The organism is Humiphilus diazotrophicus (genome assembly GCF_059726315.1).
This window is the reverse complement of the sequence record NZ_AP040869.1, coordinates 57,672-173,014: the sequence shown is the minus strand read 5'-3', so window position 1 is coordinate 173,014 and position 115,343 is coordinate 57,672. Positions and strand designations below refer to the sequence as shown.

The following is a 115,343-nucleotide window of genomic DNA, read 5'->3' as shown; positions in this document are numbered from 1 at the left end:
CGGCCATCAAGACCGCCCTTTTTCCTTTAGCGGAAGGAAATTCATGAAAAAGCCCACACCCCGACACGATAAGTTCTTCCTGCGAGACCTTCATCAGGAAATTGATCTATATGATCGCAAACTTGCTTATCTCAACAACTACGTAGCGTTCGCCACGCCTGCAGATCGTGAAGAAGCCGAGAAAAAGATGCTGGCGAAAAGGGCTCCTCTTGAAAGGATCGCCAGGGAGCTTGCAGCTTCAGGTGTTGAATACAATGTCCAGGACCTTCCACGATCCTTTCGTACAAAAAGTAGCGACACGGTAGCGAGTGAGCAAAGCTCCTCTTCGTAATATCGTTCTGACGATCGTGTTCCCAATGGAGTGTTTCAGAATCAGATGAGCACCCGTCTTTTCTACCTACAAAACAAGGCGAGCTGCGTCCCCCCTCGGGAATAATGATCTTTAACTACTTATTGTGTTCCGATTGTTCCCGCTCCAGGATCTCAATGATATATGCTCCGGCACCGTAACCAACCATGGGTTTGGAGCCTGTTGGATCGCCTATTTTGCCAGGGAAGAGCTCGCAGGGCACGGAAACGTACATCTCAGGAATAAGGTTAAAATCGACGGCAGCTTTGGCCGTGATGCGATCGACAATGATTGTTGCCTCGGCACTGCGGCCTAGGTGCCGGTACACCGCAGCTAAGCTAAAGTCGACAAACAGAAATTCCTGCCGTTCATACCAATATTCAAAGATTGCCGGATCGGTATAGTTAGTACGAACACGGCGGTAGCCTCCAGAATCCACTTTGAGAAGTTCCATCCTCTCTACAGTGTTCTTCACCACGGCCGGGTCAGTCACAACTCCGAGATGGATAATTTCTAACAAGGCTCCATCGATGTCGTTCTTCATTCCTTCTTCCAGGGTTCCATGTAGCTTTCCGTTTCGAATGAATGCTGCATTGAATCCTTTTTCGAGCAGGGAGACATAGCTAAGGATTTCCGATCGAGTCGCTTCGTCTCCCGAACGGTGTGCGACCTCGGCAAATTCTTTTAGTCCAACAATTCCTGCAGCTGTCGAAAACGCAAAATGCTTTTTGTCTTTTTGCCTCTCCTCCCAAATGGAAGTGTCTGCTGCCACAATCAGTCCATCTTCAAACTTCTCCAGGTTCTTGATCAGTGGTTTTGCTACATAATCCCGGGCACTTTCGTATAGGGAGCCACGATAGGTGTGTGTCTTGAGTAATGCGAGATCGTCGTAGCAATGCAAATATTCGCCTAAGACCCACAGTGCCTCACCCCAATCGTCAAACTCTATATTTGTACTACCTTCCATAGAGAAGAATGGCTCCTCAGAACCATCCCCGAAATAACGGACTACGGAGATCTGGTAATCGGCTCCCCTAGTCTCTTCATGCATCTTCCCCGTAGGTTGAGCATTGAAGTAGGCGAGCAAAGCAGCTCGTGCTTCGTTTCGGTGTCCCATTCGTGCCAACGCAACCGTGGCCCAAGCCATATCACGGACCCACGGAGTAAACCAGATGCCATCCGGCAGACTGGCCACAATAAGGCCATTGTTGTTTCTTCCGGGACGATTGGGCTCCCGACTTTGTGCCATGCGAAGCATTACTTCACTCTGCCGCCAGAGATGCCGTCCATTTTCTCCGGCCAGAGTTGCAGGTGCTTTTACACGCCAGGCTTCAAGTGTCGTAATCTCCCGCTGTACCAGTTCTTGCGGCTGCAAATTTGCTTGCCATTGTTTGAGTGCTTGAACGGCTGGTTCCAAATCCGTGTTGCTCTCCAAAGATACAAGTACCCATGCCCGACGGCCGGCAAGGCATTGCTGTTTCTCTGCTGGTTCTGTTCTTTTCGTTCCCAGAGGAAAGAGCAACAAAGATTCCTCAACGCCATCAAATTTCAACAGCTCCACTTCCTTGTTGCCTACACGCACAACGCGGTGCGATTGAACAGTCCGATTCCATTCAACTTTCCATCCACCAGAACCCAGGCTTCTGGCAGATGAAGCCCAGTCAATGACGAGCGCCGTTTGTTGTAGTCCAAAAGGCATGAAGACGAATCCCTCGCCGTTGCTGTTGGATATATGGATTACATGGGAATCTTGCTCATAGCTCGCTGTTGCTTTGTGGGTGTCCGGACCGCTCCAAACAAGACTCTTGAGGAAGTTCGCAGTGGCAACTCCCTCGCTCAAGGGGTGTTGAGGATCTGGTCGGACGAAGCTATACGGATGTGCATAGAACTTGGTCACAGATGCTTCTTCAGGGGATACCACCGCAAATCCGAAACCATTGCCGGTAACCAGATTGGTTGCGGCGGCTGGCAAGCAGGAGAGGAAACAGATGCAAACTTGAAGGCTAAGAAAACGTACGATGGACATAATCACCTCTTCAGTCGATCGTTTGTTCCAGGCGCAAATCACGAGAGGAGGCACCAACGCTCAGCGTCCGCTTGCCTGGGGCCACCATCCACTTTGCTTCCTTGGTTGACCAGTACTGTAACTGACGCGGGGCTACGAGAATCGTGACGTCTTTTGAAACTCCGGCAGGAATTGTCTCGCGTTCGAAACCGGCGAGCGCCCGAACAGGGAACTGGACTCCCTCTGGAAGAATGCTTGGAGCGCTGAGATAAACCTGGGGGACCTCGTCGGCATCTCTTGGGCCGATGTTTTTGATGGTCACGTGAACTGCGAGTCCACCATCTGCCAGCTTCTCAATCCTTAGATTGGAGTAGGCAAAGCTTGTGTAGCTCAGTCCGTGACCAAAAGCAAACAGCGGCTGAATGTTCTCTTTATCGAACCATCGGTAACCGACATGGATACCCTCGCTATAGATAGTTTTGCCATTGATTCCTTTCTTTGAGCGCTCAGGATATCTGGGATCCGTGGCAGCATAATCCTCGATTCGCTTCGCCCAGGTAATGGGGAGGCGTCCGGCAGGACTCGTCTTTCCTAATAGCAGATTGGCTGTAGACCATCCACCCTCGTCTCCGGGCCACCACATCTCCAGCACCGCCTTCACCTTGTTGATCCAAGGCAGGGCTACAGGCTGACTGGTATTGAGAACCACGATCGTGTTGGGGCTAACGGCAGCAATCTCTTCAACGAGTTCGTTCTGCTTTCCGGGTAACCCGAAGACTGGCTGGAGCCGTGTCCACAAAAAGACAACTGCGATCTTCGCATTCTTAGCTGCGTTAATAGCAGCTTGATGATCGGCATAACGCTGTTCTGGTGTATACCAGTTAAGCCTCACCTGTACAGGCGCATTGGAAGTGTCCGGACTGGTGCTGACCTCAATATCATGCAAACCGGCGACTAGATGAATAGCTCTCCGAACATTATCGAGTCCATCGGTGGTGGGAATTGCATTGTCCTGGTTGGCCTGTAGGATGTCTCCATGATCTCCACCCTGAGAGGCACCCGTTCCCGCGAGACCTTTGCCATCCAGCTTGATGAGGGCATTTGTTCCCAGGGCCTGCAGGTAAATCCAATAGTCGCCCGCATGGGGTATTGATAGCTGTCCCTTCCATGTAACTGTGGAGTTGGGCGGCAAAGCCTTTCCGTTGGCATTGGTAAAGTCGATCTGCGGGTCTATTAGCGGATTACCCGATGAAACTATACGCAAGAGCCCCGGTTTCCCCTCGTGGCTGAATGCGCTAGAGGGGATGAGTGCCCCGTCCATATCGTCATCTACCGCAAAGCGGATTCTATTGTTCCCGGAGATTTGTTTCAGTGCATCCAGCGGACCCACCTGGCGTCCAGGCAGTCCCACAGCACACTCGCCATTAATTCCAATAGCATCGATTTGCCGGGCAGTAGGTCCAATCAAGACAATTGAATCCAGATCGGCGGCTTTCAGAGGCAGCGCACGGCCATCGTTCTTGAGGAGTACGGCACCTTCTTCGCCTGTCTTCCTGATGACGTTGGCGTTCTCTTCGATAGACTGAGCCGTAACCTCGTGTTTGGAGAGGCCATCGAGATAGCCGAAGTGAACGATCTCATAGAGCACGTGTCCTGCGGCGCGTGTAATCGCAGCCTCATCCACGGTTCCATCTCTCAGTGCCTGCGGCATCTTCCTGCGATCGGAATTGCTATCCGTGTCATCGGGTTTCGGCTGCTCCGGTTGAGGCTCCTCAGGCATGTGTCCGCCGAACATGTCGCCACCAACATCGTCTGCATCTGGTTTCCGGGCAGGCGGTGGCGGCGGCATCGGCCGCGAATCAAAGAAAGTCGGCAAAGTCCACGATGTTGAATTCAGAGGTGGTTCACCAGGCATCTCCATGTCCAGCCCGGCATTGATAAAGTTGACCGCGTGGGTAGCACCCCAGTCAGAAGTAACAAAACCTTTGAACCCTATCTCATTGCGCAAGATTGTGGTCAGGGTGGCCTTGTTACCACAGGCATAGGTGCCGTTAAGCCGGTTATAGGAACACATGATCGACGCTACCCCGGCGCGAATGGCGGCATCGAAAGGAGCTACGTAAACTTCATGAAGGGTCTGATCGTCGATCCAGGTGCTGGTGCCATCGGAATCGTAGCCGACGAAATGCTTGACCTGCGCCATTACATGCTGCGATTGGATCCCCTTGATTTCTGAGGCTCCGATCTCTCCGGTTAGGAAGGGATCTTCGCCAAAGGTGTTATAGCCACGACCGTATTCGAGATCCCTGTCGATATTGACAAAAGGTTGGAGTGAAACATCGATGCCTAAAGCGCGATCTTCACGGCCTATAACGATTCCATTTGCCTCAGCCATCTTGCGGTTGAAAGTAGCTGCCACGCCCATGGTTGCGGTTTCAGCCTGCGATGGATGCCGGGTCAATACTCCTGGTGGTCCATCGGCGAAGCGTAGCCCCGGAATACCTAACCGGGGAATGCCTCCCAGATATCCAGCCTGTCCCTGGTAGACCTTTGGGTCCTCTTGCGTTCCATGAATCAGGGTTAACTTCTCTTCGAGTGTCATTTGGCTGAGAAGTTTGTCAACCCGTTCGTCGCCGGTTAACACTGGAACCTTCTGTGCCGTTGTTATCAGCGGCGTGGCCAGCACCAAGACGGCCCATACCGTGCGGATCCAGCTACGATTCTGCAGTCGCATTCCATTTTTGCTTTTTGTGAGAAGAAGCTCCATAACGGATTCAGCTTTCAATCTTTAAGATCACAACAACTTACTGGGAAGCAGAGAACCTATGCAATGCAGCAGCATAATTGAGGCTCCCCATTGACGGTTTTTCCTTGGGATATTCCATCCCTGGTCCTAGCTACAGTGGACCCTGGAGAGGAGAACGAAAGAACGAAGAGTAAATGTCCTCTCGTTCGGAATTGGGTTCGGTACTTATGCATTGACTCTGCCTCTTGAGTGACTTACTTTCCAGTCCTACTTTTTTTGTCAATGCACGCCGATTCACAGATGGCATGGGCTACATAACCGGCAGCGGTCGCAAAGGCACGTCCATCCTTATCCATCACTCCAGTCATCGGATCGATCCCTTCCGAGATAATGCCGCCATCCCAGTTACTCTCTCGCAGGATCTTCAAGGCCCGGTCGTGTCCCTGCTTTAATAGCAGATGGTCGGCTACTGCCCAGGAGGTTGTGAACGGAAGCCGATAACTGCCTGGTAATCCGTATTCCCGATCAGAGTATGAATACTGATATTGCGAAGAGTGTAGCCATTGATATGTGTGCTGAAAGAGGGGATCGCTCTCTGACACAAAGCCAAGCGCCGGCAATTTCATCAAGGATCCCGGCGGTACATCGGCGAACAGAGGTTCTTTATTGTCGGTAGCAAAAGCAAACATCTTGTTTTCAGAAGCAGAGGGATTGGCAAAGACGCCATTTTTCAAGATTGCCTTGCGTAGGTCTTCTGCACGGGAGGCGGTTTCTTTTGCGGTCTTCGGTTCGCCTAGGTGTTTGAAGAGCATTTCCAGATCCGACAAAGCTCTCCAGGTGAGGACATTGTCATAGATCAGGAATGGCTTCTTTTGATATTCATCCTGTGAATCCTGCAATGACGAGTACAGTCCTGAATCGGAATCATATCGGGTCAGTAATCGATCACGGAGAAAGAATACGGCCTCGCGATGTGCCCGCAGAAATACGTCATCCCCGGTCGCTTTGACGTAGGCAGCCAGGGCCACAAGAGGTGCAACACCTTCATCCAGTTGGAAGCCATCTTCAAGCACAATGCCATCGATGAAGCGGCTGTGTGTGCCCGTATTCCGTAGCTGTGGACCCAGAGCATAATCGAGAGCCTCCCGTGCCAGTACCGGATCAATATCGAGTAGTCCGGGGAAGCTCCACAACATGGCATCGCGATCCCAGTACGCTGCTGAGACATAATAACGAGGGCTACGGGAAGTGACACCTACCACTTGCTCAGTGTCAATTGTCTTTCCCCAGGCATAAAAGGCGGTAAAGAGGAGGTTACGATTCATCAGGAGATCGAGATCCGTTTGTCCGGTGGTACGGATTCGCTGATGGCACCAGGCAGCTGCATCTTCGATCACCTTATTTGCGCCGGCCCTGTCAAGCATTTCGCGCAGGGCCTTGGCCGAATGTGGTGCGCTAAACTCTTCTACTCCAACTCCCACCACAAACAGAGCTTCTGTACTACTTCCAGGTGCCAAGTTCGCAGCATGTGCGGCATCAATTCCGGGAGCGAGCGAAAGCGGCGGTGCTATCACTTTCCCTTCTGACTCAGGGTGAATTATGGACCAGGCAAAATGAGTGTCACGTGTAACGAAGCTAAAGACCTCGCTTTTATCCATCCAAGTTGCGGGGGCAACGGTTCGATCGCCACGCATGAGTACGGGAAGATAGGTTACTCGACTCAGAGCGCCCCATGATGCTTTCATCCCCAAAGAAACAGAAACTGCTGTCTTTTGGTGATTGGAAACTGTAAGACGCACAAATGCTGCTCTCGATCCTGCAGGCGCACAATAGGTAAGCGTCATCTCGATTCCGTTAACCGTGAGGTGTGCCGTCGGTATCCAGTACTCGATTAGCTCCCAGCGGGGATTGCGAAAGGGAAGGGGCTTGCCATCGACAGTAAAATATGGCTGCAGTACTGGAGAACCCTGTTCTCCGGTAACTTGCAGGAGTCCTCGGTCCCTGAGTGAAAGCACATTGAAGCTGTTCAAAGCGCCGTCGAGTGCCCGTATGTCCGGAAGCGAGATCCACTCGTTACCGGTTGGGATTACATCGTCTGGCTTCAAGGTCAATGGAATTTTCTGTGTTTCCATTGCCATACAGCTCACACAGGTTATGGAAGAAAGAAGAACAAGACACAGACTACGGAAAATATGCCGAGAGGCTTGGATTCTTAGAGGCATGCAAGTGAACTTTCTTTCCCGGAAATCGATAAACCTATACAGCCTTTTTGCAGAAATGTTGCTTTCCGAAAGGCACGCAGAAAACTAAAGATGTTCTTTTTACATGCATAGGCAATCCACTCTTCAGGTCTCCATCCAGTAATGAGTGATCGCACTATACCTTCGTCTGGTGCAGAGAGAGTTTCCATTACAATTTCAGCTTCCGATTTTGTCGTGGAGGCGCGGTAGATTTGCGTATGACTAGCTCTGTTTTTAATGAATACTCAGCGCCACGGTGGCGTTTCGATTGAAGCATCTTTTCTAGGGCGAAGAAAGCTGTTTCTCCAAGCTTCTCTCTCGGCACATTGATTGTGGTAAGCGACGGCCGGGTCAATGTCGAAAATGAGATGTTGTCGATGCCCACGATAGAGATATCGTCTGGTATTCTCACTCCCGCTTCTTCCAAAGCACTTATTGCGCCCATGGCAATAAGATCGCTGCCACAAAAGATGACCGTTGGAATCTCCGGAGTATTCAGTATGTCTTTGACCGCCAGGGCCCCTGCATCCACACAATAGCGGCTACTTTTTGAAGGACACAGCTCCATCCCTTTCCGTTCCAGCCGTGAAACGAGGGTTCGCATAATCATTTGAGCGGTACGGTTATCTTCCGGTCCAGCAATTACCGCGACACGCTGATGACCGAGCTGCGCAACATGATCCACTGCTTGCGCAATACCCATATCATAGTTGACCGTGATGTTACTGACATATTGATCCGCCCGGCAAAGATTATTGAAAACCACTCCGATACCAGTATTCGTAAGCTCCTGCGTAGCAGTGTCATCGATCGAAGAGGTCATGATGGCTACGCCGCTTACATCGCTCTCGACAAACTTTCGAACGATCGACTCGGTACGTGCTTTGCTGTATTCGGTATTCAGGAGAAGGACATCAAATCCGCGATCCCATGCCGCTTTTTGAAAGCCCCGGATGACTTCTGGGAAAAAAGGGTTTGCGATATCGGAAATAACTAGACCAAAGAGATTGTTTCTGCCGGTCGCCAACCTTCGGGCATGAATATTCTTGTAGTAATTAAGCTCATCAACTACCTCGAGCACGCGTTTTCGGGTGTCCTCGGCAATGTAATGGGTATTGTTGAGGACACGCGACACTGTTGCCAGGGAAACCCCCGCTTTTCGTGCCACATCCCTCATCGTGTAGACCATCGGATACACCTGTCTCTCTGACTACGTTTTTAGGACCGCCTCGGTTTTACCCGTTTGACCGGTCGTGGAAATATTATATGAAAGCTGTTTCAGACGACTACATTGATTGCAGAATTGAATGTTTTTCCTCGGAAATTCAGGGATAAAAGTCAAAATTGCCGAACCCCGACATGAGCTCGAGCATAAAGATCGGCCTAAGTGTCATCTCGAACCTTGATGCTCATCGACTTTTTAAACGGAAGGCGATCTCCGCTGAATTCAGCATCTTCGAAATGAGCTATTGACAATTTTCGGTTTCCAGTGCGCTAATGGAAACCGGTTTCTGAAATCGGTTTCCTAAATAGTTTGCGCCCCCTCCGATTGCCAGTCTTAGACATGCTGGCGGAATCGCAGGGCAGATCTGCGGTTCCGATATGTTTTGAACAGAATTAATTCAGGGATTTTGACGATGACTCATTTTTTCAAAGACATTCAAATGGAACCGAGCACATTGCGGAATATCTTATCTTCCGCAATTGGTAAGAATAAAAGTAAATATGTGCATGCTGCGGAAATTCTATCTCGATATCCGGTTCTATATATTGTGGGAATGGGGGCAAGCTGGCATGCAGGGATGGCCGTGGCGTCCTTTTTTCATGCGCGCAAACGACCTGCTGTACTTCTTGATGCCAGTGAACTGCTGTATTATGGCGTTCTACCGGAACAGTCTTGTGTCCTGCTCTTATCCCGCAGCGGAAAGAGTAAAGAGGTTGTCGATCTCTTGGGTGAGTTTCACCAGCGGAATATTACGATCATATCAATCACCAATGACTCCCGCAGTCCAATGGCACTTGAATCGGATTGTGTCATCGATCTCGAATCTCCCTTTGATACCAATGTTTCGGTCTCTATGTACTCCGGAATTGCTTTAGCAGGTTGTTTGCTTGCCGCTCTTTCGTGTAGAGAAGAATTAGAGCAGATTCAGAACATTCTGGATGCGGCTCTCGCAGGTGTTCAGGAGTTGATTGTTGACTGGACCCAACAACTTGACGCCAGTGATTGGCTCGGTATCGATTCCCCGTACTATTTCCTTGCCCGGGGAACAAGTGTAGCAAGTTGTAATGAAGCACGGTTATTGTGGGAGGAAGCCGCAAAAAGTGTTGCCACAGCGCTGACAACTGGAGGATTCCGACATGGTCCTCAGGAGATGGTCAGATCTGGTCTGAGAATTGCGATATGGCTGGATAAGGACCATCTGCTAGAACAAGACTTAATGCTGGCTCGGGATCTACAAACTCTTGGTGCAAAGGTACTGTTGATCGGCCAGCCAGTTGAAGCACCTTTTGCCGATGTCTACCTCAGGCTTCCTGTTGTTTCTTCAGAATGGCAGTTCGTTATTGATATCGCACCTATTCAGATTGCTGCTGAGCGATTGGCACGGCTTGCAGGAAGAGACTGTGATTCTTTTCGCCTTTGTTCCTACATTGTTACCGATGAAGGTGGCTTGTCTCTCCAAAGCGGTGAGAGCAAATTGACTCAAGGAGACCCCCGGTGAAGTCCGCTCGCTGGCTTCTTTACGTCCTCACGACTCCCGTACTTTGGGGAATCTGGGGTGCACTTACCGAATATCCGGAAAATGGACTTCGCCTCCTTTCCCTGCAACACTCGGCTACGTTGTCTGGTCTGCTGCTATGGTCCCGGTGGCATGTTTTGTTCTTTGGCGTAGCCATTGGAAGGATGGAGATCAAATCCAGCAGGCCTGGAAAGTGCAATTCCCAAGGCCTCAGCCACTTTTAGAGCAGCGGACCAGGAATCGCCGCGAGCTTGCAGGGGATATTGTGTCCTTGCTCGATTCCAGCTCTCGCCAACGGCAAACCAGTCAATTTGTCGAGGCGGAGTTCCTGCCTTTAGCGAGTGCTCAAGGTCATCAAAATAGATCTGCCAGCGCATGCGATAGTAGTCGTGAGTCAGCCCTGCCCAGTCCTTATTGGCATAATCTCTTAGGCCCGCTTCACTGGCGGTCCGGTTACCCCATGTAGTAAGGATTGATCGCGCATCATACTGCAATCGCTGGCGTTCCTGCTTACCCGAAGCCCATGGAGAAACAGCTGCGAGCCATGGGCCAACGAGGAATGAACTGTTTGTTGCCAGCAACTTATCCTGCAGATCCATCATGGATAGCCACCGGTCCGCGAGTATGTGGAGACCCGCTTGATCGCGACGGGCATAAGCATCTTTGATCTGTGGAAGCACTTTCCGACTCCAATTAGCAAGAGTCTGACGCGCTACGTCGACAAGATCGTACTGATAAGTGGGGTTAGCGCGGATATCAGGCCCTACCTGCAGCAGTTCGGCAAGAGCATGAGCAAATTTCTCTGGATTGTACCTAAGCTGATCGGGAGCCCAGGAAGATGCGGATACCGCATCGAGGCGTGGTTGTGCATTAAAAAGAGATTCCGGTGGGGCATCGCGTTCGCCATGATCTGCAATTCCATCCGCTCGTCCTCCGTATACTGTCTCTACTAGAATCCGCCAGGCACCACGTGCATGCGGGTCGTCGCGTCCATAGCGACGCTGTGCATATTCGCCGGCCCATTCGACCAAGTCTACGGGCTCAGTACGCCAAGCCATCTCCGTGAACAAATCGAACGCCGCAGGATTGTTATCGAGGCCCTCCGAAAAGAGTGCTGTCCCTATCATTGTGCTATCGGGACGCGAACCCAACCGAGGAAGACGGACAGCATAGTCGTAGAGGTTTGCACCCAGAGTACTGCGTCCACCAAAATTCCAGAGTCCTCCAAAGAGATAGTTTGCACCGAGAAAATCGTGCTCGCGTTGTTCCCGGGGAGTCCGCCCCTGCTCAATATCCACAATCAGCATGTGACTACGATCGACGGCAGACAACAAGGCGGGATCGGGATTATTTTGCCAAGCGAGAGTCATCCACAATGCATTGGGGTGGGAGCGCTTTAGCATTTTCTGAATGCAATCGGCGGCGGCGGCCACGGGCACATTACCCGGCGTGCCCCCCTCCTGAAACAGTTCTATATCGTAGATGTCGGTGTCGCCGAAGATCTCCTTCTGATGCCGATAGAAGGATGCGGCTAATTTAGCAAAGAGCGGGTCACGCGGATCTAACCATCCGGGTCTTTCAAAACCATTCCACGATCCCTGCTCAATTACGTGTGCACCGGCATGGCGTTTCGCAAAATCGGCAGGGACCATCCCGAAGTAGCCGGGAAACACAGGCGTGATGCCGAGCTCGCGAAGATGGGCAACAATCTCTCTGGCCGAACGAAGGCGCCGTGCGAGAAGCTGACGTGAGATGGGCTCGTCGAAACAGCACAGGTTACCCATAAGTTGCCAATTCTGATGGGCCGGCTGAGTGATCCACTGGCGAATCTCTCTATCGGAATAGCCAAAGTCACGGAAAGTCTCGTAGAGCACTGAATCCATGCCTCGCTCTACAAGCATTGCATTCACACCACTTGCTGCCAAAATGTCGATCTCACGTTGCCATCTGGGCCAGCTCCAATATGGTGTGGAATAGCCGTCTGTATTTTCATTGAGCGCATATCGATATCGATAGCATGTCTTCTTTTCGATCGGATTCGCCGGAGCCGGAAGACGACCTTTGAAATTGAGCTGATCCCCGTTAGTAGAGATTTGTTGGTGTACTTCGTATTTCAGATACCAATTCACTCCAAATAAGGCAGCAACATTGCTAGTAGCCGAAACCTGGATATGTCCAGTTACTCCCGAAATATGGAAGCTGTCGCAACCATCATTCCGCTGCAAAGTTGTTAAGGTGATCTGTTGTTCCAATAACGGTATGAGACGGCGGAGGGTTGCCCGTGCGGGACGAAGCTGACTAGATGAGATCACAATAAATAGGAGAGATATGAGGATAACCAACTTACGTCTAGGGGAAAAAGGGGAATGGGTTGTCACGGAGCAGCCGGATCTCCTCAGTTCTGGAACTTTGACACATCCTCGTTGTCAAATCCTCTAACTCTGGTCACATTCAGTTTCGTCTGCAAAAAGGGTGAGATTCTCAGTACCCAGCAACTTGGGTAGATGCTCTTCGAGCAACCCGAGAATAATTTGAGTTTGGGTGACACTGTGGCGTTTCGATGCGATCTTCAAGCGCCTTTTCGTGCCGATTGGCATGTTTATATCGAGACGAACACGGATTGGTTGCTTTCTAGCTTCGGCTTCTTCGGCGGCTCGAATCCGCTGGATTAATTCCGGAACTCTTTCGCTAAATGTTCTCTCAGCTGCCATGGGTGCACTTTATCACTAGATGTGACGCGTTGCAACTACATGTGTATGAGCTGTACAGACCGGGGGACCCCACTTCTAACTGTCTTCACTCAATGTGAAGGCTAAGTAAGGAAACCCGGTCTGTACAGCTCGTGTGTATGGAAGGCCCTAATTCAGAAAAAGGCTGAAGGTGAGCGCATCCGGCTTACCTCATCCGACAAGTAGTATTTTCTGAGGATCTGCACTTCTCACTGTTCTCTATGCCAATGGGGAGGGTGTCGCTAAGAATATCCCACTCGCCATTCTGTTTGCCTGCAAACAGGGATAGGCGCCAGCAGAGTACGACGGCCGCGTCGAACACCTGAAGGCTCTCGAAAATAATCCTGCCCCGAAAGGTAAATTCAATTTCTGCGACGACGCAACTAGTGGTTTCATGGCTGGTTTCTGTGCATCGTTACAAAGCGACCTTCAAGAGCGAGAGCTGAAATCGAACGAGAAAAACTTACGCAGATGTGAACTGTAGAGCAAAAAACATCCTTTGCCGCGCTTCTCAAAGCTCGCGACCTCTATGCAGCCAAACATGGCTATGGCGAAACCGACCACAGCGGCACAGCCCATGCTGCCTCTGAAATCGAAGCCATCGACGAAGTGAAGAACAAGTTCCAACAAGAGTTAAGCGTCTTCGAAAAGGGACAATTGCCGCAAGGCGCATCCGACAATGCCCAAAGGACCGGCGCTGAACCGAACCGCGTCTATCACTCCACCACGGAAAACACAGGTGGACACAAGAACGACATCGGAGTTGTACAGCCTACTGATATTCGTGATGCTGAGCGTGCATGGATTAGCTATCGCGATGCCTGGTTTACCAAGGAGCGCATCTGCACATTCGATGGCGACCATGCCGGCCGTAAACCATAGATACATTTTGTGAGGAGAAAACTTTAAGCAGAGAACCTGCGCAATGCAGGATATAAATAGATAAATGTGGCCCATCCCATTAGGTCACCGCCAAAAGATATTCATTGGACTTCTCAAGGAGCTTGAGATGAAACTCTTTACTCATTTTGCCGCTGTGTTTCTCACGCTGTGCCTGCCATGCTGCTCTTCGGGGCAGGATGCGGCTGCCGCGTCCAGTGCGGCGGTCGTTCCGGATGGCTCTGTGTTGGCGCTGGGCGATTTCTGTTACACGATTACTGCAAAGCAGGATGGAAACGAGCAGCCAGTTGGCGTCGTGTTCCAGAGCATCCAACGCCAGGATGTGAACGGTGTCGATGCGCTAGCCGTTATCGTGCATCAGCATCTTTCCAGCGGAAAGTTCGACATGCGTGACAGCTTCCTCCTGCGGCGAAGCGATCTTCGCCCGATCCGCCTGGATACGGATCACAACGGAGCGCCACACGTTCATCTGGATTATGCTGCGCAGCGCATCTCGGGATGGAGGATGGTGAATGGAGCCAAGAAACCTATCGATATTGCATTGGATGGCCCTGTATGGGATGGGAATCTCTGGGGTGTCACCTTTGCTGCACTGCCTCTAAAAATGGGCGGAGACTATCGGATTCCAACTTATCAGTATGACAGCGGGAAGGGTACATTTCTTGTCACAGTGAAGGAAACAAGAAAGATCGATGCTCCCTCGGGTGTTGTGGATGTCTGGGTGCTCGAGGCTGGTTTGAAGGCCGACAAACGTGTTAAGTATCTGATCGGCAAGAATCCGCCCCGAGACCTTGGGTATCTGGCCGGACCAATGTCGCAGCATATGGGCGGAGACTGCAGCGGCCTTCACTAGACGATTTGCTCTATACGGAGGATGTGATAGATGACCATTTTCAGGCATTGCACGAAATTCATGGCTCAATTCCTTCTGTCGATTGGAGTTGCTCTTGCGGTATCTCCAAAGGATTTCAAAGCTGATAATGCGAGCGTCCTTGTCCCACACGTGCAACCGGGACAAACGCTCAGCGACATCACCTATCGCGTGATTGCATTACATGGAACAGGATTTGATGAGCGCGTGGTGCAGATGCCAGCTACCGGGACATTTATATTCCAGCCAAACGACGATCCGTCCACAATCAAGTGGAAGTTTTCGGTGCGAATGGATGGAAAGACAGTCATTGAGAATGTGCTAGGCGAGTACCGCGATGATGGGCGCGTCCAATGCGTTAATGGCCGGTGCAATGAGATGACCGATGCCAGCTCTCCCTTCTACAATCCCACATTTTGGGGCAAGCCGATCGGTCCGCTAGCTCCGGGAAAGACATGGAACGTCGAGCTAAAACAACCTTGGGAACTGGGTCCAGCGGGGATGCAAACGATCACCGTTCTGTCAGTTGATCATGTAAGCGGTATCGTCGTCCTCAAGCGAGAAGGCGAGGGAGTTGGCCCTTATGAGGGGAAACATGACTCAACTACGGTGAAGAAGGATGGTAAGGTGATCCGGGTTGATACCAAATATGGCAAGGCGCATTGGGTGGGGCAGGCCGTTTTCCAGCATGGCATTACAGTGAGCGATGAATTGTTAACCATCACGCCGGTCGAAGTATCGTCTCCCGAAATTGGCGTTGTGCATGCAGAAGAACGCCAATACATGTCTCTGCTCCAGCATCCAGATCCTATACCCGTTTCTGTGGCCACAATGTAACCAGGAGTAAATGATCTTGGTATCTTCGGACTGCTCGGACCTTGCCTGAAGGTTGTCCGAGATACGGTTAGTTGAAGACGCTTTATCACTATATTGTAAAGGGTTAGTACGCTATATCGGCGAACGATATGTTTTGGAGGAGTTCCGAAGAACACGTCAACTTCTTCCTTATTTCAGCTGAATGCTCGGCAAATGTCAGGGGCAAGCAGGCGAAAGCATCGCTCACACTTACGGCAATGTGGTAGTTGAAGTAAGGCTCTCATGAGCGCTCTTCTTGCTCCCTACTCTCAGCTCCTGGCTTGGCGCCTGAGGGAACCTCAAAGCGTTCTACGTTTCCCATCCGAGCGGGGCTTTCCATGAGAAGGTTGCTTTGCGTCAAGAACCAATCCCAGTATTCTTTAGAGTGGGTAATTCTTATGCGCTCAGACGATATCGAGGTGCCTCTAAAGGGCGGCAATGTGGCCGACTCGGTGGTTCGGATCGGACAGACTGTCCGCAAGCCGGTCACGAAGTCCACCTCAAGCGTAGAAGCATTCTTGGCGTACTTGGCTGCGTCAGGTTTCTTGCATGCTCCGCGCACCTTAGGACGCGATGAACAAGGAAGATACATGATCGAATATGTTGAGGGGAATCCTATAACTAATCCCGCATCCCTCACATCCGAAGAACTCTTTGAAATATCGTCCGCTATCAGAAGCCTGCATGATCTCGCGGCAGGTTTTCCAATACTTCCTTCACAAACCTGGGAAGTGGCAATACCGCCAGACCGTTCGGAACTCATCTGCCATAATGACCTTGGACCATGGAACCTCATTCGCAACGAAGACAGATGGCTATTTATCGATTGGGACGGAAGCGGGCCTTCTTCTCGCCTGTGGGATCTCGCTTACGCGGCGCAGAGTTTTATCCCTCTGATTGATGGTGGTAACCCAAGCAATGATGCAAGCCGCCTTCGTACGTTCTTGGATGGGTACGGCCTCCAATCGGAGGAGCGCATCTTGTTTCCGAACCTACTCTACCGTCGCACATTTGCGATGTATCGGCTGCTTGAGGCTGGAGCAAAACACAATCTTCAACCTTGGGCAGGGATGTTCTTAGCGGGTCACGGCGATCACTGGCTAAGAGCCAGTCAATACATCGACAAACATCTACCCGAACTAACCTCCTCTCTTTCCTTGTAGACCATTAGTTCTTCAAATGCCGAGCGAAGGTTGTCGCCCCCTTCCATCCGCGCTCTGAATAGGCATCTGTATGCTCGGTGCAAGCTGGGCGTTACGCGACACAGCCGGTGCTGCCACCTGTTCCGCAGCCTCGCTCGCCCTCTTGTGAAGGGGAGTTGCCAAACCCGCTGGACGGAGTTACCGAACTCGGCGTTCGACAATCTTTTATGCAGCCGCCGTAGCGGTCAATGTCGTCTGGCGTAATGGCCGATAAACCTTTCCCGTTATCCAGAGATGATGAAGAACAGCCGCCAGCTTCCGTAGCAGTTACAGCAGCGCGGATTAATTCTGCATGACGGCTCATGTTATATATCACCCCCGATTCGTTCCTAGGAGGGTGCTCCAAGGTTACGCCATAAGCGAATCTCCGAACATATAGTGTAAACAACTGTGTTGCACATAATTCGACGCCCTCAGTCCTCTCGTCAGCAATATCACGAATTCGTCGGCCATTGCCAGAAAAACGGGCGCAAACCTGAACACGGTGTGCTAAATGAACGGGGCGGGGAAGAACCGTTTAGTGGTAAGTCTCAAGCTCAATGAGACAATCTTCCTCCATTGCGAATCATGCGGAAGAGTTTTAATTGCAGAAGCACCTACTTTTAGTGTCAGAGTTGAGAGGCCGTGCAGTGTGGAGAGAGCGCTCAGACAAGGCGCAAAGAGTGGCGTGATTTGAGCGTTTGTCTGGAGTTCATTTTACCAGCGAAGCAGGTAGCAATTCTGCATGGCCAAACTCCAGTAGGCTGGCTCCCCGCATCCACTCAGCGAAACCGGTTACTAAAGGTAATAAGATGTGAGGATCGGCGATGGGGTTTACGGCATATTCAAGGCAACGTTGCATTGTATGTGCTTGATTCGGATAGTACCTTGAGAAACACTGACAAGAGGGATAAAGGTCACGGGTGTATCCATTTTGGCGCCTCATAACGAGAAGCATGCCCGTGCGCAGAAATGTTTTCATGATGTCCCGGCAGAGATCTTTCTTATCCTTTTCTCCATTGGCGTCAAGAAAGGCCTTAAAGAAGTTGTCTATGAGGTGGGGAAAGACACGAAACCATTCTTCTGCAATGGGCGCGTCTGCTTTGTATCGAGGAATCTCCGGGAGAAGATCCTGGCCCCATATACACACGGCAGAGATCTTCATCATGAAGCGATAGTAGTGGAACGGACCGTGAACGGCAGCGAGAGCGATGTGTGAAGTTTCGAGGCTTGTGACGAAAGGGAAGCAAGCGCGGAATTCTGGCAGCTTCTCGCTGGGCCACGGCGGCACCAGTGAATCTTCAGTGCCGACCGGATCATGAAGCACTGCGAACAGGTCGAGATCGGATATGCCCTCCAAGGCAGTTCCGCGGGCAACAGAGCCCCGCAAATAGAGGCTGTGAAGGCGTTTGCCCAGTCGGTCGACTTCAACCTGCCGTGCAAATGCTAGCGCTTCCGTCCATGGCCATGTGATTTTCTCGATGCTGGAGTCGGAGAGGAAGTAGCCCTCCTCATCTGTCTGAAGCAAGGAACCCTCTTTGAGAATCTCGTTCATACCTTTCATCTACCCCGAATTCCGTATGTATGTGACCTCAAGGCAGGAGTATTTCTCTTTCCCCAAACAGCCGCTCCGCGACAATTCCCTGTGCCTGGCAATCCATCAGGAGGGCATTGGATTCTACGATCGGGCTGGAGGTGTCGGCATACTTCTTACTCATGATGTAGTTCAGCCAGGGTTCCTGGCCCATGGCGTAGATGTAGACATATTTGCAGTTGAACCGACGAACAATGTCGAGTCCTCTGTCATAGTTGGATCCCGAGAGGCGTCGGGATTGATCCACAGTATGCGGAATTCTGCGTGTAATCAGAGGTCCGTAGATCCATGATAATGGCGCTCCATCGCACTCCATCCCGAGGAAAAGAACATCAACATCGCCGACGATTCGATGAATGTGTTCGTAGAGCTTTGGTTCGATGTTGCAGGAATCGGCTGCAAAGAAGAGAGAATGTTTTTGCATGCGCACCAGATAACCAAGTTTGCTGCGGATATCGAGATCTGCATGTTCACCCAGGAAGGGAACTCCCATAATGGTCGTATGACCTGCCTGGATCGTTTCCAATTCATCGAGTTCGACGACATTTGGAAAGCCGATGTTTTGTAACAGCAGCTTTAGCGACGGATCCTGCAATGATCCTCCCGAGCATCGGGGGACCACTACGCATCGAATACGATGGCGTAGCTGCAGAATTGTCTCGAACATAATGTGATCCTGGTGATTGTGGGTTATCAATACATAATCGATATTGTCCGGTAGATCCTCATATCCATAACGTGGGATGCCGCCCCCGAAGGTGTAACTCAGTACTGGATCCGTCAAGATGGTTACGTCTTTCGTCTCCACCAGGATGCATGCATGTCCGAAGTAGCGCCAGCGAATACCATCACCTGTGTATGCCTCATAGGGAGGCGGCTCTACATCTGTGAAGAAGGTGTAAAAGAGAGAGTCGCAGTTATCCGGAAGAGGAAGTCTGTCTCTGATCCACGAGAGAGAGCGCGGATGCCGTTTCATCGCAAAAAGCTGGTCGAGAGAGCCGCTTGCGAATGGCATGGGGACGTGCACGCTGTCGTCGCTGTCGAGCCGCGGAGTGCTGAGGACAAAGGGCCTGTGATCGCGGTCGATCAGTGAAAGCATGATGCTCTGCGTTTCCTCATCATAGTAGCGGCTTCGATATAGCAATGGTTCGATCAAGCGGAAGGAAGGCTGGTTATTGAGGTCATACACGAGTTCGACATAGCCGCAAAGAAGCTCTGGGACATTCTTATATAGAGGTTCGAGAGAGTGACCGTCGGCGCTTGTGCTCAAGAGGTTGTCTAACTGCTGAATCGCCTCGGCAAAAGCGACCATATGTGCCCGGTCCTGTTTGATCTCAGAGATTAGTTTCCTGATCTCGGGCACCCGGTCGCTGCCGTGATCGATGAAAGGGCCTCCTAGCATCTTCGGGTTGGCGACTGCAGCAGCATGCACATGAACAGCACTCACGAAGGATTCCATAATCTTCAAATGCCTATGAGCAATGTTCATTGCTGCAGTCGCAGGTGAAATCAGATGGGACCAAGCGTACCAGCGATCAACCAGCGGCTCAGCGACGACATTTGGACGAAGATAAACCGCATCATTGTTCATGACCGGGCAACACTCTCCCCCGGTATCGGGCAAATCCTTTGTTCGGGATCACTGATCGCCGCTGAGAGTTCCAGGGCGAGCGTATGGACATGGGGTTCTGTCATCATGGTGATGTGATCGCCCGGAACAATGTGTACGTCAACTTCTCCCTCCACCAGTTTGTTCCAGCCCCAGGTATCGTCATCGCCCACGAGGTTGATCTGGATGCCTGTATCTTCTACGTGGATCTCCTTGGCCCGGAGCAAGGTGAGGTTGCCATCGTACCTCCCTCGCGGCCGGTAGTGCATACAGTTGCGGGTGCTTGCTTTAAAGACCTGCACTAATCCCAGTACTTGTGATCGGCTTGCCTCCGGTGGCAAGATGTCTATCCCCTGCAGCCGCTCTCCCAGATATGCCATCTGGTGATCGACACTGAGCGGTTGGAGGTCTTCATACGAGATGCCGAGCGGCTTGTCTGCCCAACGTTCAATGAGTCTGGCTACCTTAAACAGATAAAGTGCCTCGTCTGTATCGATATCCTGAGTTTTGACTTGAGAAATAGGTGCTGGTGTATCGACGATCACGACCTTGTCAACTTGATCCCCACGTTCGCGGAGTTGCCGCGCCATTTCAAACGCGACCCATCCTCCTGAAGAGTGCCCGGCGAGGTAGTATGGTCCACTCGACTGGACCTGCTGTATCTCTGAGAGGTACGCCCTTGCCATCTCCTCGATACTGCCATGTGGCGCAGATCGGCCGTCGAGCCCAAGTGCCTGCAGTCCGTAGATGGGACGTTCGCGTCCGAGTCGTCGGGCAAGATCATACAAATAAACTACATTTCCACCGCCGCCCGGCACAAAGAAGAGCGGTTGCTGTAATCCGGTGGCTTGGATGGCGACGAGAGACGACCATGTGGGCGTTGCCGCTTTCTGTCGGAGAGTTGCGGCAAGCTGAGCGACAGTAGGGCTATTGAAAAGGACAGCAAGAGGTAATTGAACACCAAAGTCTTGCTCGATCCAAGCCATCAGCCGGACCGCAAGCAGTGAGTGACCGCCGAGCAAAAAGAAGTTATCCTCCGCTCCGACCGGATGGACGTCCAAGGTCTCTTCCCATATGTGCGCGAGTTTCTGCTCGAGAATGTCACGAGGAGGTCGAAAAGCACCAGCTGAGAGCGAGGTGCCCGATCCGAGAAGAGAGAGGGCTTTTCGGTCGACTTTACCATTAGGAGTGAGGGGAACAGATTCGATCTGCACAAAAGAGTTGGGAATCATGTACTCCGGCAGTCGTTCCTGCATGGAGCGTCGCAAGATTGCTGGATCGACTTCCTTACCGCTGCTGGTGCTTGGATCTGCGATGAAATATGCGATTAGCGAGTTTCTGCTCCCGCTGTCCGCACCTGCAACAACGACAGCTTGCTTCACGCCTTTGATTTTAGAAAGTACCGCTTCGACCTCCCCCAACTCGACGCGATGGCCACGGATCTTGACCTGATGATCAGCCCGGCCGATAAAGACGACCTGTCCGTCGGTACCGCAACGAACGAGGTCTCCTGTCATGTAGAGTCTTGCGCCTGGCTCACCGCTCATGGGGTCAGGCACGAACCTCTGAGCAGTCAACCCAGGTCTGCGTAAATAGCCGCGCGCCAGATTCATGCCGCCTAGATAGAGTTCTCCGATATGGCCCGCTGGTGTTGGATTGCGCTGAGTGTCAAATAAGTATGTGCGCGTATTGGGTAAGGGCGGACCGATCGGCGGTGAGGCGCATTCGCAGCGGCAATCCCACATCGTCGCGCAGACGGTCGATTCGGTAGGACCATACGCATTCACAAACCGGCGGCCCGACTGCCATTGGGCAATAAGGCCAGGCGAACAGGCTTCCCCGGCAACGATCAGTGTCTGCAAGTTCGGCAGAGTCGAAGCGGGTAACATTTCCAAAGCCGACGGCGGTAGTGTTACGTGGGAGATGTTTTCGCTTGCGAGCACCTGGGCAAGTGCTTGGCCAGGCAACAGATTTTCGGAGGTGGCGAGGTGGAGTGTTGCGCCTGAGCCCAGTGACATGGCAATTTCCCATGCTGAGGCATCAAAACTGAGCGAGGAGAATTGCAGTATGTGGCTTCCGGGACCAGTTGAAAGCTGAAGGCGCTGAGCACGAGCAAGATTACACAAGCCTCTGTGGGTAATCTCGACGCCCTTCGGATGTCCGGTCGAACCGGAGGTGTAGATCACATAAGCGAGATTTTCTGGTAACACCGATGCGCCAAGATCTTGATCCGATTGGATCTCGATTTCAGGCCAAGCACTATCGATAAAAATTATCTGTGCCCACACCGACGGAATGCGGTTCTGGAGCTTTTCCTGGGCGATGATAATCGGCGCCCCGGAATCCTCGATCATGTACGCAAGGCGGTCAGCAGGATATGCAGGATCAAGCGGCAGATAAGCGCCGCCGGCTTTGAGGATTCCCAGGATTGCGATGAGCATGTCAATCGAGCGCTCAACGAAGACGCCCACCAATATTTCTGGCCCAACTCCATATGTCCGGAGATGATGCGCCATTTGGTTCGTGCGTCTATTCAATTCGCAATAAGAAATGTGCTCGCCTTCAAAGGTGAGGGCAATCGCATCTGGAGTCTCATGTGCCCATTCCTCAAAGAGCCCGTGAAAGCCATTGTCAAAGGGAAATGGTGTTGCGGTGTCGTTTCGCCTCCTGATCTGTTCACGCTCTTCCGAGGTAAGGACGGTAAGTTCGCAAAGGCGTCTTTCTGGATGGATTGCAAATTGCTCGAGCAGCAGTTGCAAGCGTTGAAGGATTTGCGCCACCTCTTCATCCTCAAAGCGGGAGGTCTCATAACTGATTGCTAGTTTCAGCGTAGTTCCTGGAACTGCTTCGAGTGTAAGAGGATAGTTCGTTTGCCGAAAGAGGTGCAGATCATCCACTTTGAGGCGAGTTTCTGATCCGCGCAGAGGATAGTTTTCGAAGATTATCAGGCTCTCGAAGAGCGGCTTGCCTGACAGGACGTCACTCCATGTGTGAATATCGGCCAGGGAGTTATGGGCGTGCTCCTCGCGCTCTACTTGGCTTTCCATGAGTCGCTGCAGCCAGGTTAAAAGCAACGCATCTGGTGGTGTATAGACGCGCACCGGCAGGGCATTGATGAAAACGCCGACCATCGATTCGATACCTTCTAGCTCCGGAGGACGTCCAGACACCGTAGCTCCGAATACGACATCGGAATCACCGCTCATGCGGCTCAGCAAAAGAGCCCAGGCGCCCTGCACAATGCAACTCAAGGTCAATCGATGTTGCTGCGCCAAGTCCTGCAATTTTATGGTAATGCCGGGGGACAGGCGGATTTCCTTTTCATGGTATTCAGTCGCACTGTGGACGGAAACGGAAGCGACTTTCGGCATCTCGATGTTTGTTGGTATGGAGAAGCCTTTGAGGTTTGTTCTCCAAAACGCTTCATCCTGCGATGAGCGGCGCTTTGCGAGCCAGCCGATGTATTCGCGGAATGGACGCGGAGGGATGGAGAGGCACGTTTCCTTCCCATTGCTGAACGACTCATACGTATTCAGCACATCCTCAATAACAAGGGAAGCTGACCATCCGTCTAGGATGAGGTGATGATGGCTCCAGATGAATTGATAATCTGCATCTGTGATCTGGAACAAGGCGCATCGCATAAGTGGTGCCCTGCTCAGATCGAATCCTTGACGTCTGTCGGCCTCGAGAAAACTCTCCAGCCTCCCGGTAAGTCCTACCCGATCCGATCGGCGCCAGTCATCTTCTGTCCACTTCAATTGACAGTTTCTGCGCACAATCTGTAATGGTTGCTTTCGGTTCTTCCAATAGAAGCATGTGCGCAGCGACGCATGCCGATCGACAGCAAGTTGCCAGGCGCGCTGAAACATCCCCGGATATTTCAGATTGTTTAAGCGGCAGCTCACCTGCTCGAAGTAGACGGGAGAGTCAGTGGCAAGCAGACTATGGAACAGGAGTCCTTCCTGTAATGGCGATAAGGGATAAATTGCCTCGATGTTCTGGCTCTTCTTCTCCGGGATCGCTACATTGATGTTATTCAAGTCCGGCCTCCAATTCGTCCAATTCGGTTTGACTCAACTCAATATCAGGGAAATCCGAAGGCGTTAGGCCGCCAGCCCAAGGAGAAAGACAGTGATCCACAAGTGACTCGATATAGCCGATCACGGTATGCCCCAGGCGCTCTATCGTTGCCGGCTTATGCAGCGCCCTGCTATAGACGATCTGCACCTGCAGCGTGCTGTTTTGGACATAGGCGATTACATCCAACGGATATGCACGGGGACTCATGGAATTTTGTTCATCCCCGACCATCACGGAACTCACGCTAAGAATGGGGGTGGAAGTCGCGTTATCGATTACACCGAGGTAATTGAAGCTGATTTCCGGACGCGGCTGAGCGGCGAGTCGATCACGCAGGTCGGAATTCTGGCTCAAGTAGCGCAGCACGCCGTAGCCGATGCCTTTACGGGGGATTCGGCGTCGTTGTTCTTTGACCGCTTTCAATTGCTCCCCGAAGCCGCTGACTCCAGTAAGATCGAGATAGAGGGGGTATATTGAAGTAAACCAGCCCACCGTTCGCGAAATATCGACATCCGGGAAAAGATCTTCGCGGCCGTGCCCCTCGCAGTCAATCAGATTGTTGTGCGATCCATTCCAGCAGGCGAGGCTTTGCGCCAAAGCGGTCAAGAGCAGATCGTCCACATCGGTGTGATACACGTCTGAGATACTGTGTAACAGGGCAAAGGTTTTTTGGCTGCCGAGCGCTACCTGAATGTTGGCGGCGGTTGCAGCGGTATTTCTGGCAGGACCCACGGGAAAATCGAGTGGGATGCGTCCCACGGCCGCAGGTCGCCTTAGCCAATACTCGGCTTCGGCAGAGACCGAATTAGTAGAGGCGTAATCTTGTAGGCGGATAGACCAAGTCTTGTATGTATCGGTAGCGGGTGAAAGTTGAATAGCCTGATTGCTGGTGAGCTGCCGATATGCAGTTGCAAAGTCATCCAGCAGAATTCGCCAAGAAACACCGTCAATAACGAGATGATGAACAATGAGCAGCAGTTGGCCTGAGCATTCGTGACCCTCTCGGAACAGCACGGCCCGCATCACGGGCCCGCTCATGATATTAAGGGCTGATTGAGCCCTCTTGGTCGCTATGTCGATCGCCTCCTGGCGTTCGGGCTTGAGTAGCGTGTTGAGGTCTACCTCTTCGAGGATAAAAGAGCCGTTTGTAGCAGAATAGTTCTGCTTCCATCCATCCGCTTCACTGGTAAAGCGTAAGCGCAAAGCCTCATGGCGCACTACCAGTGCCTCTAGGACGAGCTCTACCCAGTCCGTTCGCAGATTTGCTGGGACAGCAAGCATCACGGATTGATTGAAGTGATTTTGGCTCGGAAGGTTCTGCTCAAAGAACCAGTGCTGAATGGGCGTAAGTGGCACTGCCCCCTGTGCCTGGCAGGCTGGCACGACAATGCTCCCATTGCTCTCTACTACGGAAGCAAGTCCGGCGATTGTGGGATTACGAAACAGGTCGCGAGGGGTTAAGCGTAGACCGACTTTGGCTGCGCGAGCAGCGACAAGAATACTCTGGACAGAATCTCCACCGGAGCGAAAGAAATCGTCGTAAATTCCGATGCAATTCTGTCTTAGAACTTCCTTCCAAATCGACATCAATTTCTTTTCAACATCCGTACGCGGCTCGACTTGTGGATGGATCTGAGTTGTACGCGCAGAGGCCGGATCAGGGAGGGCATTGCGATCGACTTTACCGTGAACCGTAAGTGGTAGCTTGTCGAGAATCACGAATGTTGATGGCACCATGAATTCAGGTAGCTTCTCGAGGAGGAAAGCGCGCAACTCCTCCGAACTGAGAGGAGCAGGGCCAGAACATTCAACGTAGGCGGCCAAGTACTTCTCTCCTGCGACCGAGTTACTTGTGACCACCACGCTCTGGGAAACTGCAGGATGCAATTCGAGTTGTGCCTCGATTTCGCCAAGTTCTATGCGGTAAGAACGTATTTTTACCTGTTGATCAAGACGCCCGATAAATTTGAGGACACCATCAGGCCGTTGTACAACAAGATCTCCGGTACGATACATGCGTTCACCCGCCCCAGCCGAGAATCCATCTGGAAGGAATCGTTCCGCTGTAGTCGCTGGTCGTCTAAGGTATCCTCGGCAGACACCATCGCCGGCGATGAAAAGCTCCCCTGGTATTCCGGCAGGGAGTGGTTTCAGCCGATGATCCAGAACGTAAAGGCGGGTATTGGCGATGGGGCGGCCAATTGGTACAGATTCAAAGGCGAAGTCGTCGTCGATACTCTCGTGTACGCAGCAGCCGACAACTGTTTCGGTTGGGCCATATTCGTTGATGAGCCTCGTCTGCGGTGCATGCTGGCGCCACATGGCGAGACGTGACGCTGGGAGTGCATCGCCGCCGATGACCAGCATGTTTGTCTTGGTAGCCAGTTGATTTTCGGCAACCACCTCGTTAAGCAAAGACAGATGCGCCGGCGTGATCTTGATCAGACTATATGTTTCTCCTTGTTCGAGCGCTGAGGAAAGCGTGTCAATTCCTTCGGACTCGCGGAGCAGCGTAACAGTGCGGCCCGCAAGCAACGAGGGAAAGAGCGCAGTTATTGTCGCATCGAAACCAATAGAGGAATGCACAGGGGTTCCTGCTCCCGATTCAAGGGCATAAGCCTTGCAGCACCATACGAGATAGTTCAGCAGATTGCGATGCGCGATCATCGCCCCCTTGGGGAGCCCTGTGGAACCGGAAGTATAGAGTACATATGCCAGATTTTCTGAACACGATTCGATCATTGGTGCATACGTAGCCTGTTCAGCCGTGAGAGACTTCATCTCTCCGTCGACACAGAGTACTTTAGCGCAACTCTGGGGAAGGGTTGCATGCAACCTCGTCTCTGTAAGGATCACCGCGACCTCTGCATCCTGTAACATAAAAGATAGCCGCTCCGCAGGGTAAGTGGGATCGAGAGGTACATATGCTCCTCCTGCCTTGAGTACCGCAAGAATGGAGATCATCATCTCGAGCGAGCGATGCATGTGGATGGCGACCCTTACTTCGGGTCCGATGTTCATCTGTCGTAATCGATGCGCCAACTGATTTGCACGTCGATCCAATTCTGCAAATGTCAGGTGGTCGTCTTCCAGCCGAATTGCGACGCGATGCGGTGTTCGGGAAGCTTGTTCCGCAATGAGATGGTGCAGCAATCTATTCCGCGGATAGGCTGCCACGGTATTGTTGCATGTCTTGAGGAGGAAGATCCGTTCCTTCTCACTGAAGAACGGCAGTTCTTCGAGAGGAGAGGCCAGATGTTCAGCAGCTCCCTCTATCAAGGTAGCCAATTGTTCGCAAAGGCTGGCTGCGTAATGTGGGTCAAATACAATTTGATCGAAATCGAGCCTCGCCTGCAGGTCATCGCCATTGCGGGTCAACGCCAGCTTGAGATGAAATGGCTCGGTCCAAGCCTGTTCGAACGCCAGCGTGATTCGGAGACTGGAACCAGAGAGGTCCATCCTCGTCCAGCAGTTCAGTTCGAATGCAATCGTCTCGTGCTGTCTCTCGCCGGCTTTGCGTTCATAGAATTCCTGCCAATCCTCTGCCATATCTACTGTTCCGGCCAGTGCTTGCTGCAATTCGGTAAAGTGCATATCTTCACGAACAGTACAGGTAACAGGAATAACTCTTGCCATAGGCCCGATCACTCGTTCCAGTTCTTTATAGCTCCTGCCGTGGAGAGTGACTCCCACTCCTACCTCGGACTGCCCGGAAACCAGACGCAATAGCGCGAACCAGCAGCCCAGAAGGAAAATATCCTCGCGCTCAGTTGTTCGCAGAAATGACTGTACCCGGTCGGATATAGAAACTGTATGCGAAGCTGGGGAAAAGCTGACTTCCGTGCAAGATGATTGCTGCAACGGGAATGTGATGGAAGAGGGGACGGGCTGTGTGCTCCAGTATTTGCGCCCCTGTACCGCATCCTCTTCTTCCTGGAGGGAGCGCTGCCACTCGGAAATACTTGAGTATTGGAGAGCTTCCCCGTTTGGAGGAAACGGTTGTGGAGATGTATACCAACCAAGAGCTTCCGACACGATAGTGTGCATGCTATCTGCATCCGCACAAATTGAGGGCACGGTTAGGATGAGAATGTGTTCATTTGGCGTAAACCTCAGCAGAGAGGCACGCAGCAATCGGCAATTCGTGAGGGTAAACGGTGTCAGGCAATCTTCAGCTCGGTGGTTCCCGGTTCTTTCTGCTCTCTCTTCCTCTCCACAATTAGTCAAGTCGAGGTAGCGCCATAAAAAACTGCCAAGCGGAACAGAATGCTGAACGGGGTCCCCTGTCTCATTCGCACACGTGAATTGTGTGCGTAATATTTCATGGCGATCGACTACTCTTTGCAGCGCGTTCTGCAAGCGGGTGATATCGAGTTCGCCTTCAATGCGCAACCCGCATTGAACGGTGGGAACTTGAACCGAGAGCGCATGGGCTCCTTGTACTTTGACTATCTGCCAAATGCGTCGTTGTTGATAAGAGAGGAGAATTCTCGGATCAACATCAATGGATATTCCGTTGGTATTAGTGTGCGAGCTCAGCATAGCTTCGTAGTTCACCCATGGCAACGAGAAGTTGTCTTTCCCCTGAAAATGCGTTACGCGCGTGTGCAGTGGAGATATTGTCGACCATCAATACGTCACCCGCTTGCCATGGGAAGCTGACTTCCAGTTCGCTATACAGCCGGCAGATCGACTGCATGTCTTCGTCGGCAATCGGCGAACCATCTCCGTAGTAACAAGTGCGTGGGAGATCTTCTTCAGCGAATGTCGCAAGGAGAGCATCGCGCGCTTCTTCATCCAGGCAAGAGAGGTGCCAGTGTTGTGCTTGGTTGGTCCAACAATACTCGCCGGTAACAGGGTGAGGAATGGCGGCGGGACGAGTAGATCGTGTTCGCAGGCAATCGCCATCCTTCCATTCGAATTCGATGAGATTGTCATTGCAGTATCTTTCGACTTCTGCCCGGTCGTTGGTCCGAAAGACTTTTTGCCAGGAGAGCCCAGGCCCGTCGCTGTAGTTGCGGACATACGTGATGCCATGACGCATAAAGCGGTCTCGAATTTCCGGATCCATGCGTTCGAAGACTTTGCGGCTATCGACGATCGGCGTCTCTCCGCCGCATTCGGCAGGCTGGACGCAACAGAACCAGATCTTTTGCGGCCAACGATAATTGAATGTGTTTTCGTTGTGCCATAGCAGCTTGCGTTCCGGCGAGAAAAAGACCGGCCTATAGACAGTTCCCGTGATGTTCTCGCGAGGATGCTCTCCGTTCTCCTTGAACAGCTCGGAGCAAATGGTCTGCGTGAATTTGTCGAAGGCATCCACCGACCCAGCATCGAATCCTCGGAAAAGAACTGCGCCACATTCGGCTAGTTTGTCTTCCACAAAGCTCTTGTTTTCCGCAGCAATGCTGGAAAGATCTTTATGTCCGTTTGAGGGTTCGAGCACTGCCGGTAGTTTGCTTTCTCCGAAGATTTGTGACATCCGGAATCCGCTGGTTCCATTCCGCTGCCGAGACGGTAGGTGCATGCTCTTCAATCTTTCGAAATCGATCGAACCTCGCTTGCGGCGTGCGATTGTCGGTGTATTGCTTTCCATGCAGGACCTCGTTGCAGGCAAACTTATGACAGCATCTGGCTGAGATATAGCCTGGCGAAGAAGCTCAATATATTGATCACGAATACGGACGATCGTGGAATCGTCGAATAAATCTGTGTTGTACTCAAAAGTCATCCGTAGACCGTCGGGAGCTTCTACGAGGAAGAGGATTAGGTCTAGCTGCGTTGTCCCTGTTTTGATCTCGACGAGAGTTGCTTCCAGCCCAGGCAGTCTGAGCGCAGGAGGCGGCGCATCCGCAAACACGATTTTGATCTGAAATAATGGCGCTCGATTGCTTCGACGTTCGGGGTTCAACGCATCAACAAGTCTGTCAAAGGGAAACTCTTGGTGCGCTTCAGCGGCAAGAAGGACTTCTCGGGTGCGGGCCAGCAAGGTGCGGAAAGAAGGATCTCCGCAGAGACCGGTTCGCAGAACCAGCTGGTTGACGAAAAATCCGATCAGTTTCTCGACCTCGGTACGCGTACGATTGGCAACATCTGTGCCGATGACAATGTCGTTCTGACCGCTCAATTGCTGCAGCAGAAGATTGAAAACAGAGAGAAGGCCGATGAACAGTGTGCAGCCTTCTGCCATGCAGAGCGTCCGCAATTTTTCCACAGTCGAAAGTTCCAGTGAAAATGTGCAGTATGCTCCGTGATAGCTTGGAATCTCCGAGCGGGGACGATCGGTGGGAAGTTCCAACACCGGAAGAGCTTTGAGCTGTTCCTTCCAGTAGCAGAGATGTGATTCGAAGACCGGGTTTCCACGTACGAGCCATCGCCGTTGCCAATAGGCATAATCCTTGTATTGAACCGGAAGCTTGGACAATTGAGGAGCGTCTCGCTCGACCTTCGCCCTATATAGTTCTGAGAGTTCGCGGAGAAAGATATCGATCGACCAGCCATCAAACACGATGTGGTGCAAGGTTAAGAGCAGGAGATGGAATTCCGTCTCGTCTTTTCCCCCATCGGATTCCTGCAAACAGTTTTGACCGATTCCGACAAGAGCCTGCTTTACGCATCGGATGAGCGTGACTCGCAGCAGCGGGCCATTTTCTAAGTCGAACTTTCTGCCGGCTTCCTCGGTGGCGATGCGCTTCAGGTCTCTCGATTGCGTCTCAGCCGTAAACCTGCTGAGATCAATCCTGTCGGTTGTCAAACTCTTGGGCGGTCCGACAAACTGAACGGGCCCTTCTTCGGTAATCGAGTATGTGGTTCGAAGAACTTCATGCCGATTGACGATTTCATCCAGACTTGCTTGCAAGGCCTCTATATTGAGGGCACCCTGAAGGCAAAAGGCCCCAGCCATGTTGAAGGCTGTGCCTGATTCCTGCTGCTGTTCGAGTACCCACAGGCGCTGCTGGGCAAAGGAAAGGGGGTGCGAGCCACTCTGTGTCACAGGGATAATCGGCGGTAACAGCCCACCCTTACTATCGTGCTGCTTCACCTGATCGATGTATTCGCTGAGTAGGGCAACCGTAGGTAGGTCAAAGACACACCGCGCCGGAAGTTCAATTCCGAATACGTCCAGCACTCGAGATCGCACTTTGATCGCTAACAGAGACTGCCCCCCGAGGTCAAAGAATCCATCGTGCACGCTAACCCGCTGTTGACGGAGGATTTCACAATAGATAGACGCTACTGCAGTTTCGGTATCTGTCCGAGGCTCAGTGTAATCATGCTCAGTTACGGTCGCGGAATCTTTTGGCGGAGGAAGGGTAGTGCGGTCGACCTTTCGGTTCGGTGTCATGGGGAGAGCATCGAGCATGACAAAAGCTTCCGGAACCATGTATGCGGGTAGCGTCTTCGCGAGGAAGCCCCGCAGTTCCGTCACACTGAGCGCGATGTCGATTGGCACGACATATCCGACCAATCGGAATTGACCAGCCTCTTGCTTCTGCGCCGTTACAACACACTGTTTCACTGCCGTGTGTGTCGCTAGAACCGCCTCGACTTCCCCGATCTCAATTCGATGTCCGCGAATTTTAACCTGGAAATCGAGACGGCCCAGGAAATCAATCACTCCGTCAGCTCGATGGCAAACAAGATCTCCTGAGCTGTAAACACGGCTGCCGGGCTTGGGGTTAAACGGATCGGGGACGAACTTCTGTGCGGTCAAGTCGGGACGTTTCAGATATCCTCGTGCGAGTCCGTCTCCGCCGATATAAAGTTCTCCAGGAGTGCCTATAGCGACAGGATTCATGGAGAGGGTTTGGATCGCTTCTTTGTCGAAGATGTAGAGCCGCGTGTTCGCAATAGGACGGCCTAGAGGGACATAGCCATCATGGCCGGTTTCAGAAGCTGTGCTGCCCTGAAGATCATGAACAGAGGAGTAAACGGTCGTTTCCGTTGGCCCGTAGAAATTCTGCAGACCTTTGCTCGTGGCCATCAATGCGCGTCCCAGTTGGCTAGGGAGAGCATCGCCGCCGCTGATGACTAATACCTCGCGGAGCGATCTTGGATCATCCTCAATTAGCAACCGATAGGTGGACGGTGTCGCTTGCATGATCGATACGCGATTGTCCCGGATGATACGGCCGAGTTCCTTGCCGTCTCGGGCTTCCTGTGCACGAGCCAACACAACGCATCCGCCGAACGCCAGTGGAAGATAGATTTCGAGTACATGTGTATCGAATGAAACCGACGTCATAGCGAGCATCGAGGATGTGTTCGTAAATCCAGTTAGTTTCGGCATCGCGGTTAAGAAATTGACAATAGAGCGATGCTCGAGTATCACGCCCTTGGGCTTCCCGGTCGAACCCGATGTATAGATGATGTAAGCGGGGTTTTGCGCCAACACACCGCTCTGTGGATTTTGCTTCAAAGAACCGGCAAGCTGCATGTCCTCTTCATCTAGGTAGATCATGGAACGGGCCTGCAGACCTGTTTGGAGCGACCTTTCTGTGACGAGTATTTCCACTTCCGCATGCTCGACAATGTACGATAAGCGTTCCTGTGGATAGGAGGGGTCAAGCGGAACATATGCTGAGCCCGATTTCAGGATCGCAAGCAAGCCCACGATGAGTTGCGGCTTACGGTCGAGGCAAATCCCCACTCGTCTTTCAGGATCTGCACCCAAGCGACGCAGCCGATGAGCCAGACGATTCGCGGCCTCATTCAGTGCTCGATACGTGAGCTGCCCTTCGGCAGAGACGAGAGCAATCGCGTCGGGTGTACGTTCGACCTGCTCTTCAAAGAGCTGGTGAACGCAAGTGTTGAGCGGGTACTCGGCTTCCGTCTGGTTCCAGTCGGAGATCATGAGTTTCTGTTCGGAAGGGCTAAGTAGCGAGATATCTCTTAGCGGTTGCCGAACATCCTTACACATGCCTTGTAGAAGTGCATGTAGCTGCGTGAGCATGCGGCGAATGCTGCTGGGTTTCCAAAGGTCTGTATTGCCATCAAGATCGAGCACCAGGCTCTCATCAACCTGAGTTACATTTAAGCTGAGGTCGAAGGCCGTGCTGCTAATTGGCTGCGAGACCCACTTTACATCGAGTTCCGGCATTCCGCCGACCATGACGGGACGGTCTAGATTGAATAAGGCGCTTATTAATCGTGATCGTTCACCTTTTGCCTCGCGTGTCTCGATCAGCCAGGCGAATGGATAACTTTGATGCTCGTAGTCGACCAGGATCTCGGTTTTGAGACTGGCAAGATACTCTTCATAGGTTCCATTTCCCATGAGCCTGCTGCGAACAGGCAGAATATGAGCGCAGTAGCCTATGAGGCGTTCGCAATTCTCGAGTGTTCGACCGGAGACTGGCACGCCTATGACCACTTCCTCCTGGCTGCTTAAACGGTGGAGTAGGAGTGCATAAGCTGAGAGTAACGTCATGAATAGTGTTGCGCTGTGTGTCCGGCTGTGCTGGCGCAGTGTGAGTACCAAGTCCGAGTCAAGCCGCAGGGATTCGCGATGTCCGTGGAAGGTGCTTTCCGGGGGCCTTGGATGATCGGTGGGTAGATCGAGCACTGGAGGAATGCCGTCGAACTTCGCCTCCCAGTATTGACCCTGTGCGATCATCTGCGCGCTTTCCCGTTGTTGCTCCTGCCAGTGAATAAAGTCGCCGAATTGGAGTTGTGGCGTCTCCGGTTCTTGAGTGCCAGAACGAACGGAGGTATAGAAATCGCACACTTCGCGGAGTATGACCGCCATGGACCAGCCGTCAGCAACTATGTGATGTGCGGCGACCGAGAAGACATGCAGCTGCTCGTCAAGTCGGAGAAGCTTTGCACGAAAGAGCGGTGCTTTGCTGAGATCGAAAGGAGTTCTGCTTTGAATCTTGAGCCATTCGGCTAATGCGCTCTGTCGTTCTTGCGGGGACTTCGACGAATAGTCTGTAAGCGGACAGTCTATCGAAACATCGGTCAAGATCTCCTGGGAATCGCCATCGTTGCTGATCCTGATCCGCAAGGCATCATGCCGATTGACCACAGCCTGGATGGCTTGGTTGAGAGTGGCACAATGCAAGGGACCATGCAGTTCGAGAGCCACGCACAAGGTGTAGGCCAGTGATCCGGCCTCGTCCATCTTTGCCAATGCCCATAATTGCCTCTGTGCCGAAGTTAGAGGTAGGGTCCGCTGGGCAGCTTTCAAAACGGGACTTTCAACTGTCGAGGATGCAGTAAAGCTGCTCCAGAATCCGCCTTGCTGCATATCGTGAATACTGCTCTTCAGGGCGGCAAGGATCTTTTCTAAGTCGCTCTCGGAATGGGCAGTCGAAAGGAAGCAGGTACGGCCTTCCCATATATATATGCCCTTATGAATGAGATGGTGGTAGAAAATATCCATCTCCAGCGGTTGATAGAGATAGCTTGTATTTCCTGCCAGAGTGAACCGGAACAGAGATCCGAAATGTTGTGTTGTGATGGGAATACCCGCGTTGCTGAAGATACTATTCGCGGCAGCTACAAACCGGGCTGTGCGGGAATTCAAGTCCTCCTGCAATTGAGATCCTTGCGTCTTCAGATATCCGAGCGTCGCCCGAGCGCATGCCATTGCCAGCGGGTGCTTGCAGAAAGTGCCGGCGACAAATGTCCTGATGACCTCGGGCCTTGAATCGTCTCCATAATTCCAGGAGCCACCATCAACACGATCCAGGTAGAACGCTTTGCCGGCAACAATACCGATGGGCATGCCTCCGCCGACGATCTTGCCGTACGTTGCTAGGTCTGGCTCAATGTCAAAGTAACCCTGTGCGCCACGTGGATGGACACGAAACCCGGTGATTACTTCGTCGAAGATCAAAGCGACTTTTGTGGAGCGCGTGATCTCGCGTAGACGTCGCAGGAATGTAACCGGCTGCAAGCCCGGAGACCGACTTTGTACCGCTTCGACAAGTACCGCGGCGAGTTCTCCACTATGAGCTTGGATTAACTCCAGCGAGCTTTCCTCGCCATACGGGAGCACCAGGGCATCGGTAGCAACGTACTGAGGTACGCCGGGGACCATCGGGACGGCATGCCAATGACCATCCTGACGACGTCCCACAGCTAATGTTGCGTCAGAATGTCCATGATACGAGCCGGAAAACATGGCGATCTTGGTTCGCCCGCTTGCAGCGCGGACCATTCGCAGGGCCGCCATTACCGCTTCGGTTCCGGAGTTGCAGAATGTTACCCGTTCCATTCCGGTAATTTCGGAAAAGAGTTCAGCTACTTCCGCGGCTGTATCCGACTGCGGCCCAACCTGGATGCCGCGCTGAAGCTGCTCCTCGATCGCCTGCTCGAGAAACGGCGCTCGATGGCCGAATAGATTGACGCCGAATCCCATCGCGATATCGATGTATTCATTACCATCCACGTCCCAGAAGCGCGAACCTAGCGAGTGCTCGGCGACGATAGGGTACGACATCTCCTTGATCTCTGGACGCAACGCCATCACTGACCTCAAGTCCGCGAATACCTGCCGGGATCTCTGCGCCGCCAGCTTCGACCGCCGGGTGCGCGCGGTGTAGCGAGTGGCAAAGTCGTCAAGGTAGCGCTGTTGTTGCGGACTTAAAGTCTTTCGTTCCGATTCTCCGGCATGCTCGATCTGGGGTTGAGGTGCCGAGGCTTCCACGAAATAGGGTGAAGGAGTGCTCCTCGTGGCGGGAACTGGCGCGCGGTCTGTATCTTCAGTTGGAGCGCCCGGTTGCCCGCGGAGAAGCGTCAACTGGTTGTTCATCAGATCCAACTGTCGTAATACGATCTGTTCAAGCGCTGAACCTGGACTTGCCAATGCCGGCATGCTGGTTCTGTTTTCCTGAGTGGCTGCAGACAGTGCTGTCTGAGCTGACACGTTCGGCACGGTCTCTGCGGGCGAAGCCCGGTCGGGTGTTGCGTGGTTCGCAATGTGTGTTGCCAGCAATTCGATATTGACTAAGTCTTCGAAGAAGCTGCGGATGGGAATGCTGAGGCCGAATGTCTTCTGGATTCGCTGCACTGCGTCAACAAAAACGATGGAGTCCGCGCCCATATCGAGGAACCGAGTACGAACATCTACATCCTTGACCGGTATATGGAGCAAGTCCGCGACCAAAGACGAGAGAGAGTTCTGGATCGTAGCATGCCGGTCTTCTGATGGAACCATGCTCTCCTTCGCTTTTTCCTCGGGGGAGCTTCCAACCCAATAGCGCTTACGTTGAAATGGATAGGTTGGAAGTGACACGCGTCGGCGAGGATAATCGTTGTCAAAACCGTTCCAGTCGATATCAACACCGAGCTGATAGGCGGCTTGAATGCTACCGAGAAGCGTGTCCCAGTCGTCCCTTTTCTGTGTGAGGGAAGGCAACCATGTTGCCTGGGATGCGCCATCGCAGCGCTTCCCCAGCCCGGTCAGTACCGGTCGTGGACCAACCTCCAGGAAGACTTCGACACCGGCCTTGAGTAGCACTTCGATCCCTTGATGAAACCGCACCGTCTCGCGAGCGTGACGTCTCCAATACGCTGCATCTGGGGATTGGCCTTTGATGAACATTGCGCCGGTGAGATTTGAAACCAGCGGAATGGAAGGCGGCTTAAAATTTACCCTCCTGGCGACTTCTTCAAAGGCGTCCAAAATAGGGTCGATCTGTGGAGAATGAAACCCTTGATTGACATGGAGCCGCTCAAACATCCAGCCATTCCTGTCGCAGACCGCAGCTACTTGGTCAATGTCTTTCTGTGCTCCGGAAAGAACTGCGCTATCGGGGCCGTTGATAGCAGCGAGAGCTATCCTGCCTTGCGATGCTGAGACAAGTCCGTCGAGTCGTGCCGGGTCGGTGAAAACGGCGATCATCCCCCCCTCTGAGGGAGGTGCGCCGTTGTAACCTGTCGTGATCGCCTGCATGAGGCGTCCGCGCTCCGCCACTAGAAAAAGGCCATCTTCCAAGCTAAAGCACCCAGCTGCACACGCAGCGACATACTCGCCCAAGCTATGCCCCATGACCGCTACCGGCGTGAAGCCCCATAATCTCAGGACTTCGTACAGCGCGTATTCGAGAGAGAATAGGACCGCTTGAACCCATGCGCCATTATTGAAGAACTGTCGCAGAGAATCTGAGTCGTTCGAGTACAGAGTTGGAATTAGGGGCAAGGGAAGCAAGGGATGAAGGATCTCATTACACGTCTCCAGGATCTGGCGGAACTTGGGCTGGGTCTCATAGAGCTGTCGACCCATTCCGGCATATTGTGATCCCTGGCCTGTGAACAAAAGGGCTGTCTTGGGATTGGCACGGGCGATAGCGAAACTTTGGGAATTCGCAGCGAGAAGCTGCAACTGGTCCGCAAGTGCGGACGTCGAGTCGGCAATAACGGCAAGACGTCTTTTGAAATGTGAGCGCCCGGTGTTTGCCGAGAAACACACGTCCGCTATCGGAGTACTTTGCAGCGGACCAGTGAGTCGCTCAGCGTAACGACGAGTCAGTTCCTGTAACGCCAGTTCACTTTTAGCTGACAGCGCAACCAGATGTTTTGGCCGTTCCATGCCCGTGGAAATTTCCGGAGCTTTCCCGGAAATCGTCTGCCCCTCTTCGACCACGACATGTGCGTTGGTTCCGCCAAAGCCGAAGGAACTTACTCCAGCAATGCGCCGGCGCTCCCCGTGGCGCCATGGTTGAGGTGCAGTTGGGATCGTGAGGGGAGTGCCATCAAGAGAGATCAGCGGATTCAGGCTGTTCAAATGCAGGTGAGGAGGAATTTCTTCGTGTTTCAATGCCAGAATAACTTTGATGAGCCCGCAGATTCCGGCAGCGGCTTCCAGGTGTCCGCAATTGGTCTTAACCGATCCAATCCAGCACGTCTGATCGGATGAGCGCTTTTCTGTTAGCACTTCTTTGAGAGAGTTAAGTTCGATAGGGTCGCCGAGCGAGGTCCCTGTGCCGTGGGCTTCGACATAGCTGATATCTTCGCTACTTACCGCGGCATCCTTCAGGGCTGCCCGAATAACTTCTTGCTGCGAGGGGCCATTCGGCGATGTCAGTCCGTTGCTACGGCCATCCTGATTGATACTTGAACCTCGAATAATTGCTTGAATTGCATCGCCATCGCGCAGTGCGTCCCCGAGTCGCTTGAGCACGACGATTCCGCAGCCTTCTCCACGAACGTATCCGTCAGCTTGCGCATCAAAGGTCTTGCAGCGGCCATCCGGTGAAAGCATGCCCGCCTTCTCAAACGCAATGGTCCAATTGGGTGTAAGAATAAGGCTTACACCGCCTGCGAAAGCAAGGTCGCATTCGTCGCAGCGCAAGCTCTGTATCGCCTGGTGCACCGCCACAAGCGACGACGAGCAAGCGGTATCCACGGCCCAACTGGGCCCACGAAAATCGAATTGGTAGGAGATGCGATTCGCAGCAATACTTCCGGCGTTGCCTGTTGCGGAATATGGATCCACTCCTGACTCATGAGTGATTCGGCTGTATTCATTACTGCTGATTCCCACGAAGACGCCAGAGCGAGTTCCCATGAGCCGTTCGGGAGCTTTGCCCGTTTGCTCCATAGCCTCCCAGCACACTTCAAGCAGTAGTCTGTGCTGAGGATCGATTTGCTCAGCCTCCCGAGGCGAAATTCCAAAGAACTGCGGATCAAATCCATCGATCTTGTCAATAAATCCACCCCATCGCGGACCATTGCCATTCCATCGCGATCGGGGCGCTTCTGAGATCGCATCCACGCCGTTGTGGAGCAGAGACCAAAAGGCATCAGGGTTTTCGGCTTGAGGAAACCTACATCCAATGCCGATTACAGCTATCGCCTTGGACTGGTGGTCGTATGTATGGTTAGGCGTCTGTGAACGGCTTTCACCGGCCAGATGCTTTGCTAAGCTCGCAATAGAGGGATAGTCATATGCAACTGTAGGATCGACGCGTCTCTCCAGCCAGTTTTCAAGGTCAGCCGAAAGTCCGACCGCTCCTATCGAATCCAACCCGTAGCGCGCAAAGGGTTCCTGAATATCGATATCCACGACCGAAAGGTTCAAACGTTGTGACAAATCGTGCGCGAGCCATGCCTGCAGGACCTCCTCGTTTGGTTTGGTTGTCGCACACGGCGAGAGCTTCGGGACAACTACTGCCGATGGTCTCAATTGAATTTCTTTCGAACCCGATTTCCATTCGGCGATCACATCGAGCTCGCCAGAGAGGAATTTCGTTCGGCACGCACCTCGTCTGATCTTGCCGCTCGATGTTTTAGGAAGAGAGGACGGCTTAATGAGTACAATCGCATAGACTTGAAGCTCATGCTGTTCGCTGATGGCATGTCGAATGTTTTCAATTACGCATGCTTCATCCACATGGCGCCTCGCGGTGCGTTCAAGCTCCTGTACAACGACCAGACGCTCTTCACCCTCCGCCTCCACAGAGAATGCCGCTCCGCAATCAGAGGCCAACGCCGTATGAGATTGCTGGATGGTCAGCTCGATGTCCTGTGGGTAATGATTGATGCCGCGAATGATGATCAGGTCTTTGATGCGGCCTGTAATAAAGAGTTCGCCAGCATGCAGGAATCCTGTATCTCCTGTTCGCAAGAATGGGCCCTCGCCCGTCTCGGCGAGATAGGCTTTGAAGGTGTCTGCACTGTCTTCCGGACGGTTCCAATACCCTGATGCCACAACTGCTCCGGAAAGCCAGATCTCACCCACTTCGCTTTCCGAACACCGCGTGTGAGAGCTCGGATCGACGATTACGATCTCGGTTCCGATCTCCGAACATCCGCAACCGACTAACTCGCGAGCCTCTTCATCTGCTTTTGCCAGTTTTACACGATCATGTTCCAGTGCTTGCGCGTTAACGCGAACCGTCGTTGGGGCTGCCCAAGAACGCACCGCTGTTGCTTTTAGCGTGCACTCGGCTAAACCATATCCCGGCGAGAACGCAGAAGCATTGAAGCCAAAGGGGGCGAATACTTCGCTGAAACGACGAAGTGTTGAAGCACGTACCGGCTCCGCCGCATTCAACGCCATGTGCCAGCTACTTAGATCCAGACTTGCCCTTTGCTCCGCAGAGATCTTGTTTAGACACAGTTCGTAGGCGAAGTTAGGAGCACCACTGTGCGTAGCCTTGAAACGAGAGATTGCCCGTAGCCAGCGTATCGGACTCTGAAGGAACGCAGCCGGAGGCATGAAGACGCAGGGAATGCCGCTATACAGTGGCTGCAAGATTCCATAAATAAGACCCATGTCGTGAAACATCGGTAGCCATGACACGATGAGACTTTCGGCTGTGTGGTTCCAGCCCTTGTCCATGTCCTGCAGCGTAAGCAGCAAGTTACCATGACTCACCATGACGCCCTTTGGCGTGGAGGTGGATCCCGAAGTGTATTGCAGGAAGGCGAGGCTGCTCTCGTCCACTAGTGGCGCCTGCCAGTCGTCTGCTTTCATCGGATCGAGATCATCGGTCGAATGCCAGACTAGCTTCATCAGCCAGACGTCATCCTTTACCCGAGCTTCGACGAGCGTGAGGATCTTTGTTGTGGTCAAAGCGATGATCGCTCCAGAGTCCGCCGCGATTGACTGTATGCGCCCGAGAGACGAATTGCGACGTGGAGGGTAGGCTGGAACAGCTATAGCTTTCGCAAAGAGGCATCCAAGAAAGGCGGCCACATAGTCGATTCCTTGCGGGTAGAGCAGCAGCACGCGATCGCCAGGAGAGACGCCAAGCGTTTGCAGCAGGACTCCGATCGATCGCGCTCGACGCTCTAGTTCTTCATAATTGATAACGCTTTCCTGCGTTTCTCCATCGGAGAGAAAAGTGTACGCATTGCAATATCCTTTGCTCAGTGCTGTTCTGCGCAGAATATCGACGATCGTGTTCCCTGTAAATGTTCGGTCCCACGGGGAAAGCGCTGTTGGCACTGATCTTTCATTCATGATCTCCGGCTCTCCTTTTTGTTAAAGGCAAGTTACAAGAAGATTTCGGAATAGTAACACGAATAATTTTCTTGGAAAGCTCAAAGTCAAAACTCTCGGATAAATTAGTGCAGCCTCTGCTTTGTTGAGTCATAAAACTCTTGTATCTTATGTTTCCCGGTGGCGACCTCGGAAGAAACAGAAGCGGCTCGTCAAAAGGGATTTATTTACTTAGAGTGATAAGGTGGAGCTAGGTCTCGTCTGTAGGCATGGGGGATTAAGATATATCTATGCCCGATATAGGGAGTAGTTGCACGACATCTTCGGAAACCCATCTATCTTATTGGAACTTATAACGTTTCGAACATATAGGGCCACGTGCGTCTCCGCGACATAGATCGGAGTAAGCCTGAATCGATGATGTATCAGGGGCCGGGGATTAAGATCGAGACCGGTATTGTCGTCAAGAGTGCATGGCGTGTTCCATGAACAAGACGCGAGGCTCAGTGTGCCTTGCGCGTATCAATCTTTCTTTCTCTCCCCTCGAGATGCTCTGTATCCTTGAACTAGCGAGCGATATCCAGTTGCCAGGGTGTCGGCTGTCCGAGTTCCTTTGCGTCCGTAAAACTGTTTCTCCTAGAAGTAGGAGCGTACTCTGGCCCTCTTTCCCTTCCAGATAAAGCGGAAGCTAATTTTTAAGCAGCTTTTCTTCTCGGATAAAGTTCCCCCTTCAGGAAGGGGATCAACCCTCCGGAGCGCTCGTTGATCGCCGTACTTGGGGAGTACTCGCCTTTAGAAAAGCTAGCGTGTTTTTGTAATGGGCAGAGTTCGGGGAAGGAAAGAGTAGGGAAAGGAGATCTAAATGTTTCAGAACTACTGGATATCGTGTCTATATAGAAGATCGGTCCTAAGCGTTGACATCTTGTCGTTGATCGATCACTCGCTCTGGATTTTCTTTCGTACGTTTAGCTTTTTCTTGCTCTTCCAGATCCTGCATTGCTTCGGCAGTCGCGTCCTGGAGATCTTCTAGGGTCTGTGCTGAAACCTTCTTAACCTCACGGCCTACCTTTACACCGATCTTAACGCTTTCTTTCACCAGTAACTTCCAGTTATACAGCAAGATAGCGCCAGAAACCATGCCAAGCAGGTACGATGTTTTTTTCATGATCTCACTTTCCATTCAATTCACAGATCAGATTCTAAAACTCTATAACTCCATCTTAGATCTAGGATCCAGATCGCCGAGCAAGATTCAATTGTACCGAAGTTACGTATATACGAAACCTTCGAGACTGAATCCTAGCGTATCCATCGACATTTCGTAAAGCTGGAAGCTGGAAATATTTGTTGTAGTTATCGTGTTTCTCCGGTGGAAGTCGCTAGGGCAAGATGTTCAATGTCTGGGGGCTGTAGAAACAGAATATGCTTCGGGTGAAGCAGTGGAGACTTGTGCTAGAATCCGTGCTGCCTTCGGTCTTACCATGCTGCTTCCCGAAGGGGACCCTATAACAAGCTGTGAAGGAGTTCATGCCCAATGGCAGAGCAAGAGGTCGAGGAAAAGACTTTCTATAAGGTAGCTAGAAATCACGAAGAACAATATTCCATTTGGCCGGAAGGACGAGAATGTCCACCCGGTTGGCAAGAGATGGGGAAGAGTGGAACGAAGCAGGAGTGTTTGAGCTACATCGAGGAAGTGTGGACTGACATGCGTCCTTTGAGTCTGCGGCAAAAGATGGAGAATGCGACCGAGAATGAGAGAGACCAAAGGCTATCCCGGGAGGATCGGTCGGAAGATTCGCGGGATGATCTCGTCACGTATCTGTCGCAGGGCGAGCATCCCATTTGTGCGACGGGAGGATCTGCGGAGGACTTTCTCGATCGTGTCCGGGCTGGATACGTCAATCTTAAGTTTACCGATACGCGTGGCGGCACAGAGCTCAGGGTTAAGCTCGACGCTAAGGCTAGCGATATGAGTAGGGTGGACTTTACGCAGAGGAAAGGGACTGTGCACCTCGTTGGAGACCTCACTATGAATTTTCGGCCAGTACGGCTAGTTGCAGAGGTAGCTGTGGAATCACTGGAAGGAGTGGGCCGGATACAGGAGAGCTCCTAGATGTCCTGAAAGCTAGAGCAAAACCAGCGTAGGTGCATCTCGAACCTCGACTCCCTACGCAGGTTTTCCATCAAGTCTGGCATTGGTAAAACCGACCCCGGATCGCGGAAGCGCAGGTTTGTTTCTTATCAGAAAACCTGCACATCGCCGAATTGGGATAGGACATAGTAGCGCTGCTTTTGCTCTAGAGTGCAGCAAAGGGGCATAGCGCCTCCAATTCAGGGCTTTTCAAGTCCGCATCTTCGAAGTTTCGGCGGGGGGACAGCCGAAGACTTGCAGCACTTCTTCGCAGATCTGTTGCGGAGTTTTGTCAATTGTATAGATTGTCGCCCGGGCCAACTCGCGATTCGCAGAATGGCGTATATAGTGCGCATTGATTTCTTCTAATTGAGGGCCGACTCGTTGCGCCAGAAAGGCAATGGATTCCTCAAGATCGGGGCTTGGCTGCAAGAGTACGACATTGGCAAACGGGGCCAACGCTGTCCGAATACGGTCATACAGAACGGGATCATCCTGTACGGAATACCCAGCTCCGAAATCGACAATGCAATCACGTGCATCTGCAAGGTGACGCTCCACAGCATGGACTTCGAATGGTTTCCAATAGCGCAAAGCACTTTGTAGTCCTTCCGTTTCGGCCAGGTTGCGAGCTCGATCTTCATCGTAGCCGAGCTCCGCAAAATACTTCCATCGCTGTTTATCAAGCCCACTGCGCTCAACGCCAAGTCTTTCCGCGAGCAGTCGGGCGACGGTGCTCTTTCCGACCTTCATGGGACCTATGAGGATGATTACCATGAGTTTTGCCCTCACGCATCGGGAATGTGTCGATCCAGAATGTAGCACAATCGCACTGGCCCGAATGGGACCACAGAAAAAGATGACGTAACAACAGTTATTGCGCGTCTGCTGGATGACGCCCATAAAGTTACTAACATGAGCACTGAAGTTTCAGGCCATAATGCTATCGTCGCTAAAAAAGAATAAATGATTAAAACTTCTTGCGTGCCCGATGAATACATGCTAGCTTCCCAAGAAGCGTGGATGGGTAGATGTCTGAGAAATCCGGAGCTTCGGATGACTTAGCGACGAAGAAGGTGGTGCGAAGGACGGACTTTTAAGTCCCGAGCGCCGGAGATAGAACTTATTTGACAGATAGATGATAAAGAAACCAACCCTCCCGTGATGGAGACTGTCTAAACTCAACAAGGAGAAATTAATATGGAAACCGAGACCCCGACTGTAAGCGGTGCACCGGTACTCAATAATGGTGTTAAAGTAGCCGGCGAAGCATTAGTGGTGCCTGGTGCGAGTCTGCTTTTGGATGGCAATGTGAAAGGGGCTGCCACTCACATTGTTGCAGCGTTCATCGCACGAGCTCTGCTTGGTCCGGTTGGATGGGCATACATTGCAGCCAACTCCTTTTCTGTGTCAGTTTCAGGCAAGCATTTGCATCAGCAGTTTATCGGCCGATAGTTCGTCATGTGATGCTGGCTTATGCTGATGTCTGACGCTGTTTGCACCATTACGTTCGAAAGCTTCTGCAAAGGTAGAGGGGAAATGTGTCTGCTGTGTTCCTCTCGCAGCAGACACATCAGCCATGCTTGTAAGAGCGCCGGTCTTGGTTTCGCAGGATAGAAGAGTCCGACCAAGCCCTTTCGTAAAGGCATTGAGTATTGAGGATTCGGTACAACAGCTGTGGGGGACCGAACCGGTTTTAGGAGCCATAGCGTTTGATCTCGACCAGTTCCCAAATACAACTTCGATCATCAATCCCAGGGCGCGAGCGTTGGGATGTTGAAGGATTAGTTTGGAATAGTGGTGTCGCGGTAGCCTTAGAGAAAGCCCTCCTGGCGGAAGAAGGGATTCTCTTTGTGCGGGCTAATCCAAACACCGGAAGAGTCTTAATTCGCTTTGAAGTTAGCCGCAAGCTCTCCTGTGGACGGCTGATTCAGATCAATCTTCACTCAATTCTGTTACATAAGCTGCCGGACTCCGGACCAAAATCGAGCAGGAACGCTCTTCTCCGCATTTTTAAGTCATCTCCTCAACTTGGGCAAGCTGGTATTGCCGCGGCGCTTTCAGTTGTCGGTCAAATCGTAACCGTATCGCGACGTGTTCTGTTAATTTCGACCATCAATGCCGCATTAAGTTCTGTCGGTGTCACTGCGGTGGCAGGACCTGGCATTGGAGTCATGACCGCCTGGCTGGTGGTTCTCGTTGCTGCTTCGAGCGTTATTGATCATTTCTCTACTGTTGCCTGGGCGAGGTTGGCGCGCAGCACAGAAGAGGGAATTCGTGAACCTCTTCTGCACCATCTCCAGCATTTGGATGTCGCCTTTTTCGACCGTGAAGGTACCGGTCGTCTCATGAATCTGGTCATTGGCGATGTCGCTACCATTGGGCGCTTTATCGAGGCCGTGGGAGACGAACTGGCGGAGGCGGTCATTAGTATTATATGGGCCGGTGGAATGTTGCTGTGGATTGCGCCTAGCCTGTTCGGGCTCTCTCTTGTCCCTGTGCCGTTTGTCCTGTTCGCGGTATGGGGCCTTGGGCCGCTTGTTACTAAACGCATGGCGGCGGCTAGCAATAGCGCGAAGGCTTTTAATCAGCGGCTGGGAAATAGTCTTGGAGGAATTATTGATGTTAAGAACTTCACTGCGGAAGAGAATGAGGCCCGGAGGCTGGCGGCGGACGGAAGGGCTCTGGATGAAACCTCAGTCAGTGCTGAGTCCGCATCATCAATGCAATACCAGGCTATTCAGGGAATCTTCGGTGCAGGTTTCTCGATTGCCATAGGTTTTGCAGGAACGCTCGTTCTTTCAGGAGAGGTGCTTCCCGACAAAACCCTTCATGTTCTTTATTGGTTCCCAAATCTCATGAGTTCGCTAACGCGTCTTCAGAGCGTACTTCGGCAGTATCACGCTGCGCTCCGAGCGTCTGAAAATATTCTGCGGATTATGGAAATACAACCCAGCATTGTGAACGGCTCCTTGCGGTTACCTCCTGAAACTGCAGAGTGTGAGGTTGAATTCGATCGGGTCACATTTGGTTACAATCCAGGTATCCGAGTTCTTGAGAATGTCTCATTTAGGATAAGACCCGGACAGATGCTTGCTATTGTCGGACCTACCGGATCTGGCAAGAGCACTCTCATTCGACTGCTGTTGCGGCACTATGATGTGGAGGAAGGTTCTGTTCTTTTGAATGGAAAGGATATTAGGGAGCTCAATCTTCAGGATCTTCGTAGAACAATCGGGGTCGTTGGACAGGATGGTTATCTATTCGAGGGCAGTGTGAAAGATAACGTCCTCTATGGGTTGCCTACCTCGTCGTCCGTTCAACTCGAAGATGCTCTTGATAACTCCGGCGCGAGTAGTTTCCTTGCGGACCTTCCCCGCGGAATCGATTCAGATGTCGGGGAGCAGGGCAAGCGGCTGTCAGGAGGACAACGTCAACGAGTCGCGATTGCTCGTGCCCTTCTTAAGAACGCTCCTGTCCTTGCCCTTGACGAGGCCACCTCACATCTAGACTACGAGACCGAGCGAATGGTGCAAGGCTCGGTTCGCAAAGCTGCGGAGGGAAGGACCATGATCGTAGTGGCTCACCGTCTTTCTACGATACGTCGAGCAGACGAGATCGTTGTTCTTGAAAGCGGTAGAATCTGTGAACGAGGCACTCATGATGAGTTGATCCATAAGGGAGGACTGTATGCTTCTCTTTGGATGTTGCAGAATGGCAGTTCGGATAGTTCTGATAGTTAACCGTTCGCTGCCTTCATAGTTCAGGCTCGCGCGGGTTTGACCGGAAGTCAGTCCCTGGATATGGGTGACTCGTAAGCCATTCATCGATCTTTTGTTCAATCAACGACTCGGGAACATACCATGGCTTTTCCATGAGTTCGAGGGTAAGCAACTCTGCAGCACTGTCATAATGAAGGTGAATTCTGAAGCCATGTGCTTCAACGGATCCGCTCCGCTCCGGCAGTGTGATACCCATCCGTTTCTGAATTGTCGCGGCGATTGCCTTGAACTGTTGCGCTTCGATGCCGGACAAAACACGTTTAGTTACTCGTTTCATAAATATTTCTCCTGACTGGGTGCAGCGGTTGTTGTTCGTTCATTTTTGCCTTTAGGAACGTTACTCGCTAAGAAGAAATCCCTCAATACATCACTAAGATACTGTGCTTCGTATTGAGAAAAGAGATAGTAATGGTGCCGATCTTCTTTCTGATGTCTGTTAGTAACTATAGGTAGCCAGAGTTGGCGGCAAAAATGAGCCGGACAAGGTGGGGGCTGCAAGGCATGGCTTCATGCTCAAGGCTGGCAACACTGGAGCCCCTAACGTGCTTGTATCGTGGGGAAATGCAGTGGGGGCTCATTTTGCCACGAGTCGGGGAGCTGGGGATTATCCTGATATCTTTGTCGTTCGTCGCTTCAGTTTCTCAGTACATTTTCCTTCTTCTGCCTCGGTTTCGGTAGACCTTGTCATGGCTGCTTGCTTCATTGAAGTTAATAACAAGCTCTAGTCGGTGCCCTGGTGAGGACGGGTGGGTAAAGGTTACGGTAACTGTTTTGCGAAAGCGAATAAACATGGTGTCAGATCATAAGAGATAACATAAAAGCGATGTTTTTCTGGTTGCGCTTATGAGTATCCACTGTATACTCTCGCAATGCTCCAGCAGAAGCTTTCTCAAAGCCCTTTGTTGTTCCTTGCGCTGGCAGTGTTACTTCCCACAATGGCCAGCGCGCAAACTTCCAAATCTACATGGACTTTCGCTGTCTCCGGGGACAGTCGCGATTGTGGCGATTTTGTTATGCCTGCGATTGCTGCTGACGTAAAAGCTGAAAAGGACGAATTCTATTGGCACCTTGGCGATTTTCGCAAAATGCAGAGTGAAGATCAGGACATGACGGCGATGGATGGGGGGCCGGCGCCCATTGACGATTATCTCAAGCGTGCTTGGGATGATTTTCTAGTTCACCAGATAGCCGCATTTGGAAGTCTTCCAGTGTTCATCGGTAGGGGAAATCACGAAACTCTGCCGGACAGGACGCGAGAGGATTATATAAAGAAGTTTTACGCTCTCCTTGATCGTCCGGAGATAGCTATGCAACGCAAGATCGACGCGGGACATAATGTTGATGCGTCATCGGTGGAGCCGTGGTATCACTGGACCCACAATGGCGTTGACTTTATCAATATGGACAATGCGGATATGGACGAGTTCACAACTCAGCAACTCCATTGGCTACGTTCTGTACTTGACTACGATCTATCGCCAAAATCGGGAATTACGACAATCGTGATGGGTGCACATGAAGCACTGCCACATTCTACGGGAGTGATACATGCGATGGATGACTGGCCTCGTGGCTCACAGACAGGGGAGGTCGTATATCAATGGTTTTATGATGCTCAGGCTGCAGGGAAACGAGTGTACCTCCTGGCAAGTCACTCTCACTACTATTCTCCCAACATCTATCGCACCTTGTATTGGTATCAATACTCGAAACAGTTTGTCCCAGGGATCATCATCGGCACGGCGGGAGCGCACCGCTACCCCCTGCCGCAAGGGGCAGACGACAGCTCCGAAACGATGATCTATGGATATCTGCAAGGAGTAGTAAATTCGGATGGAACAATTGAATTCAAGTTACACAAACTGAGCGAGCAGGAGCTGCTGAAATCCAAGTGGTCAACTGCACCGGACGAAGCGATCCACGAATGTTATGTGAAGAACGGGGGATGAGGTTTTCTCGATGCTCCCCGAGGCTTGGATATTTGTTGACAAATAGAGCGAGGACGACACGAGATGAGCGCGACATGAAAATCTGCCACATTTGTCACTTCCACGCCGTTCGATAACAGGATCCGTATTTGTGCATGTTCCCGAGACGGTCGGTGTCATAACGGGGAGACAATGAACGGTTGTCAAGATTTGAGGAGATTGAGGCATAGAAGAAGGGGTTTCATGCCCCGCGACTCCCATATCTTCGATACTCTCATTGTTTCACTATTGCCTCCAATGTCGCTGGACATCCACTCAGCTCTTTCCCTGTAAAGTAGAGAGAGGTTGCTTAGCACTCCTGCAGTGCGGGCCTCGCCTTCGTGTATCGCGAATCGCTAGATTGATATGCTCATCAAAAGCAGTATCCAATTCAGGTTCCTATATGCCACCTGAATCGGCGCGACACCGATGCCGTTTGCGGCCTTACCGATTGTGCGGAGGGTGCGAACCGGGCAAGTAGGTAACACTTTCGTTCAGATAAAAGGGCAGTACTAGAAGGAATGCCCAGGAAAGAGACAGATGTAGTGGACGAAAGGATGCGGTTTATCTACGACCAGCAGAGTGGACTGTGGACGATGGCAGAGTTGTGCCGACACTATGGGACTGCCCGCAAGACCGGATATAGCAGGTTGAAGCGGTATTTAGAAGAAGGCTCCCGGGGATTACAGGATCGTCCGTGCGGGGCAAAATGCCATCCGAATCAAACCGCAGCAGCAGTGGAGGAACAGATTTTAAAGCTGCGGCGAGAACATCCCAGCTGGGGACCGAAAAAGCTACGAGCTTATCTATCCAGCCGAAAAGCAATTCGCAGGCCAGCGTTAAGCACGATTGGAGAGCTATTGCGACGGGAAGGGTTGAGTAGTCCTCCTCGCAAGCCACGGCGTAAAACCCCTCCGTACACTCGGCCATTTCATAACGTCGAAGAGGCAAATCAAGTCTGGTGTGCCGATTTTAAAGGATGGTTTCGGACTCAAGACGGAGAGCACAATGATCCGTTAACCATTACGGATGCATCCAGTCGCTACTTGCTGCGCTGTCAAACTTTATCGTTGCTTGTCGCGAATATGGATTGCCACTGGTAATCCATACCAATATCGGAGCACCCTTGCCAGCACGGCCATCGCCGGTTTATCGCGACTGTCGATGTCCTGGATGAAATTGGGGATTCAGCCGGGAAGAAGCCTGTCAGGACATCCGGAGCAAAACGGACGACATGAGCGAATGCATCGCACCTTGAAAGCGGAGATGGTGTGTCATCCAGCGGCAAATCGCCGCGCCCAGCAACGGGTCTTTGATCGGTCGAGCAAGGAATACGACGAGCAGCGTCCGCGGGAATCTCTCCTAAACCCGGCGAGATTCCCCCAATTCCCACAGCTGTTGCGGCTGTTTTTGCTTCGACTTTATCTCGATGTTAATCTTCAACCTTGGATGACCGGCGAAAAGGCAAAGCTGGGCCAAACTGTCACAGTGGCGTATACAACCACAGACAAGAGCGGCAAAATCGTTACCACTACGATCTCTGTTGTAGTTAATGACAGAGGGCCATTCAAGGTTGATTCCAACAGTCGAGCAGTTCATCCGCTTGAGCCACATCCCAGTCGAATCATCGACTTGACCCTAACTGCTTTTACAAAACTGGTTGGAGGCTGCAGGGCTGGAGTAGTTCAAGTGACAGTGAAGGTGCCCAATGAATAACAAATCGCTGAATAGGCTTTACCTCCTCATCTCGCTCGCTGTACGAGTTCTTTTCAGTGGCGTGAGAGCCCAGTGCCAAATTGTTTCTATTTCGGTTCCGATGTTGCAGCTTTCAAAGAATGAGCGCATTGTCGGATTCGAAGTTCACGTCCGCTCAAGAAGGATCGCAGCATTGCCAAACCTGCCCATCGGGTGTAATACCTCGGTGGACAATGATCCGTAGTGGAATACTGTCATCAAAGGATCGATAGACGTGGGCGCGGCAGCTATGGACAAGGACTTTCTCCGAAACTTTATGGTTGTTCAAGTCGAGGAAGATGCACCGTCCGATATGCCTCTTGACTTGCAGGGTGAGGTCATCGTGACGTCCGACTTCACTTCAGAAAAGCGAATCAAGCTCTCGATGAAGGATTTTGCCATCAAGACAACAACTGGGCATTGAGATAATGTTTAGCGCTCCCATGCCATCTGAAAGTGCAAAAGGTGGCAAAGCTGGCGCGCCGCAACGTGGCGAATTGAGTTCCGAAAGACTGAGCCAGGTTGCGGGGAGGGCCGTTGCAGTAGGCCCAACAGCAGGAATAAAAGGCAGAAGTCGATATGGTGAAACTGTTGGCCTTGCTCCCCAGAGAGCTGCGAATGCCGATCCCAAGAAGAAAAGCCCTTACGATTCCTTTACCTGGAACCAGACTTCCACTCAGCAATCTCAGGATGCCCGTCAAAACACCATGGATATTTCTGATCGGAATAGCAACGTAAAGAAGGCGACTACCTCAGACAACCCGATTGAACAACGAGTGTGGAACGTCAACATGGATGCTGCGATGTACCGCGTGAAGATAGGACATTCATTGATAAATAAGTTCGCATTATCTCTATTATTTACCGTGTTAATAGCGCTGTCTGGTCTGGCTCAGCAAGAACAAACAACGGAGCAGGTTACGCTTGCCCAGAGGGTGGCTCGTCTCGGAGCGCATGGAAACGACGATATAGCGGATGTAAAGCAGTTGACATCTAACCCGCGAGCCAGCACGGAGCTATTGATCGCTGGTCTCCATCTCATTCCTGATTCTGACGAGCCTGCAAAAGCAGACAAACCTTCGATGGAGTATGTTTTATGGATGATCCGCGGACTCCCGATATATGACGGGAGACATTGACTTCTGTGCCCAGAGTAAGCATGTTTTCAGAAACTCCGAAGCGGAGAAAAATCGTAAATACTGGTTGACTTTTCACCATAACGAATGAAACCTGTGTACGAACGGGGACATAGGTAACACATTGAACCGGGCAGATCGGTAACACTATCGATGTCCGGATTTTGATGAAAAGTTGTTTCCGAGAAGATAATAGCAGCCGCCATCGGAGCTGTGGGAATGGGGGGAATCTCGCCTTCCTTTGGCGAGATTTCCAAGGGGCAGAGGGAAGGGAGGAAAAGCTGTTTTTGCTTTTCCTCCCTTCCCTCTGTCACGTCATTTCCATAGCTCTTAGTTTTTCGCCTGCGTATGTCGCGTTCTGGGTAGCGCTAGCTAGTACACGTAAGTCGTGGCTGTCAAAGCGACCGACCGGAAGTTTGCCAAAGTGGACAAGCCAATAACGATCGTCAATCGGTTCCAAACCTACATCTTCGCCAGCTAACGCGTGAGTCAGATAGACAATCGGGATAGGGGGAACGGTCACCCATTCGCCCCTCCCACACCACCGTGCGTACGGGTCTCGTACACGGCGGTTCGGCGGTTGTGCTAAGTGGCAGTCATCAGTGATGGCTGTCCACTTAGCAGGGCTTTCGGTTTCGCTGCTCGCCAGTGACGACTCGGTCCCTTCCTCTTCGGACCTCAGGGCTTCACCCTTCCCTCCGCGAGTGAAGGCCAGTAACATCTGTAGCTGGTTCTTCTGCCGCTTGTCGCCTCTGAGACTCACGTCCTACTTGCCGCTCCTTTACCCCCTTTCGGGGACCGTTGGGGCCTTCGCCTTACGGCTGTCGGGTCGGAGGTGGCGCATCGAGCTGCCTCGATGCTGGCCACCGTCCGCCGCTCAAACCGTGCATGCAGTTTTCCCGCACACGGCTTTCACGAAGACTCAACGAGTCGAGGACGCAAGAGAAGGAATCAATCCGATCAGATTTACCAGCCCAAACTGGCCATAGAGCACCGACTCCGGCAGTTGCTTCCAACCACAGTTGCGCCAGCGCCTGAATCGATGCGACCAGATGCGTCGCACGATCCATCGGTCAAGTTGGTTGAAGAGTTTTCGGACGTGGGCTCGCTTGTAATACTCGCCCCAACCTCGCAAGAGCGGGTTCAGCGCTTCGATCAACTGCTCAGTCGCCAGAGGTGCGCGCCGCTTCGTGCGCTGCCGCACCTCATCCTTGAAACGCCGGATCGATTTCTCGCGCGGATAGGCATACAGCCCACCCGAGCGAACCTGACTACGGATCTTAGCCGCAGGAAGATAGAGCCTCTTCCCACGCTTGATCATGTAGCCGAGGAACTCGAAGCCATACTGGACGTGAACGATCCGTGTCTTTTGCGGATGCAGTTCCACCCCCAGTTGTTTCAGGATGCGACGCGCAGCGTCGATGGCTGCTCGCGCCTCTGCCGCAGACTTGCAGGTGATCACCCAGTCGTCCGCGTACCTCGTCAGCTGATATCCCTTGTGCCGCATCTCCCGATCAAACGGTGTCAGGAGGATGTTGCTGAGCAAGGGTGAAGCCACCCCGCCTTGAGGAGTCCCGCGCTCGGTTGGAAAGAACCGCCCTTTCCCATAGCTTCCGGCCTTGAGCATTGCCGCGATGAGACGCAGCACACCGCCATCAGCTATCTGTTGGGCTACAAGGGTCAGGAGTTTCTCATGGTCCACCGACCCAAAAAAGTCTTTCAGGTCCGCATCCACGATCCACTCGCTGCCACTGTCGATCTCTTTCCAGACTTTGCGCAAGGCGTCTTTCGTCGTTCGCCCTTGCCGGTATCCATAATTGGCGTCATCGAATACCAGCTCGAAGATCGGCTGCAGCCGATTGAGCAGCGCTTGCTGGCATACGCGATCATAGATCGTCGGAATGCCGAGCACCCGAAACTCTCCCGGTTTGCCCATCTTTGGGATTTGCACCTGCCGCACAGGTTGCGGTTGATAAAGCCCCTCTTTCAGTTCGCTTTGTAACCGGCCCAGATTCTGGCCCAGTTGCTCATCGAAATCCTTCAGAGTTTGTCCATCGACTCCTCCGCTGCCCCGGTTGGCTTTTACTCTCTCCCAGGCCATCTCCAGGTTCTTCCGCTTGTATACCTTGTCGATTAATGAATGGACCTTCTTTGCTCCCGCCGGGTTGATCCAGTCCACCAGTCTCCTCGGACGCGGATGTACGGGTTTTTCACTCATGGAACTGATCCTCCTCCCCGCCCTTACTCACTGGTCTTCTTTCTCTGCCCAGCCATCTTCGTCGGCTGCCTTCCCCGACCCATTTCTGTCGCCGGTTGCCCGGTCACATGGCTTTCGCCATGCTTCTGGTACTTTTCAGCCGTCCGACTACTGACAGTGCATCGCTCGCCATTTCGCTCACGCTTATAGGTCCGCTTACTCCGGTGCCGCCCGGAGACCCTGCCAGTCCTCCTGAGGTCACGCACTGTTCTTCCATACCGTGCCGTCCGCAAACACCTTGGTGCGGTGGGTGAATGAGAACGCCTTCGCCTCCATAGTGCAGGCTCGACCTTGTCCCACCTTTGGCCGACCGGTTCATCGGCGGGGCAGCCCCCATCGATTACGGCCCGGTACTTCTCCTCATGCCCTTCGGATTCCACCTCGCGATGGACACCCTGCCCTCCGCAGTGCCAAACTCGCACTGCGGCCAGCGAGTCGTTACTCCCGCTTTCGGATATGGTTCCCCTCATCTGGGCGCCAGAGGGACTTCAACCCTCCTGAACAATGCGCTGCTCAGCGCACACTATGCCCTCTGCTGACTTCTGCACTGCGATCAGATAGCCTTACGACTCTCTCAGTCCCGTTTCCGGAACACAGCACAGATCTCCCGAGGTAAGTTCAACCGCTTTCCCCGCACTGTCGCCGAATCTACCCTCCGTGCCCTTGATGGATATGGGCTTCGCAGCTAGCCGCCTACTCGCCCGACACTCAGGCCTCTCTATCCGGTTCTTGTTCATCGACTCGCGCTTTTGCTCCACGCTTCCTTTGCACCCAGCCTCACGGCTACGCACCTGCGCTTCGCTAACCTTCACCTCCATCAGGTTGGTTGAGGACTTTCACCTCTTAGCTGTTGAACATGTTCGGCACACGGCTGATGTTTCCAGGAGAAATTACCTTTCTCCTTTACACGGCGTATTTGCCAGCTACTGTCGTACTCCGGTTCAGGTAAACGGCGTGGATATTCGCGCTCCGAAACCAAGTAACAGGAAGATGGCATCTTTTGTCCTAGCGCTTTATGCGGGCGTTCTTCGTTGTATTCTCGCCGAAAACGATCAAAAGCGCGTTGTTGGGCTCGTCGATTGGCCGCTGGCGGCCGAGCCGTTTCCGCTTTCAAGGTGCGGTGCATTCGTTCGTGTCTACCGTTGTCCTGCGGGTGTCCCGGACGACTTCGCTCCGGCACGATTCCGAGTCTGATCAAATACACCGATAGCTGCGTGAGGCCCGCTAGTCCACAACTGCCAAAGGGCGCTCCATTGTCTGTGTGCAAAACCTGCGGTAATCCGTATTCCAGGAATGCCGCCTCTAAAATCGCCCGCACTTGCTCCGTGTTCGTCCGCTCCACGATTTGGCAGCGCAACAGATACCGACTACAAGCGTCCGCTAGGGTCAGCGGATCAATCCGATCGCCATCGCTGGTTCGAAACCATCCCTTGAAATCCGCGCACCAAACCCGATTCGGTCGGATGGCCTCCTGCATCGGTTGTGTGTACGCTGGAGCACGGCGCCGCCGACGTTGCCGGATAGTCAATCCTTCTCGCTTTAGCAGTTCGCCTATGGTACTTAGCGCAGGCCACCTTAGTTCCGGATGTCGTTGCTCTAGGTAACCGCGCAACTTCTTGGGGCCCCAGCGCGGATGCTGCCCGCGCAAGGCCAGCACCCTTTGCTCTATTTCCTCCGGCGTTTGGTTCGGATGCCAACGCGGTGCTCGGGGGCGATCCTGCAGTCCTTCCACTCCTTGCTCCGCATAGCGTTGCATCCAGATATAGCCGGTCTTGCGTGCAATCCCATACTCCCTGCACAACTCCGCCATCGTGTGAAAACCGCGCCCATACTCCATTACAAATCGGGTCCTTTCGTCCAAAACATCGCTCACTTTCCAGGGCATTCTTGCTTTCTACATGCCCTCGATGTCCGAACTGAAAGTGTTACCTATGTCCCCGGTTTAATCTGTTACCGATCTGCCCGGTTCGTACCACTGACTTTTTTCGGCTATTGGATGTCACGGGACCGAAGCTACATCGCTCCGACTGATGTACAGGAAAACATCATCTCTCAGTGGCAGCACTGGTACGCAACATATGGCGCGAAGTTCGAGTACAAGACACTCCAAAACCCGCCTCCAGAGAAATGGCTCTGGTGATGAACAAGTGCATTTAAACTTGCGCCGCCGGGAATATTAGCGACCCAACAGGCAAAGGAACAGGTCCGTGCGAATATCGCGAATACAGCAAAGAAGCACGAAAACCGGCCCGGATTCGGCCTATGGTAAGAAAATGGGTTTATCGGATGCAATACGTGGAAGTGCAACCTGTTTGTAGTTGATCTCACTAAACAAGCCTATGCATCCGCTGAAATCAATGGTCGTTATCTTACAGCGGGAGAATGGTCAAACAGGGACTAAAATCACGAGATGGCTTACGTTGAGACCTGATGTAGCACCAGAATCAGGAGACACGGCTGTACCAGACATTCTAGAGCAGTTGTAGGCGTGGATTCGAGTGGAATGCACGTAATGGCGGTGGAGGCTTCTGGAGTGGGCTGAAATACGGCTTTAGCAATCTGCTTCATGTTCATTCGTAGAACACAAGGAAATGGCCACCAAAGTGCAAGTTTTTGTTTGCGCAATGATAATAAGAGACAATTTCACCTTGCCCCATGAAAACAGAACATGTATCTTGTGTTCTAATTGGAATTCTTTTTGATTTTATTCCTTTCCTATTTGTATTTGTACAAGGCGATATCAGATAACCCCTAAATCTGTCATCTGGTAAATATCAATAACAAGGAGTGAGAATGACCGATAACTTTTTGCTCCATCATATGCTTCGTGCTTCTAGCATTCGTCATCCGGACAAGGAGGCACTGGTCCATGGAAACGAACGACTGACATTTGTGGAAGTGTGGCAGCAAACTCTGTCTTTGGCTTCAGCACTTCGGGACATTGGACTCCAGAGGGGGCAGCGAGTTGCAATCTATCTGGATGCCTCTATTTCCCAGGTTCTCTCCATTTTCTCGATCTCGTTAGCCGGTGGTGTCTATGTTCCGGTAAATACGATGCTATTTCCGGAACAGGTATTGCATATTGCTCTCGACTGTCAGATTACGGCGTTGGTTACAAGCGAAGAGAAGCTTCGCAATCTGCTTCCCCTATTAGCCAGAATCTCCTCTCTTCATTTTGTCGTCGTTGTTGCTAATGGAGCTCTCCCCCATCTTCCTGTTTCGTCCTTTCTAATTCGTGACCTTATTCGTCGCCCCATACCGAAATCATGGAGAGATTTTGGCGTTTCGAAGGATCTTGCGGCTATTCTCTACACCTCAGGTTCAACTGGCAAACCCAAAGGAGTGATGCTAAGTCATGCAAATATCCTGGCTGGCAGCGCCATTGTGTCTTCCTATCTCAAAATAACTCATCAAGATCGCATATTGGCTGTATTACCCTTCAGCTTCGATGCGGGCATGAATCAGCTTATGACCGCATTCCATCAGGGAAGTACTCTTGTACTTATCCACTTTTCTCTGGCAAAAGAGATCGTTTCTGCCTTGGTCAAAGAGCAGATCACCGGCCTGGCAGGAGTCCCGACACTTTGGAGCCTTCTGGTACAGCAGCACTCTACTTTGAGAGCAACGCCGTTGCCTCATCTACGATATATTACCAACACCGGCGGAGCCATGCCTCTGAATGTTCTGGCTTCTTTACGGGAGTGCCTGGGCACAACAGAGATCTATCTGATGTATGGACTGACGGAGGCATTCCGCTCGACTTATCTTCCACCCGAGGAGCTCGATCGTCGGCCGACCTCGATGGGAAAGGCAATTCCAGATACCGAAATTCTGGTCTTAAACGAGAACAATCAGCTCTGCGCACCAGGAGAGGTGGGGGAATTGGTACATCGGGGGCCAACGGTATCAATGGGGTATTGGGGCAATCCTGAAGCAACAAATCAAGTACTCAAACCCAATCCTCTCCTACCTACTGAGATGGGGGATTGTGAACGTGTCTGTTACTCCGGCGATCTAGTAAAAACAGATAGTGATGGATTCCTTTATTATGTGGGGCGCCGTGACACAATGATCAAATGTTCCGGTTACCGAATCAGCCCAACCGAGGTGGAAGAGATTCTCTTCCAGAGTGGAATGATTCGTCATGCGGCAGTAATAGGGATCCCGGATAAGATATTGGGACAGACGGTTAAAGCCTTTGTCCTGCCTCTCAACGGAAATACCGTCGATACGAAGGGACTGCTTGCTTACTGTTCTGAACGAATGCCACGTTACATGATCCCAAAGGTGATCGAAGTTCTTGATAAATTACCCCAGACCAGCAGCGGAAAAGTTGATTATCCAACCCTCCGCCGACGGGAAAATCTTTAATGTTTGTTGATTACAACTATCTATCATTGCCTTGTTATGACCCGAGAGGATAGTTTCTTGTCTTCTTGCTTATCCAGCACTCGAGGTTGGTAGCTTCGGGGGCGGGTAACTGCTTCCATTTCTTTCGCAATTGTCTCCTCCATACCTCCTTCATACAAATTGAAGTGAGTGCGACCTTCGAGATAAATAAACTTAGCACGGATGCCGAGCTCTTTCAGCGTGCTATCTAGTAACCGCACCGGCTCATCCAGGTGAAAGTCATCAGCAGTTCCTACAGCTACATGGATTTTATCCTGCAACAAGGGCCGGAGTCTGGTTGCGTTTCTTCGTATCAGCCCGGCAATATCATATTTCGCCCATTCTCTGGCAACACTGCTATCGATGACTCCGTTATCACGGTTGAAGAGAGGTTGTGGCTTGCCGTCTTTCCCCCGAGGGCTGAAAACCCATTCGAAAGACGCTATCTGTCCTCCGTAAACTCCAGCGACCCGTTCCTGGAGGGCATAATCCATCAGGGTCATCGTATCTTTCCCCTGCGTTCGAACCAGCATCTGGGGAGAACCATCTGCTTTGCGGTAGAAATTCGGAGATGGAGAAGCCTGTAAGTTGGAACCGAGAAAATTACGAAAGTCTGGAGGATCAGGTGCACTGACCCAGGTTCCGCCGAAAAACCTGGGGTAGTTTACCATTAGCCAGAGAGCTGCCCATCCTCCCGAGGAGTGGCCCGTTAGCAACCGACTCTCAGGTTTGCGCTCCATCCGATATTTTTCTTCCAGGTTCGGAATTAATTCTTGAGTAAGGGCAGTTCCCCAAGGCCCATTATTCACGGAATCGACAAATTCGTGGGTTCCCCCGGAGCAACTCTGGTCAAGGAATACATAGATCATCTCGGGAACTTTTTCCGCGGAGAGAAGCTGGCTGTAAGTTGGCACTACATATTTTGCAATGCTCTCTAACGTTCCACCAAAACCATGTGTCCAGTAGACAGTAGGAAACAGACGATTGGGATTTCTCCAATATCCAGGGGGAAGAAGAACCAGACCCCGCATACGGATAGGTCTTCCCCAGAAAGCAGATAAGGAAGGGCTGACAAAGTCAATCAACTTAGTCGATTTAGGAATAGAAAGTTCAGGTTGGGGTACCCGAGTATTCAGAAGCAGGTCGATGGGCACAGTATAGGCTGGATCAAGATGGGGAAGTGAGATTAACTGGGTTCGCAAGGAACCAGGAGGAGCTCCATCATATAGACCATAAGCGAAGGTATGTTCCAGATCAAGAATGGCCATCGCCTGATAATCTCCTGATGGCGCATGAGACATGGGTCGTGGAAAGGAGAGGTCATCCGGATCCACTTCAACGATCTCATCTTCTTTTAGCCCAGAGACCTCCTTAGCTGCAAACCAGACGCTCTCCGCCTGATAGCTGAACCCAGGAGAAAGTTCCCCCTGTGATTTTGCTCCGGGTGATAGAAAGACAATCAGGCGCCCGGAGACCGGCTGCTGCGCTAGTCCACGAAGAATATGTATGCGAAACCGAATTGGCGCAGAGCCGAGGGTGGATTGTGACTGGAGTTTCACCGGTTCAAATAATTGCCAGGCCAGACACACAATAAATACAGGGAACAATAATATCCTGAGTCCACGCATTACTCTATACCCCTCATCCTTCCTGCTTCAGCGCCTGCACAGGATTAATCGAAGCTGCGTGTAGCGCCGGATATACAGAAGCTAAAAGTGTAAGCACTAGTAAAACTAATACCGTCGCCGCCATTACTGGAAAATCCCAAGGCTGTATTCCCGTAAGCAAGGAGGTAAGAAAGCGTCCGCACCAGATTGTTGTAACGATGCCGATCGCCAAGCTTATTCCACATAATCCGATGGCTCTCCAGACAATCATTCCAATCATATTGCTGCGTGTCGCACCCACTGCGATTCTGACGGCGATCTCTCGTGAACGCTGGCCAACAGCATAGGACAGGAGTGCATATACTCCCGCTGAGGCGATAACTAAAGCCAGCACTGAGAGAGTAGCCACAAGGACTAAACCCAAACGGCGATTGCTGGTGGATGAGGCTATGACATCGTCCATGCTGGTGGCGTTATAGACTGCCTGATTTGGATCAGCATCGTGAATAACCGATTGTATCGCGCGGATGGAGGCTTCTGGATTTTCCTGTGTACGTGTTACATAACTCACAAGCTGCTTGAGCAGAATGTCCTCCCAGATTGTGTTGGAAGGTACTTGTCGAAATGAAAAGTAAATTTCAGGCTCGGGAGGCTGAGAAAGCGCCTGCTGGCGGGTATCCTGAACGACACCTACAATGGTCAATGAAATAGCATTCAGTTGCAGTTCTTTGCCGATGGGATCCTCTCCCGTCAGATATCTTTTCGCGAACGAATCGTTCACAATGGCCACGGCAGGATGATCGGGAATGTCGCTACGATTGAAAAAACGTCCACGCAATAGTGGAATCTGGAGCACAGAAAAATAGTCCTCACTGACTGCATTGAGGAGAGCCAAGGGAGGATTGTCCGGATTAGGTGCTGGATGTCCGGAGATACTGAAGCCTATATGAGTGTTACCCGCTTCTTTGCTTAGCGGCAGGTAGGTAACCAGCGCGGCTGCTTTGACCCCTGGGATCTCCTGAATCTTACTTAGCTCTGGGCTATACACCATAGTCGCCAAAGCTCGTGTGCTATGCGCAGCGACGGACGGCGAGGTCTGTAGGCGCAAAATATGCTCTGAGACAAAACCGCGATCCTCGTTCAACATTCGTAATAACGAGTGCAACAGCAGTCCGGAGGTGGACAGCAAAATGACCGCCAAGCTCAACTGGCTGATCACGAGAACATCTCGAGATAGCTGCCTGTTACGACCACCGGCCGAAGCCGTCCCATTTTCTCTGAGAACGGGCTCAATCCGCTGCTGGTTGATCTGCAGCACAGGGATAAGCCCGAAGGTGACCGTGGTTAGTACAGAAACTCCGAACATGACTAGGTAAACCTCATGATGGAGTTGTACTTCATGAATACGGAAAATACTTTCGCTACCAAATCTTCGCAGAAGGTAAAGCACGCCGAAAGCCAATCCAAGGCCGAAACCAGTCGCTAGAAAAGAAAGGACGAATTTCTCGATCAGGAGCTGCCTGGTCATTCGCCATTTATTTGCACCGAGTGCAGATCGAATGGCAAATTCACGCTGGCGCGACAAGGCATTTACCAACTGCAAATTTGCCACGTTCGAACAAGTGATCAAAAGTAGGATAGCAACTGCGGCTTGCAGGGCGAGCAGGGCGGGTCTGACTTTTTTTGTGACTTTTGTCTGGTAAGGGATGACAGTGATAGCTTTGTCCTTATCCTGTTCGTAAGCAGCCGCCAGCCTCTTTCCTACAAGGTGCAATTCCCTCTGCGCTTGATCAACCGTGACAGAAGGTTTGAGCCGTCCAATCACTTCCAGAAAATCAATTGAGCGATTTTGAATGGCCGGTGCAGGATGTAAGGTAAACCACAGAGCAGGATCGTGGGGTGGCAACAGAAATCCTTGCGACATCACACCGACCACTGTACAAAGAGTCCCATTGAGGTTGAGCTTTTCACCCAGCGCCGTCGTGCGTGCCTGGAATTGATTTCTCCAAAAGCTTTCGCTCAGCACCGTCACACAAGGTTTTCCCTCCTGATCTTCATCGGGTTGGAAATCCCGTCCAAGCATCGGATGAACATCCAGAACTCTAAAAAGATTGGCTGTAGTCTCCACCACGGTTAGATGAAGCGGTTCCTGCGAAGAGGGCTGTACCGCCATTTCCAGCTCATCATAGGCGGCCATTCCAGAAAAGGATTGAGCTTCCGTTCTCCAGTCTTTGTAATTCAACCACGAAGCAGAATCGGACGGACCTTCGGGATTCAGAGTTCCTAGCGACATGAGTTGCCTGGAATCCGAATAGGAAAGAGGCCGGAGCAATAGCGAGTCTATAATACTGAAGGTTACTGCGTTGGCTCCAGTTCCGAGCGCCAAGGTAAGAAACAGCATCAACGTAAATCCCGGATGCTTTTGCCAGCTACGCAGTTCATACCGAATGTCTCGCAGTATCCAGTTCATTACTTTCCTTTCCCTGATGCGCTAACTACACCAGCCTCAGTTTCCATTCTGCTTGTCTTCAGGCGCCCTGAAGGTTATCGGCAGAGCTGGTGTGCAGCGGTTCTTGCGTGTTCATCAATCGCAGATCGGGTCCAGCCGATTCTAGTGACTTTCGACGGCGTTCCTCGTCCTGAACAGCCTCAGGACTCTGAAGCAACTTATCCTCCAGGCGAAAGGAGATCACACCTTTCTTCTCCAAAGCTTGGAAATAGCTCACAAGCTTTTTATGGATAGCCTCGGGAGCCTGAGCCAGTAAATCTGAAACACCAAGCCGACGCTTAGTCGTTTGTTGCAATAATTGAAAAACCAATCGATCTATTTTTACGCAACGTGTCATGTTAATAATCCAGTGACTCTCTTTTGTTCCATTCTCTACAGGGTCAATCTGTTCCGCCCAACGACAGAATTCTGGGTATGTGGGTTCGATTGGTTGCTCCAGATGTTCGATAACGTATGCTTGGAAGCGCTTACGGTTCTGCAATATCGCTGCAAGGTCAAGACTGGAACATACCAGCTCTCCGTTGACTACTACCGATGAAACTGCGGCAATCTGATCACTAATTTCCCGAATAACGGCAGACTCTCTAGCCGGATGTTGTTTGAAAAACTCTTTGCCATAGGTGTTGTAATAGATCATCGAATGGAGCGAATCCGTACCGCCTGCCCAGGGGCGCCCGTATATCAGAGGAAAGACATCGCCGCTATTGTCGAACGAACCATCGCTGTCTTCCGCCAGAGTGAGATGTCCTTCTTTTTTATCCTTCAGTCGATAAGCCACCGCCCGGGGACTGTCAACACCTTGCACCTGCACTAGTTCGATGCCGAATTTTTCCGGATTTTTCGCAATGATTGAGGTCCCGGTGAGCAGGAATGTGCCGAGGCCGCCTGTCGACCAATAAGGTTTAGTTTTTCGAATGAACTGTTGAGTAGCCACCTTCTCGGTTCTTGTTTCTGTAGGAAAATCAGTAAAGGCCATCAACTGGCAAGCTATTCCCGCTAACGAGAAGTTCCTCATTGTAACATCCATATACTCGACCTTTGTGCCCTTATCGATCAGATCAAGTATGCGCTGGCTGCCTGACTCCATTCCGAAGGAGACACAGATACAGCCAGCATCTTTCATCTTCCGTGTACGTTCTTCGGAAAAAATTCGTTCCATCCTTAATTCCGCACTCCACCTGATATCGAGGCCGGATTCGAGGATGGCATCACAAAGGCGGTCCAGATAGCCTGGGGCCATAACATCGACAGCGAAATAGACATAGCGTATACCCTGGGAAAGAGTCGCCTCAGCCAAATCTTCTATCACTTGATCTATTTTTCGCTCACGCCAAGGGGAGGTAGGCCGGTCTGTATTCAGACCGTAATCGCAGAAAGTGCACCGGTTCCAGTAACAACCCCTGGTTGGAGAATAGTTGATTCCACGCTCCGGAGATAAATAAAGATCCCATGCATGATCATATTTAGGTTGTCCCAATTTCGTGACATTTTCGTAATGTATTACCGGTAGATTCAAGCGGTCCTGACCCTCCGCATAAGTAATAGTATTGGTAAATGTTCTCCCTTCCAGATCGCCGCCTGATGCGGCGATCTCACACATTGCAGTTTCTCCTTCGCCAATGACAATTGCATCGCATAAAGCGAAGATAGCCTTCATCCTGGATTTATCGCGCATATATTTATAGAGCTGGCTGATGGCTGTTCCTCCAAGAACGATGCGTTTGGAAGGCCAGCTCTTTTTCAGCATCCGGGCAAGCTGGAAGGCATGAAACAGCTGATGATCGTAAACAATGCTAATACCAAACAGATCGGTGCTCGCGAAAGTCGAATCCCGATCTATAACTTCCTCAAAATATTGAACAAATGGACTGCAGACGCGCTCTCCCAACTCGGGATTGAGTAGATCCTGGATACTCCCATTTGAAAACCGTCCCCGGGCAGCAGGTAAAAAATCATGGTACTCATATGGATAGGAAAGAGCACCCAGCAGATTCATGTAATGAGAAAGCACTTCGATGTTTTGCCTATAAAGACCAAAATCGAGAAACAGCTCTGGACTTCTCAATCCCGTAGCAGCCCTGCTGACGGCATCAGGTTCTCCACTCAGACTGGTTAGTAGGCGATAACACTCATCCTGTTGCTGAAATGAAAGGCTGTTTCTTTCTAGAAGCGCCGAAAGCCTCCGATGTCCTTCCTCGAAGATGAACCTCACTTTGTCAGGCTGAAGGAATCTGTCTACATATTCCGCGTTTAGATCGCGCAATGAAACTCGCTCAAATCCGTTTTTTAGAAGGTGGCCTTTTAAATACGCCGTCGAATGGTACGGGATGGTGGGATCATCCAGAGGTGGATGAATGAGTATAATGTTCATACGACAAACTTCCTCCGTGTAGAAGCACCGAAGATAGCAAGAGCAAATCAGGTCTAACTCAATGCTGCAAGACGGCGCAAGCCCATACTGCACCCAAACCCACTGTAAACAACATGAAGTAATCGCCCTTGTTTAATCTGCCCGCTTCTATGGCATCACTCAAATTGATCAGGAGATCAGAGCTGCAGACGTGTCCACAGCGCGCAATATTTTCGCCGTAAAGTCTACTTTCGTCAAAGCGCAAAGCCATGAGAATCCTTCGCCAGCTCGGCCAGTTAATATTGTGGGGAATAATCAGCCGGATGTCTTCCATGGTCAGTGATGCTTTTTCAATCGTCTTGCGCATCAATTGATAGCTGGCAAGGTAGTACGTTAGGTCAAACCTACTGCTTTCACGCTCCGACACGGCTGTTCCCTTATATAAAGATCCGTCGATATAGGTTGAAATCGCCTTCACCTGGTTTCGCTCACATCGGCCCTGTATAAACGCGCAACTGGCTCCTTCCCCCTGAAGGCTTATTCCGGTAATCTCTCGCATCTGGGAGCCGACAAAATAGTCGCACCCCAAAAGCAACACGTTTTGTGCGGTACCAGTGGCGATCATATTACGCGCTACACGCAACGCGGTGATTGGCGAAGCACAGTGTTGCCCAGCAACCGAGAAAGCCAGAGCGTTTTTGAGTCCCAGTCTTTTCTGCATTTCACCGACAAAGGTCCTTGGTTCAAGAGAAAGGAAGTTCATGGTGTGATACAGAAGAACAGTATCAATACAGAGTGGGTCCAAGTCATACTTTTGCAACAATCTCTGGACCGCTTTTTCTCCCATATCAAGCGCGTTTTCATGATCTGCTACATGTATCACTTGAAGTCCATAGGTTTGGCTATACATCAGACGGCGGGCTTCCGGCATACCGGTAGTGTTTGCCAATTGATCGACCGTTATGCTTTGCGGCAAATAATAGGCAGAGCCGGAAATACCGATACCACATGAAATAGGGTTCCCCTGTTTATTCATTCCTCACTCCGCAACGGTTCGTAACTGAGCAGACAACCACAAACTGAGCCGTCGGAAGAAAAGCTAAAGGAGATAATCTTGTCTCCCACCGATAACATAGAGGTCCGTCCGAGCTCTTTCAGGTTTGCAGCAATATCCGAACTTCCCAGATACCCAAATCGATTCAGTGCACTGGTTTCAAATCGCTCCCAAGAGATACCTGTTCTGTGCGCTATCTTGTGTAAGAGAGGAATGCAGCAGTTGGGTGGAATGACACTTTGGATTACTCCTGGTGAACAGCCGTACGAAGAAAATAGATGCCTCAAAGTAATGTCGGTGGCTTCCGACCAGTAATTCAACCTCTCTTCCTCTGTACTGCGGATTGTTGAAGGCGGCTTATCCCAGAAGTTCTCAAGAATGATGCACTCAATCTTGTATTGAAAGGTGTCGGAAGCAAGCAGCATTGCACTGCCACTGTCGCCTTGTATACCGATTCCTGCAAAGATTCTTGAATGTGGCGGCGCGAAGCGTTCCGACCCAACCAAGAGCAGCTTGGTCAGGGCTTCAACATGCAGCATCTCAATTCCTACTTTCAATGCAGCATAGGCTGAATTGGCACCCTTTTGGCCCACCATAAAAGCGGTTTCACATTTCAAGCCCAACTCAAAGTGCAGACGGCAAGAGGTACTCCAGGCTGGCCTAGTACTAAGCGTGGCTGAATAATAGATGACGCCGTCGATTTGTCCGACCCATTCAGGCCGATATCTCAGTAATTCCTTCCCGGCGTCAAGTGCCAGATCTGAACTGATAGCGTCAGAAACAAGCACACCTGATGTAGCAATCTGGCAATGTCGCAGGTATGTACTTTCTTTTTCCGATTTTTGCTTTCTAAAAAATTCAAACAGGACCTCTGGTTCGATCGCATAATCCTTCCAATCTTCTGACATCTCTTTGAAAGAGAACTCCGAATCAGCGGTTGCGAGATATTCTTCGGCTGTAATCCACTGGTCCGATGCGACGATTGTAGGTGCGCTGATGCCAATGTTATAATCGCGGCAATCACAGATTGAATATGCTGAGTTCATCTTCCGATATGCTCCACAATCCGTCGATAGCTGTGAGCAAAAGTTATAGTATTACCTGGACTCCCCGTTATTCCGCCGACAAATGGTTGTTAGTTCGAACGCTTCGAATCGACGAACTGTGTCAGGGCGGAGATATTCTGAAATAGCTCTGTTTGCAACTCATCTGCTGAAATCGTGATAGAAAACCGTTCCTCCATCGCCAGAACAAGTTCTAGGACAGACATCGAATCAAGTCCACAGTCTTCAAATAAGTTTGCGTCATCACGCACCTCACCAACTTTGGTGATCTGCATAACGATCTCTTTCAGAATCATTAATGTTTCGGTGCTGATCAGCATAGAAATGTCCTTATATGAATATGAGAAATACTTTTTCAAACAAAATCAGCTTATAGCCGTATCTATTTCCGCGGCGGGAGGCCTTACTCGAACAAGAGGTTGATACCTGAGCATGTCGTCGATTGTCGGAGGTATCCGAACCAAATGATCCTTGTCCTGATAGACCAGTACCTCGCTTGGCCAACTCCGGCTGAGAAACTCCAGCGGACTTGCAGTCAGGCCATAGGCCCCTGAATGCAGTACGCCAATCAGGTCTCCGGCCTCAACAGCGGGTAAGGGTACAGTCTTGCCTAATACGTCACTGGGAGTACATAGGGGGCCGCACACGACAGCTGTGGCCTCTGGTGTATCTTCCGTTTTATTAATCACTTGTATCGGGAAGTCTCGCTTGAGCAGGCTTCCCACCGAGACGGCTGCCTGGTGATGATTCATTCCGCCACTTACCAGGACATATTTTTTCCCTCGCGAAATTTTTACGTTACGTATTCGTGATACATATATCCCCGCTTCACCCACGAGGTATCTGCCGAGTTCCATCAACAGCCTGGTCTGCGGAAAGGTATTACGGAACTGGCGAAAGACATCATTTACTGCGTCGGCAAATCGTCTAAAGTCCAACGGCTGCTCACCCGGGAAATAGGGAATACCCAACCCTCCCCCTACATCAACAAACTTCAGTTCTATATCGCATGACTCGTGGATGCGGGCGGCCATCTCGAGAATTTCCCTGGTATTGCGTACAGCTACCGTCCAATCGAGGATTCTGGTGCCCACGTAGGAATGCAAGCCGATCAGTTCAATATTAGGTAACGATTTACTGCGTATGAGCAGGTTATGAACCTGCTCTTCGTCAATCCCAAATTGGGTGGAGGTTCCACCCATCTTCAAGCGTGACCCAGAGGCATCGAAAGCCGGATTGATCCGTAGCGCTACTTTGGCGCACCTTCCAAGACGGGACGCAACCCGGCTAGAGAGTTCTAGCTCCTCTCTTGATTCGACAATCAGGCATCCGATCCCGGCTTCAATAGCGGCTTCCAGTTCCAGTTGTGACTTTGAGGGGCCAACGAAAAATATGCGGGCGGGAGCAACTCCCGCGCGCAAGGCCACATGCAGTTCTCCCAATGACGAAACATCGACACCATCAACAAAGATATTCATCAGAGCTACAATGGAGATGTTAGGATTCGCTTTCATGGAATAGAGAATTTCAATTCCATCGAGGAGCGCCTCTTTGATTTGCGATACCCTTTCTTCCATGGCATCTCCGTCATACACATAACAAGGTTCACCATATTTTTGTACCAAAGCGACAATCGAGACATTGCCAACGTGTAGTACACCATTTCTAGCTTGAAGCATCAATACGCCCCTCAGTTGTCCAATTTCTTCTCAAAGCACCTGTCAGAGAGTGATTACTGCATTATTGAGGAAGAGGCAGTCAAGATTAGCGGAAAGAAAGGTATCGATTGCCTCCTCAGGTGTGTTAACAATAGGCTGCCCCTTAACATTGAAGCTTGTATTCAAGACGATTTCGAAGCCGGTTTTCTTGCCGACATGACGGAGCAGGCAATGAAATTCCGCATTGTCCTTTTCCGCAACCATCTGTACCCGGGAAGTTCCGTCAACATGAGTAACAGCCGGAAAACAAGATCGGTATTTTTCTCTCACGTTCACAATAACCACCATGTACGGAAGCTCGGTTTGCTCGGAAATATCAAAGATAACCGGCGCCTGCTCGCGAGAGACGGCTGGAGCAAAGGGTCGGAACGCCTCCCGCTTCTTTACCAGAGCATTGATGCGATCACGCATTTCCGGATGCCGCGCATCAGCCAGAATGCTTCGATTCCCAAGGGCGCGGGGGCCGAACTCCGTACGCCCACGAAACCAACCGATCACCTTGCCTTCGGCAATTCGTTGAGCGGCTTCTTCGCAAACTTCCTCTACCGAAGGAAGGATACGTATTTTGATGCGGCCTGAATAGGCGCTCGCGATATGATTCGTTTCAGCTTCAGAATATCCAGCGCCCAAGAATGGGACCGCCATGCGTCGGTTTTCTATCTCTCCGGCTTGCGCTGCCTGATAGAGAGCGGCGCCGATAGCAGCACCATCATCGCCGGACGCCGGCTGAATATAGACCTCATCGAACAGTGACGAACGGCATAGGCGGCCGTTAGCCGTACAATTTAGGGCTACACCTCCAGCCATTGCAATCTTCCGCAAGCCAGTTTGCTGGGCCAGTTCCGCAGCAAAATGTTGCAGAACCCGATCAAGAGTCTCCTGCAGCGCAGCAGCCACATCACAATATTCCTGTGTAATCTCAGCATCGGGATGACGTCGAAGCGTTAACTTCTGGTCTAGAAATTTGCGTACTTGAGCATATGTTTCGCGCTCATTCGGAGTAGAGGGAATCGAAAGTGCCGGTATATCGAGATCTCCTTTGGGTCCGAGCTGAACCTGCTCCTCGAAGAAAGCACGAAACCGACCTGGATCTCCATAAGGAGCAAGACCCATGATCTTATATTCATCCGAATTAAAGTCAAAACCAAGATGCAGAGTAATTAACGAATACAAAATTCCGATGGAATCCTTGGCTCGAACCTTGAAAAGCGGAATAAGCTTTCCGTTGCACCCACGATACCCGGATACACTGTCCATCTCTCCCATTGCATCAATTACCAGTACAGCACATTGATCCCATCCAGAGGTATAGTAGGCACTCGCAGCATGAGAAAGATGATGAGGGACATGACGCAATCGATCGAGAGGAAGGCCAGGTAGCTTCTCCATAATGGTTCTTCGAACTGCTTCGCGGGAATAAACCCGATGAAAGGTATCTGACTGCTGCGGAGTGCACAAGTAGCTCAGCCTGTGAGGCTCATAATCGAAACAGTGCACCAAGTAATCGACATCCGAAAGGGCGACGCCAGATTCTTTCAGGCAAAACTGAATTGCTTGAACAGGGAAGAGTTCAGAATGTTTTTTCCGGTTAAAGCGCTCTTCAGCGCTCGCTGCCACAATTCGTCCATTTACGATCATTGCTGCTGCTGCATCATAGCCCTGCACGATTCGATACTCCCGTTCTTCCAGTCCGGGGCATGTTTCCTTTTTGAAACGAGCAGTATTGTCAAGGCCGCTAAACCCGATGATATTCATTGCTTTCTCCAGTAGCAGCACTTTGGGGCTGATTGCGAGCGGCCCGCCAGGTACGTATCAGCCACAAAGAAGCCGTGATCAGAGTGCTATAAATCAACCGCAAGACGCCGTAAATTGCTAGTCCCTTCCACAACAGGCCACTCCCAATATCGATTAGGGAGATGATGCTGCGAGGAGAACTCGTAATCATTACCCAGAACTGCATAACCATTTTCGGATATGACGGCAGAATACCGAAGAGAATCTGTACGAATATAATCTTGATGAGTAAGACCGCAAAAGCAAGCACAGCGACTAGGTATCCATAAAGAAACCTTCGACTTTGCAGGGTAAGTTCGGAGAATGGATGACCATTGCTCAGTGGAATTCGCAAAAATTTGTAGACAGAGTGTCCTAGCCCTCGAATGACTCTCTTATTCAAATCTGCTATACCGAAGATATCGCCTATTAGCCAATAACCATCGTTTCTCAGGAAAGGGTTAAGGGCAATTGCAATCTGTAAGTCCGCAAAAAAGAAGCAGTAAACCAGAAGAGGATTATGCTTCCACAGAATCAGGCCCAAGAGAAAAAGTAATGTAATGCAATGAAAATAGACGCCGCCCAAGTCTACCATCGCACGTTGTTTCCGCTTCAGCTTCCAACAATCCGAAAGATCTGTATAGAAAACTGCAAACGAAAGGTAAAGGCCCCAGCCGATCTCCGCACGACGGTATCCAAAATAGTTGAGGGCAGCAGCGTGACCTAACTCATGAAATAATCCCAGGAACGAGGCTAGGAGTGTGACGAAAAAGAAATCAAAACCCTCTAGATTGTTGAGCGAGAAATGATGTTTAGGCATCACGTTCAGAAAGAAGACCGCCTGGGAAACAACAAAAACCGGCAGCAATGTAAAGAAGACTTTCCAATGAAACAACCATCTCAGCGGCGTACTTATGGCCGAGACAAATCCCGGCGAAAACAATTTTATTCTCAGATATAAATACCCACGGCGTCGACCTGTCTCGGTAACATTCATTTGCTGAGCATCAGGCCGCATCAAGAAGTGCTTGCTAAGGCAATATTGATAAATAAGAGAATTTACTTTTTCCTCGGTATAATGTGGGTGCTTGTCTATAAATTGCCGAACGAGCGCTGTTGTCTCCTGTCTACCGTCAAACTGTTGAAGAAACTCGACGACCTCTTTAGGCAAAAGATACCTGGACCGAACATCCTGATTATGGTCGGGTACTTCACAGACAAACATCGGTCGCTGTGAAGCTCCGTCAAATGGATGAACCTCCACCCTTTGATTGAAACACAGATATTCCGACATGTACCCTCGAACCCCCGATACACTGGACAGACACAGTCATGCTGCGCTGAATAATGTATGCGAGGAGTGGTCTTGGAACGATTGATTTATTTAGGGAAGAATTCAAGCAACTGCTTGATAGTTCTTCAGGAGAGGTCACCCGCCACAAACCCTTCCGATTCACTTATCTTTCATGATCTTGTCATCTTTCCCCTTTTACAATTAATCCGACAGACTTTGTCGGCAAGATATTTTTATGTCGAAGGAAAGACCGCAGCCGAGCTGCGGTCTTTGAGTTAACTAATTCGCGTTCGGTTTGATATTGATCGTGCACTTGGGGAAGAATTCCAGGCGATCTTCTAACTCAACAATCGAAAATTCCTCCAGAGAGAATTCTCGGGCTTCGAGCTGTTCCAGTTTTTCGTTCTCCATTTTCGATAACCTCCTTTCTTTAGAGAATACCCCTTGTTACCAAGGGATAACTTCAGTGCAGGACAGTACAAACGCCTACGAATCCATAGGGGGCTGCAAGAGACAAAATTGGTCGTCTCCCTGAAACAACACCATCCCTTTTAATCTCAGTTAACGTGTTTTGGCATGATTTGCTTACGAAACATCTGGCCTGATTGAAACGTCACGCATGAAAAGTATCGTCTCTACAGCATTTCGTCAAAGCGTAGTATTAACGTCATATCCTGTCAAGCATGAAATACGGTAAAAGCGATAAGATTCGGATGCTTGATTTTTAGAGCACCCGCGTCTGAGTAAGTCTGGGGGCAACTGGAAATAATTTATTGTTCCTGCTCAGGAGGCGCATAACCCCGATATATATTTGAGAAGACAAGAAATACTCAACATTTGAGTGACACATCGGACCAGCTTGAGATTCCTCCTACTGACAGAAGTTATTGAGGCGGAGACTTGACAGCTTAATCTTATTAAGGATATGTTGAGCCAGTTTTATTCTCAGAAGCTGTTTGACCACTTTACGTGGAGATCTAGTCCGGCATCCGATTCTGACAATACTGACCGTTGCCTGTTTTACGCCGGGATTTTTACAATTTCTGCCGTAGATACATAAAACCACAGTAGCGATGCTAGACCAAAGTTATGAAGCTAAAGGCATTCGAAGATTTAGGCGATACTGTTACGGCTAGATGGAAAGAATCCGGCAGACGCGAAGAAGCGTTTGTGGAGATCGCAACGATTGCGATTCGAGATACTGGTGTTTTACACACAGTAGAACCAACTGACATAGTCTCTTGGCTGATGACATCGGGAATGATACCTGAGCAGGACCCCTACGACTTCGGCCAGCCTCCCATCCGGGTTTACAACGGACAGGGATTTTACATTCAAGTATTGTTCTGGGTAGACAGCACGACATCTATACACGAACACAGCTTTATGGGGGCCTTTGGTGTATTGCATGGCTCTAGCGTGGAAAGCACCTATGCATTCACTCCCGAGCGAATGATTTCCGAGAGATTGATGGCAGGATGTATCAATCACCTCTCTTCCGAACTTCTCTACAGGGGCGATATCCATCCCATTTATTCCGGGGACAGATTGATTCATTCTTTGTTTCACCTTGATCGCCCATCGCTTAGTTTGGTGGTAAGGACACCGAGGCTCTCTTCCTCAAGGCCCCAGTACTATTACTCGAGACCCTACTTTGCTCTCCACGATGAAAATCTTCCCAAGTCAGCGCGAATCCAGTTCCAAATGCTGGAGTCATTGTGGACGTTTGACCGGACCTTGTTCTGGAAAGCTGCGCAGGAGTTATCGCTGTGCTGCGATCCGTATATTTTGCATCAAGTCCTGGCGATGGCCTATCGAATTTCCTCCTCGTCTCCGGGAAACTGGTCGACACTTCTAGGTATTGCATCTGACCGTGATCAATGGCTGGTGGATCGTATTCTCTCCTGTCTTGAGGAGGAGCGACGGACAGAGAAGCTAAAGGGATTGCGAGCAGATATACATGATCCGATGCACCGTTTCTTCCTGGCATTACTGCTCAATGTACCAAGCCGCGACGAATTATACAGGTTAGTCCATCAGCGCTTTCCTGAGGAGAGGACTTCCGCCCTTGTGATTCGCTGGTTGGGGGAAATTTTCAAAGAAGAGCGGGCGAAGCTCAGGCTGACGCCTTCGTGGCTATTGTTACTCAACCGGATTCTTGAAGATCCCGAATTTGAAAATTCAAGAACAACTTTGAATGAGTTATTCAAATGCAAAGAAGAGGGGGATGAAGAAAAGATCCGGAAGGCATGGACATATCTCCGGTCGGTCGATCTTCTCAAGCCTCTTATGACTACCACCGTTCATGCTCATTCCTTGTGAGCAGCGCAATGAGACACGAGACAATGGAGATTATGGAGTCAGGGATTACACGCGATGCATTATCGAATTGTTTCGACCATATCGAACAAAAAGCGCATATAAGCGCGAGCACCGCTCTATGCACGGCCAACCAGCTTCTCGCCTTAAAGGCTCTCTATTTGTTGCAACACAGTGGATGGGAGGCGGTGCGGTTTGCCGAACGAGAAGGAACTAGAACCGATATCGATCTGCTTTGGTTGGCTTCACTGCAGCAGCCATCACCGGCTAAATCGTCCATCGACGGAAGGCTTGTTTTCTGCGACAAGATGTCTCTTGCCCGCCCGGAAGAACGCCCCTTTCTGGCTTTCTTGCCACTTGACGGCGGAATTATGTGCATCGCTTCCTCCAGCGAAGAAGTTGATTTATCGACCTCTGTCCTCACTACAACTGGCCTTTCCGGTCTTGAGTTTAGAGAAATAACCGTGACCATTTCTCCCGAGAGTTTTCGCTCTGCTTGGAGAGGGGGAGCAATGTCTGGAAACCAACTATTTCATCAGATAGCCGCCGAAAAACAGCTCCTGTTATCTGCCGTGATTCTGGGAGTAGCCCAAGCATGCTTTGACTATGTTCGGGATTACTCTCGAAAGCGCATTACTTTTGGTAAGGCAATCGGACACCACCAGGCTGTGGCTTTAAAGCTTGCCGACACTATTACATTTCTAGAGTCATCGCGTTTGCTATGTGAACAGGTATGCTTATCGGGAAGAACCGGAACAGATTTCTTGCAGCAGGTAGAAGACATTTGGCAGTATATTTTAGAAATACCTCGGGAGATTGCTCCGCAGATGATACAGCTGATGGGGGGACACGGTTATCTCCAACAGCATCCAGTACAGCAGTGGTTCCGCGATCTGCAACTGCTGGCAGTTGCGGGCCATCCACCAGATCTTGCAGGCACTAACTTATAAACATGATTGACTTTGATCTTACAAAAGAGCAATGCGAGTTCCGTGACAGTTTTCGTAGTTTTGCCTCCAGTTATCTTCGACCATTTGCCGTGGCGGCCGACCTCACAGGAGAACTTCCTCACATCATGTTTCGCCAGTCGGAGATCCTCACAGCAATGCAAGCCTTCCTGCCCATAGAGTTTGGTGGGGGCTGGCAGATGGCACCTGGGCATTGTTTTGATATCGCTAGAGACCCGTTACTGAAGGTGATAATGAATGAAGAGGCAGGCTACAGCGATGCCTCGCTTTTTATTTCGCTTCCGGGTCCCGGTCTTACTGTTCCTATTGTTGATGCATTCGGAACCTCAGCGCAAAAGAAGAAGTTATTTGCAACATTCAACCACGCGAACCAAGGTCGTTGGGCGGCATTTGCGATGACAGAGCCCTCGGCAGGCTCCGATTTCACAGGGCTCAAGGCCACAGCTGTTGAAGAGAAGGACGGTTATGTTTTAAATGGCACCAAGTGGTTTGTCGGAAACGGCTTGAGGGCTGAATGGGTGATTGTTTTCGCTAGTACAAATCCTAAACTGGGTCGCTTTGGCATCAAGGCCTTTATTGTCGAACGCGGTACACCTGGCTTTGAGGCAAGCAGGATACTGGACACGATGGGTTTTCGTTCCGTACAAGTATCTGAACTAAAGTTCGTGGAATGTCGTATCCCTAAAGAAAATCTATTATGTCCCACAAATGCTGGAAAGAAAGGAGGCTTTGATGGTAGCCTTCTTACTCTTCAACAGTTTCGTCCAGCTATAGCAGCCCTGGCTGTCGGAACAGCTCGTGCGGCGCTGGAAGAGGTGGAACAGTTGGTCTCCCAGAACGGCGCCTCTCATTTCAGAGCAGTGAACTGGCGAAAGACTAGGCATTTTCTAGATACTTGCCGGGTTCGGATACATGCTGCACGGTTGCTCTGCTGGAAGGCGGCATGGATTGCACGATCAGGTGGAGATAGCTTTCCACAAATATGTATGGCGAAGGCCTTTGCTGCCAAAATTGCCATGGAGGTTTGTTCCGCCGCAATGGAAATTGCCGGCGTGGCTGCATTTCGAACTCACCCATTGATTGAGAAACTTCACCGAGATGCCAAAGCCTTTGATCTGCTGGAGGGAACAGGCGATATGCAGCGACTAATGTTAGCTAAGGCTATCCTGCGGAAATCATAGAGACAACAAAAACATTCCTGAGGGCACAGAAGAGGGCCACGGCATGCCGTGGTCCTCTTCCGTATTATTTAGGCAGGAACAGTTAATTAATTCGCGTTCGGCTTGACATTAATTTCGCACTTGGGGAAGAATTCTAACCTGTCTTCAAGCTCGATAATCGAGAACTCTTCAAGAACCAGCTCTGTCGACTCGATTTTAGCCTCCTTCTCGTTTCCCATATCCGTTAACCTCCTTTCTTTTAGATATACAAACTTTCATAAACCTTGTGTTCACGCGTACAACGCGCGAAACAACAATCGGCGGGAATCGTATTACCGTGATTGTAGATAGTCTCGGATAAAAGTGTGATCCAACAGCAATGGTTATCTATTCAGAATATAACCACGCCATCATCGGAATCGCTTCCACATCGCTTATGACTTCAAAACCTCAATAAAACCGAGGGTGGAAAGAGCTTTGACACAACTTATAGCTGAGTTGCTATATTTAGGCAAGGTATTTTTATCGATACCATTCGTAATTAGGTCGGATAATAGCTGCTTGTCTTTATGTTTAATCTTGAAGACGCGCAAAGTTCTGACATTCACGAGTATGATATCTTCTCCTGATCGGATGGGAGCTATTATCCGAGAATTGATGTGTAGACGGCAGGAGTCAGGCGTCGCGATCTCTACATCACAATCCGCTGAGGACGATGTTACGACAAAGGGTTGATGTATAGAAACGCGCCATCGATGGAGTAGGCATACGCCTTCCCATTGTATGGGGTCTGCTACAACCAGGGTCTCAACCGCGCGAAACAAGCTGTTCAGAGTCTCTTGCACGAAGCCTTCTTTCCCGCCAGCTTTTTTGGGGGGATAGATTGGATATGCCGGGTGAATGATACCTCGTTCTACTGGATCTCCGGGGTCAAGCAGACCCTGAGTTCTGCTTGTAAAGATCGGAAGCAAGGGTGTTTGCATATTGATAGACAACTGCATTACACCGGTTTTCATATGAATCGGGTAACCAAAACATTCGAGCTGGCTTTTGTTGCTGGGTCCTTTCGCTCCATCCATTCCGGAGTTTCCGTCAAAATATAAAACCACTATTTGATTTCTGCGAAGTGCCTTGGCAAGGAAGACAACGGCTAGACTTTCATTTTCTACATCAAGAACCTGAATCGTTCCGTTCCCGAGTAAAGCAGGGCCATCCTCCCGGCTGATGTCGGAATCACTATCGCTCAGTGCCTTAAGACGACTTCTCAGTCCGTATGCAGAGTTAGAATCCAACCCGATGACTAGGTTGTAGCCCATGGCTGTTAGGTCATCGACGATGTAAGAAGAGATGCCATAATGGGCTGTAGTGATAATAAGTCCACGGCCTTGCGCGAGAATGGAATCGATTAGCCCCCTATTCCATCCACTGAGGCGGATCGGCAGCTCTCGCTCGGAGCGTCTTCTCTGGGCAAGAGTTGCGGCATCAACATGGCCTTCCCACTGCTTCCACAGCCGAAATCTCACGCAAGCAATCGCGAGGTCTCTAATCTCTGCCGCGGACTTTTTGTCGCCAAAAATCGAGAGTAAGTTGATATAGTAATAATAATAATTAAATATACTAAGCCCATGTTCATCAAGGCTATCCAGACATCTGCGAACTTCGAGAGGGGTTACGGAGAGGTCCTCAAGAAATCCGATCATTATCCTGGCAAGTTTGGCTTGGTCCGGAAGTAAGTCGGGAGGTAGACGATCAGCTGAAATCCCTTGGATGGGGCGTCTGGGCACGGTCTTGTTTCACCTGAGAAGGGTTTAATCCAGAAGCAGGATTCATCGCCATAGTTTCAGTGCTTCCGAAAAACGGCGTTGTGTCAGCGTAATCAAGGTTCTTTACAAAGGTCAAGAAGAAAGAGAGCTGAAACGGCTTATCGCCTGATAAAAGCTCTCAATTGTATTGCGACAGCTAATCTATACTTCTCTGTACACCAAACGTGTCTTCGAGGGTACCGTGCGTGCGCCGTGCTCTTAGAGTAGTGGAAGGCTTCGTTTAGCTTCCCAAATGTGCAGAGGCACCGATTTAGCTGCCGCGCTAGTGTAGTCCGTCGTTAATCTCATCATTTAATTAAGGCAGACTTGGCACGAGAAACCTTTTCCAGGATGTCGTTGGCCTTAGCAGTCCAGATGAAAGGTTTAGGGTTCAGGTTATGGTGGTCGATGTAATCGCCTATGGCCATGATGAGTTGTTCAAGATCGAAGAAAACACCTCGGCGGATGCGGTTGACGGTTAGGTCGCGGAAGAAGCGTTCAATCATATTCAGCCAAGAAGCCGAAGTAGGAGTGAAGTGCACCTGAATGCGCTTGTGTTTGGCCAGCCAGCGCTGAACTGCTGGATGCTTGTGTGTAGCGTAGTTATCGCAAATGATGTGGATCTGCTTGCCGACAGACACAGTCTGGTCGATCAGACGCAGGAACTTCAGCCACTCCTGGTGGCGATGCCGCTGCTGACACAGACCATAGATCTTACCGGTGGCGGTATTGAGGGCGGCAAACAGCGTGGTAGTGCCGTTGCGTTTGTAGTCGTGAGTCATAGTCTGGCCGCGGCTCTTCTTCATTGGTAAGCCAGGCTGTGTGCGGTCCAGAGCTTGTATCTGACTCTTCTCATCGACCGACAAAACTAACGCATGTTCGGGTGGACTCAGGTAGAGGCCGACGATATCTTCCAGCTTATCTGCGAAGTTCGGGTCGTTGCTAATCTTAAAGCTCTTGACGAGATGTGGCTTGAGCCCGTGTGCGCGCCATATGCGACCTACACTAGACGCAGAAAGACCCATGGCACGGGACATAGTGTTACGAGACCAGTGTGTAGCAGCCTCTGGTTTGCTTTGCGTCGTTTTGCTGATTACTTCGGCAACCGTCTGAGCGCTGATGGTTGGCTTACGCCCCGGACGTTGCGCATCCCGAAGCAGACCTTCGAGGCCAAGGGCAAGGAAGCGTCCGCGCCACAGTGCTGCCATGCGGGGAGCCACCCCTAACTGGGCGGCAATCTGCTTATTCCCTAAACCTTCGCCGGCCAGCAGCACAATGCGGCAACGTTCCGCTACTCGCACCGGTGTAGTCCGCCGCCGTAGCAGCCTCTGCAATTCCGCTCGTACCTCAGAATCTAGCCCAACGGTTGGAGCTACGCGCATACTCGGTCACCTCAACTGTACATGAGATGTCCTACACCTCATAAACGCCTTTATTTATGGCGAACTACACTAGATTTATAGAGGTCGGTCCACGCATTTTTTCAGCGCCGAGTGAGATATCGGTCGAAATACAATGCTTGTCGGCGAAGAAAGCCTCAAAGCTCTCAGAAATGCGAGTTAGTGCTTGCTTCTGCACGGATCTCGATTTGATAAAACTCGTGCGACGAATCCGTTCCGCTTAGAGCCTGTTATTAACTTTATTCCTTCTCAAACAAAGAGATAGGGAGAAGGGAGAAGGGAGAAGTATCGGACGATGAGGAAATGGGCAATAGCCGAGGGGTTGGATATCCCAGTGATATAAGTGACGAGGAATGGGCCTTTGTAGCACCATATTTGACGTTGTGCAAGGCGGAAGCCAAGCAGCGAGAGTACAAATTACGCGAAGTCTTTAACGCTATGCGCTACGTGGTGCGGACAGGGATTCATTGGCGGATTGTTTTGAAGCAATGGTAGAGGACCTACGCATGTTGTTACGTGAATATGCAGGGCGCAAGCGGCAACCGACAGCCATGATTTTGGATAGCAGAACGATACAATCCACGCTCGAATCCGGTTGGCGGGCTGGCTACGACGGAGCCAAACAAAGAAAAGGCTCCAAGGTGCATGTAGCCGTTGATACGCTTGGTCATTTGTTAGCCCTCCATGTCACCCCGGCCGACGAGCAAGATCGAGCTCAAGTGGGACAATTAGCTGAAGCGGTACAAGAATTGACCGGAGAAAATGTGGAATTGGCCTACGTGGATTAAGGCTATACCGGAGAAAACGCCGCCAGTGACGCCGCTGAGCATGGAATCCGACTTGAGGTGGTCAAACATACAGAAGCCAAACGTGGTTTTGTTCTCCTCCCACGCCGCTGGGTGGTAGAAAGAAGTTTTGGTTGGGCTGCACGCTTCCGCCGACTCGCCAGAGACTATGAACGCCTCGCCCTCACTCTAGCCGGCCTTCACTACCTCGCTTTCGCTATCCTTATGCTTTCTAGATCAAAGCTTCATTTGGGAATTGTGTTTCGCTGTAAAGGATGAAGATGAAGTTGTCCACTCCTGTCGCTGGTCTGAGCATAACAATGAAACCATGGAGCGGGTGAACAGCTTCATTTAACTAATGCCTTTTGAGAGGAAAGGGCGTGTATTTGTCCTATGCCTCTTTTCCTAAACGGCTGATCTGGATTTTATTCTTGTACCCCTTACGTCCGATAAGAAAGATTCTGTATAGCTAAGATACAGACGCCTTTTAGAAATGTCATATCCCCGCTCAATAGAGCCATAGTGCTCGCGGGATGGCCTAGTGCGAATGAGCGAATTGCGTTGGCGGCTTTCAACAACTGGCTGCCACTTCGCCAGTTAGGAAGTCCCTGAGTGTGTCCTCTTTTGCCCGAATATTGTCCATCGCTGGCCTTTTAGGAGACCGAGACAGTTGTCACAATCTTGCAAGAATTGCGAGTCGAGGCCGGTATATGGATCAAGTCAAAGTAGAAAAAATCGAATGTATCTTCAGATTGATCACGATTCACCTATGCGTATTCACATTATTGGTATCTCTCGCGGTCGCTCAGCGCACAACCGGTGCGCTGGGCGGTCAGGTTCTAGATCCACAAGGCGCGGCTGTCCCAAACGCCAGGATCATCGTTAAGGATCAAGAAACAGGCGTAGTCTCCAATGCCGTCACGTCTTCTGCGGGCCTTTGGAATATCCCAAGCTTGATCCCCGGAAAATACTCCGTGAACGTACATAAACAGGGATTCCAAACTTTCCTGCGTCGCAACGTAATAGTGCTCGCCGATCACGAAAACACAGCCAATGCTCAACTGCAAGTAGGCTCAGTCTCTGAGGTCGTTGAAGTCAGCGTCTCGCCATCAGCAGTGGAGACCTCCTCTTCTTCTATAAACAACGATTTCAGTTCGTTGGAGGTACAAAATCTGCCCAACGCCGGCGGAGCTCTGAATGGGAGTCCGCTGAATCTTGCGGTTCTAGCACCAAATGTGGTGGCACAGCCGGGAGGGGTCACCGGAGTTGGTGGCTCTGTAGGCGGTACGCGTCCGCGAGAGAACAGCTTCAACGTAGACGGCGTCGATGATAACAACCTAGGAGTTACCGGGCCAAATTCTACGGTAATCCCCGATGCGGTAGCAGAGTTCACCTTACAGACCAATCAGTTTAGTGCTGAGACCGGACATTCTTCCGGCGGCCAATTCAATCTGGTAACCAAGACGGGAACAAATAGCTTTCACGGCTCCGCTTACGAGTATCTTCAGAACCGGAATCTCAATGCCTTGGATAATCTGACCAAAGAAGCCATTGCTGCCGGCACGATTCCAGGCCAGCCCGCCTACGATAACAACCGTTTTGGTGCAAACCTGGGCGGCCCAATCGTTAAAAGCAAGATCTTCTTTTTTGGAAATTATGAATACACCGACCTGCATGGTGCGGGAAACGCCACATTCTTAAATGCTCCGACTTCCGAAGGATTGGCAACCATGGAAAATCTCGCGGCCAATCAGAGCGTGAAAGATGTTCTTAAAAACTATCCAGTCGCTCCGGCGTCCGATCCTGCCAAGGCGATTACGGTAAATGGATCTACTATCCCTGTCGGTTCGCTTGTGATCATCAGCCCCTTGCTTCAGCGCGAGCACGACGTGATTGCTAATGTCGACTACTCAAGAAATAAGCACCAACTCGGTATTCGCTTTTTGTCAAATCAGGAGAAATTCATTGTTCCCGTAAATTCAACCCAAGCACAGTTCAATCAGGACAATCCGGTGCGTAATCGCAAGATTGCGGCGACCGATACATGGACGATCAACGATCACATTGTCAACGACCTACGTTTGCAGTATGCCTACTACTCCCTGGCACTGCTCAATCCCTGTAAGACCTGTCCTCCGGATGTAACGATCGGTGAACTGGGGGCAACAACGATCGGCCCCTCTGATATTCAGAGTCAGAAACAGAACTCTTACGTAGTCAAGGATAGCGTTTCTTGGGTGATCGGCAAACACACTGTGAAATTTGGTGGAGAGTACACCCACTTCATCTACCCGCAGTTCTATCTGCCACGGAGCAACGGAGATTACTGGTACAACTTCGCACAAGATCTAGTTAATGACTTCTTGCCCTCAACGCCAGGTCGAACGCTGAGAGGCGCTGGTAGCGGCAGCTTTCTGGGAACGCAAAGCCTATTCGCCGGGTATGTTCAAGATGATCTGAAAGTAACACCACGACTTACGCTAAACCTGGGCATCCGCTACGAGTACTGGACGAACCCTCTCGGCAGCCAGAATCAGGCTCTCAACGCCATTTCTAGTGTCCCAGGTGTTGTGACATTTGGAAGACCGAAGACTGATACAAACAACTTCGGGCCACGTGTCGGCTTCGCCTACAATCTGCGAGGAAATGGGAATACCTCGATTCGAGGCGGATTTGGCATCTCCTATGGATGGAAGTTCCAAAATTTCGCTGCCATTACCCTGCCCCCTCAATTACAAAGCGAGATGAACCCGACATCGGCATGTAGCTTGAGCAAGCCACCGGGTTGGTGTGCAAACTTCGACACAAACGGAACCGGGACCAGCTTCCCGTTTCTCGCCAATGGAGGGTTACCTTCTGTATATCTGCCCCCAGCAAATCAGGAGGACGCAAGAGCTCTGACAACGAGTTATATAGACGACACAGTAATGCCCAAAAATCTCACTTGGTCGATGGGCATTCAGCATGAGATCTACCGAGATGGCGTATTTGAGGTGCGTTATCTGGGAACACGCGGGATGGAATTGCCGGTTCAGTTCCGCCGTAACCACATCAGTGCGTTCGATGCCGGAATAGCTTCCCTGCCCACTTATTTCAACGCCTCCGATGTCCCGATTGCATGGGATGTGAAGACGCCGACGGACACTGCCTTCAATCAGTTCGACTCCAATATCTGGAGCAAGTATGGATTTCGCGGTGATGTCACCTCAGATCCCCCGCTAGCGAGCAGTAATTATCACTCTGTCTCCTTGATTTTTACACAGCGCCCGCAGCATGGCTTGACGTTTAACACGAACTACACTTGGTCACACGCGATTGATAACGCGACGAACGAATTCTTCACCAGCCTGCTGAACCCACGTCGCGCGCAGGATACGAATCGGATTGGCGAAGACCGTTCTAACTCGGATTTAGATGTACGTCAAAAGTTTGCACTGTCACTGAGTTACGAACCAGCGCCCATCCATTCCGGACGCAGGGCTCTCAAAGCTCTGTTGAATGGCTACGGAGTAGGAGCGGTGTATCTGGCACAGACCGGTCAGCCAGTTACACTTCAATCCGGCGTTGTGGCGGATGCAAACGGAAATGGAGACACAGCCGGTGACCGTGGTGTACTGAATGCTTCTGCCACAACGCAGAAAGGATCCGACGTGATACCGATTTGCGAGGGAACCGGCGGTACGACGTTTCAGGGAACAAACGGGCCACCCGCTGCAGGAGGCACCTTTGCCGTTACACCCTTAGGTAAAGGCGGAGCCTGCTATGATCCCAACGACCTTTCAGGCAATACGACGCTCCCAGCGATCGGTTATCTGGCTGCCGATCCTACTGCCAGATACGTCGTCGCGGGGCCTGCTGTGAAATCGACCATTGGGCGCAACAATTACAGGTCTCCCGGCTTCGGAGTGATGAACCTTTCACTGGGCAAGAGAATTCAGCTAACGGAATCTACTTCCCTTCAGCTTAGGGCAGACTTCTACGATATCCTAAATCACAAAAACTTCACAATCAGTAACGCCAATGTATTCAGTAGCGCAGGCGTAACCGCAGCAACCTCAAATCCTGGATACGTTCAGATCGCTGATCCGAATTTTTTGAACTCTAAGATCTTCAGCGGAGGGAATCGTCAGATAACGCTCACAGCAAAGTTCATGTTCTAGAAGCATTTTCATTTCTAGGTGAAATGGGGAGGGCGGTTCTGATGCCATTCTTCGATGAATAAACCCGGTAAAGTTTAGTTCTCTCCGGTTATCATTGGTGATGCCAAGCCAGTCCCCAATCCATCCATAGCTGATGAATTGAAATGGGAGAAAAACGCACGTCACAAGCGAATCGAAACTGGAGGTTGGAAAGGCTTGATAAAGAAATTATCCGGGCCACGACCCCCTGAGAACGTAGTAGGCGCGCAACTGGGAAACATCGGAGGATTTCCGGTAGGCCACCCTCCGGGCGATCAAGAAGCGCGGCAGATTCCAGTTTTCGTTGTACTTCCCCCTCGCCTCCTATTATTGGATATTGCGGGCCCCCTCGAAGTGTTGCGCCAAGCGAACCGAATGCAACAGAGAGTGCGATTTGATGTTCGCTACGTTGGGCCGAGAGCTGAACTACTTACTTCGATCGGTGTTACTCTGGCAGCGATCGAGCCCCTCCCCAGTAAGCTGCCCCCGGAAGCCTGGGTCGTACTCGCAGGCGACGTAGAAAATGTTATGTTATCTGGGGGCTGGACAGGTTCCGGCAAATCCCAGCGCGATGATTCCGATGAGGACGCAATCGTAGCCTGGTTGAGGCAAACCATCAGGCCTGGACACAAGTTGATTTCGATTTGCACTGGAGCGTTAACAGCCGGACGAGCAGGCCTTCTCGATGGACATGCTTGCACAACCCACCATCTCAGCTGTACAGAACTTGCCACGATTGCTCCGAAAGCCACTGTCTTAGAAAACCGTCTCTACATTGAGGACGGTGAGCGCTATTCCAGTGCCGGCATCACAGCAGGCGTCGACCTGATGTTGCATTTAGTACATCAGTGTACCGACCAATACTGTGCCATCGCGGTGGCGCGATATCTGGTAGTTTACTTGCGTCGTAGCGGAGCTGATCCTCAGCTCTCCCCCTGGCTGGAAGGCCGCAATCATCTGCATCCCGCAGTACATCGCTTGCAGGACACGATTGCCAGCGATCCCACGAAATCCTGGACTCTCAGACAGCTGGCAAAAATCAGTGGCGCCAGCGGACGTCACCTTTCAAGGCTATTTCACGAACATGCTCGTATGAGTATCGCCGAATACAGCAACCGTCTAAGGGTTGCACTTGCGCAACAATTACTCCGCGAAACAAGCCTAGATATGGAACAAGTAGCCGAGAAGGCGGGTTTCAGCTCCTCACGTCAATTGCGGCGAGCCTGGCGAAAGGTTCACAAGACACCTCCTCGCGAAGCTAGAGAACACGCGTAGATCGACATTATACCGATGCTCAGTAAACGGGAAGTTGAGCTGTGGTCTGGATGCGCCGCGTCATGGCGTTCGATGCGGCGCGCCAGTTTATGAGGCATACACATGCTATTCAGAGAAGCACTATCTTAGCATCTATCCGACGTTATGGGAGTCTCTCAATTGCAGGCGGGACATAACCGTTACTCGCAACACGGCCTTCCGGACCATAGATGCGCAGCACTACATTAAAAGACTCGGAAGATATCGGGAGCCAATTGGATATCGGCACTCCAGTGAGAGGTTCTGTGGTCATGTAAATTGAAACCGAGCCATCGGAGTTGGTTACCAATCCCGGAGTGTAACTTGCGACCACATACTTCCCTGCTGCATTCTCGATCAGTTCAATCGTATCCGAGGTGTATGCCGTAACTGACCAAAAACGTTTAGCCTCGGGAAGATGCCCTGCGGGAAAAGTGAGCACATACCCTCCTCTGCTGCCGTCGAGAGCAGAACCAGTGCCATCATTAAACGCATGATAGTAGGCGGCCGTACTGATATCGTTGCCATACAGGAAATACTCTGCAACTGCTGCCCGATCAAGGATATTTCCCTCCCAGGCACCAATATTCGTGAAGTGTATCCACTCTGTTCCGGGAACCGTATGTGTAAGATAGTCTGAAATAATAGCTTGATGCGCCGTCTGTACGCCTGTCGTAACCTCAATTGCATGCATATCGATATTGCTCAGCAGACCGTTCATTTCGCTCGATAATGCCTGTTCCGACGGGGAGAACGGTGGTGTAATAGGAGAAGCAACGGCTATTTGCAGCTGTTTCACGAACTCGATCGGATTGATAGCAACCAAATCGTCTGCTATTTGTTTGAGCGAAAGAGAGAAATCGATCTCGGGAAGAATCAGAGTATTCCCCCCGACCGTCTGATGTGCCATTCCATCTGAACATGGCGTATTCTCATAATCGCAGAGCATCTGCGTTTTTAATGAGCGACGGAACAAATCTGCTTCCCTGCTTTGGTCTACTCCAGAAGCAGAGAACTTATCAGCCCGAAAGATCATGATCGAGATATTGAGTGGCATCTCGATAGGAGTGACGCCGACAGGTAACGTTTTTGAGAATCCAGGTCCAATCAGAGCAAAGGTGCCCGGCGTCTGGGCGGGGAGGCCGGAGGCAAAAATATCACCGTATGAGTCCATCGTGAGAACTGAATAGGTCACATCTGTTTCCGGAACAGCTAAAATAACCGGATCGACGGCTAGATCGAGGAAGGTGATCGCGTATAAAGTGTCATCATTGACTGCGACCACGCTCTGGAAGGTTGCTGAGATTCGATCTGGGCCGAAGGGACGGTTATGCGGGGAATGTTGAAACTGGTTGTAGCTAAACCACATTGGGTAGAATTGCAGAACGTAGTCTCGGACGACTGTAGTGACAGAGGATGTGTCTTCTTTTGTGCTAAGTGATTCAGTAGACTGCATGACTTTTCCTTTTCATACCAACATGAATTAGATTGTCTTTCTCACTGAAGTCATCTTATGGCACAAGAAGGGATACTTGGGTCCGGCTGACTCTTCAAACCCGCGCCCAACTGGATTATCCCGCGCTTAGAGCCACATCTAGTAACTAGAATTGCTATGGTTTTCGCGGGAGCCTATTCCTGTTTAGGCCGGGTTATCCAATGCTGAGTTTTCATAAAGTTCCTAATTTGGATGCTAACAAGTTTGGCTGTCCTTGACGCATCAGATTCGACTGTTGCCCTTCTGTCGCCAGCATCCCCGGCAACGGCATTAACGGCGATCGAGCCCACTCCCATGGTGGTGATGGCGCCTGGCTTCTTCCCGCTCTCGGAATTCAGGTTGAACTCAAGTACTACCCTCCTCTGTCCTTTGTAAAAGGAAAACACAACTACGTGTGTTTTGATATCACTCGCACCGCGGTCAAATCCAAGCATGATACGTTTTGACATGTTTCCCTGATCTATTGCGAGGAACTCTCCTTCGACAACAAACACCGGTGCTATGGAAGCGGGCTCGGCATCCGATGCTCTCTGCGTTGAAATGTCATCCTTAGCTAGTTCGTTGATTAATGTTTTGCTGAAGCTATCCTGAACCTTTCGAATCAGATCCTCCGAGGAAGAATTGCTATTCTGATTGTGCTTCAACAAATGATGCTGATGCAGCCGTTCGGCAAGCGAATCGTCCGTGGCGATCTGACCAATCGGTGAGAAGTCTTGAATTACAATTTTTTCGGGACGCGGAAGTGGTTCTAGATCATCGTACTTTTTGACTATTTCGACCTTGGCATCACCAGTAAAGATATTGCCCACGCTGTCTTGCGCCACAACCACATAACTATTAACGACAACCGCCGCAAGGAAAAACACCATTCTTTGCTGCATGCTATATCTCCACGAATATGACATATGTCGCGGTATTGAGGACCTCCTATATTTTTGCAACTGAAACAAAACTGGCGTAGATGTAACCCGAGCCGGCCATACCGCTGTCGTTGCAAAGACGAAATACTTCACAATCCGGGCAGACGATTACGTAGCTCCTTCGCTCTTCGCTCGCTCACTACAAATTCCGTCTCGTGGAAATCTGCCATAACCAATGCAAAAGTACTGCCGTCATAAGGCTTAACGGATTTCACTTTGGAAAGATTCACCAGAACTTCACGGCGTGCGCGAAAGAAGAGTTCTGGATCGAGTCCACCCTCTAGTTGGTTAAGCTGATAATTCACCCAATAATTTTCCGTCGTTGTCTGCGTCCGCACAACTCCTTTATCGATGTAGAACCAAAGAACCTCAGCCGGATCAATTAATAAGAAGCGGTTGTGCTTTCGGCAGACGATGCGGTTAAGTTGCTTGGTCGAGACCACAAGAGCCTGGATCTTCTCTTCATCTTCGGTTCGTTCTGTTCCCGAACTCAGGAGACGGCGAACTCTATCGAGCGCATTAGTAAGTCGTGGTACTTCTACAGGCTTTAGGAGATAGGCGACGGCATTTGCTTCGAAGGCCTCAAGGGCGTAATCATCATAACTCGTTGCAAAGATGAAAAGAGGCATTTTCACTCGAGTAGGAAGAGCCCTGATTACACCAAAACCATCAAGCCCGGGCATGCGAATGTCCAGAAAAACGACATCCGGGTTCAATGATTCGACTAGAGAAAGAGCCTCTAGTCCATTTTGAGCCTCGCCCACAATATCAATACCCGGGAAACTGGCAAGGAGGCGGGTTAATCGGCGCCGGGCAGATAATTCATCATCTACGAGCAAAGCTCTCATCATATTCCTCTTTACATTTCTGAATTGATATCGTTGCTTCCGTACCTCCTCCTACGCGAGGTTTGAGTGTAAATGTTGCTCGTCCTTCATACGCGGTCTGAAGCCGTTTTTCAACATTCCGAAGACCAACATACGTACTCCGGTCTGAGGAATCATGTTTGTACTTCATTTGCGTCCCAACCCCATCATCGGATACTGTAAGCTCGAAGCCAATATCGGTCCGTCTTGCCAAGATACGCAGAGTACCTCGACTCATCTTTGGAGATAGACCATGCTTGAGCGCATTTTCGATTAGGGGTTGCAGCAGTAAAGTCGGAACCTGTTCCTCAAGAATAGATGGCTCAATATCAAATTGGACTGTTAGACGATCTTCGAACCGGGCTTCTTCAATGTCCAGATAACTCCTGGCAAAAGCAAGTTCTTCACCGACGGAGGTAAACTCCCGATCCGTGTTTGCCAGTATGTAACGAAAGACTGCAGAGAGACGGAGGGTCATTTCTTCCGCCCTTTCAGGGGCTACGGCGGACAAATCGGCGATCGTGTTTAAGGAGTTGAAGAGGAAATGAGGGTTTATCTGTGCCCGAAGAGCTCGAAGCTCGGCATCTGCAATCTCTTCGCGCAGGGCACTTTCTCTTTTGATTCGTTCATGTCTTCGTTGCTCAGCAAGGACAGCACTGACCCGTATTCGAGTTTCTCCGGCAATCCGCGATACAAAACTTAATTCCATTGCCGTGAGCGGCGGACGGAGTGCTCCGTAGCTGAGAACAATCCAATGATCCGCGATGTCTTCCTGGATTAATGGAACGAGGACATCTGCGGGCGGTGAAGTAATGGTGCGAAGCGGACTGTCATCAGAAATAAAAGAGGGATTAGGACCGATAACTGATGTTGTCGGGTTCTTGGGTCGCATATCGGACAAAGCGATGATTTTTACTGCGGCAAGAGACAGTGTATTGCGAATCATCACTTCGCCGGCGTGATAAACCTCATCAGCATTTTCGATTTCTAGCAGTTGCTCCCAATACTGGAGGATTGCAGCGTTAAAGTCTGGAACCTGAAACACCCATTTGTCGATCCATTCGTTGACTTTTCGTATAGCAAGGGGAGTCGTCCAGATGCTCAATCCAATGATTACAATAGTCAGGAGGGAAAGCCCAGCATTCTGATCGCTTTCTCTCCTGGACTGAGAGTAGAGGCCGGTAGCCGCACCCCATACCAAAAGAGAATCTATACATAGGATGTACAGGGCTGCAACCCGTTTCACAATGATGTCGGCAAGCCTGAGATTAGCAAAGACGAACAGCATGCCCAGCGTGACCAGTGTGTTCGACAATTCAATGGAACCCGCCAGAATTACGGAAGAAGCAAGAGGATAGCTGCCCACATATCCAAAGAGTACGTTGGCAGAAACACCTAACAGCCCCACGGTTGTGAAGCCTGCAAAAAGGATCAAGCCTCGCTGACGTATCTGATCGTTACTAACCATTGAGACTTGCAGGCACAGTAGGACTGCAGAAACCGTACAGGTAAAACAAGGAACTAGAAAGACTAGAAGCTCGTACTGTAAAACGGTGGCAACGGCGAAGGCTCCCAAACCGCATACAGCGTTGATCATCATCGCCCATTGCAGCCAAGACGGATCTGAAACCCTTCTGTCTGATGGTTGGTGGAGGGGCAAATAGCGAATGGACAAGATAAGAGGGATCGCAGTGATCGCAACAAAAAGTACGATCACAGTGATGCCCTCGAGCCAATGAGGGGGAGGCGGTGCAACCCACGTATCGATCAGCCTGGCGGCCCGAACCACGCTGGCTGCCAACATCAGCACTGCGATGGAGACAAATCCTTTTGGGGTTTTTCCATCACGTCGTAAGAGATAAAGTGCTCGAATGAGAATCGCTGATACCGCGACTTGGCTGGCCTCGCCTACCATGTGCAGCAACAGGATGTTTGCGTTCGCTATCTTCTCATCTAGAAATATCGATGAGGGCAAATCAAGCCTCCCTAGTTGACTGATTGCGATGATTGCCTTGCTATCGAGAAATTGGAACTTACTGTACTGATTATGAGGTGCTTCGACGGTGCATCCAGCTTTGTGATACTTGGATGTATGGTGCCATCCTCAAGCATCGCAAAATCTACTGAGGCCACAAATGGTTCAGAAGTGGAGCCGAAATATGAATTTACGATGACTCTTCGAAGCTTCATAGTTGCAGGATAAAGTTCAAGCGTGAACTTATCACCCGGCTTTACATAATCGTTGATGACGATGGCGCTTCTACCATCAGGCATATATTCAAAATCAACGCGGTGTACTTGAAGCGACTGTTTGAAAACGCTGGGGTTCATTGGAATATACCTCGCTGTAAGCTCCCGGACAGAAGCTACAGCCTGTTGCGCCTCTTTAATTTTCTTTTCTTCGATATGACGTCGGAGTGGCCCTCCCGAAAGTGGTGGCGGACTTTGCTGAGGACCAAGAGAAGTTCTGCTGAGTGTTCCGTAGGCGGTGTAATGGCAGATGGCCTGATTGGGCGGACGTGTGTTTCCACTGAGCGTAACAGTCGTAGTCTCGATCCATTGGTATTGATGAAGATGCTTCTCGTTCTGGTCCGCCGCTTCCTGAAAAGCCTGAAGCCTTTGCTGCTGGAAGTTGGGTGTTTGAGAAATCCCAGAATTGGATAGGATAAACGCTACGATAATAAAGCTTATTTTCTTCATTTGTTCTCCCCAATTAGGCGGGCCATTCGTTCGAAATATTGAACATCACTCTAGGCATGCGACGCCATTCGCTCTGAATGTCCTTTATCTATCTTTTCAAAAGCTCAGAGACAGAAATAGCTATTCCGCCAAACGCGGAATGGTTGTTCTAGACGCGGGAAATCACCTGTGAGCGAATGCAGGAATAATTCTCCTGTTCAGGTGTTGTCTCTTTGAAAGCTATTTTTATGAGGCAGAATTCGCATACGTATGCCTGCTGAGAAGTCAATTCCCACAATCGAAAAAATCGGTCGTTATCGCATTACTGGAGAACTCGGTCGAGGAGGCATGGGCATCGTCTATCGAGGCGAAGATCCTCTCATTGGCCGGGATGTGGCCATCAAAACGCTTACAGAGGCCACTCCGGAATTGCGGCAACGCTTCTATCTGGAAGCGCGCTCGGGAATCCTGAGTCATCCAAACATTGTTACGGTCTACGAACTTGGCGAACAGGACGGCAATCCCTTTATCGCCATGGAGTATATTGCTGGAGAGTCGCTTGAAAAGGTCCTGCGCTCGCAAAAGCGCCTTCCGGTTCTAGAAGCTCTCTCGATCGTGGAACAACTTTGTGCCGGACTCGGCTATGCCCACGGACACGGCGTAGTACACCGCGATGTCAAACCAGCAAACATCCTGATTCAACCGGATGGGCGGGTTACCATCGTTGATTTCGGGATTGCGCGTCTTGCCGATCAGACCCGTCAACTAACCAAGACTGATGCGCTGTTGGGAACCTTCCACTACATTGCGCCGGAACGTCTCAAGGGAGAGCCAAGCGATGGACGCGCCGACATTTGGTCTGTCGGCATAATTCTCTACGAAATGCTCTCGGGGGAGCTCCCCTTCAGGGGAAAGAATATTTCCTCGCTCTATCGCGTTATCAACGAACCCTATATACCTCTAAAAGATTACGTGTCAGATCTTCCAGAGGGCGTTGCTGGAATACTTGCGAAGTCTCTCGCCAAGAACGTAGCAGACCGCTACCCCACTGCAGAACAAATGGCCTTCGATCTGCAGCTGGTTGCCGCAGCACTGAAGCAAGAGCGGGTAAACTTGCTCCTGGATTCCGCACGCCGCTTGGCCGAAGAACGGCAATTCGCAAGCTCCCGTACCGTCTTGCTCCAGGCGCAACGAATCGATCCTGGTAACGCCGAGACCAATACCCTGATCACCGAAGTACAGGAGCAACTAAGTCAACTGCAACGTACCGAGCAACTCCGCCAAATCATCGAACAAGGGCAAATTGCTCAGGAGAACCAACGCTGGCAAGAGGCCATTAGCCTCTTTCAGCAAGCGCAACAGCTCGATCAAGAAAATGTCTTTAGCCTAAAGGAGCGTCTAGAGCAGGTACAGGAACAGCGTCAGCAACAGTTGAGGATTGCAGCTCTATGGGAACAAGCAAACGAAGCGCGCAATCGCGGCGATCTCACAAAGGCTCAAGATTATCTCGGACAAGCACTGCAAATTAACGAAAATAGTACGGACTTAAAAAATGCCTATTCGGTAATCCTGCGTGAGATCAAGCGGAAACAACAGTCGCTTCAGGTAGAAGGACTTCTAAATAGCGCAAGAGAGAACTACGGAAACAGAAGGTATACAGAAGCCATTACTCTTCTCCGCCAAGCCACAGAACTGGATCCCACACACACAGAAGTCCATGAGCTACTCTTTACCGCTACGACCCGACAGAGGGAAGAGCGCAGGCAAGAGCTACTAGAGAGCGTAGCGGCCGAGATACAGGATGCCCTCGATCGCGAGGATTTCGACCTTGCCCAAAACCGTGCAAAACGAGCTATTGAAACCCTGCCTGGAGAAGCCCTTCTGTTGCGGCTGCAAGCAGAGGCCGAATCGCGACAAAAGGATTTTCTCACACAGCAGATCGTGCGTGAGACGATGCTACGAGCACAAGACCTCTTCGCCGATCAACCAGCCGAAGCATTGCGACTCATCGAGCAGGGGTTAGAGAAGGCGCCTGACAATAAAACCCTCCGTCAGTCACAAGCTCAGCTGCAGACCCATCTCAAAGAACTTGAAGCGAATATGGCCCGGTCGAATGCCTTGGTCAAAGCCCACGCCGCCATGGAGGTAAAAGATTATCTTGAAGCAAAACGTGAACTGGAAGAAATGCTTACAGCTCATGGAAGCGATCAGGAGATCGAGAAACTGCTGGAAGAGGCGATAGCGGCCCAAGCTAATGTGGAACAAAAGAACGCGCAACTTCGCACAGCAGCCCAGATCCAGGTGGCCATAACCGAAGCTGAGGCCTCCAGCGAGAAATCCCTCTCGCAGAATGACTGGAAGCGAGTTATGGCGCAATGGGAAGTATTGGAAAAACGCTATGGCGCACATCCAGAGATTGTTAAGACCAAAGCAGAATGGGAGACAAAGCGCAGAGCAAAAGCCGAGCAGACCCTTCGCGAGGTAATGCAGATGGCTCGCCGGTCAATACAAGCGAATTTGTGGAAAGAGGCCAATGCAACACTCCGTCGGGCCGAAGAGGCAAGCAGTTACTCAGGAACAACTCTGCAGGAGGAATACCGAAACCTTCGGGCGGAGTGTGTTGCTCAAAAAGCGAAGAATTCAAAATCTGCACCTTCGCTCCAAGCCGGTCGGCCCCGCAAGATACTGCTGTATGCAGCTACTACGATTACGGTGGTAGCAGTTATTGCTATCGGTTTTGTTGTGACTCGTCACAGGCAAGTACCGCATCCGTCACAACCAGTTATACAGGCAACTGCGCCCCCATCGAATATTACTGCTACCAAACGGACCGACCTGGAAATCAATGCCTCTCCCTGGGCGAAGATTGTGAGCATTCAAGACAGCAAGGGCAAACTGGTTGCTTTACCCGAAGGAGAGCAGACAACCCCGTTAAGGCTTGAGAATATCGAGGAAGGCCGATACAAAATATCATTCGAGGGACCGAATCAAGAGACGCAGACAGTCGACTGCAATCTGACGGTAGACAATCATCTCTGTACTGCTGAAGTTGGTGCTATAGATATCTCACAAGTACTGAAGGGAGCGGAGCAATGAGTCCTGTCAAGAACATAGTATGGACATTTACATTCGTACTCTTTTCTGCCATTGCGCTGCCTCAGACTCAACAGCCGACGTTAGACGCAAATCAGCTACACGATCTAGCAAAACAGGCCAAAGATAAGGGCGATTTGCAGTCAGAGGTGAATTATCTCTGCCAGGCAGCTACACTCGACAACAAAAAATACGGGAAGAGTTGCGAAAAGGAAAAGTTGGGTCTTGCACAGATACTTGCCCAATTCCAGGCGGACCTCAATGTCGCCCGGATAGAGATGCAGCGCAAGGACTACTCCGGAGCCATTCGAGACTTGAGCAAGATCACCTTCGGACCAAATAGATTAGAGGCGCAGGAAGCTCTACAGGACGCCCTTATCCTGGCAGACCGCATCCCTAGAAATCAAATGGGACCCATTGCTCTTGCAGCTGCGCGGAGAGCCTTTTTACGCGGCAATTTCGAGCAAGCCGAATCACTCCTGGCACATGTGCAATCTCAGCCTTATCTTGACACAACAAAGCAGCTCCTTACCTCAATCCATCTCTACCGGGATGCAATGACACAGGCCTCCAACCTCGCTCACAACGGCGACTATAAGGGAGCAGCCAAACAGTATCAAGTTGCCATTTCCATTCAACCCAATGGGCCTGGGCAGCCTCAGCAGCGGTTGCAGGAGATACAACAGACCCTTCGCACGGCAGAAAAAACACAGCCATCTTTGTCCCCTGCACAACAGCCGCCCTCTGCAACTGGGCCTTCCCAGACCGTCAAGAACACTGCCCAGATTGCAGCGACATTAGCTATTGCACATAAGCAGGAGGCGCATAGAGATCTGCGAAGCGCAATGCACTCCTATGAGGCGGTATTGAAACTTGATCCTGAACAAGCTGATGCAGTCGCTGGGAAAAAGCGCATCCTTGCAGCTCTAAAAACCGACCCGAAGATCTTCGAAGAACAACTTACTGAGGCTATCAGAGACTTCTACGCTTCCCGCTTTGCTGATGCCGATGAAAAACTGCGTTCTTATTTACAGGAGAAGGGTATCGGAAACGCGGGTGCAGCCCACTTTTATCTTGCCTCTTCTCTCCTTACACAATCGATCTTGAATAATCAGGACCATCCATCCGAAAAAGTTTCTTTGCAACAGCAAGCCGAAGAGGAGTTTTCCATTGCGCGTCAACTCCACTACTTCCCTGTTCCTTCGTCAGTGTCACCGAAAATTCTTCTCCACTGGGAACAGAAAAGCGAATAAGTCATGGTTATTGAAAAAACAGGGTGGTCGGAGTCAGAGACGGGTAAACCTATTTCCCTTCAAATAGAAGTTGCTGCCCTTTCCGATATAGGGTGCCAGCGATCAAACAATGAGGATAGCTTCGGTTACGATTCGGAAGGAAAAATCTTCGTAGTCTGCGACGGGATGGGTGGAACAGCAGCTGGAGAAGTTGCAAGCAATGTTGCTGTACATCAGACGCTTGAGTCCTACAAGAAATATGCCCATCAGGGTTCGTCTCCCGAAGAGTGCCTGCAATTGGCGATTGCAAGCGCCAATCAGGCCGTTTGGCAACTATCGAAAGCGAATCACGCTTTCCGAGGCATGGGAACTACTCTCGTCGCTGCATGTGTTCACAATAACCACATAGTCATCGGCAATGTCGGCGATAGCCGCGCATATTTTTTGAGGGACGGTGGTTGTCTGCAAATCACCGAGGACCATTCCCTCAGCTCAAATTGCACACCTAACTCGGACTCAGAGGGAAGCTCTTTGGAGGCAGCTCCTATTCTCCAGTGCTTCATTACCCGGGCAGTTGGCGTTGAACCAGAGGTGAAACCGGATCTCTTTGTCGCTGAACTTCAGGCGGGAGATATTGTTCTTCTTGCAACCGACGGACTCACTCGGTATATCGACGCTGAGGAAATTGCCCGAGCGGTGCACAGCGAACAAAACTTGGAAACAATTTGTCGCCACTTTGTGAGCCTTGTACACGAACGGGGAGCTATAGATAATATGACCTGCCTGCTAATTCGCTCCCTTTCGAAGATTTCTTGAAACAATCGCAATAAAGCAAAGACGCCGATTCGTGGATCGGCGTCTTTGCTTTTTTCCCTCGTTTTCAGCTTCCTATTATCTCGCCACTGGTACCGCACAAGATAATCCTGAGAGACCACCTGGGGTCAGGATGCTGGCTGCCGGACCCGAAAGTTCTATTCTCTCTGTAAGGGCGGCTCCATTGACGATGATTGGGGTACCTGAGATCTCAAGAGGATACGCCACGCGTAATGGGTTGCTCGATTGCTCCACGCGTCCGCGATCCATCAGATGGAAGAGCGACCAGGTCCCCGAAAACTGAAGAGGTAGATTGTTGCTGCCGTAACTGGCTATCAGTTGGGCCTGCTGCACTCCCTGCGCAGACCAGTTGAACTGTCCCGAAACATCATGTCCGGAGAGCTGCTGTCCACCAATTGAAAGGGTAACCCTCTGAATGCCTGGCGATGGAAGAATGTGCGCTGCAAAGTTTAGCGATGGAGCGGTTGCCCCATTGGCAAACAATGCGCGGGAAAGCACCGCAAGGCGATTGAAGAAGCTAAGGAACTGTGGCGTAGGTTTCACTGTTGCCGTTGGAGATAGAATCCATTGGCTTCCCTGCTGAACAACCAACGGTTTTAGGTTTGCCTCATAGAACTGCCAGAGCAATCCTGTATCAGGTTTCAAGGCAGCCGTTACCTCGGCAGGTGTTGCCTCCACGGAAGCAGCTCGACTAAACGGATACTTCGAAAGTAGCGGAGAAATGCTACTACAAAAAGAGCGGCCTGCCAGATTAATCTGTTGCGGAGCAGAACCGCGCACAGCCTCCTCCACCGAGGTAATTGGCTGTCTCATCAACTTCGTTACTAACTGTTCGACATGGGCTACAGAATCGATATCGAATGACTGTGCTGTCTGACTGACGGCTGAGTGCGCATTCACAGCCGCGGTAATTACCGATTGTAAGGCGGAAGGATTATTGGCTATAGACGGGTCCTGAATAAATTGCGATACGGCGCCTTGCAGTCCAATAAGTCCGTTGATATAGGCTGTATTGCCTGGAGCCACAAGGCGTCCATTCAGGCTCGGAGGAACAAGCGCTTGCGTCGGTTGAAACTCCTTCGCAATCGTACCTCCTGCAGCGGCGGTATTGCGTGAAGCCATAAAGATCAACGCTAGTAAGGCAGAGTTTGGTGACGACAGGCTCTCAAGCTTCTGGCGTGCATCGGAGAGGCCGCGATACCGTACCACCGAAGCAGCGCGAAGATAGGACTGCCACTGCATACTGAAATCTATGGCATAGCGCTCTGCCAGTTTCTGTGCCAGTGCCTGGCCCTGTACCGCAATTGCGGCTTGAGGTCCCAACACCCAATCTTCTCCAGCAAAGTATCGGTCCGGATTTTTAAGCGCCGTTTGAATAAATGCGAAACCCTCTTTCGTAAATGCTCCCGGAACAATATGCGTTTCGAGTACCGTAGCCGATGAGCCAGGATAGAGCTTATTGAAATCGAGGGAGGGCACCTTACCCGCGGCTGCGGCCAACATATTTTGATAAATCCGATCAAAACTGCCAAAACTGTTCAAATAGCCTCGGGTATGGACTACGGTCGCAGTGACCGGAGCAATGTCATAGATCTTTGCTCGATGCAGCTCTTCGCTATAGAAGCGGAATTGTCGTTCTGCCAATTGAACCTGTTCCTCAGACTGCGACTGACGGCCGTTTTGCCAGTACTGCATCAGTATTGGCGCCAGAAAGTCTTCCCCGCTGTATTGGGGGAAGGAGGTCGTGATTAAATACGCGCGCAAGGGATTATAAGCTGCCAGATAGTCAGCATCAGGAGGTGCCGTTGCCGGAAGCTGATCTAGTGCCGTGCGGATCCTTTGTTGTGTTGAAGCAAGGAGGAGCCAGCGGAAACGTTGAAAGTATAGCTTTCGTGCCGGCTCAATCAGCTTCCTGCCCTGGTACAGTCCATAGCGAAAACTCCAGGGAGGTCCATTTTGTTCGAACCGTTCCAATTGATCGAGTACAACTCTTAATTGCTCCAACTCTCGAAGTTGAGTGCTTGAAGCAAAGTCGGAAGGATAGGCATTCGCAGGCAAAGATGTAGCCGCCTCATCAATCAGGCGTTCCAACCTCCGGTTCTTGACATAAGAAACAGTCAAACCTACGATCCAGAAAAACAATAGGATCGAAACCAAGGCTAGTCCAATTCGACGGAGCAATGATACGCGTACATTGGAAGAAGGGCTTTGCTCCCGCTCTTCTTTCGCCAGAAGAATGTCTGGAAAGATTTGCGGAAGGAAGCACCACTGGGCAATCTTCCGGCTAACATGTTGCGATCCACTAAACCCCTGGGATGCACCTTCAATTTCCCTCAAAGAGAGAATGCCTGTCGCTGCTGCCTCCACTCTCGCCCGTCGCGGCATCTCTGCCCCGACGCTTACCAGCTGTTCGATAATTTGAGCGCGCACGCCAACACAAAAGAAGCCGCGAAGAAAGGGATTGGCATTGAGATGGCTGGGACGGGCCAACTCTACCAAGAAATTTGTGAGATTCGTTCGCAGTTTTTGTAGTTCACGCGGAAACTGATAGATAGCGGCGGCATTTGCTGACTCCGCTTCGCGTCCCAGCACCTCAAGGCGAAATTCTCCTAAAGAATAAAATAGACGGTCGAGCGCGGAAGACAGAAAAGACGATGCTCGTTCCGCATACACTCCGTCGGAAAAGCCATCGCGTGTGAGTGAGATCCCCAAACGTTCCGAAACCTCCTCTGTATTAAGATTCTTGACGTATTCGGCGAATCCCGGCACTCGATCCAATTTCGTCAGAAGGACATATACCGGAAGATCTGATCCTAACTGGCGTGCCATTTCCCGCAAAGTGGCGTTCCCTTCACGTCCAAGAGAGGAGACCTTTGAAGTGGCATCTGGACCGAAGAAAGACTCGCTACTGACGCACACAACTGCTGCGCGCAGAGGGCGCTTTGTTCCCACAAGACTACGCAGCAGTCCAGGTGAGGTTTGGCGGACAAGGGTACTCCACTGACTGCTGCCAAACGAAAGTCCTTCCCCTGCATCGACAAAGATTGCCTCTTTCGCATACCAGACATTTGCTAGAAGTGTCGGTACAACGACGTCATCCTGATAGACCTGTCCTGCCAGCAGTTCCGGATCCAGGCCTGACTTAAGAATGGTGGTTGTCTTCGCACTATTCGGAACACCCAAGACATAAAACACAGGCACCGAATCAAAGGAGTGTACTCCTCCACGTTGAGACTCTGCTAAGCGCTGCTCCGCAGACCGGAAGAGAGAGATGACGTCGGAGCTGTTATGCTCGCCACGTGACGTTGCTCCCGGCGTAACTCTGCGCGACCAAAACCAATATGCGCCGATTGCTGCTAAAAATCCTAGAACAAGAATGACTATCCGCAAGAGGACCAATGCAGTCCCTTGAAGATGCAGCACCGGCCCCAATAGCCAGCTAAACAATGCTGCGACAATCACAAATAGAGAGGGAATAAGATACGAGGCCACGCAGACTCCTAATCGGCGTTCAAGGCGCTGCTACCGAGAGCAGCTGCACCAGAAGAAAGGGATAAGTGATAGCCGGTGAACACAATCAATAGGAAACAAACAAGAGCACACGCCGTCCAGATGAGATATCGTCCCCAACGGTCGGTTCTAGCTTTTGGACTTCCTTGAGGCGCTTCGATTGCAGAGAGCATTAAGGTTTCGCCGCGAATACGCTGAATGCGCGCCCGCGCTTGACGTAACATTGCATGGAGCTCTCCGCTGTCTCCCAGTGCATAACGGCCCCTATAGCCTAATAACAGACACAGGCAGTGTAATTCCAGAACATCGGCTAGTTGAGAGGAGTCCCCCTGTGCTAGATATCCACGCAAGTTATGGAAAAAAGTTTCACCCGCCAAGTGGCCACCAAAGAGCTCCTCTTGTAGCGGCCGTCGTGCCCATTGTGCGAATACTGGATCCTGTAGGTTCAGAACACTTTCATCCAAGAGAGCCACAACTGCAAAGACTGCCCCCTGTACAACCTCATTGGAATAGCCAAGTGCGCGGGCCTGCTGCATGGGTCCCTGCAAGGATTGGCGGACTTGTAGACGAAATGTTTCAGCGTTTTCTACAGTCTGATGGCGAAAGCGCACACGGACAATCGCAGTAAGAACTTCCTGAAATACAGAGGCCAAGTTGGCCGTACGCCCCACACTCATGCGCTTTGCTCCAGGAGAACAGTTAGGGTGAACTCGGGATCCGAAATTTCACCGGGGATGTAGATTCCAACAGACTTCGTCTGCAAAATATGTTGCCAGCACGGCCCCGCTGTATCGATGGAGAAGTACTGCATGTCAACCGATGCGCGCAAAGCCGCAGGTGGGACGGGTAGATGTGTCAACTGCATTCCAGGGAGAGCGCGTTTCACCAACTCAGGCACAAACCGCGCGCTACAGATCTTGATTAGCCTCGGAACAAGACGAAGCTGTTCCGATTCCCCGAGGGACGACCGGATTCCGAGAATCCATCGCGCTCTTCTCAGGCAACGCTCATCCGTTACAACAGCATTTTGAATATACGGCCCCGCCTCGGCAAAGATCAGCTCCACACTATTTGTGGGAACAATGATCTCCAGATGCCGCAGAATGTGGGCACTCAATGCGCGAAATGCAGGAGCGGGATCTGAATGATTATAGTTCGGCAGATCTTTGGGATCAGATTCCAGAGCAAACGTACAGAGGGCTCCGGCCAAACGCGAAAGCTCCATAAAACACTCGGACGGGTGAGCATGACGCGTGTTCAGAAGATGCTGTAAAACCGGGAGGGTGCTATGCAAGGCGTGTAAAAACCAATAATTCGCAATATCTATCGGAAGTGCATTCGACTGTAATCGATTTCCATGTTGCGCTGGGCGAGCAATCGTAGCACTCTTTTCGGCGATCATCGTCAGCAGGCGTCTTAGCTGAAGCATTAGGACATCGCTCGCGCTTATCCGTAAGGAGCAAGGGATAAATTCGGGATCGTAGCGGAAACTTCCTGTGGAGGTACGCTGTATTCGAGCAATTGGCAAGGCCAGGACTCCGGGAGCAAGTTCTGCTTTAGTAAGAATTGCGATATTCTTTCTTGCCAGCTCAACCTCATATTCATCTACTCCATTTGTTTCGTCGCGGAGTGTTCGTGTAACAGCCAAGTATCGCGTCGGCATCGACGCGTCCGCCGGCGTATCATATCCGCCGTTTCCCCGTACAGAAATCGCGAGATACAAAAGAATCTCGGCATCCGAAGGTTTTGCGAGCGAATCGAGCGAGCGTGCCGAAGGCAAGGAATCGGAGGTTGGCATGTCGAAGACCAAACCATCCTGAAAGATTCCGACCGCTCCTAGAACAGCGACAAAACCATTTGCAATGGCCTTTGTATCCATCTCAAGATGCAATAGTCCCCATGGTTCTCTCCATAAACTTGCGGAGAGAAAAGCAATGGAGTCTTCGAAATAGCGGCTCTGCGTCTGGAAATGATGCGGTGCAAGATACATCCCCTCGGACCACACCACACGAGAAAGAAATTTCATAGCAAGTAGTTCCCCTGTGGTTGGGAGCGGCTACCGAACAGAGAATTTTGTCGATATTTGCTGCCCAATGGAATAACGAAAGTCCGACGGTTTTATTCCATAGGCACGTGTTCACTAATCCGAGGAGAAAAGCAGCATGGAAAGGGATACAGAACAAAATGAGATTACGAAGACACCGGAACAGGCATCGGTGGAACCACCGCGTTCTCACTCCGCTTCTCGAAGAGCACACGGTACCGACCTGACCGGGGTTTTTCGGCAGGTTGCAATCCCTGAACGATCACCTGAGATATCGAACACGCCTTCTCCTACACTCCATGAGGATGAAGTCCATTCTGCGACAGATATCTTCGGAACTATTCCTCCATCGCAATCGCAGGATGAGGCTGGATTTACCCAGATATTTCAGTCCTTGAACACAGGCATAGCTCGGCCTCAGAGCACGGGCAACCTTCTAAACACTTCCAGTAGCTCTCCAAGAGACTCTCAACCTATACAGAGCAGCGGTGGCGAATTCACACAACTTTTTCGCAAACTCGATGAAGCACCGAGAAAAGACGATACCCCAATGCCCTCTCCTTCTATCGAAAGGAAAGCTCCTCCGGACTCACCACCGCTAGGTGGAGGCTTTACCCAACTGCTGCGAACCCTTTCACGTGAGACCAATGAAGAGGTACCTATTGAGCGGCCACAGCCGGCTGTTCAGCAAGCTACTCAAGCCCCTGGTGAATTCACACAAATCATCTCGCGCTCAGCGCTTCGAGAGGCGCAGCAAACTCGCCATCCAGCAGAACCAGGTCCAGTTCTCAATCCCACTCCGATTCCGCCATCGCCACCTGCCGTGGAAGCGCAGTCTCCTCCTATTTCTCCCCAGAATATTCTTGCAAATGCGCAATCTCTAGCCAGTATTGTTGGCACAACTCCGCCAAGTATTGTCACACCACCTGTGGTTCCGACTGTGCCCTCTGCACCCATTCCCCAGCAGACCCAGCCTAATGGAAGACTTCAACAATACCTTCCCTTATTGTTTATTGGAAATCTCTTCTTGATGTTGATAATTCTCGTTCTAGTTGTCTTTTTATTGCTACGCGGCCACTAGGCCGCTTCCATAAAGGGCGTCTTTGCTAGAAGAATCTCAGCGCGGTCTTTTGCCAAGAAAGCCGCGCTTGGCATTCGCTATCCAGTCATAAGCTAATTTACAAAAGCAGTTTAGGGCCTGTTATTCGTCGTCTTGAAATCGTCCGGAAGCAGAATCAATTCCATACTAGGATTAGCAATCTCCGCGGGCACATAGACTCCGAAGTTGCGAGCACGAGTTACGGTCTCCCATGCCACACCGGTCCGCTCAAGACTGAAATACTGGTAATTCAGCTTTACTGGAATCTCCCGAGGTGGAGCGGTAACATGCGTGAGCGAAATCCCCGGTAATGCCTGGCGAATAAGTGTTTCAAGATGGGTTGCAGAACACGCCTTTATCAAGCCGGGAGTGCGGTGAATCAGGTCGACCGCAGACATCTCGGCCTGGATAGCCAAATAAACTCGAGCATCCGCGAGGTATTCATCCCGCTCGATCTCAGTCACATACACTGAGTCGCGCAGCTGACGCAGTGGCAATGCTATAAACCGGCTTGGAATCACTGTGTTCAGCAACTCCGAGATCTTTCTCTCCATTTCCAGAAAGCAGCTTCCCTGTTTTTCGTGGTCATATCGTGGAAAATCAGAGGGAGCGATACTTCGAGAAAAAGTCGTTAGAGCTCCTCCCAAAGCAAGCAATTCGGAATAAAGCCTCTCGGGGTGCAGGTGAGGCGCCTCAGTCCACTGGTGAAACAGTGGAAGATGCGTGTTAATCGTATAAAGAAGCCAGAAGTTTGCTACGTCAGCGGCGCTAAAATCAGCAAGAGATTGGTTCCGTTGGCGGCGGGCACCGGCGAGCTGTCCACTTCTTGACACCAATACCTCAACCATACCACGCAGAATTCCGATCAAAAGTTCGCTGCCCCTCACATTGATCATCGGACCAACGAACTCCCGATCCAGGACGAAGCGCCCCGCATCAGTCACTAGCACACGGGCCATAGGAAGAGACAGCAACCCTTCCAGGCTTTCACCCTCGGCGATAATCTGCATATTTTTTCGCGTAAGTGAGACAGGCTTTTCGATTCCGGAGCTGTTCTCATCCCGCAGCATCAGCATTTGCGAGTAGAAGCGTGTGCTAAGCCCACCGCGTTGCGGCGCGATATTAATACCCCCTGGACGACTCTGCGGAATAGCGAGATAGAAGATACAAGACTTTCTTCCATCCTGAAAGCATTCCTGAAACGAGCGTGACTGTGGAGCCTCGTCTGACTCCGCTGTGTCGAAGGCCAAGCCATCGGGAAACAGTCCGGAGGCCGATGAAAGCTGCAAACGTCCCTCCGTTATCGCCGAGGCATCGATCTGTAATGAAGAAAATCCCCAGTAAGCTACAGCAGTAGATTCGAGCGTGAAGCGGAGAAGATCCTCAAAAAAATGATCCTGCGCTTGCAGATGCTGAGGAGAAAGGAACACTCCTTTCGACCAAACGACGGATTGTAGCTGTCTCATTGAAACCTTCTCCGATCTTTCAAATGGAAATACACATCGTCTCTGGGAATAGACACGCGTCTCGCGTGTTTATTCCGCAGAAGCAGTAAACGCAGGCTCCGATCAGCAAAAGAGCAATTGTCAGGCGCGGCTTGCGACACTCATCTTGGAGCATATATATGGCGAAGGAAAGTACACAGCGTAAGTTAAGTCGGGTACGGCCACCGCGCGTCCAGATCACTTATGACGTAGAAGTGGGTGATGCTATTGAATTAAAAGAACTCCCTTTTGTCATGGGCATTCTGGCTGATTTAACAGGACAGCCCGCCGAACCGCTTGCCCCTCTAAAGGAACGCAAATTCACCGAGATTACACCGGATAACTTCGATGCCGTGCTGGCCAATCTAGCGCCGCGTCTCTCCTTTTCCGTTGAAAATGCATTGACGGACAATCCAGAGAAAGGTCAGCTACAGGTCGATCTCCCTTTCGAGTCTCTGGATGATTTCTCCCCGGAGCGCGTGGCTCAGCACGTAGAACCGCTTCGAAAGCTCTTGGAGCTACGTACGAAGCTCTCTGACCTGCAAGGAAGCCTGCAAGGGAACGACAAGCTGGATGAAGCTCTTTATGCGGCCGTGACCAATACCGACCAGCGTGAAAAGCTACGCAAAGAACTTAATACCTCTGGAGAGTAATGATGGCAAATGAACAAGCCGCAGTCACTTCCATGACTGCTGAAGCACAGGTCCTGGAGACGCCTCTTCTCGATCAGATTGTAAGTGAAGGTCGTTTCAATCGAGACACCTCCACCCTGGAACGTGGACGTGACCTGATCAAGGAATTTGTGGCTCAAGTCCTTGAAGGGCATATGACAATCAGTCGCGATGCGGAGACCTCTATTCAGGCGCGCATCGCGGAAATTGATCAACTCGTCTCCAAGCAATTGAACAAAATTCTTCATCATCCCTCTTTCCAAAAGCTGGAGGGAACTTGGCGTGGCATTCGTTACCTCCTCGACCAAAGCGAGACGGGTGCAATGCTTAAGCTAAAGGTGCTGAATATTTCGAAGCGGGAGCTACTCCGCGACTTGCAGCGGGCTCCGGAATTCGACCAAAGCGCGCTGTTTAAAAAGGTCTACGAAGAGGAGTTTGGAGTCTTCGGCGGTGCTCCTTTTGCCGCAATTATAGGAGATTACGAATTCGGCCGTGGACCGGAAGATATCGATTTGCTACGCCGAGTTGCGCAAGTTGCAGCTTCTGCTCATGCGCCCTTCCTGTCTGCCGCAGCACCAGAATTGCTGAACCTGGCGGACTTTACACAACTCGGCCTGCCACGCGATATTGCCAAGATCTTCGATTCGACCGAGTATGCCAAATGGAAGTCTTTCCGTCAGAGTGACGACTCGCGTTATGTCGGGCTTACTCTGCCACATATTCTCGCCCGCCTGCCCTACGGGAAGGAAACAAATCAGGTAGAGGGCTTCGACTACGAAGAGGATGTCGACGGTTCCGATCACACCAAGTATCTCTGGAGCAATGCTGCCTATGCTCTTGGAGCGCGGCTTACGAATGCTTTTGCCCAATACGGCTGGTGCGCCGCTATCCGCGGAGTAGAGGGTGGTGGACTAGTCGAAGACCTGCCGACCCATAACTTCGAGACCGACGAAGGCGATATCGCCCTTAAGTGCCCAACTGAAGTACAGATTACTGATCGTCGTGAAAAGGAGCTTGCAGATCAGGGACTAGTACCTCTGGTTCATTGCAAAGGTACCGATTATGCAGCCTTCTTTAGCGTGCAGTCAGCCAACAAGCCGAAGCTTTATGACAAAGATGCAGCGAATGCAAATGCCCGGCTCTCCGCGCAGCTGCCCTACATTTTTGCAATGTCCCGTTTCGCGCACTATCTGAAAGCAATGATGCGGGACAAGATCGGCAGCTTTACTACACGAGAAGAGTGCCAGGTATTTCTCAATCGCTGGATTAGTCAATATGTTTTGTCCGATGACTCAGCTTCGCAATCGGCAAAAGCCAAACTTCCTTTACGGGAAGCTTCGATTGAAGTAACCGAAGTACCAGGCAAACCGGGAGCTTACCGCGCGGTGGCTTTCTTAAAGCCCCACTTCCAACTCGATGAACTTACCATCTCTCTACGATTGGTTGCGGACCTTCCAGAATCGGCGCGCAACTAGGAACGAGAGATTCATATCTTCAATTCAATAGGAGTCATAATTCATGGCAGATCAGGGTGTAGATTACTTCCTCAAACTTGAGGGAGCGCAAGGTGAGTCTCAGCATTTAAATCACTCGAATGAGATCCGGGTACTTAGCTGGAGTTGGGGTGGATATTCAGAGAGTACTGTAGGAAGAACACAAGGTTCCGGTGCCGGGAAGGTCACAATGGAGCCGATCAGTATTGTCGCGGAGCTAGACTCTGCTTATACAAAGCTCGCTGGCTTTCTTACCCAGGGGAAGCATATCACGCAAGGAACTCTTGCCGCAGTCAAGCAAGGCTCAAATAACCAGGACTTCATCATTATTAAAATGACAGAAGTCTTTATTGCCTCCATGAACCTATCCGCATCAGGACAGGTTCCGGTGATCAATCTCACTCTTACTTACAAGTCAATCAACACAGAATACAAAATGCAAAACCAGCAAGGTAACCTCACGACAGCGGGTACGCATACCTACGATGCGTCTACCAACCAGACCTCGTAATGGAAAAAGCCTATTCGCTCTATGTCCGGGGACAACTGCGGGCTGCAATCGCCGAACTTGGCGACCAGCTCCGCAGGGATCCTCAAAATGCAAAAGCTCGCACCTTCCTCTTTGAGCTGCTCTGCTTTGCAGGCGAGTTCGACCGCGCCGAGAAGCATCTCGATGTATTGGCAACGCAAAGTGAAGCCGCCAATACGGGAGCTGCTTTTTATCGGGGACTCCTCACTGCACATCGCCAGCGCGAAAGTTCGACGGAGAAAATGAGTGCGGGCAACACCGAACAGACGGAAGCTCAGTCCTTGCAGATCAATGGCACCTCCTATTCCTCCTGCATGGACGCGGACCAGAGGGTGGAAGGTGGGCTCGAGACCTATGGCCCGCGAGGATACGAAATCATCCGATGGGAGAAGATTCAAAGGCTCGAAACGTCGAAGCCTGCGCGACTCCGCGACCTGCTTTGGATTCCGGCAACGCTCTTTCCCCACGGAGAAGAGCCGCATCCGGTGTATCTTCCGGCACTGGCCCCGGGCAGTTGGCGGCATTCCGACGACAACATTCGTCTCGGAAGGGCCACTGTCCTGGAGGAGGAATCGGAGGATCATTTCATAGTCTTTGGAGCAAAACTTCTTCTCTGTGATGAAGAAACAATACCCTTGCTCGATGTAAGAACGATTGAGGCTCAACGATAAAGAGGTTATGCTGTGCTTTCCGTAGAAGAATTACTACAGCCGATTGATACTGTACAGGCATCGGGCAGGGATCTGAGATACGATCCACTCATCGATACCATCCAAGAAGCGCGCTCGGAAGAGGATGACTCTCTTCCTATGGGCGACTGGGCAAGACAGACAAAGCGGGCAGACTATCCCTTTGTATCCAACGTCACTCGGAATGCATTGCTTAAGGAAAGCAAAGACCTGTGGCTGGCGGCCTGGCTGGGCGAAGCGACATTCAAGCTGGAAGAGTACCAGGCTTTAGCTGCTGTCCTTTCATTACTTTTAGAGTTGCAGAATAGATTCTGGTCGACCCTTTATCCGGAAATTGAAGATGGAGATCCATCGCTTCGCGCTGCCCCTCTGCACTGGGCACTCGCCCGATATACGAAACTTTTACAAGAGTTTCCGGTCACTGATAGCGGCATTAGCTATGAGATGTACAAAGCTGTACGATCAGGCACTTCTTCCCTTTCACAAGGCGAAGATGCTCTCACAGCAGAGAAACTCGATGCGGCCATCGCTGCTACCCCAAAGGCATTTTATCTCGAGGCTAGTAGTGCTCTAGCTCAAGGCCTCGCGTTGGTGCAGGAGCTGTATCTTTTCTGTGAAGAGCATTATGGCGAGGAAGGTCCTTCTTTCGTTTCCTTTCGAGCAGCTCTGGAAGAGTTGCAGAATCTTTTTTCTCAGCTTCTACGCCTCAAACAAGCGCAGGAGCCAGATCCAGAACCACCAGCTACCCTTCCCTCTTCTGAAGAAACGGAATTAGAGCCAGCTCTCTATACTTCCGCGCAAGAAAAGCCCTCAGATCTCATCCCGGATCCCAGCCTTGTCGAAACGTCAGCGCCGACTCAACAATTGGCTTCAACATCCCAGGAGATACAGATCCATTCGTGGGAGGAAGCTATGAGGCGCATCGCTCACTGTGCAGAATTTGTAATAGAGCAGCAGACGGCTCACCCCACAGCCTATCTGCTTATGCTCGCTCTGCAATATGGTCGCGAGCCAATCGAGGAGGACGCTCCAAGTTCGGAGACCCGTATCAAGCTCAAAAAGGCGAGCGATGCAGGTGACTGGAATGTCCTCCTGGGCTATTCCCTTGCTGTACTCGGAGAGAGTTTTGGAAGAAACTGGCTCGACCTGTATCGCTATATTTGGCAGGCGTCAAATGCTCTTAGTGCGGGTGATTTATCAGGCCTTGTCCTCGCACAGGCGCTAGTCTGTCTTGAGCACAATCCCGACATAGCAGAGGCGTTCTTCGCAGATGGCACCCCGGTGGCCAATCCTGAGACTCGGAATTGGCTCAGAGATGAAGTACTTCCAATCGAGCCTCCTTCTGAAGAACGACCGACGACCCCGATTCCGTTACAGAGCGCTTTACCCTCTGTAGAGACAGAAGATCCACAGATCGATTCTTATACGGCGGCTCGCGACCTTGCCTCACGCGGTGAACTAACGGCGGCCGTCCGGCTGTTGCTCACACGGAATATAGAGAAAAGAGCTGCAAGAACAGACTTCCTGCGCCGCACCCAAATCTGCCAACTCTTAATAGAGTCTGGAAAAGCCGAGGCCGCGCTACCTTTGCTGCGCCAATTGTTCGCTGCAATCGAAGAGAAACACCTAGAGCAATGGGAAGAACCCGAGGTTCTAAGCGAAGTTTTTTCCCTGTTTTTGCAGGCGCTTGCTTCTTCAGAGGCAGATACAGAGCGAAAGGCAATCTATGCGCGGCTTTGTCGAATTGATCCGGCAAGGGCCATAACCTTACAGCCTATTTCCTAGAACGCGAACGGAGGCCGCAATGGCACGAACAAAGGAGATCCTCTTCGCTCAGTCCTTAATGGAAAGGCTGAGCGAAGATCAGGAGATGCCAACAACCCAAACCGCATCGTTGCACCTTCTGAAGGAGGCCATCCGACGCGATCTGGAAACGCTGCTGAATACTCGCAGGTCTTTGTCTCGGGAACTAGAAGGTTATGAACTGGCATCCGCTTCTGTTCTGAACTATGGCCTTGAAGATTTGAGCTCACTGGAGTCCTCGGTCAATGGAGGCCTCGTGCAGATGCAACAGGCCCTCCAAAGATGTCTGGCTGAATACGAACCTCGTCTTACTGAAGTCTCTGTTTCCCTGGAAGACGGAGATTTTCTCAAGCGGGAAATCCGGCTGCACATCGAAGCCAATTTACCTTTATACCCGACTATCGAAACTGTTTCTTTCGACACAGTCTTTGATGTCACAAACGAAACATATGTAGTAGGTGGATAATGCGGCAACAGCTTTTGGAATATTATGAGCGCGAACTAGCCTATGTCCGGCAGCTTGGGGCAGATTTCGCAAAAAAATACCCAGCCGTGGCTAGCCGCTTGCTGCTGGAGCCAGATCGCTGCGCCGACCCGCATGTGGAACGACTCATTGAGTCCTTCGCCTTTCTGGCGGCACGCATCCATCTGAGACTCAACGATGACTTGCCGGAGCTTGTTCAGGGAATGCTGGATGTAGTGTATCCGCATTATCTGCGTCCCATCCCCTCGATGACGGTGGCGGAATTCACTCTCGACAAAAACCAAAATAATAGCGGTGGTCCGATTACCATCCCTTCGGGCAGCGAACTTACCTCGAAGAAAACAAGAGATGGAACGACCTGCAAGTTCCGAACCGGTTATCCCGTTTCTCTTTGGCCGATAGAGATTGCCGAGTGTGCCTGGAGAAGGCCCGAACAGATCCCTTCACCCTCCCGCATTCCTGATTCTGCTGCGGTGCTTCGTCTCGTATTGAAGACTCGGGAGGAGGCCGATCTTTCCAAGCTGGGGCTCAATAAGCTGAATTTTTATCTGGCAGGAGAACCAAGCATCACGCTTACGTTGTATGAGCTTCTGTCACGCAATCTATTGCAGATCTTGATCCGTAATCCAAGCGAGAAGCAGGCTCAGACACACTCTCTCGGAAAGGCCTGTTTACGGCCAATGGGATTCTCCCCAGAAGAGGGACTGTTGCCCTATACCACGCGTTCTTTCCAAGGATATCGGCTGCTGCAGGAGTACCTTAGCTTTCAGGAGAAGTTCCTCTTCTTCGAAATGACGGGACTAGAAGAAGCCTTCACTCTCACAAACGCCGGCAAGGAAGTGGAGTTGCTCTTTTATTTCTCCTCCTTCGAGCAGGTGGAACGCATGCAGACGCTGGAAGTAGGTGTCACACGGGAGACCTTGCGGCTCTTTTGCACGCCGATTATTAATCTCTTTTCTCATGTCGCCGAGCCTGTTCTGCTTTCGCAGCAACGGCATGAGTATCCGATCGATGCAAGTGCGCGAAATCGCCTGCACACAGAGATTTTCTCTATTGACTCTGTCTTGGCAGTAAATCCTTCCAGGCGCACTTCCCTGTCCTTGCCGCCATTATTCGAACGACGTTTCCAGGCTACGTTGAATCAATCCTCCGTCTTCTGGCGCACAACCCGAAGATATTCTCCACTGGAGACTCGCCGGCCTAGTGATCTTTATCTTTCCATCGTCGATGGCGACGGGGAGATGGCGGAACCAAACGCCGAGATTCTCACTGTTCACTGCACCTGCACAAATCATGATCTCCCGGCACAATTGCCGTTCGGATCTAGCGAAGGCGATTTCTATCTGGAAAACAGTCCCGGTGTAGAGAGGATAAGAGTCCTCCATCGCCCGACCCCTTCGTATTCAGCCCCGGTAACAGCAGTACAGCCATGGAGCCTCATCTCCCAACTTGCGCTGAATCATCTCTCTCTCGATGAAGAAGGTCTTCCAGCTTTACGCAAGATCCTTCGTCTCTACAACTTCACCGGAGCAGCGGATTTGAATCATCAGATCGCGGGCATCGTTTCCATGCAGACAAAACGGCACATTGCGCTGATGCAGAGCGATTTCGGTAGTGCCGCCGTCAGAGGAATGCGCGTTGAAATGGAGCTGGATGAGTCACACTTTGCTGGAGGCGGTGCCTATCTTTTCAGCACCGTACTTGAACATTTTTTTGGACTCTATGTCTCGATGAACAGCTTTTCGCAGTTAGTCGTGCGCAGCAAAGAAAGAAAGGAGGTCCTCGGAGAATGGCCACCACGAGCGGGCAGCCAGACATTACTATAGGCGCAGAGAAGCTGCAGGAGCTGATGCAAGCCGAACCTCACGGCTTTCGTTTCTTCCAGATGGTGCGCCTACTTGAAAAGCTGCATCCGGAAAGAAAGCCTGTCGGCATCTTTGTGTCGCCGTCCGAGGAGGTGGTGCGATTTACAGCAACGCCTTCACTTACCTTTCCGGCAAGTGAACTGGGAAGCTATATCCCCCAAGAGGATTCGCCCTCCTCTCTTGAAGTCAATTTCATGGGTCTGAATGTCATTAATGGCCCTATGCCCCGCACGTATGCCGAAACTCTGCTGGAACGGAAGAGGAATAAAAACCAAGCCACTCTTGAGTTCTTCGACCTCTTTAATCACCGCATCGTATCGCTCTTCTACCGTGCCTGGACCCGCTATCGCTTTTTCATAGCCTACGAAAAGGCACAAGGTGGAGAAGATGAGATCACAGAACGGCTGTATGACCTGGTGGGCTTAGGTGCGCCTGAACTGCGTCACAGGTTGGCTATTCCTGATGAATGCTCCATCTACTACTCGGGGTTTCTCAGCCAGCAGGTTAGGACAGTAGAGGGGCTACGCCAGATTCTCGAAGACTACTTCCAAGTGCACGTGGAGATTCGGCAGTTCACCGGCACCTGGGTGCGCCTGCCAATAGAGCAGCGAACGATTCTGCGTGACAGCGAAACATTGACCGAGTGTCTGGGAGTTGGAACAGTCGTAGGCGACGAGATCTGGGACCAGGAAGGAACCATGACCGTAAGACTAGGACCAATGACCTTGACGCAATATCGGCAGTTTCTTCCCGGCTCTCGCGGACAAGCAGAGTTACAGGCGTGGTTGAAATTCTTCTCCCGACGCTCTTTTGACTTTGTCGTCCAGTTGGTTCTGGCACGTGAGGAAGTTCCGCAGACTGAATTGAAGGCAACACCGATGCTGCCCAGCCGTCTCGGTTATGAAAGCTGGTTGAAGGTCAAACCTATGCACCGTGATCCGGACGAAACCACCTATCTGGTTAGATAAAGAGGAGTTGTGATGATTACAAGTGTGAAGTCGCTCGTAGAGAGGTTCAACAGTACAACGCGGCAGATTATGGAAGGAGCTGCCGGCCTGTGCCTCTCGCGCACACATTATGAGATTGAGATCGAGCACTATCTTGTGAAGGCCTTCGAGGCGGAAAACACTGATATTGCCATGATAGTCGCCGCCTTTGAGGTCGACCGCGACAAGCTCTCTCTTGAACTTCGAGCCGCACTTGATAAACTTCGCCCCGGAAATACTCGTGGACCGGTCTTTAGTCCCGCACTGGTCAAGATGTTTACCAACGCTTGGTCTGTGGCCACCTTAAACTTTCATGCTACGGAAATTCGCACCGGGCACACCCTTCTGGCACTGCTCAGCGAGGAAGGTCTGTCGCGCATTGTACGAGAGCTAAGCCGCGAATTGAGGAAGATCTCCGTCGACGCTCTGCTTAAAGACTTCGACACGATTACAGGCGCCTCGGTCGAAGTACAAGCTGTCGATTCCCCCTCGGGAGAGAAGCTTCAGCAGAAGGATTCCACAGCAACAATTAAAACTCCCTTTCTTGATCAATACACCGTGGATCTTACAAAGGAGGCACGGGAGGGGCGCATCGAGAGCGTCGTTGGCCGGGAGCGAGAGATTCGTCAGATGATCGATATCCTCATGCGCCGACGTCAGAATAATCCGATCCTTACCGGAGAAGCCGGTGTGGGCAAGACAGCTGTTGTCGAGGGCTTGGCAAAGCGGATAGTGGAAGGAGATGTTCCCTCCTCTCTGGGAAATGTGCGTCTGCTCAATCTCGACCTTGCGCTGTTACAGGCCGGTGCAAGTGTCAAGGGAGAGTTTGAGAATCGTCTGAAGGGATTGGTAAATGAGATTAAGTCCTCTCCGACGCCGGTCATTCTTTTTATCGACGAGGCCCACACCATGATCGGGGCCGGAGGGACCTCCGGTCAGAATGACGCCGCAAACATTTTGAAGCCGGCGCTCGCCCGTGGAGAATTGCGCACCATCGCCGCCACCACATGGGCGGAGTACAAACGCTACTTCGAAAAAGATGCAGCCTTGGCGCGCCGCTTTCAGGTAGTCAAAGTGGAAGAACCTTCGGAAGAACTGTGCGAGGCAATGCTTCACGGCATTCTTCCATCTCTAGAGAAGCATCATGCAACCCGCATCCTCGACGAAGCAATCCATGCTGCTGTTCATCTCTCGCATCGCTATCTACCCGGCCGCCAGCTTCCTGACAAGGCGGTAAGCGTCCTTGACACAGCCTGTGCGCGCGTCGCTCTCAGCCAGAAGACCTCTCCTGCGCCCATTGAGCATCTGACACGTCGCATTTTCTCCTTGGAAGCACATAAGCGTGTTCTCGCGCGGGAACAGGCCGTTGGAACCGATCACGCACAGAGCATCGCCGAAGATGATGAGCAGATTCGCCATGCCAACGAAGAGTTGCAGGCTCTCGGCGAACGCTGGACTCAGGAAATGGAATTGGGACGAAGTATTGAAGCACTACATGCAACTTTGGAAGGCAGCGAAAGACTGGAAGAATCCGCTCGGCATCAGGCGCTCCAGGATCTTGCTCTACGCCGCTCCGAGTTGGAAGCGTTGCAAGCGCAGAATCCTCTGACCCATATCGCTGTCGATGCGCCAATTGTGGCCTCTGTGATCTCGGAGTGGACCGGTATTCCGCTGGGAAAGATGATGGGCGATGAAATCACAAAGATTCTGTATCTCGAAGAAAACTTGAAACAGCGTGTTATTGGCCAGGATCATGCCTTATCTGCCATTGCACAACGGCTCTGGACATCGCGGGCCAACATGGACGATCCCAGCAAGCCTATCGGTGTCTTTATGTTGGCTGGACCAAGCGGTGTGGGCAAGACTGAAACGGCTCTAGCACTTGCCGATCTTCTTTATGGAGGAGAAGACCATCTGATCACAATCAATATGTCGGAGTTCCAGGAACCTCATTCGGTTTCCACTCTTAAGGGAGCACCTCCAGGATATGTCGGCTACGGAGAAGGTGGAGTGTTAACGGAAGCTGTACGTCGGCGGCCCTACTCCGTCGTACTGTTAGATGAAGTTGAAAAGGCGCATCCCGACGTGTTGGAACTCTTC

73 protein-coding genes and 1 pseudogene (1 of these 74 only partly in view) are annotated in these 115,343 nt (G+C 51.2%); 35 read left to right on the top strand and 39 right to left on the bottom strand.

What is annotated here, in order from left to right; translation table 11 throughout:
* Positions 1-43 precede the first annotated feature (43 nt).
* The gene (locus tag AC6I7T_RS00630) at positions 44-331 is read left to right on the top strand and encodes a hypothetical protein (RefSeq protein WP_497788259.1); all 288 of its coding nucleotides are present in this window, start codon (positions 44-46) and stop codon (positions 329-331) included.
* Between the two features lie 115 nt (positions 332-446).
* Here AC6I7T_RS00630 and AC6I7T_RS00625 read toward each other — a convergent pair whose 3' ends face one another.
* The 4 genes from AC6I7T_RS00625 to AC6I7T_RS00610 all read right to left on the bottom strand — a co-directional run bounded on the left by AC6I7T_RS00625 (position 447) and on the right by AC6I7T_RS00610 (position 8,508).
* Positions 447-2,375: a glycoside hydrolase family 15 protein gene (locus AC6I7T_RS00625; protein WP_497788257.1), complete on the bottom strand. Its 1,929-nt coding sequence runs from the start codon at positions 2,373-2,375 to the stop codon at positions 447-449.
* A gap of 10 nt (positions 2,376-2,385) precedes the next feature.
* Positions 2,386-5,088 carry a beta-glucosidase gene (locus AC6I7T_RS00620; protein WP_497788256.1) on the bottom strand — a complete coding sequence of 901 codons (2,703 nt, stop codon included), beginning with the start codon at positions 5,086-5,088 and terminating at the stop codon, positions 2,386-2,388.
* Positions 5,089-5,354: 266 nt separating this feature from the next.
* Positions 5,355-7,232 (bottom strand): glycoside hydrolase family 125 protein, encoded by a 1,878-nt coding sequence (locus tag AC6I7T_RS00615; protein WP_497788255.1) that lies wholly within the window; start codon positions 7,230-7,232, stop codon positions 5,355-5,357.
* A 277-nt stretch (positions 7,233-7,509) separates the two neighbouring features.
* Positions 7,510-8,508 (bottom strand): LacI family DNA-binding transcriptional regulator, encoded by a 999-nt coding sequence (locus tag AC6I7T_RS00610; RefSeq protein WP_497788254.1) that lies wholly within the window; start codon positions 8,506-8,508, stop codon positions 7,510-7,512.
* Positions 8,509-8,977: 469 nt separating this feature from the next.
* Between AC6I7T_RS00610 and AC6I7T_RS00605 the strand changes: the two genes are divergently transcribed.
* The gene (locus tag AC6I7T_RS00605; protein WP_497788253.1) at positions 8,978-10,063 is read left to right on the top strand and encodes an SIS domain-containing protein; all 1,086 of its coding nucleotides are present in this window, start codon (positions 8,978-8,980) and stop codon (positions 10,061-10,063) included.
* 134 nt (positions 10,064-10,197) lie between these two features.
* Here AC6I7T_RS00605 and AC6I7T_RS00600 read toward each other — a convergent pair whose 3' ends face one another.
* Complete coding sequence (locus AC6I7T_RS00600) at positions 10,198-12,459, bottom strand: alpha-N-acetylglucosaminidase (protein ID WP_497788252.1); 2,262 nt, start codon at positions 12,457-12,459, stop codon at positions 10,198-10,200.
* A gap of 960 nt (positions 12,460-13,419) precedes the next feature.
* Here AC6I7T_RS00600 and AC6I7T_RS00595 point away from each other — a divergent pair.
* The 4 genes from AC6I7T_RS00595 (at position 13,420) to AC6I7T_RS00580 (ending at position 16,599) form a co-directional block, all read left to right on the top strand.
* Positions 13,420-13,692 (top strand): hypothetical protein, encoded by a 273-nt coding sequence (locus AC6I7T_RS00595; protein WP_497788250.1) that lies wholly within the window; start codon positions 13,420-13,422, stop codon positions 13,690-13,692.
* A 127-nt stretch (positions 13,693-13,819) separates the two neighbouring features.
* Positions 13,820-14,563 (top strand): DUF3108 domain-containing protein, encoded by a 744-nt coding sequence (locus AC6I7T_RS00590; protein WP_497788249.1) that lies wholly within the window; start codon positions 13,820-13,822, stop codon positions 14,561-14,563.
* Positions 14,564-14,593: 30 nt separating this feature from the next.
* A complete protein-coding gene (locus AC6I7T_RS00585; protein ID WP_497788248.1) occupies positions 14,594-15,418 on the top strand; it encodes a hypothetical protein in 825 nt (274 codons plus the stop codon).
* Between the two features lie 416 nt (positions 15,419-15,834).
* A complete protein-coding gene (locus AC6I7T_RS00580; protein ID WP_497788247.1) occupies positions 15,835-16,599 on the top strand; it encodes a phosphotransferase in 765 nt (254 codons plus the stop codon).
* 91 nt (positions 16,600-16,690) lie between these two features.
* On the opposite strand, the gene AC6I7T_RS00575 is transcribed toward AC6I7T_RS00580, so the two are convergent.
* The 7 genes from AC6I7T_RS00575 to AC6I7T_RS00545 all read right to left on the bottom strand — a co-directional run bounded on the left by AC6I7T_RS00575 (position 16,691) and on the right by AC6I7T_RS00545 (position 41,962).
* Positions 16,691-16,942 (bottom strand): hypothetical protein, encoded by a 252-nt coding sequence (locus AC6I7T_RS00575; protein WP_497788246.1) that lies wholly within the window; start codon positions 16,940-16,942, stop codon positions 16,691-16,693.
* 387 nt (positions 16,943-17,329) lie between these two features.
* Positions 17,330-18,172, bottom strand: a complete 843-nt coding sequence (locus AC6I7T_RS00570) for a nucleotidyltransferase domain-containing protein (RefSeq protein WP_497788245.1) — start codon at positions 18,170-18,172, stop codon at positions 17,330-17,332.
* Positions 18,173-18,209: 37 nt separating this feature from the next.
* Positions 18,210-19,802: an MBL fold metallo-hydrolase gene (locus AC6I7T_RS00565; protein ID WP_497788244.1), complete on the bottom strand. Its 1,593-nt coding sequence runs from the start codon at positions 19,800-19,802 to the stop codon at positions 18,210-18,212.
* Positions 19,799-23,863, bottom strand: a complete 4,065-nt coding sequence (locus AC6I7T_RS00560) for an amino acid adenylation domain-containing protein (RefSeq protein WP_497788242.1) — start codon at positions 23,861-23,863, stop codon at positions 19,799-19,801. Before AC6I7T_RS00560 ends, AC6I7T_RS00565 begins: the two co-directional genes overlap by 4 nt.
* Positions 23,856-28,445, bottom strand: coding sequence for an amino acid adenylation domain-containing protein (locus AC6I7T_RS00555; RefSeq protein WP_497788241.1), 4,590 nt, complete (start codon positions 28,443-28,445; stop codon positions 23,856-23,858). The genes AC6I7T_RS00560 and AC6I7T_RS00555 overlap by 8 nt, the downstream gene beginning before the upstream one ends.
* The gene (locus AC6I7T_RS00550; protein ID WP_497788239.1) at positions 28,426-40,818 is read right to left on the bottom strand and encodes an amino acid adenylation domain-containing protein; all 12,393 of its coding nucleotides are present in this window, start codon (positions 40,816-40,818) and stop codon (positions 28,426-28,428) included. The genes AC6I7T_RS00555 and AC6I7T_RS00550 overlap by 20 nt, the downstream gene beginning before the upstream one ends.
* Before the next feature lie 886 nt (positions 40,819-41,704).
* A complete protein-coding gene (locus AC6I7T_RS00545) occupies positions 41,705-41,962 on the bottom strand; it encodes a hypothetical protein (protein WP_497788238.1) in 258 nt (85 codons plus the stop codon).
* A 369-nt stretch (positions 41,963-42,331) separates the two neighbouring features.
* Here AC6I7T_RS00545 and AC6I7T_RS00540 point away from each other — a divergent pair, with 369 nt between their 5' ends.
* Complete coding sequence (locus tag AC6I7T_RS00540) at positions 42,332-42,910, top strand: MbtH family NRPS accessory protein (protein WP_497788236.1); 579 nt, start codon at positions 42,332-42,334, stop codon at positions 42,908-42,910.
* 228 nt (positions 42,911-43,138) lie between these two features.
* Here AC6I7T_RS00540 and AC6I7T_RS00535 read toward each other — a convergent pair whose 3' ends face one another.
* On the bottom strand, positions 43,139-43,705 hold the full coding sequence (locus AC6I7T_RS00535; protein ID WP_497788234.1) for a shikimate kinase: 567 nt from the start codon (positions 43,703-43,705) through the stop codon (positions 43,139-43,141).
* 423 nt (positions 43,706-44,128) lie between these two features.
* Here AC6I7T_RS00535 and AC6I7T_RS00530 point away from each other — a divergent pair, with 423 nt between their 5' ends.
* Positions 44,129-44,383, top strand: coding sequence for a DUF6072 family protein (locus AC6I7T_RS00530; protein WP_497788233.1), 255 nt, complete (start codon positions 44,129-44,131; stop codon positions 44,381-44,383).
* 257 nt (positions 44,384-44,640) lie between these two features.
* Complete coding sequence (locus AC6I7T_RS00525) at positions 44,641-46,671, top strand: ABC transporter ATP-binding protein/permease (RefSeq protein ID WP_497788232.1); 2,031 nt, start codon at positions 44,641-44,643, stop codon at positions 46,669-46,671.
* 13 nt (positions 46,672-46,684) lie between these two features.
* Here AC6I7T_RS00525 and AC6I7T_RS00520 read toward each other — a convergent pair whose 3' ends face one another.
* Positions 46,685-46,987: a hypothetical protein gene (locus tag AC6I7T_RS00520; protein WP_497788231.1), complete on the bottom strand. Its 303-nt coding sequence runs from the start codon at positions 46,985-46,987 to the stop codon at positions 46,685-46,687.
* A gap of 736 nt (positions 46,988-47,723) precedes the next feature.
* Here AC6I7T_RS00520 and AC6I7T_RS00515 point away from each other — a divergent pair.
* The 6 genes from AC6I7T_RS00515 to AC6I7T_RS00490 all read left to right on the top strand — a co-directional run bounded on the left by AC6I7T_RS00515 (position 47,724) and on the right by AC6I7T_RS00490 (position 51,550).
* Positions 47,724-48,659: a hypothetical protein gene (locus AC6I7T_RS00515; protein ID WP_497788230.1), complete on the top strand. Its 936-nt coding sequence runs from the start codon at positions 47,724-47,726 to the stop codon at positions 48,657-48,659.
* A gap of 539 nt (positions 48,660-49,198) precedes the next feature.
* On the top strand, positions 49,199-49,780 hold the full coding sequence (locus AC6I7T_RS00510; protein WP_497788229.1) for a helix-turn-helix domain-containing protein: 582 nt from the start codon (positions 49,199-49,201) through the stop codon (positions 49,778-49,780).
* 70 nt (positions 49,781-49,850) lie between these two features.
* Complete coding sequence (locus AC6I7T_RS00505) at positions 49,851-50,393, top strand: integrase core domain-containing protein (protein WP_497788228.1); 543 nt, start codon at positions 49,851-49,853, stop codon at positions 50,391-50,393.
* Entirely contained in the window at positions 50,386-50,616 is a 231-nt protein-coding gene (locus tag AC6I7T_RS00500; RefSeq protein WP_497788227.1) for a hypothetical protein, read from the top strand. Before AC6I7T_RS00505 ends, AC6I7T_RS00500 begins: the two co-directional genes overlap by 8 nt.
* A gap of 30 nt (positions 50,617-50,646) precedes the next feature.
* Positions 50,647-50,835: a hypothetical protein gene (locus AC6I7T_RS00495; protein WP_497788226.1), complete on the top strand. Its 189-nt coding sequence runs from the start codon at positions 50,647-50,649 to the stop codon at positions 50,833-50,835.
* A 19-nt stretch (positions 50,836-50,854) separates the two neighbouring features.
* Positions 50,855-51,550: a hypothetical protein gene (locus AC6I7T_RS00490; RefSeq protein ID WP_497788225.1), complete on the top strand. Its 696-nt coding sequence runs from the start codon at positions 50,855-50,857 to the stop codon at positions 51,548-51,550.
* A gap of 307 nt (positions 51,551-51,857) precedes the next feature.
* Here AC6I7T_RS00490 and AC6I7T_RS00485 read toward each other — a convergent pair whose 3' ends face one another.
* The 4 genes from AC6I7T_RS00485 to AC6I7T_RS00470 all read right to left on the bottom strand — a co-directional run bounded on the left by AC6I7T_RS00485 (position 51,858) and on the right by AC6I7T_RS00470 (position 55,689).
* Positions 51,858-52,310, bottom strand: coding sequence for a hypothetical protein (locus AC6I7T_RS00485; RefSeq protein ID WP_497788224.1), 453 nt, complete (start codon positions 52,308-52,310; stop codon positions 51,858-51,860).
* 159 nt (positions 52,311-52,469) lie between these two features.
* Positions 52,470-53,765: a group II intron reverse transcriptase/maturase gene (gene ltrA / locus AC6I7T_RS00480; RefSeq protein ID WP_497788223.1), complete on the bottom strand. Its 1,296-nt coding sequence runs from the start codon at positions 53,763-53,765 to the stop codon at positions 52,470-52,472.
* A gap of 103 nt (positions 53,766-53,868) precedes the next feature.
* On the bottom strand, positions 53,869-54,123 hold the full coding sequence (locus AC6I7T_RS00475) for a hypothetical protein (protein ID WP_497788222.1): 255 nt from the start codon (positions 54,121-54,123) through the stop codon (positions 53,869-53,871).
* A 498-nt stretch (positions 54,124-54,621) separates the two neighbouring features.
* Entirely contained in the window at positions 54,622-55,689 is a 1,068-nt protein-coding gene (locus AC6I7T_RS00470; protein ID WP_497788221.1) for an IS481 family transposase, read from the bottom strand.
* A gap of 908 nt (positions 55,690-56,597) precedes the next feature.
* Here AC6I7T_RS00470 and AC6I7T_RS00465 point away from each other — a divergent pair.
* The gene (locus AC6I7T_RS00465) at positions 56,598-58,175 is read left to right on the top strand and encodes an acyl-CoA ligase (AMP-forming), exosortase A system-associated (RefSeq protein WP_497788220.1); all 1,578 of its coding nucleotides are present in this window, start codon (positions 56,598-56,600) and stop codon (positions 58,173-58,175) included.
* A gap of 23 nt (positions 58,176-58,198) precedes the next feature.
* Here the strand turns inward: AC6I7T_RS00465 and AC6I7T_RS00460 are convergent, their stop codons facing one another.
* From AC6I7T_RS00460 to AC6I7T_RS00415, 10 genes are all read right to left on the bottom strand, one after another.
* Positions 58,199-59,821 carry an alpha/beta hydrolase-fold protein gene (locus AC6I7T_RS00460; RefSeq protein ID WP_497788219.1) on the bottom strand — a complete coding sequence of 541 codons (1,623 nt, stop codon included), beginning with the start codon at positions 59,819-59,821 and terminating at the stop codon, positions 58,199-58,201.
* Between the two features lie 13 nt (positions 59,822-59,834).
* Complete coding sequence (locus tag AC6I7T_RS00455) at positions 59,835-62,270, bottom strand: ABC transporter permease (protein ID WP_497788218.1); 2,436 nt, start codon at positions 62,268-62,270, stop codon at positions 59,835-59,837.
* 58 nt (positions 62,271-62,328) lie between these two features.
* Entirely contained in the window at positions 62,329-64,680 is a 2,352-nt protein-coding gene (locus AC6I7T_RS00450; RefSeq protein ID WP_497788216.1) for a B12-binding domain-containing radical SAM protein, read from the bottom strand.
* 58 nt (positions 64,681-64,738) lie between these two features.
* The gene (locus tag AC6I7T_RS00445) at positions 64,739-65,695 is read right to left on the bottom strand and encodes a 3-oxoacyl-ACP synthase III family protein (protein ID WP_497788215.1); all 957 of its coding nucleotides are present in this window, start codon (positions 65,693-65,695) and stop codon (positions 64,739-64,741) included.
* The gene (locus tag AC6I7T_RS00440; protein ID WP_497788214.1) at positions 65,692-66,759 is read right to left on the bottom strand and encodes a hypothetical protein; all 1,068 of its coding nucleotides are present in this window, start codon (positions 66,757-66,759) and stop codon (positions 65,692-65,694) included. Before AC6I7T_RS00440 ends, AC6I7T_RS00445 begins: the two co-directional genes overlap by 4 nt.
* An 89-nt stretch (positions 66,760-66,848) precedes the next feature.
* Positions 66,849-67,097 carry an acyl carrier protein gene (locus tag AC6I7T_RS00435; protein WP_497788213.1) on the bottom strand — a complete coding sequence of 83 codons (249 nt, stop codon included), beginning with the start codon at positions 67,095-67,097 and terminating at the stop codon, positions 66,849-66,851.
* Positions 67,098-67,142: 45 nt separating this feature from the next.
* A complete protein-coding gene (lysA, locus tag AC6I7T_RS00430; protein WP_497788212.1) occupies positions 67,143-68,456 on the bottom strand; it encodes a diaminopimelate decarboxylase in 1,314 nt (437 codons plus the stop codon).
* Between the two features lie 42 nt (positions 68,457-68,498).
* Positions 68,499-70,250, bottom strand: a complete 1,752-nt coding sequence (locus tag AC6I7T_RS00425; protein ID WP_497788211.1) for a carbamoyltransferase family protein — start codon at positions 70,248-70,250, stop codon at positions 68,499-68,501.
* The gene (locus tag AC6I7T_RS00420; protein WP_497788209.1) at positions 70,231-71,163 is read right to left on the bottom strand and encodes a hypothetical protein; all 933 of its coding nucleotides are present in this window, start codon (positions 71,161-71,163) and stop codon (positions 70,231-70,233) included. The genes AC6I7T_RS00425 and AC6I7T_RS00420 overlap by 20 nt, the downstream gene beginning before the upstream one ends.
* Before the next feature lie 678 nt (positions 71,164-71,841).
* Entirely contained in the window at positions 71,842-71,973 is a 132-nt protein-coding gene (locus AC6I7T_RS00415) for a hypothetical protein (protein ID WP_497788208.1), read from the bottom strand.
* 678 nt (positions 71,974-72,651) lie between these two features.
* Here AC6I7T_RS00415 and AC6I7T_RS00410 point away from each other — a divergent pair.
* From AC6I7T_RS00410 to AC6I7T_RS00400, 3 genes are read left to right on the top strand one after another with little or no spacing between them, the layout of a single operon-like run.
* The gene (locus AC6I7T_RS00410; RefSeq protein ID WP_497788207.1) at positions 72,652-73,884 is read left to right on the top strand and encodes a cupin domain-containing protein; all 1,233 of its coding nucleotides are present in this window, start codon (positions 72,652-72,654) and stop codon (positions 73,882-73,884) included.
* Between the two features lie 8 nt (positions 73,885-73,892).
* Positions 73,893-74,831, top strand: a complete 939-nt coding sequence (locus AC6I7T_RS00405; RefSeq protein WP_497788206.1) for an acyl-CoA dehydrogenase family protein — start codon at positions 73,893-73,895, stop codon at positions 74,829-74,831.
* A gap of 2 nt (positions 74,832-74,833) precedes the next feature.
* A complete protein-coding gene (locus AC6I7T_RS00400; protein ID WP_497788204.1) occupies positions 74,834-76,030 on the top strand; it encodes an acyl-CoA dehydrogenase family protein in 1,197 nt (398 codons plus the stop codon).
* 413 nt (positions 76,031-76,443) lie between these two features.
* Here the strand turns inward: AC6I7T_RS00400 and AC6I7T_RS00395 are convergent, their stop codons facing one another.
* Together AC6I7T_RS00395 and AC6I7T_RS00390 are read right to left on the bottom strand one after the other, a co-directional pair.
* Positions 76,444-77,709 (bottom strand): hypothetical protein, encoded by a 1,266-nt coding sequence (locus AC6I7T_RS00395; protein WP_497788203.1) that lies wholly within the window; start codon positions 77,707-77,709, stop codon positions 76,444-76,446.
* Positions 77,710-78,119: 410 nt separating this feature from the next.
* Complete coding sequence (locus AC6I7T_RS00390) at positions 78,120-79,193, bottom strand: IS630 family transposase (protein ID WP_497788202.1); 1,074 nt, start codon at positions 79,191-79,193, stop codon at positions 78,120-78,122.
* A 321-nt stretch (positions 79,194-79,514) separates the two neighbouring features.
* Here AC6I7T_RS00390 and AC6I7T_RS00385 point away from each other — a divergent pair.
* The 3 genes and pseudogenes from AC6I7T_RS00385 to AC6I7T_RS00375 all read left to right on the top strand — a co-directional run bounded on the left by AC6I7T_RS00385 (position 79,515) and on the right by AC6I7T_RS00375 (position 85,449).
* Positions 79,515-80,275 (top strand): annotated as a pseudogene (locus tag AC6I7T_RS00385) (IS5 family transposase).
* A 431-nt stretch (positions 80,276-80,706) separates the two neighbouring features.
* A complete protein-coding gene (locus tag AC6I7T_RS00380; RefSeq protein WP_497788200.1) occupies positions 80,707-84,156 on the top strand; it encodes a TonB-dependent receptor in 3,450 nt (1,149 codons plus the stop codon).
* Positions 84,157-84,414: 258 nt separating this feature from the next.
* Entirely contained in the window at positions 84,415-85,449 is a 1,035-nt protein-coding gene (locus AC6I7T_RS00375) for a GlxA family transcriptional regulator (protein ID WP_497788329.1), read from the top strand.
* A gap of 142 nt (positions 85,450-85,591) precedes the next feature.
* On the opposite strand, the gene AC6I7T_RS00370 is transcribed toward AC6I7T_RS00375, so the two are convergent.
* The 5 genes from AC6I7T_RS00370 to AC6I7T_RS00350 form a co-directional block, all read right to left on the bottom strand.
* Positions 85,592-86,923 carry a DUF1214 domain-containing protein gene (locus AC6I7T_RS00370; protein ID WP_497788199.1) on the bottom strand — a complete coding sequence of 444 codons (1,332 nt, stop codon included), beginning with the start codon at positions 86,921-86,923 and terminating at the stop codon, positions 85,592-85,594.
* 173 nt (positions 86,924-87,096) lie between these two features.
* The gene (locus AC6I7T_RS00365; protein ID WP_497788198.1) at positions 87,097-87,843 is read right to left on the bottom strand and encodes a DUF4410 domain-containing protein; all 747 of its coding nucleotides are present in this window, start codon (positions 87,841-87,843) and stop codon (positions 87,097-87,099) included.
* Between the two features lie 128 nt (positions 87,844-87,971).
* The gene (locus AC6I7T_RS00360; protein WP_497788196.1) at positions 87,972-88,733 is read right to left on the bottom strand and encodes a LytR/AlgR family response regulator transcription factor; all 762 of its coding nucleotides are present in this window, start codon (positions 88,731-88,733) and stop codon (positions 87,972-87,974) included.
* Positions 88,708-90,723, bottom strand: a complete 2,016-nt coding sequence (locus AC6I7T_RS00355) for a histidine kinase (protein ID WP_497788195.1) — start codon at positions 90,721-90,723, stop codon at positions 88,708-88,710. Before AC6I7T_RS00355 ends, AC6I7T_RS00360 begins: the two co-directional genes overlap by 26 nt.
* A gap of 11 nt (positions 90,724-90,734) precedes the next feature.
* Positions 90,735-91,448, bottom strand: a complete 714-nt coding sequence (locus AC6I7T_RS00350; RefSeq protein ID WP_497788194.1) for a hypothetical protein — start codon at positions 91,446-91,448, stop codon at positions 90,735-90,737.
* A 249-nt stretch (positions 91,449-91,697) separates the two neighbouring features.
* Between AC6I7T_RS00350 and AC6I7T_RS00345 the strand changes: the two genes are divergently transcribed.
* Genes AC6I7T_RS00345 through AC6I7T_RS00335 form a run of 3 tightly spaced genes read left to right on the top strand, consistent with a single transcriptional unit; the run spans position 91,698 to position 96,568 of the window.
* Positions 91,698-94,523, top strand: a complete 2,826-nt coding sequence (locus AC6I7T_RS00345) for a protein kinase domain-containing protein (RefSeq protein WP_497788192.1) — start codon at positions 91,698-91,700, stop codon at positions 94,521-94,523.
* Positions 94,520-95,773 carry a hypothetical protein gene (locus AC6I7T_RS00340; RefSeq protein WP_497788191.1) on the top strand — a complete coding sequence of 418 codons (1,254 nt, stop codon included), beginning with the start codon at positions 94,520-94,522 and terminating at the stop codon, positions 95,771-95,773. Before AC6I7T_RS00345 ends, AC6I7T_RS00340 begins: the two co-directional genes overlap by 4 nt.
* Positions 95,774-95,776: 3 nt before the next feature.
* On the top strand, positions 95,777-96,568 hold the full coding sequence (locus AC6I7T_RS00335) for a PP2C family protein-serine/threonine phosphatase (protein ID WP_497788190.1): 792 nt from the start codon (positions 95,777-95,779) through the stop codon (positions 96,566-96,568).
* Positions 96,569-96,643: 75 nt separating this feature from the next.
* Here AC6I7T_RS00335 and AC6I7T_RS00330 read toward each other — a convergent pair whose 3' ends face one another.
* From AC6I7T_RS00330 to tssK (AC6I7T_RS00320), 3 genes are read right to left on the bottom strand one after another with little or no spacing between them, the layout of a single operon-like run.
* Positions 96,644-100,078, bottom strand: a complete 3,435-nt coding sequence (locus AC6I7T_RS00330; RefSeq protein ID WP_497788189.1) for an ImcF-related family protein — start codon at positions 100,076-100,078, stop codon at positions 96,644-96,646.
* An 8-nt stretch (positions 100,079-100,086) separates the two neighbouring features.
* Entirely contained in the window at positions 100,087-100,773 is a 687-nt protein-coding gene (locus AC6I7T_RS00325; RefSeq protein ID WP_497788188.1) for a DotU family type IV/VI secretion system protein, read from the bottom strand.
* A complete protein-coding gene (tssK, locus tag AC6I7T_RS00320; protein WP_497788187.1) occupies positions 100,770-102,122 on the bottom strand; it encodes a type VI secretion system baseplate subunit TssK in 1,353 nt (450 codons plus the stop codon). Before tssK (AC6I7T_RS00320) ends, AC6I7T_RS00325 begins: the two co-directional genes overlap by 4 nt.
* 136 nt (positions 102,123-102,258) lie before the next feature.
* Between tssK (AC6I7T_RS00320) and AC6I7T_RS00315 the strand changes: the two genes are divergently transcribed.
* Entirely contained in the window at positions 102,259-103,221 is a 963-nt protein-coding gene (locus AC6I7T_RS00315) for a hypothetical protein (RefSeq protein ID WP_497788186.1), read from the top strand.
* 110 nt (positions 103,222-103,331) lie between these two features.
* On the opposite strand, the gene tssK (AC6I7T_RS00310) is transcribed toward AC6I7T_RS00315, so the two are convergent.
* Complete coding sequence (gene tssK, locus AC6I7T_RS00310; protein WP_497788185.1) at positions 103,332-104,705, bottom strand: type VI secretion system baseplate subunit TssK; 1,374 nt, start codon at positions 104,703-104,705, stop codon at positions 103,332-103,334.
* A gap of 158 nt (positions 104,706-104,863) precedes the next feature.
* On the opposite strand from tssK (AC6I7T_RS00310), the gene tssB reads away from it, so the two are divergent.
* The 9 genes in view from tssB to tssH are tightly spaced (at most 43 nt apart) and all read left to right on the top strand, a layout consistent with a single transcriptional unit that may run on beyond the window.
* On the top strand, positions 104,864-105,376 hold the full coding sequence (gene tssB, locus AC6I7T_RS00305; RefSeq protein ID WP_497788183.1) for a type VI secretion system contractile sheath small subunit: 513 nt from the start codon (positions 104,864-104,866) through the stop codon (positions 105,374-105,376).
* Between the two features lie 2 nt (positions 105,377-105,378).
* A complete protein-coding gene (gene tssC, locus AC6I7T_RS00300; RefSeq protein ID WP_497788327.1) occupies positions 105,379-106,869 on the top strand; it encodes a type VI secretion system contractile sheath large subunit in 1,491 nt (496 codons plus the stop codon).
* A gap of 43 nt (positions 106,870-106,912) precedes the next feature.
* Entirely contained in the window at positions 106,913-107,398 is a 486-nt protein-coding gene (locus AC6I7T_RS00295) for an Hcp family type VI secretion system effector (RefSeq protein WP_497788182.1), read from the top strand.
* Complete coding sequence (locus tag AC6I7T_RS00290) at positions 107,398-108,087, top strand: type VI secretion system accessory protein TagJ (RefSeq protein ID WP_497788181.1); 690 nt, start codon at positions 107,398-107,400, stop codon at positions 108,085-108,087. The genes AC6I7T_RS00295 and AC6I7T_RS00290 overlap by 1 nt, the downstream gene beginning before the upstream one ends.
* Positions 108,088-108,099: 12 nt before the next feature.
* Positions 108,100-109,890, top strand: coding sequence for a type VI secretion system protein TssA (gene tssA, locus AC6I7T_RS00285; protein WP_497788180.1), 1,791 nt, complete (start codon positions 108,100-108,102; stop codon positions 109,888-109,890).
* A gap of 19 nt (positions 109,891-109,909) precedes the next feature.
* On the top strand, positions 109,910-110,374 hold the full coding sequence (gene tssE / locus AC6I7T_RS00280) for a type VI secretion system baseplate subunit TssE (protein WP_497788179.1): 465 nt from the start codon (positions 109,910-109,912) through the stop codon (positions 110,372-110,374).
* Complete coding sequence (gene tssF / locus AC6I7T_RS00275; protein WP_497788177.1) at positions 110,374-112,218, top strand: type VI secretion system baseplate subunit TssF; 1,845 nt, start codon at positions 110,374-110,376, stop codon at positions 112,216-112,218. Before tssE ends, tssF begins: the two co-directional genes overlap by 1 nt.
* A complete protein-coding gene (gene tssG / locus AC6I7T_RS00270) occupies positions 112,182-113,225 on the top strand; it encodes a type VI secretion system baseplate subunit TssG (RefSeq protein ID WP_497788176.1) in 1,044 nt (347 codons plus the stop codon). The genes tssF and tssG overlap by 37 nt, the downstream gene beginning before the upstream one ends.
* A gap of 12 nt (positions 113,226-113,237) precedes the next feature.
* Positions 113,238-115,343: the 5' portion of a type VI secretion system ATPase TssH gene (gene tssH / locus AC6I7T_RS00265; protein ID WP_497788326.1), read on the top strand. It continues 570 nt past the right edge of the window; 2,106 of the gene's 2,676 nt are visible here — the first part of the coding sequence; its start codon is at positions 113,238-113,240; its stop codon lies beyond the right edge, outside the window.

Coding starts and splice junctions, on each gene's coding strand:
- AC6I7T_RS00335 (WP_497788190.1), top strand. CDS start 95,777: ATGGTTATTGAAAAAACAGGGTGGTCGGAGTCAGAGACGGGTAAACCT.
- tssB (WP_497788183.1), top strand. CDS start 104,864: ATGGCGAAGGAAAGTACACAGCGTAAGTTAAGTCGGGTACGGCCACCG.
- ltrA (WP_497788223.1), bottom strand. CDS start 53,765: ATGAGTGAAAAACCCGTACATCCGCGTCCGAGGAGACTGGTGGACTGG.
- AC6I7T_RS00405 (WP_497788206.1), top strand. CDS start 73,893: ATGAGACACGAGACAATGGAGATTATGGAGTCAGGGATTACACGCGAT.
- AC6I7T_RS00345 (WP_497788192.1), top strand. CDS start 91,698: ATGCCTGCTGAGAAGTCAATTCCCACAATCGAAAAAATCGGTCGTTAT.
- AC6I7T_RS00290 (WP_497788181.1), top strand. CDS start 107,398: ATGGAAAAAGCCTATTCGCTCTATGTCCGGGGACAACTGCGGGCTGCA.
- AC6I7T_RS00370 (WP_497788199.1), bottom strand. CDS start 86,923: ATGCAGTCTACTGAATCACTTAGCACAAAAGAAGACACATCCTCTGTC.
- AC6I7T_RS00455 (WP_497788218.1), bottom strand. CDS start 62,270: ATGAACTGGATACTGCGAGACATTCGGTATGAACTGCGTAGCTGGCAA.
- AC6I7T_RS00605 (WP_497788253.1), top strand. CDS start 8,978: ATGACTCATTTTTTCAAAGACATTCAAATGGAACCGAGCACATTGCGG.
- AC6I7T_RS00555 (WP_497788241.1), bottom strand. CDS start 28,445: ATGCTGAGCTCGCACACTAATACCAACGGAATATCCATTGATGTTGAT.
- AC6I7T_RS00425 (WP_497788211.1), bottom strand. CDS start 70,250: ATGAATATCATCGGGTTTAGCGGCCTTGACAATACTGCTCGTTTCAAA.
- AC6I7T_RS00545 (WP_497788238.1), bottom strand. CDS start 41,962: ATGAAAAAAACATCGTACCTGCTTGGCATGGTTTCTGGCGCTATCTTG.
- AC6I7T_RS00435 (WP_497788213.1), bottom strand. CDS start 67,097: ATGCTGATCAGCACCGAAACATTAATGATTCTGAAAGAGATCGTTATG.
- AC6I7T_RS00515 (WP_497788230.1), top strand. CDS start 47,724: ATGCCTGCGATTGCTGCTGACGTAAAAGCTGAAAAGGACGAATTCTAT.
- tssC (WP_497788327.1), top strand. CDS start 105,379: ATGGCAAATGAACAAGCCGCAGTCACTTCCATGACTGCTGAAGCACAG.
- tssG (WP_497788176.1), top strand. CDS start 112,182: ATGGCCACCACGAGCGGGCAGCCAGACATTACTATAGGCGCAGAGAAG.
- AC6I7T_RS00315 (WP_497788186.1), top strand. CDS start 102,259: ATGGAAAGGGATACAGAACAAAATGAGATTACGAAGACACCGGAACAG.
- AC6I7T_RS00325 (WP_497788188.1), bottom strand. CDS start 100,773: ATGAGTGTGGGGCGTACGGCCAACTTGGCCTCTGTATTTCAGGAAGTT.
- AC6I7T_RS00535 (WP_497788234.1), bottom strand. CDS start 43,705: ATGGTAATCATCCTCATAGGTCCCATGAAGGTCGGAAAGAGCACCGTC.
- AC6I7T_RS00630 (WP_497788259.1), top strand. CDS start 44: ATGAAAAAGCCCACACCCCGACACGATAAGTTCTTCCTGCGAGACCTT.
- AC6I7T_RS00365 (WP_497788198.1), bottom strand. CDS start 87,843: ATGCAGCAAAGAATGGTGTTTTTCCTTGCGGCGGTTGTCGTTAATAGT.
- tssF (WP_497788177.1), top strand. CDS start 110,374: ATGCGGCAACAGCTTTTGGAATATTATGAGCGCGAACTAGCCTATGTC.
- AC6I7T_RS00580 (WP_497788247.1), top strand. CDS start 15,835: ATGCGCTCAGACGATATCGAGGTGCCTCTAAAGGGCGGCAATGTGGCC.
- AC6I7T_RS00350 (WP_497788194.1), bottom strand. CDS start 91,448: ATGAAGAAAATAAGCTTTATTATCGTAGCGTTTATCCTATCCAATTCT.
- AC6I7T_RS00380 (WP_497788200.1), top strand. CDS start 80,707: ATGGATCAAGTCAAAGTAGAAAAAATCGAATGTATCTTCAGATTGATC.
- AC6I7T_RS00510 (WP_497788229.1), top strand. CDS start 49,199: ATGCCCAGGAAAGAGACAGATGTAGTGGACGAAAGGATGCGGTTTATC.
- AC6I7T_RS00500 (WP_497788227.1), top strand. CDS start 50,386: ATGAATAACAAATCGCTGAATAGGCTTTACCTCCTCATCTCGCTCGCT.
- AC6I7T_RS00400 (WP_497788204.1), top strand. CDS start 74,834: ATGATTGACTTTGATCTTACAAAAGAGCAATGCGAGTTCCGTGACAGT.
- AC6I7T_RS00340 (WP_497788191.1), top strand. CDS start 94,520: ATGAGTCCTGTCAAGAACATAGTATGGACATTTACATTCGTACTCTTT.
- AC6I7T_RS00540 (WP_497788236.1), top strand. CDS start 42,332: ATGGCAGAGCAAGAGGTCGAGGAAAAGACTTTCTATAAGGTAGCTAGA.
- AC6I7T_RS00475 (WP_497788222.1), bottom strand. CDS start 54,123: ATGAACCGGTCGGCCAAAGGTGGGACAAGGTCGAGCCTGCACTATGGA.
- AC6I7T_RS00505 (WP_497788228.1), top strand. CDS start 49,851: ATGAAATTGGGGATTCAGCCGGGAAGAAGCCTGTCAGGACATCCGGAG.
- tssK (WP_497788187.1), bottom strand. CDS start 102,122: ATGAAATTTCTTTCTCGTGTGGTGTGGTCCGAGGGGATGTATCTTGCA.
- AC6I7T_RS00530 (WP_497788233.1), top strand. CDS start 44,129: ATGGAAACCGAGACCCCGACTGTAAGCGGTGCACCGGTACTCAATAAT.
- AC6I7T_RS00625 (WP_497788257.1), bottom strand. CDS start 2,375: ATGTCCATCGTACGTTTTCTTAGCCTTCAAGTTTGCATCTGTTTCCTC.
- AC6I7T_RS00565 (WP_497788244.1), bottom strand. CDS start 19,802: ATGAACAATGATGCGGTTTATCTTCGTCCAAATGTCGTCGCTGAGCCG.
- AC6I7T_RS00360 (WP_497788196.1), bottom strand. CDS start 88,733: ATGATGAGAGCTTTGCTCGTAGATGATGAATTATCTGCCCGGCGCCGA.
- AC6I7T_RS00615 (WP_497788255.1), bottom strand. CDS start 7,232: ATGGAAACACAGAAAATTCCATTGACCTTGAAGCCAGACGATGTAATC.
- AC6I7T_RS00445 (WP_497788215.1), bottom strand. CDS start 65,695: ATGAATAAACAGGGGAACCCTATTTCATGTGGTATCGGTATTTCCGGC.
- lysA (WP_497788212.1), bottom strand. CDS start 68,456: ATGCTTCAAGCTAGAAATGGTGTACTACACGTTGGCAATGTCTCGATT.
- AC6I7T_RS00570 (WP_497788245.1), bottom strand. CDS start 18,172: ATGAACGAGATTCTCAAAGAGGGTTCCTTGCTTCAGACAGATGAGGAG.
- AC6I7T_RS00460 (WP_497788219.1), bottom strand. CDS start 59,821: ATGCGTGGACTCAGGATATTATTGTTCCCTGTATTTATTGTGTGTCTG.
- AC6I7T_RS00410 (WP_497788207.1), top strand. CDS start 72,652: ATGAAGCTAAAGGCATTCGAAGATTTAGGCGATACTGTTACGGCTAGA.
- AC6I7T_RS00520 (WP_497788231.1), bottom strand. CDS start 46,987: ATGAAACGAGTAACTAAACGTGTTTTGTCCGGCATCGAAGCGCAACAG.
- AC6I7T_RS00395 (WP_497788203.1), bottom strand. CDS start 77,709: ATGATCGGATTTCTTGAGGACCTCTCCGTAACCCCTCTCGAAGTTCGC.
- AC6I7T_RS00585 (WP_497788248.1), top strand. CDS start 14,594: ATGACCATTTTCAGGCATTGCACGAAATTCATGGCTCAATTCCTTCTG.
- AC6I7T_RS00490 (WP_497788225.1), top strand. CDS start 50,855: ATGCCATCTGAAAGTGCAAAAGGTGGCAAAGCTGGCGCGCCGCAACGT.
- AC6I7T_RS00295 (WP_497788182.1), top strand. CDS start 106,913: ATGGCAGATCAGGGTGTAGATTACTTCCTCAAACTTGAGGGAGCGCAA.
- AC6I7T_RS00550 (WP_497788239.1), bottom strand. CDS start 40,818: ATGAATGAAAGATCAGTGCCAACAGCGCTTTCCCCGTGGGACCGAACA.
- AC6I7T_RS00440 (WP_497788214.1), bottom strand. CDS start 66,759: ATGAACTCAGCATATTCAATCTGTGATTGCCGCGATTATAACATTGGC.
- AC6I7T_RS00590 (WP_497788249.1), top strand. CDS start 13,820: ATGAAACTCTTTACTCATTTTGCCGCTGTGTTTCTCACGCTGTGCCTG.
- AC6I7T_RS00465 (WP_497788220.1), top strand. CDS start 56,598: ATGACCGATAACTTTTTGCTCCATCATATGCTTCGTGCTTCTAGCATT.
- AC6I7T_RS00450 (WP_497788216.1), bottom strand. CDS start 64,680: ATGAACATTATACTCATTCATCCACCTCTGGATGATCCCACCATCCCG.
- AC6I7T_RS00415 (WP_497788208.1), bottom strand. CDS start 71,973: ATGGAGAACGAAAAACTGGAACAGCTCGAAGCCCGAGAATTCTCTCTG.
- tssK (WP_497788185.1), bottom strand. CDS start 104,705: ATGAGACAGCTACAATCCGTCGTTTGGTCGAAAGGAGTGTTCCTTTCT.
- AC6I7T_RS00470 (WP_497788221.1), bottom strand. CDS start 55,689: ATGCCCTGGAAAGTGAGCGATGTTTTGGACGAAAGGACCCGATTTGTA.
- tssE (WP_497788179.1), top strand. CDS start 109,910: ATGGCACGAACAAAGGAGATCCTCTTCGCTCAGTCCTTAATGGAAAGG.
- AC6I7T_RS00620 (WP_497788256.1), bottom strand. CDS start 5,088: ATGCGACTGCAGAATCGTAGCTGGATCCGCACGGTATGGGCCGTCTTG.
- AC6I7T_RS00575 (WP_497788246.1), bottom strand. CDS start 16,942: ATGAGCCGTCATGCAGAATTAATCCGCGCTGCTGTAACTGCTACGGAA.
- AC6I7T_RS00390 (WP_497788202.1), bottom strand. CDS start 79,193: ATGCGCGTAGCTCCAACCGTTGGGCTAGATTCTGAGGTACGAGCGGAA.